Source organism: Chryseolinea soli (assembly GCF_003589925.1).
In the GTDB taxonomy this organism is placed as follows: Bacteria; Bacteroidota; Bacteroidia; order Cytophagales; family Cyclobacteriaceae; genus Chryseolinea; species Chryseolinea soli.
On record NZ_CP032382.1, the window covers coordinates 7839415 to 7954757 of the forward strand.

General features: G+C 51.8%; 73 protein-coding genes (2 of these 73 only partly in view). 36 read left to right on the plus strand and 37 right to left on the minus strand.

Features of this window, described 5'->3' with window-relative positions:
- From D4L85_RS32650 to D4L85_RS32665, 4 genes are all read left to right on the plus strand, one after another.
- Positions 1 to 1126 carry the 3' portion of a sensor histidine kinase gene (locus tag D4L85_RS32650; protein WP_119758293.1) on the plus strand. The gene continues 62 nt to the left of window position 1, outside the view, so the window shows 1126 of its 1188 coding nt (coding positions 63–1188); its start codon lies off the left edge, out of view; its stop codon occupies positions 1124 to 1126.
- An 11-nt stretch (positions 1127 to 1137) separates the two neighbouring features.
- Positions 1138 to 1860 (plus strand): LytR/AlgR family response regulator transcription factor, encoded by a 723-nt coding sequence (locus D4L85_RS32655; protein WP_119758294.1) that lies wholly within the window; start codon positions 1138 to 1140, stop codon positions 1858 to 1860.
- 269 nt (positions 1861 to 2129) lie between these two features.
- Positions 2130 to 3056 (plus strand): DUF4440 domain-containing protein, encoded by a 927-nt coding sequence (locus tag D4L85_RS32660; protein WP_119758295.1) that lies wholly within the window; start codon positions 2130 to 2132, stop codon positions 3054 to 3056.
- A gap of 142 nt (positions 3057 to 3198) precedes the next feature.
- A complete protein-coding gene (locus D4L85_RS32665) occupies positions 3199 to 4005 on the plus strand; it encodes a DUF5995 family protein (RefSeq protein ID WP_119758296.1) in 807 nt (268 codons plus the stop codon).
- Here D4L85_RS32665 and D4L85_RS32670 read toward each other — a convergent pair.
- Positions 4002 to 5024, minus strand: coding sequence for a DUF2278 family protein (locus tag D4L85_RS32670; RefSeq protein ID WP_119758297.1), 1023 nt, complete (start codon positions 5022 to 5024; stop codon positions 4002 to 4004). The two genes, D4L85_RS32665 and D4L85_RS32670, sit on opposite strands and share 4 nt — an antisense overlap.
- 357 nt (positions 5025 to 5381) lie before the next feature.
- Here D4L85_RS32670 and D4L85_RS32675 point away from each other — a divergent pair, with 357 nt between their 5' ends.
- The 3 genes from D4L85_RS32675 (at position 5382) to D4L85_RS32685 (ending at position 9721) form a co-directional block, all read left to right on the plus strand.
- Positions 5382 to 5972, plus strand: a complete 591-nt coding sequence (locus D4L85_RS32675) for a TetR/AcrR family transcriptional regulator (protein WP_119758298.1) — start codon at positions 5382 to 5384, stop codon at positions 5970 to 5972.
- Between the two features lie 50 nt (positions 5973 to 6022).
- Positions 6023 to 6892 carry an alpha/beta hydrolase gene (locus D4L85_RS32680; RefSeq protein WP_119758299.1) on the plus strand — a complete coding sequence of 290 codons (870 nt, stop codon included), beginning with the start codon at positions 6023 to 6025 and terminating at the stop codon, positions 6890 to 6892.
- Between the two features lie 186 nt (positions 6893 to 7078).
- A complete protein-coding gene (locus D4L85_RS32685) occupies positions 7079 to 9721 on the plus strand; it encodes a choice-of-anchor tandem repeat GloVer-containing protein (protein WP_119758300.1) in 2643 nt (880 codons plus the stop codon).
- Positions 9722 to 9787: 66 nt separating this feature from the next.
- On the opposite strand, the gene D4L85_RS32690 is transcribed toward D4L85_RS32685, so the two are convergent.
- A complete protein-coding gene (locus tag D4L85_RS32690; RefSeq protein ID WP_119758301.1) occupies positions 9788 to 10822 on the minus strand; it encodes a family 43 glycosylhydrolase in 1035 nt (344 codons plus the stop codon).
- 44 nt (positions 10823 to 10866) lie between these two features.
- The gene (locus D4L85_RS32695) at positions 10867 to 11424 is read right to left on the minus strand and encodes a hypothetical protein (protein WP_160144150.1); all 558 of its coding nucleotides are present in this window, start codon (positions 11422 to 11424) and stop codon (positions 10867 to 10869) included.
- 356 nt (positions 11425 to 11780) lie between these two features.
- Here D4L85_RS32695 and D4L85_RS32705 point away from each other — a divergent pair, with 356 nt between their 5' ends.
- The 6 genes from D4L85_RS32705 (at position 11781) to D4L85_RS32730 (ending at position 27053) form a co-directional block, all read left to right on the plus strand.
- Entirely contained in the window at positions 11781 to 14168 is a 2388-nt protein-coding gene (locus tag D4L85_RS32705) for an ABC transporter permease (protein ID WP_119758304.1), read from the plus strand.
- Positions 14169 to 14542: 374 nt separating this feature from the next.
- Entirely contained in the window at positions 14543 to 21388 is a 6846-nt protein-coding gene (locus D4L85_RS32710; protein WP_119758305.1) for an HYR domain-containing protein, read from the plus strand.
- 58 nt (positions 21389 to 21446) lie between these two features.
- Entirely contained in the window at positions 21447 to 22322 is an 876-nt protein-coding gene (locus D4L85_RS32715; protein ID WP_160144151.1) for a PorP/SprF family type IX secretion system membrane protein, read from the plus strand.
- Between the two features lie 14 nt (positions 22323 to 22336).
- Positions 22337 to 23923 carry a tetratricopeptide repeat protein gene (locus D4L85_RS32720; protein ID WP_160144152.1) on the plus strand — a complete coding sequence of 529 codons (1587 nt, stop codon included), beginning with the start codon at positions 22337 to 22339 and terminating at the stop codon, positions 23921 to 23923.
- 4 nt (positions 23924 to 23927) lie between these two features.
- Entirely contained in the window at positions 23928 to 26033 is a 2106-nt protein-coding gene (locus tag D4L85_RS32725) for an ATP-binding protein (protein ID WP_119758308.1), read from the plus strand.
- Between the two features lie 72 nt (positions 26034 to 26105).
- Positions 26106 to 27053, plus strand: a complete 948-nt coding sequence (locus D4L85_RS32730; protein ID WP_119758309.1) for a C45 family autoproteolytic acyltransferase/hydolase — start codon at positions 26106 to 26108, stop codon at positions 27051 to 27053.
- An 82-nt stretch (positions 27054 to 27135) separates the two neighbouring features.
- Here the strand turns inward: D4L85_RS32730 and D4L85_RS32735 are convergent, their stop codons facing one another.
- From D4L85_RS32735 to D4L85_RS32745, 3 genes are all read right to left on the minus strand, one after another.
- A complete protein-coding gene (locus D4L85_RS32735) occupies positions 27136 to 30042 on the minus strand; it encodes a SprB repeat-containing protein (protein WP_160144153.1) in 2907 nt (968 codons plus the stop codon).
- 456 nt (positions 30043 to 30498) lie between these two features.
- A complete protein-coding gene (gene xrtN / locus D4L85_RS32740) occupies positions 30499 to 31872 on the minus strand; it encodes an exosortase N (RefSeq protein ID WP_119758311.1) in 1374 nt (457 codons plus the stop codon).
- Positions 31869 to 34427: an XrtN system VIT domain-containing protein gene (locus D4L85_RS32745; RefSeq protein ID WP_119758312.1), complete on the minus strand. Its 2559-nt coding sequence runs from the start codon at positions 34425 to 34427 to the stop codon at positions 31869 to 31871. The genes xrtN and D4L85_RS32745 overlap by 4 nt, the downstream gene beginning before the upstream one ends.
- Positions 34428 to 34754: 327 nt before the next feature.
- Between D4L85_RS32745 and D4L85_RS32750 the strand changes: the two genes are divergently transcribed.
- From D4L85_RS32750 to D4L85_RS32785, 8 genes are all read left to right on the plus strand, one after another.
- Positions 34755 to 35933 (plus strand): glycoside hydrolase family 5 protein, encoded by a 1179-nt coding sequence (locus tag D4L85_RS32750; RefSeq protein ID WP_160144154.1) that lies wholly within the window; start codon positions 34755 to 34757, stop codon positions 35931 to 35933.
- A gap of 162 nt (positions 35934 to 36095) precedes the next feature.
- A complete protein-coding gene (locus D4L85_RS32755) occupies positions 36096 to 37439 on the plus strand; it encodes an IPT/TIG domain-containing protein (protein ID WP_119758314.1) in 1344 nt (447 codons plus the stop codon).
- A 15-nt stretch (positions 37440 to 37454) separates the two neighbouring features.
- The gene (locus D4L85_RS32760) at positions 37455 to 39155 is read left to right on the plus strand and encodes a hypothetical protein (protein ID WP_119758315.1); all 1701 of its coding nucleotides are present in this window, start codon (positions 37455 to 37457) and stop codon (positions 39153 to 39155) included.
- Between the two features lie 4 nt (positions 39156 to 39159).
- The gene (locus tag D4L85_RS32765; RefSeq protein ID WP_160144155.1) at positions 39160 to 44664 is read left to right on the plus strand and encodes a hypothetical protein; all 5505 of its coding nucleotides are present in this window, start codon (positions 39160 to 39162) and stop codon (positions 44662 to 44664) included.
- Positions 44665 to 44672: 8 nt separating this feature from the next.
- Complete coding sequence (locus D4L85_RS32770; RefSeq protein ID WP_119758317.1) at positions 44673 to 45197, plus strand: hypothetical protein; 525 nt, start codon at positions 44673 to 44675, stop codon at positions 45195 to 45197.
- A gap of 4 nt (positions 45198 to 45201) precedes the next feature.
- Positions 45202 to 47340: a fibronectin type III domain-containing protein gene (locus tag D4L85_RS32775; RefSeq protein ID WP_119758318.1), complete on the plus strand. Its 2139-nt coding sequence runs from the start codon at positions 45202 to 45204 to the stop codon at positions 47338 to 47340.
- 76 nt (positions 47341 to 47416) lie between these two features.
- Positions 47417 to 50470, plus strand: a complete 3054-nt coding sequence (locus D4L85_RS32780) for a ligand-binding sensor domain-containing protein (RefSeq protein WP_119758319.1) — start codon at positions 47417 to 47419, stop codon at positions 50468 to 50470.
- 13 nt (positions 50471 to 50483) lie between these two features.
- Positions 50484 to 51113 (plus strand): response regulator, encoded by a 630-nt coding sequence (locus D4L85_RS32785; RefSeq protein WP_119758320.1) that lies wholly within the window; start codon positions 50484 to 50486, stop codon positions 51111 to 51113.
- Between the two features lie 218 nt (positions 51114 to 51331).
- On the opposite strand, the gene D4L85_RS32790 is transcribed toward D4L85_RS32785, so the two are convergent.
- Together D4L85_RS32790 and D4L85_RS32795 are read right to left on the minus strand one after the other, a co-directional pair.
- The gene (locus tag D4L85_RS32790; RefSeq protein ID WP_119758321.1) at positions 51332 to 54172 is read right to left on the minus strand and encodes a TIM-barrel domain-containing protein; all 2841 of its coding nucleotides are present in this window, start codon (positions 54170 to 54172) and stop codon (positions 51332 to 51334) included.
- Positions 54173 to 54473: 301 nt separating this feature from the next.
- A complete protein-coding gene (locus D4L85_RS32795; RefSeq protein WP_119758322.1) occupies positions 54474 to 57887 on the minus strand; it encodes a two-component regulator propeller domain-containing protein in 3414 nt (1137 codons plus the stop codon).
- 240 nt (positions 57888 to 58127) lie between these two features.
- On the opposite strand from D4L85_RS32795, the gene D4L85_RS32800 reads away from it, so the two are divergent.
- Positions 58128 to 59621: a serine hydrolase domain-containing protein gene (locus D4L85_RS32800; protein ID WP_119758323.1), complete on the plus strand. Its 1494-nt coding sequence runs from the start codon at positions 58128 to 58130 to the stop codon at positions 59619 to 59621.
- A 52-nt stretch (positions 59622 to 59673) separates the two neighbouring features.
- Here D4L85_RS32800 and D4L85_RS32805 read toward each other — a convergent pair whose 3' ends face one another.
- From D4L85_RS32805 to D4L85_RS32830, 6 genes are all read right to left on the minus strand, one after another.
- Positions 59674 to 61071, minus strand: a complete 1398-nt coding sequence (locus D4L85_RS32805) for a PQQ-dependent sugar dehydrogenase (RefSeq protein ID WP_119758324.1) — start codon at positions 61069 to 61071, stop codon at positions 59674 to 59676.
- Positions 61072 to 61235: 164 nt separating this feature from the next.
- Entirely contained in the window at positions 61236 to 62015 is a 780-nt protein-coding gene (locus D4L85_RS32810; RefSeq protein ID WP_119759039.1) for a helix-turn-helix domain-containing protein, read from the minus strand.
- 25 nt (positions 62016 to 62040) lie between these two features.
- A complete protein-coding gene (locus D4L85_RS32815) occupies positions 62041 to 63171 on the minus strand; it encodes an MBL fold metallo-hydrolase (RefSeq protein ID WP_119758325.1) in 1131 nt (376 codons plus the stop codon).
- Between the two features lie 4 nt (positions 63172 to 63175).
- On the minus strand, positions 63176 to 64222 hold the full coding sequence (locus D4L85_RS32820; protein ID WP_119758326.1) for an SDR family oxidoreductase: 1047 nt from the start codon (positions 64220 to 64222) through the stop codon (positions 63176 to 63178).
- Between the two features lie 120 nt (positions 64223 to 64342).
- Positions 64343 to 65884: a hypothetical protein gene (locus tag D4L85_RS32825; RefSeq protein ID WP_228450705.1), complete on the minus strand. Its 1542-nt coding sequence runs from the start codon at positions 65882 to 65884 to the stop codon at positions 64343 to 64345.
- Between the two features lie 134 nt (positions 65885 to 66018).
- Positions 66019 to 66420, minus strand: a complete 402-nt coding sequence (locus tag D4L85_RS32830) for a hypothetical protein (RefSeq protein WP_119758327.1) — start codon at positions 66418 to 66420, stop codon at positions 66019 to 66021.
- Between the two features lie 388 nt (positions 66421 to 66808).
- Here D4L85_RS32830 and D4L85_RS32835 point away from each other — a divergent pair, with 388 nt between their 5' ends.
- Positions 66809 to 69331 carry an alpha-L-rhamnosidase-related protein gene (locus tag D4L85_RS32835; RefSeq protein WP_160144156.1) on the plus strand — a complete coding sequence of 841 codons (2523 nt, stop codon included), beginning with the start codon at positions 66809 to 66811 and terminating at the stop codon, positions 69329 to 69331.
- An 11-nt stretch (positions 69332 to 69342) separates the two neighbouring features.
- Here D4L85_RS32835 and D4L85_RS32840 read toward each other — a convergent pair whose 3' ends face one another.
- The 7 genes from D4L85_RS32840 to D4L85_RS32870 all read right to left on the minus strand — a co-directional run bounded on the left by D4L85_RS32840 (position 69343) and on the right by D4L85_RS32870 (position 79182).
- Entirely contained in the window at positions 69343 to 70770 is a 1428-nt protein-coding gene (locus D4L85_RS32840) for a phytoene desaturase family protein (protein ID WP_119758329.1), read from the minus strand.
- 84 nt (positions 70771 to 70854) lie between these two features.
- Positions 70855 to 72060 (minus strand): sensor histidine kinase, encoded by a 1206-nt coding sequence (locus tag D4L85_RS32845; protein WP_119758330.1) that lies wholly within the window; start codon positions 72058 to 72060, stop codon positions 70855 to 70857.
- Between the two features lie 8 nt (positions 72061 to 72068).
- Entirely contained in the window at positions 72069 to 73271 is a 1203-nt protein-coding gene (locus tag D4L85_RS32850) for an ATP-binding response regulator (RefSeq protein WP_119758331.1), read from the minus strand.
- Positions 73272 to 73273: 2 nt separating this feature from the next.
- The gene (locus D4L85_RS32855) at positions 73274 to 74095 is read right to left on the minus strand and encodes a CheR family methyltransferase (RefSeq protein ID WP_119758332.1); all 822 of its coding nucleotides are present in this window, start codon (positions 74093 to 74095) and stop codon (positions 73274 to 73276) included.
- A gap of 12 nt (positions 74096 to 74107) precedes the next feature.
- Positions 74108 to 77536 carry a response regulator gene (locus D4L85_RS32860; protein ID WP_228450706.1) on the minus strand — a complete coding sequence of 1143 codons (3429 nt, stop codon included), beginning with the start codon at positions 77534 to 77536 and terminating at the stop codon, positions 74108 to 74110.
- A gap of 231 nt (positions 77537 to 77767) precedes the next feature.
- On the minus strand, positions 77768 to 78397 hold the full coding sequence (locus tag D4L85_RS32865; RefSeq protein WP_119758334.1) for a phosphoribosyltransferase: 630 nt from the start codon (positions 78395 to 78397) through the stop codon (positions 77768 to 77770).
- Between the two features lie 131 nt (positions 78398 to 78528).
- A complete protein-coding gene (locus D4L85_RS32870) occupies positions 78529 to 79182 on the minus strand; it encodes a MarR family winged helix-turn-helix transcriptional regulator (protein WP_119758335.1) in 654 nt (217 codons plus the stop codon).
- Between the two features lie 130 nt (positions 79183 to 79312).
- On the opposite strand from D4L85_RS32870, the gene D4L85_RS32875 reads away from it, so the two are divergent.
- On the plus strand, positions 79313 to 80806 hold the full coding sequence (locus tag D4L85_RS32875) for an alpha/beta fold hydrolase (RefSeq protein WP_119758336.1): 1494 nt from the start codon (positions 79313 to 79315) through the stop codon (positions 80804 to 80806).
- A gap of 221 nt (positions 80807 to 81027) precedes the next feature.
- A complete protein-coding gene (locus D4L85_RS32880; protein ID WP_119758337.1) occupies positions 81028 to 83373 on the plus strand; it encodes a mechanosensitive ion channel domain-containing protein in 2346 nt (781 codons plus the stop codon).
- A gap of 32 nt (positions 83374 to 83405) precedes the next feature.
- Here D4L85_RS32880 and D4L85_RS32885 read toward each other — a convergent pair whose 3' ends face one another.
- Entirely contained in the window at positions 83406 to 84041 is a 636-nt protein-coding gene (locus D4L85_RS32885; protein ID WP_119758338.1) for a hypothetical protein, read from the minus strand.
- A gap of 12 nt (positions 84042 to 84053) precedes the next feature.
- On the minus strand, positions 84054 to 86207 hold the full coding sequence (locus tag D4L85_RS32890; protein WP_119758339.1) for a TonB-dependent receptor: 2154 nt from the start codon (positions 86205 to 86207) through the stop codon (positions 84054 to 84056).
- 111 nt (positions 86208 to 86318) lie between these two features.
- Between D4L85_RS32890 and D4L85_RS32895 the strand changes: the two genes are divergently transcribed.
- Positions 86319 to 86969: a MarR family winged helix-turn-helix transcriptional regulator gene (locus D4L85_RS32895; RefSeq protein ID WP_119758340.1), complete on the plus strand. Its 651-nt coding sequence runs from the start codon at positions 86319 to 86321 to the stop codon at positions 86967 to 86969.
- A 49-nt stretch (positions 86970 to 87018) separates the two neighbouring features.
- Here D4L85_RS32895 and D4L85_RS32900 read toward each other — a convergent pair whose 3' ends face one another.
- Both D4L85_RS32900 and D4L85_RS32905 read right to left on the minus strand, forming a co-directional pair.
- Positions 87019 to 88563, minus strand: coding sequence for an aminotransferase class V-fold PLP-dependent enzyme (locus D4L85_RS32900; RefSeq protein ID WP_119758341.1), 1545 nt, complete (start codon positions 88561 to 88563; stop codon positions 87019 to 87021).
- Positions 88560 to 89225 (minus strand): DUF4395 domain-containing protein, encoded by a 666-nt coding sequence (locus D4L85_RS32905; RefSeq protein WP_119758342.1) that lies wholly within the window; start codon positions 89223 to 89225, stop codon positions 88560 to 88562. Before D4L85_RS32905 ends, D4L85_RS32900 begins: the two co-directional genes overlap by 4 nt.
- Positions 89226 to 89559: 334 nt before the next feature.
- Between D4L85_RS32905 and D4L85_RS32915 the strand changes: the two genes are divergently transcribed.
- Positions 89560 to 90624 carry a sensor histidine kinase gene (locus D4L85_RS32915; protein WP_119758344.1) on the plus strand — a complete coding sequence of 355 codons (1065 nt, stop codon included), beginning with the start codon at positions 89560 to 89562 and terminating at the stop codon, positions 90622 to 90624.
- Positions 90621 to 91334, plus strand: coding sequence for a LytR/AlgR family response regulator transcription factor (locus tag D4L85_RS32920; protein WP_119758345.1), 714 nt, complete (start codon positions 90621 to 90623; stop codon positions 91332 to 91334). Before D4L85_RS32915 ends, D4L85_RS32920 begins: the two co-directional genes overlap by 4 nt.
- A gap of 84 nt (positions 91335 to 91418) precedes the next feature.
- Here D4L85_RS32920 and D4L85_RS32925 read toward each other — a convergent pair whose 3' ends face one another.
- The 9 genes from D4L85_RS32925 to D4L85_RS32965 all read right to left on the minus strand — a co-directional run bounded on the left by D4L85_RS32925 (position 91419) and on the right by D4L85_RS32965 (position 105076).
- Positions 91419 to 92003: an RNA polymerase sigma-70 factor gene (locus D4L85_RS32925; RefSeq protein ID WP_119758346.1), complete on the minus strand. Its 585-nt coding sequence runs from the start codon at positions 92001 to 92003 to the stop codon at positions 91419 to 91421.
- Positions 92004 to 92287: 284 nt separating this feature from the next.
- Positions 92288 to 94828 (minus strand): MBG domain-containing protein, encoded by a 2541-nt coding sequence (locus D4L85_RS32930; protein WP_119758347.1) that lies wholly within the window; start codon positions 94826 to 94828, stop codon positions 92288 to 92290.
- A 41-nt stretch (positions 94829 to 94869) separates the two neighbouring features.
- Positions 94870 to 95367, minus strand: coding sequence for a hypothetical protein (locus D4L85_RS32935; protein WP_160144157.1), 498 nt, complete (start codon positions 95365 to 95367; stop codon positions 94870 to 94872).
- Positions 95368 to 95408: 41 nt separating this feature from the next.
- Entirely contained in the window at positions 95409 to 96740 is a 1332-nt protein-coding gene (locus D4L85_RS32940) for a DUF4302 domain-containing protein (protein WP_119758349.1), read from the minus strand.
- Between the two features lie 9 nt (positions 96741 to 96749).
- Positions 96750 to 98057 carry a DUF4302 domain-containing protein gene (locus tag D4L85_RS32945; RefSeq protein WP_160144158.1) on the minus strand — a complete coding sequence of 436 codons (1308 nt, stop codon included), beginning with the start codon at positions 98055 to 98057 and terminating at the stop codon, positions 96750 to 96752.
- A gap of 42 nt (positions 98058 to 98099) precedes the next feature.
- A complete protein-coding gene (locus D4L85_RS32950) occupies positions 98100 to 98954 on the minus strand; it encodes a zinc-binding metallopeptidase (RefSeq protein ID WP_119758351.1) in 855 nt (284 codons plus the stop codon).
- Between the two features lie 10 nt (positions 98955 to 98964).
- The gene (locus D4L85_RS32955; protein WP_119759041.1) at positions 98965 to 100443 is read right to left on the minus strand and encodes a RagB/SusD family nutrient uptake outer membrane protein; all 1479 of its coding nucleotides are present in this window, start codon (positions 100441 to 100443) and stop codon (positions 98965 to 98967) included.
- Positions 100444 to 100461: 18 nt separating this feature from the next.
- The gene (locus D4L85_RS32960) at positions 100462 to 104037 is read right to left on the minus strand and encodes a SusC/RagA family TonB-linked outer membrane protein (protein WP_119758352.1); all 3576 of its coding nucleotides are present in this window, start codon (positions 104035 to 104037) and stop codon (positions 100462 to 100464) included.
- Positions 104038 to 104083: 46 nt separating this feature from the next.
- Complete coding sequence (locus tag D4L85_RS32965; RefSeq protein ID WP_119758353.1) at positions 104084 to 105076, minus strand: FecR family protein; 993 nt, start codon at positions 105074 to 105076, stop codon at positions 104084 to 104086.
- 214 nt (positions 105077 to 105290) lie between these two features.
- Between D4L85_RS32965 and D4L85_RS32970 the strand changes: the two genes are divergently transcribed.
- From D4L85_RS32970 to D4L85_RS32980, 3 genes are all read left to right on the plus strand, one after another.
- A complete protein-coding gene (locus tag D4L85_RS32970; protein WP_160144159.1) occupies positions 105291 to 105836 on the plus strand; it encodes a cupin domain-containing protein in 546 nt (181 codons plus the stop codon).
- Between the two features lie 99 nt (positions 105837 to 105935).
- Positions 105936 to 106199 (plus strand): hypothetical protein, encoded by a 264-nt coding sequence (locus D4L85_RS32975; RefSeq protein ID WP_119758355.1) that lies wholly within the window; start codon positions 105936 to 105938, stop codon positions 106197 to 106199.
- Positions 106154 to 106534: a hypothetical protein gene (locus D4L85_RS32980; RefSeq protein WP_160144160.1), complete on the plus strand. Its 381-nt coding sequence runs from the start codon at positions 106154 to 106156 to the stop codon at positions 106532 to 106534. The genes D4L85_RS32975 and D4L85_RS32980 overlap by 46 nt, the downstream gene beginning before the upstream one ends.
- A 49-nt stretch (positions 106535 to 106583) precedes the next feature.
- Here the strand turns inward: D4L85_RS32980 and D4L85_RS32985 are convergent, their stop codons facing one another.
- The gene (locus D4L85_RS32985; protein WP_160144161.1) at positions 106584 to 109145 is read right to left on the minus strand and encodes an ABC transporter permease; all 2562 of its coding nucleotides are present in this window, start codon (positions 109143 to 109145) and stop codon (positions 106584 to 106586) included.
- Positions 109146 to 109514: 369 nt separating this feature from the next.
- Between D4L85_RS32985 and mnmH the strand changes: the two genes are divergently transcribed.
- The 5 genes from mnmH to D4L85_RS33005 all read left to right on the plus strand — a co-directional run bounded on the left by mnmH (position 109515) and on the right by D4L85_RS33005 (position 113732).
- Entirely contained in the window at positions 109515 to 110405 is an 891-nt protein-coding gene (gene mnmH / locus D4L85_RS32990; protein ID WP_228450708.1) for a tRNA 2-selenouridine(34) synthase MnmH, read from the plus strand.
- The gene (locus D4L85_RS34900; RefSeq protein WP_228450709.1) at positions 110402 to 110548 is read left to right on the plus strand and encodes a hypothetical protein; all 147 of its coding nucleotides are present in this window, start codon (positions 110402 to 110404) and stop codon (positions 110546 to 110548) included. Before mnmH ends, D4L85_RS34900 begins: the two co-directional genes overlap by 4 nt.
- Before the next feature lie 15 nt (positions 110549 to 110563).
- Positions 110564 to 111619 carry a selenide, water dikinase SelD gene (gene selD / locus D4L85_RS32995; RefSeq protein ID WP_119759042.1) on the plus strand — a complete coding sequence of 352 codons (1056 nt, stop codon included), beginning with the start codon at positions 110564 to 110566 and terminating at the stop codon, positions 111617 to 111619.
- 138 nt (positions 111620 to 111757) lie between these two features.
- Entirely contained in the window at positions 111758 to 112741 is a 984-nt protein-coding gene (locus D4L85_RS33000) for an MBL fold metallo-hydrolase (RefSeq protein WP_119758358.1), read from the plus strand.
- A 76-nt stretch (positions 112742 to 112817) separates the two neighbouring features.
- Positions 112818 to 113732, plus strand: coding sequence for a PhzF family isomerase (locus D4L85_RS33005; RefSeq protein ID WP_119758359.1), 915 nt, complete (start codon positions 112818 to 112820; stop codon positions 113730 to 113732).
- 96 nt (positions 113733 to 113828) lie between these two features.
- Here D4L85_RS33005 and D4L85_RS33010 read toward each other — a convergent pair whose 3' ends face one another.
- Together D4L85_RS33010 and D4L85_RS33015 are read right to left on the minus strand one after the other, a co-directional pair.
- Positions 113829 to 114578 (minus strand): LytR/AlgR family response regulator transcription factor, encoded by a 750-nt coding sequence (locus D4L85_RS33010; protein ID WP_160144162.1) that lies wholly within the window; start codon positions 114576 to 114578, stop codon positions 113829 to 113831.
- Between the two features lies 1 nt (position 114579).
- On the minus strand, positions 114580 to 115343 hold the end of the coding sequence (locus D4L85_RS33015; RefSeq protein WP_160144163.1) for a ligand-binding sensor domain-containing protein. 2380 nt of this gene lie beyond the right edge of the window; the window shows 764 of its 3144 coding nt (coding positions 2381–3144); the start codon falls outside the window, past its right edge; its stop codon occupies positions 114580 to 114582.

Sequence of the window (115343 nt, forward strand, 5' to 3'; positions counted from 1 at the left end):
TTGGTTCGCCTACCACTATTGCTGGTGGACGGTCACCATCGGGAGCGCATGGAATGCTGCCAGCAACATCCTCTCCTTCTCTCCTTATACCGTCAAATATTGTTTTTATGTCGTCTTCCAGGCGATCGGGGTCTACTTCAATCTTTACTTTTTGATCCCGCGCTTTTTGGAAAAGGGACGATACGCCCAATATATCGCGTTACTGATGGTCACTATTGTTTGTACGGCTGCTTTTGTGGCATTGGGCTACCCGGTGAGCGCCTGGTTGTCGGAACGAACTTTCGAGGAACTATACCAGATCTCGCACGAGCGATATTTCTATTTCTTTCAGATAAACACCCTGCCCTCCACCATGGCGAGCATGACCCTGGCGATGAGCATCAAACTTACCAAGAATTGGATACAGTCTAAACGCAGGGAGCAGGACCTGGAGAAGGCAAAATCGGACCTGGAAAAAGAAAAACTGGAAACGGAATTAAAATTTCTAAAATCGCAATTCAATCCCCATTTCCTCTTCAATACCATCAATTCCATATTTGTTTTGATCAACAAGAACCCGCAGATGGCTTCGGATTCGCTGGCAAAGTTTTCCGATATCCTGCGCTATCAACTCTACGAGTGCAACGAACAGCAAATCCGCCTGGACCAGGAATTGAATTATCTCGAGAATTTTATCGAGCTGCAAAAGTTGCGACAGGACCACAGTCATGTGAAGGTGGATATTCAAATGGACATCCCGCACACGGGGAAACTGGTCATCGCGCCGTTCATTCTCATGCCTTTTGTTGAAAACGCCTTCAAGCATGTGTCCCGGCACCGGAACGGGTCGAATTGGATCAGGATGAACCTCCGGCTCGACCACGAAGTGCTGACACTCGAAGTTTCAAACAGTGCTTCACCCCTGCAAAGCTCCTCCACCGAATTCATCCGCCACCGCGGCATCGGGTTAAAAAACGTGCAACGACGGCTCGATCTTTTATATCCCGAAAAACATGCGCTGGCCAAAGAACACGGCGACGACCAATTCCGGATAGCGTTGACGTTAAGCCTCCACGAACGCGCGATGACTGAGCCGGCAGCCTTGACCGAACAAAATACAAACATCGACAGCCTTATTCATTCGTAACTCTGCGGCACATGATAAAATGCGTAATCATAGACGATGAACCCCTGGCCGTAGAGTGCATTGCCAGTTACATCAAAGAGGTCAGTTTTCTGCAACTGGTCGGCACCGGAAGCAACCCGCTCGATCTCAACGCCATGCTGGACGAGCAACCCATCGACCTTATTTTCCTCGACATCGAAATGCCTTTTATCAACGGGATCGAGTTTCTCAAAATGACTCCCGATCCCCCGATGGTCATCATCACCACAGCCTATCCCAGCTATGCGCTCGAAGGCTTTCAACTGGACGTGCTCGACTACCTGGTGAAACCCATCACGTTTAATCGCTTCCTGAAGGCCGTCAATAAATCAAAAGACTACCATCAGCTGCTTCATGCGAATTCCCGGAGTGCCTCCCACGAGGAAACGCCGGATTATTTTTTTATCAAGTGTGATTATAAGTATGAGAAGCTCTACTTCAAAGACATCCTCTACATCGAGGCCATGCAAAACTATATCACCATCCACACCCAGAAAGGCAAGTACATCACGCTCCTTTACCTGAAAAACATCGAAGAGAAGCTGAATCCACAGGCGTTTATCCGGGTGCACAAGTCCTACATCGTTTCCATCTCCAAAATAGAATCCATCGAAAACAACGACATCATCATCCAGACACACCGCATCCCCATCAGCCGGAACTATCAAACCGAGGTGCTGGGCCGTGTGGTGAACGACAGGCTTTGGAAGAAGTGATCGCCTGAAATTATCTATCCCTCTTAAAAAAGACGTCAGCCGTTTTCCTGTTGTCAACAAAAGCGTGCCGGTGATAATCCCGGGGGTGCGTGTTGTCAATCTCATTTCCCACCGTTCCTTCGAACCCTTATTTTTATTGGATACCGAGCGCCAGCTCCTGAAGATGGCCGGTTCTATACCCGGGTGCTACCCTTCTTTGAACGTCACCTGGTGTTCGATATAAAAAATAATACATCGTCAAGTTTATTTAAATCTCTAAATCAAATGATATGACAAAAAATGGATTCATCATTCTCCTCGTTGCATTTGTCAACCTGAATGCTTCGGATGTATGGGCGCAGACGAAAGTCGATGAGAGGACCCTGTCCTTTGTAAAGCAATTCACTTCGGATTACAACAAAAGCTTTCTCGACAAAAAGCCCGAGAGATTGGGAGTCTATTATCGCGAAGACGTCCGTTTGATGCCGCCGTTTCAAAGAACCATTGTGGGTAAAGGAAACCTGGTATCCTACCATAAGGCTTTCGCCACCCGGTTCGACATCCAGGAATACGACCGCGCCGACCTGGAGGTGCTCGATCTTGGATCGATGGTGTCAGAGATTGGCGTGTTCACCATGAAAATGAAAATAAAGAACACGGGCAAGGTGTATGACCTGAAAGGAAAATATCTCAACCTTTGGGAAAAGGAGAATGGCAAGCTCTCTTTAATCACCGAGGCTTGGAATTATGATCACGCCATTGATTTTGCCGATCAATTGAAGTTCCCGGAAATTCCCAACGTCGACGTCGCCTTGAGTTCTCACGTAAACATCAACAACAATATAAGTTTCGAACTGGCCGCCCTGAACCGTCTCATGGAGTCCACCGTGAGTCAACATGATGCCAAAATTTGGAGCCAGTTTTACGCCGATGAAGCCGTCGTGTGCCATTCGGGTCACATCATCTCCAAGGGCAAAAAAGAAGTGAGCGATTTTTTGATTGAACACTGCCGGGAGTTTCCCATCTTCGAGAAGCTGGACGTTCGAAACGACCGTATCGATCACCTGGGGATCTATGTTATCGAATACGCAAGCCATATTGCCACGGTACGAAATGGTGATTGGTCGGGCGTTGGTGTCGGAAAAGATCTCCGGATATGGAGGAGGGAAGAAGATGGCAGTCTAAAAATCTTCAGACACATCGGGTCGTACGATTGACCAGCAAAAACAAGGGGTACCGATATCAGGGATTTCCGTTCTTAGCATTTTTTCCGATATTGTATAGAGGCATTGTACGACAATACCTGTTGCAATAGAACAGGACTCCCGGATATCTTTCACCACCTAACCCCAACCGATCTTGCCACAGGTCAAAGAAGCCAAAACGATTGATGAGATCATTCAGCAATTGGAACAGTTGATCGATGCGTGCGCAGACTCCAAAGACCGGGTTGGGTACTTTGCTTCCCTGTATTATAAAGTGACGGTCAGGGTAAGGGATGCCATTCAAAACGGAGAGTTTGAGAACAATGCGCGCATGGAGCAATTTGACGTCGCTTTTGCAAACCGCTATTTGACTGCCGTGCAACAATGGCGAAACAAAGAGCAGCCCACCGGCCCCTGGCAAGTGGCATTCGATGCATCGAAGAGATCCTCCCGCCTCGTCTTGCAGCATTTGCTGCTTGGCATGAACGCTCACATCAATCTTGACCTGGGGATCGCCGCCGTTCAGGCATCGGGCCATAATCCCATCGTCGACATCCGGAAAGATTTCAACAGCATCAACGACATTCTGGGATCCATGACGTTTGAAGTGCTCCAGGAAATCAACCGGATCTCGCCGTTGCTGTCGTTGTTTGGATTACATGCTTCAAACGACAGCATCCTCATCCAATTCAGCATCATCAACGCCCGCGATGGCGCGTGGAGTTTTGCAGAGGACCTGAGTTCAAAAAAAGGAGCCGAAGCCGATTCGTGTATCCAGGCGCGAAGCAACACCATTCAAACGCTGGCCACTTCACTCGTTCAACCCAAAGGTGTGCTGATTCGCATCACGCTGTGGGTCATTCATGTTTTTGAATGGAAGAATCCGCGGCGAATCATCGAAGTGTTACATACCTATAAGAAGAAGTTCATTTCCGTGAACCGCCCTTTGGCAAAAACTTAGAAAACAACCAGCTGGCCCGTCTTCGAGGCGTCGGTTTTGGTATAGGTGACGCCGTCCACTTTCAATCCTTGCTTGTTCAGCAAGGTGATGATCCCTCCCTCGTTACTAAGCTGCGCACCTTGTCCCGACAAGGGAACGCGAAGCGCATCTCCCCCCGGAATGGTGACATTGCCCAGGGTGTCGAATCTGGTTTTGGATTTGTCCACGATCTTCCAGCCCTGCAAATTGACAGGCGTGTCGGCCGTGTTCAGCAGTATTATATATTCATTCCCCACATCAGCAACCCGCGGGTTCACCATGGCAGCGATGATGCGAACCGGCGTAATCGATTCGGGTTGGTCGGGGTCGACGACCGGAGGACCGGTGATCGGATCGCCCGTCTTGTCGTCCGTGTGCCACGCCTGCACCTGGAAGGCGATGAAAATAGCAATCCACTTGTCACGTGAAGGAAAGTGAATGAACAATCCGCCATCCTGGTAAACACCGTTGTCTTTTTTGAACTGGCCGGAATTCCCCTGGTTCATATGGATGTCGTGAATGCCATTGCCGGGTTCGAAGTCGAAGTACTTATCCTTCACTCCCGGCTCCGGCCCCCAACGTTCACCGAAGGCATATACCCGGGCATCGCTGTCGCTGATCGCCTGGCTGACATAGAAGCCGAGCTTTTCGTTCAGGTCGTTGTCGGCACCGGGCTTGTTGAAAGGGATGGGCTTCATGGCCGCGGTGGGGAACATGTTCCGCCGGATAAAATCCAAGGCGATGGAGTTGGACTGGGATGGTATCTCTGTAAACCCCGTCACCAGGTTCTTATCCAGGATGTCCTGCAGGATGGGATGTTGAAAATTCTCATCCATATAGAACAATACTTCCGGCGGATTCACGGCCGATTTTACATTGATCGCAATCCGGTAAGGTTTACCTGCGGCATCGATCTTGATCTGAAAATGTTCGTTGCTGGACGAGGCAAGCATACTGTCCGTGGCCTTCCCCATGAGGACGCCGTATTTTCTGAGAGGCATAAGCGATACATTAAAGCATTGTGTAAATCATAAATTCAGCCAATAGCGCGTGGTTCGAACGTGATCGAAGTTACGGAACCGGAATGATCAGGATTTTCAAATTCCAAGTGGGCTGGCGATCAACGGATCAGGCGGGTCGAGGAACTTGAGTAATTAAAAATAGCCAACCCATCCGAAAGAGTCAATCCCGGAAACGGGTGAAAGGCCTTTTCTCTTTTATCAGCTCGGTTTTTTGGAATGACTTAACAGAAAGATAATATCCTGCAGCCTTAAAACCGGCCTTCCCGGAAACCCGACCGGCTTTTCTTCGTATGACAAGAGGATTTGAATTTAAGATACCAATTGGTATCTTTGACGATGCGCAATCCGGAAGCCACACGCGAAAAGATCCTGAAAAAATCGGGGGTACTTTTTAACACCAAAGGTTACAAGGCCACCTCGATCAGCGAGATCACCGAAGCCACGGGCTTTACGAAAGGCGCCATCTACCGGCATTTCAAAAGTAAAGAAGACCTGGAAATGGAATCCTTATTTCAAATGTCCCTCCTGATGATGGAGGCCCTGAGAGGCCGCATCAAAACAGAGACGACGGCCCCCGGGAAACTGAAGGCCATCTTCCATTTCTTTGAATCGTATCTCAGCAAACCGGTGGTGAAAGGCGGATGCCCTCTCATGAACGCCGCCATCGAAGCCGACGACGCCCATCCCCGGCTGCGCAAAACGGCGCTCAAGATCCTGGACATCCTCCACAATTCCGTCGTTGCCATCCTCGACAATGGCATCCGCTACAAGCAATTGAAACCGGATATCGACAAAGCGTATTATGCCTCCGTGATCGTTGCCTCCCTGGAAGGTGCCATCATGATGAGCAAACTGCGCGGCAACAACGACGACACCAAACGCGTCATCCAACACCTGGAAAATCAATTGAAAGACCTGGTCCTGTAAATTTTTTTAACCCCATAGATACCGATTGGTATCTATAAAACCCTTCACCCATGAAAACGATCATCCCCCAGATCCTCGGCGCCGCCCTCAACCTGCTCGCCTGGATCCATCCCAAAGCTGCCGGACGCCGGGGCTTCCTGCTCTTTTGCAGACCTTTCCGAACGCCCATCACGGACAAACAAAAAGACTTCTTCAACACGGGCGATCCCTTCACGATCGCCAGCGACGGCGTGAACGTGCAAGCGTACCGCTGGGGGACGGGCAAAAAGAAAGTGGTTTTCTTTCACGGCTGGCAAAGTCACAGCTATCGCTGGAAGACGTATATCGACGCGCTGCCCAAAGAGGTCTACACGGTCTACGCCCTGGATGCTCCCGGGCATGGACTTTCGGGCGGCAATTTTCTTTCTGTTCCGGTCTATGCCACATTGATCCAGAAATTCCTGCTCGACATCGGCGGCGCCCAAACGGTGGTCGGTCATTCGTTGGGGAGCTTCTCGCTGATGTATGCGTTCTTTCGCCATCCGTCGCTGCCGGTTGACAATGTGGTGCTGATGGCCCCTCCCGGTGAGGCCTCCGACTTTTTGAACTTCTACAAAGACACCCTACGGCTCTCCGACCGGGCCATGAAACACATTCACGATCATTTCGAAGAGACGTATCAAGTCCCGCCCGCTTATTTTTCCACGAAAAAATTTGCCGCCGCCCTTCACTTGAACGGGCTGATCATTCACGATGAAGGCGACGCTGAAGCACCGTATCACTACGCCGTGAAAATTAACGAGGCCTGGAAAAAATCAACCTTGCTGTCCACGCAAGGGCTGGGGCATAACCTCAAATCGCTGACCGTGGTGGAGGCGGTGTTTAAATTTATCGAGGAATCGAACCACGCACCACAGGTGGTTCCCGAACACAACGCGTAATCGCCGTTCAAAAACACTTCAGCGCTTTTGTAACAAGGTAACCTTCGTCATCATCCGCAAATCACGCCCAGACCGGACGTTGGTGGGTGTCTTTTTTCATGTAAGTTACGGGTAGTAATTTGTGTCATTGTCAACGGCACGCTTCAGATTTTTCGAATATCTTTCGTTAAATGTTGCTTCTGTCATATGAAAAAAGTTACCCTCTCGTTAACGTTGTGTCTATTGCTAGTATGTATCGTTGTAAGTCATGCTCAACACGAATTCTACACCAGCTCGTCCAACACCTATGGCGTCAATAACAACAGCTATGCTGGTGCATTGATAAAGTTTGATTCGACGTTCGCGCACGGCAACCGCCTGCACCAATTCGACAAGGTGACCGGCGGCAACGCAAAGGGTTCCGTGATCCAGGCCACCAATGGCAAACTCTATGGGTTGACGTTCTATGGCGGAACGAACGACCTGGGTGTTTTATATGAATACGATCCCACCATCGACTCCCTGGAAGTGAAACAGAGTCTGAATCAACGTCCCGGATACAGCCTGGTGCAAGCCAGCAACGGGAAGCTATACTTCATTACCGGTGGAGCCGGTGGCTATCTGATGGAATACGATATCGCCACCAACATCCTTACGTCATTAAAGTACCTGCCTTATCCAGAGGCGCCCAAAGGCAGTCTTACCGAGGTAAAGGGTAAATTATATGGTGTAGAAGCCATTGGCGGCCCCTTGTCCTGGGGCCGGATGTATGAATACACCCTGGCGACCGGAGCGTTTCGATATGTGTATAATTTTGGGGTAGCCAGTGGAAACCAGCCGCAGGAAAGTCCGGTGTTGTTTCCCGACAATGGGTTGCTTTATGGCGTTAATCATACTGTTCCGAACGGCACCGTAGGCAGTTCCGGCGCGATCTATAGCTTTAATTCGGCCACCAGCGCATACGTTGCTTTGCTCAACATCCCCGATGCCATCGGCCTGGGTGCTTTTCTTACGGTGGCACCCAATCATAAAATTTACGGGCTCAGCTTCCAAGGTGGAACCGATGCGAGTGGCAATCACTTCGGGTCCATCTTCGAATATACACCGGCCACCAACAGCATACGCCTGGTCCACAGTTTGGGCGTCCAGGCCGATGGCTCACTCACCGGTTCGGGCTACACGCTGGGAGGCCTAACCCTGGCCGCCAACGGAAAAATGTATGGCGTGAGTGCCTCCCATATTTTCTGCTTCGACTACCTGACGGATAAAGTAACCGCCGTCATCCAAACCTCCTTGTTCAGTGAACTCGGTTTCGACATCAACGCCAACGGATTTCTGAAAGAGATCTGCCGCAAGCCTTCCTATACTTATTTCAAAAACAAAGTTGTGGCCTTGTGTGCCGGCGATCCGTTTTCTTATTCCGTGCAAAGCGACAATGCCCGCACCTATGCCTGGAAAAAAGATGGCACGCTACTGCCCTCACAGACCACGAGCACATTGCTTTTTGCGTCCGTTACCCCTGCCGACATCGGAACGTATACTTGCGTAATGACAAATTATTGTGGCACGACCGAAACGATCGGTTCCATTCAACTGACGGTGACCACACCACCCACGCCGGTGATCACGGCAACAGGTATCACCACATTTTGTGAAGGCAGCAGTGTGTTGCTTACCAGTACACTGACCGGCACATGGAGTACAGGAGAAACCGGAACCGCGCTGTTGGTGACCTCCAGCGGAAATTATTCAATGATCTACACGGGCACCTGCGGCCCAACGCTTTCGAACGTGATCGCCGTGACCGTGAATCCCGTTCCTTTTGTCACCACACAACCCATTGACCGATCGATCCTAACCGGAGACAATGCCTCTTTTACAGTGGCCACAGGAGCATCTCCGGCAAATTATCAATGGCAAATAAACGACGGCTCAGGTTTTGAGGATCTGCCAGACGGAGCGCCATATTCAGGTGCCAAGACGCCAACGTTGAATTTGGCGGGCGCGGAAGTGTCTCAAAACGGGTATACCTATCGCTGTGTGATTTCGCAAGGCGATTGTTCCGACACATCGAACGCCGCCACCCTGTACGTGACAACCCCGGAGATACCTGTGATTACGGCGATGGGGCTGACCACATTTTGTGAGGGCGGCAGCGTATGGCTTACGAGCACGCTGGACGGCACATGGAACAACGGAAAAACCGGTAAATCTTTGTTGGTGACTGAAGCAGGAAGCTATTCTATTACTCATTTCGCACCCACAGGATCAACCGTTTCCAATAGCATCGTCGTCACCGTGAATCCCGCTCCCGCCATCGTCACACAACCGGTTGACCGATCGGTTGTGACGGGTGACAACACCTCTTTTACTATTACGACAGAAGCATCGCCGGTCGGCTATCAATGGCAAATGGATGATGGTTCGGGGTTTGTGGATCTGTCAGACCTGGCGCCGTATTCCGGGGTCATGACCCAGACGTTGAAAGTTACCGGTGCGGAAGTTGCTCAAGACGGGTATGCCTATCGTTGTGTGATTTCCCAGGGCGATTGTTCCGACACATCGGCTGTGGCGTCGCTTGCCGTGAAGGTACCTTTGGGGGTCGCGGAATCGCCGGGGAAGAAATCTTTGGAGCTGTATCCCAATCCGGCTGCTGAAACGGTCTACTTCGTACTGGAAGACAGATTGGTTGTTCAACGGCTCAAAGTGAAAAATACACTGGGACAGGTGATCTACGATGGCAATTCACGTGATCCTCAAATCCCCGTCGGTGGTTTTGCAAAGGGAATTTATACCGTTGAGGTGATGACCCATGACGATACGTTTGTTGGACGTTTTGTAAAGGATTAAGACCGCGAGAATGGTGCCGTCGCCAGCCACCCGACTTCTTTTAGTGTTCCGAAAACCATCCTGCCCTCAATTCGTTATGGGCCATGCTGATTCCGCGTATCCTATTTGAATTTTATCGGACGTAAAACCATGATACCAAAGTCTGACGCGATTGTTTTCAATAACCACACCGGGCGCCACGGCACCTCGCGAAGAAAATGATTTATCAGCTTTGACGATGGGTGTGGGATTCACTTCCCATGGGCCAAACGGTGTTTTGCCTTTGGCCACGCCGATCACATGGGGCTCGTCGACGGAGGTCATAAACAAATAATAGAAATGGTCAGGGCCTTCGACGATTTCAGCCTCGGCGACACCCTTCGGCGCCCACGCAATTTCCGACGCGTCGATGACGGGCGTGCTTTTTTTAAACCAGGTGACACCATCAGCGGAAGTTGCCGCTAGGAGACGCGCCGCCACCGGGCCACAGGAGGTGAAACAATACCCCGTGTATAGCATGAAGAGAGAATCCTGGTAGTGAATAATGGAAGGACTATCCAACGCGTCGCGATCAAATCCCTGGGGCGAACTTATCACTACAGGATTAGGTTGAGCTTCAAAATTTTTGGCGTCCGCCGATGTGGCCAGCCCGAGACTTACCGGACCGGATTTAAATACGCCGCCACCCGTATCCTGGTAGCCTACAAAATAAAGAAAATAACCGTTGTTGAATTTTAGTGCAAAGCATGTTTCGTGGGCATTGCTCCACGCGGTGCTGTTGGCATACAACATCCTGCCTTCGACCGGATCGTTCACGTCCACGTTTGTCCAGTTTAGACCGTCCGTCGAAGTAGCCTGGCAAATCTCGGGGCCTTGGGGTGTGCGGTTGGGGTCGAAACCGGTGTAGAACATTCGGTAGCTTCCATTTTCATTTATCACGGAAGGATCACCTACTAAGGGGAATTGTCCTTGAAATACAGGCGAGTCATTTGCAACCCAGGTCGACCAGGAGAGGGGCGTTTCGTCTGAGGAACAGGCAAAAAATGCCGGGGTAAGAAGAAAAAGGAGAAGGATTTTTATTCGTGTCGGCATGCTGAGGGGGCTTGGAATGATGGTGGACATCGCGATGAAAAATTAGGAGCCAGAAGCCAGGAGCCAGTAGGGAGTTATTTTTCTAGGAACTCTAAATCAAAGTAATAGTATTTGCCGTCGCGGTCGATGTAGATGTTTGTTTCCTTTTGCATTTCGAGGAGCATCAGGAGGGTCGTTTTGTCTTTGGCCACGGGGGCACTGGTGAAGGTGCGGCGTTGGCCTTGGACGGTCGTGGTGTATTTTACGAGGGATACGGCGATATTGTCCGTTTCGCGATTTTCGAAGGAATCTCCGATCAGCTCGTTGAACAGGATTTCTTTGTTGGTTTTTTCTTCGCGGACTTGGGTCCAGGTGTTTGCCGTGACCGTGCATTGAGAGAGATCGACGGGGATCCGGATGCTGTTTGTCTTGAAGTGTGCGAGGTTGGCGCGGCCGGAAGTTTCTGTTCTTTTTGCCTTGTTGAATTCAAGGTAAAGTGCGATAAGACCCGGCACAACAAGGCTGGAGCCGATACCAAAAAAGACGTAGTTGAAATTCTCTGTATGGGCTTTTGCAACGCCGTACATGATGATTATTCCCAGACAGGCGAGTCCGGCGACAAAATACAATCCAACGGTTTTTAGTCGTTCCATGGCTTAGTGATAGGTTTGCAACCCTGGAGGTATACAAATTTTGATTAGCCTAAGATACAAACGTATGGTGGACCTCAAAAATCAGATCTACACTTTCCACACCAAGGCCTCCTCGAATTCAAGGCTTCTGCAGGCTGTTTTTTTTGAGCCATCAGAGGGGTTGGGGTCAGCGGGGAGAACCGTTCGGTCGCGATCGATATTGTACGGAAAGGAACATGTAGATCTTCAAAATCGCCCTAAATAAGGCCCAATCCGACAAGTTTGCTCATGGCATAGTCTTGGCCGAGAAAGGTCTGTGGGGTTGGAAAATCCCATCGCTAATCCATTTCAAAATCGCCAAACTAAACTCATACGCCATGTTCCGGAATTATCTCAAAGTCACGTTCCGCACCCTCTTGAAAAGCAAAGCGTTCAGCTTTATCAACATCCTGGGACTTACCATCGGGATCAGCACTTGCATTCTCATCACACTGTATGTGCTGGATGAGTTGAGCTATGACCGGTTTCATGCGAAGGCCGGTCGCATCTTCCGGCTAACGGAGCTGCTACACCTTCCCCGCGAAGTGCGGCCACAGACGGTGACCTCTCCCCCGATGGGTCCGGCATTGTTGCAGAATTTTCCGGAAGTACAAAAAATAGTGCGCCTCAATAAAAGCAGTCGGCAGTTGGCGTATGGCGATGCGAAATTTCCTGATACGCACATCTGGTATGCGGATTCTGCGCTGTTCCAGATCTTCACCTTCCCCATGATCAAGGGAAATCCGGACAAGGCTTTGACAGAACCTTACTCCGTCGTGCTCACTGAAAAAGCAGCGAAGCGTTATTTCGGTAACACCGATCCCCTGGGAAAGACCATGGCCTTGTCGGACACGATCACGCTCACCGTCACCGGCCTCATCGCCGATGTTCCCGTAAACTCCCACATCCAGTTCGACGTGCTCATGTCGCGTTCTACGATCACGGCCATGAGCAACCAACCGGAGGACAACTGGTTCAACAACGGCTACTACACTTACCTCCTTCTTCCCGACGGATATGATCACAAGCAACTCGAAGCGAAGTTCCCCGCCTTCCTGGAAAAACAAATGGCCGAGGAAAAGAAGAACAGCGGCATGTGGTATGATTTTGTTCTTCAACCCCTCCCCTCCATCCACCTGCATTCCACCACACCCTATGACATGGGGCCGAATGGCAACATCAAATACGTATACATCTTTTCGATCATTGCCATCCTGGTGTTACTCATCGCTTGTGCAAACTACGTGAACCTGGCCACGGCCCGGTCGGTGAACCGCGCCAAAGAACTGGGCATGCGCAAAGTGATCGGCGCACGACGCGGCCAGTTGATCGTGCAATTGCTGGGCGAATCGTTCCTGCTCACGTGCATTGCCTTCATTCTGGCGATGGCCATTGTTATCGCGGCGCTCCCGCCCTTCAACACGTTAACCGGAAAGACCATGAGCGTCTGGATCCTGCTGCGGCCGGAGGTGATCACCACGGTGATCGTCATCTTCTTGCTCATCGGCATCTTGGCTGGAGCTTACCCGGCCTTGCTCATGTCGTCGTTCTCGCCGATCAAAACCATGAAGAACTATGCGCGCCAGGGGAAAGAAAGCAACCTGCTGCGCAAAGGATTGGTCGTGTTCCAGTTCTCGATGTCGATCATGCTCATCGCCGGCACGATCCTGATCTTCCGCCAGGTGGAATTCATGCAAACCCAAAATCTCGGCATCGACAAGGAGCAGACCCTGCAACTTTCCATGCGAAGTTCTATCCAATCAAAATATAAGCTCATCAGCGAAGAGATGGCGAAAGCACCGGGTGTGCTGAACACGACCGTGACGAGCTTTACCTTTAGCGACGACATGAGCAACATTGCCATGCTTCCCGAAGGCGCGCAGGATAACGAGATCACCTCGGAAGCAACGATCAGCGTAGACGCCGATTTCATCCCGAACTTCCGGATCCCCGTGCTGGCCGGAAGGAATTTCTCCCGCGACATCGCCACCGACGAAACCGAGGCGTTCATCGTGAACGAGTCGGCCGTCAAGCAGTTCAACTGGGGATCGCCCGAAGGGGCTATTGGAAAAAAAATCGACTGGGGTCTCGGAAAAAAGGGAAAGGTGATCGGGGTGGTGAAAGACTTTAATTTTTCCTCGCTGCACCTGAAGATCGAACCGCTCATCATTCACATCGTTCCTGACTGGTACAGCTACATTACCCTGAAGATCAAAGGCGACGATGTACCGGCCACCGTGAGCCGTATCGAACATCAGTGGAAACAACTCGGACTCGACAGTCCCTTCCGCTATACGTTCATGGACCAGGATTTTCAAAAGCTTTACCAGGCCGAACAACAAACGCAGACCATTATCGGGTGCCTGGCATCGCTCGCCATTTTCATTGCCAGCCTCGGGCTGTTCGGATTGGCCGCCTTCATGGCCGAGCAGCGGACCAAAGAGATCGGCGTGCGCAAAGTGCTCGGCGCCACGGTGACCAGTATCATTGCGTTGCTCTCAAAAGATTTTCTGAAGCTCATCGCTTTTGCTATCGTCATCGCCGTGCCGGTGGCCTGGTATGCCGCGGGGCAGTGGTTGAACAGCTTTGCCTATCGCATTGAAATATCGTGGTGGATATTCGCCATTGCGGGTCTGGCTTCGATCGCGATCGCCCTGATCACCGTAAGCTTCCAGTCCATCAGGGCAGCCGTTGCCAACCCCGTGAATTCCTTGCGGAACGAATAGCCCAATCCCCTCTTAGTCCCTCTAAATCTGTGATTTACCTATCCCGGTGCAGTCGTATGAATAGCACCGGGACAGGTTTCACCGAGCTCTCCAAAAGGGCCCGGAAAAGGCCCGTTCCCACAGTGTCTCAAACCGGTCTCAAAACAGGATTTGCAGCGTTTGCCAAGGCGGTCAGACAGGTGAATAATAACTTTACTATAGCCTTGCCAGTATAGTGAAAATCACTAACTTACGATTTTATTTTTTGACAGTATCGCTTAGTGTTCGCTTCAGGGCGCTTTTTTGCTAAGAGATGTGGGAAGTAAGGTCGGGGTCCGAATGAAAAATCCAAAAAGTGCCTTTCGCGGGTATAAGACGGGTTACGCACTGAAAATATGCTATCGGTTGACTTTGTAAAAAGACGAAAAGCGCTCTTTCTGGGGCTGTTGCTGGTCATTTTGGGTCAGTGGAACGTCTATGGACAGGGTTGCAGCTGCCCGCCGATAACCACCTGCGGATGTACGGTCGGGCTTACAAAAATGACCGTGCAGTTCACCGGTCTGTTGGGCCTCACCGTAGACGTCCAGGACGGGGGTGGTAATATCTACACCGGCTTGCTTTTACTTCCCGGCAGTACATTCACCGTGCAAAGTTCTGCCGGCGCCGGGAATCCGTTTGTGGGCAATCAAGTGACCATCCGCACCACGCTGCTGGTACTGGCCAATATCAACACCTCTTGTACGAACCAGGTAAAGATCGGGACCACCTTTGGCAACTTTACGGTGACCGGCGGTGAGAGCGTGGGTGGCGCGCCCATTTGCTGTCTGAACATGGAGAGCACGCCCCCGAACTTTACCTCTTGCCCACCGAACGTCGACGTGCCCGCCGATGCCTCAGCCTGCGGCACGAATGTCACCTGGACAGCCCCGACGGTAACCGACAACTGCGCCGTGGCCAGCGTGATCCCCGACCATAACCCGGGCGATTTTTTCCCGGTAGGTACCACCGTCGTCAAGTATACCGCGACGGATAATTACGGCAACACACAAAATTGTTCCTTTAACGTCAGGGTCCGCGACCAAACGGCGCCCGTATTTGCGGGGTGTCCCGCCAGTTTTTCGGTACCCGTCAATCCCACCACCTGCAACGCGGTCGTGAACTGGACACCACCCACCGCCACGGACAACTGCGATGGGGCCATCACGCCGACCAGCCCCAGCACTTCAGGAACAACCCTTGGGCTGGGCCCACACACCATCACCTATACCGCCCAGGACAGCGAAGGCAACCAAAGCACGTGTTCATTTACGGTGACGGTGACCGACAATACGCCGCCCGTACTCGCCGGCTGCCCGACAGACTTTTCGGTAGCCGTCAACCCCGTCACCTGCAACGCAGTCGTGAACTGGACAGCGCCCACCGCTACGGACAACTGTGGGGGCGTTATCACGCCGACCAGTCCCAATGTTCCGGGGTCAACCTTTGCACTAGGCCCGCACACCATTACCTACACCGCCAACGATGGCCGGGGTAATCAAAGCACCTGTTCTTTTGTCGTAACCGTAACGGACAACACGGCCCCGGTACTCGCCGGGTGCCCTACAGACTTTTCGGTATCCGTCAATCCCACTACCTGTGATGCCGTAGTGAACTGGACACCGCCAACGGCCACGGACAATTGTGCCGGGTCTATCACACCGACCAGTCCCGATACACCTGGCGCAACCTTTGCCTTGGGCACACATACGGTTACCTACACGGCCGACGATGGCAATGGAAACCAAAGCACGTGTTCTTTTGTGGTGACCGTCACCGACAACACCGCACCGGTATTCGCCGGGTGTCCCGCAGACTTTTCCGTATCGGTCAAACCCACTACTTGTGACGCGGTCGTGAACTGGACGGCGCCGACGGCTACAGACAACTGTGTTGGACCGATCACCCCGACCAGCCCCGACACTCCGGGAGCGACATTTGCATTGGGCCCACATACCATTACCTACACCGCCGATGACGGCAATGGAAACCAAAGCACGTGTTCTTTTGTGGTAACCGTCACCGATAACACAGCACCCGTATTGGTTGGATGTCCCGCAGACTTTTCCGTATCGGTCAACCCCACTACCTGCGATGCTGTTGTGAACTGGACGCCGCCCACGGCGACCGACAACTGCGCCGGATCGATTACCCCGACCAGTCCCGATGCACCGGGAGCAACCTTTGCGCTGGGCGCCCATACCATTACCTACACGGCCAACGATGGCAATGGCAATCAGAGCACTTGTTCTTTCATTGTGACGGTCACCGATAATACAGCGCCCGTATTGGCCGGGTGTCCTACTGACTTTTCCGTATCGGTAAACCCCACTACCTGTGATGCTGTCGTGAACTGGACGCCGCCCACCGCCACCGACAATTGTGCTGTGTCTATCACGCCGACCAGCCCCGATGCTCCGGGGGCAACCTTTGGGTTAGGCGCACACACCATTACCTACACCGCCGACGACGGCAATGGAAACCAAAGCACGTGTTCTTTTGTGGTGACCGTCACCGACAACACCGCGCCGGTATTCGCCGGGTGTCCCACAGACTTTTCAGTATCGGTCAACCCCTCTACTTGTGACGCGATCGTGAACTGGACACCGCCGACGGCGACAGACAACTGTGCTGGACCGATCACGCCGACCAGCCCCGATGCACCGGGAGCAACCTTTGCGCTGGGCGCGCACACCATTACCTACACGGCCGATGACGGCAATGGCAATCAGAGTACTTGTTCTTTTGTTGTAACCGTGACCGATAACACCGCACCGGTATTCGCCGGGTGCCCTGCAGACTTTTCAGTATCCGTTAACCCTACTACCTGTGACGCCGTCGTGAACTGGACGCCACCCACGGCTACGGATAACTGTGCCGGGTCTATCGCGCCGACCAGTCCCGATGCACCGGGAGCAACCTTTGCGCTGGGCGCACATACCATTACCTACACGGCCGATGATGGCAATGGCAATCTGAATACTTGTTCTTTTGTTGTAACCGTAACCGATAACACAGCGCCGGTATTGGCCGGGTGCCCTACAGACTTTTCAGTATCTGTTAACCCCACTACCTGTGACGCTGTCGTGAACTGGACGCCACCAACGGCAACAGACAATTGTGCCGGATCTATCACGCCGACTAGTCCTGATGCGCCGGGAGCAACTTTTGCCTTGGGTGCACATACGATTACCTACACCGCCGACGATGGCAATGGAAACCAAAGCACTTGTTCTTTTGTGCTAACCGTAACTGATAACACGGCACCGGTATTTGCCGGTTGTCCTGCAGACTTTTCAGTATCCGTTAACCCCGCTACTTGTGACGCGGTCGTGAACTGGACGCCGCCGACGGCCACGGACAATTGTGTTGGATCTATCACGCCGACCAGTCCCGATGCGCCGGGAGCAACCTTTGCGTTGGGCGCGCATACCATTACCTACACGGCCGACGACGGCAGTGGCAATCTGAGTACTTGTTCTTTTATCGTAACCGTCACGGATAACACCGCACCGGTATTCGCCGGGTGTCCTGCAGACTTTTCGGTAGCCGTCGATCCGGCTACCTGTGACGCCATCGTGAACTGGACGCCTCCCACGGCAACAGACAATTGTGCTGGGTCAATCACACCGACTAGTCCCGATGCACCGGGTGCAACCTTCGCGTTGGGCGCACATACCATTACCTACACAGCCGACGATGGTCATGGCAATCTGAGTACTTGTTCCTTTGTTGTAAACGTAACCGATAACACCGCACCGGTATTCGCCGGGTGTCCTGCTGACTTTTCAGTATCTGTCAACCCCACTACGTGTGACGCGATCGTGAACTGGACGCCGCCGACGGCAACAGACATTTGTGCCGGATCTATCACCCCGACCAGTCCCGATGCGCCGGGAGCAACCTTTGCGTTAGGCGCACATACGATTACCTACACCGCCGATGATGGCCATGGCAACCTGAGTACTTGTTCTTTTGTCGTAACCGTAACCGATAACACGGCCCCGGTGTTGGTGGGTTGTCCCACAGACTTTTCGGTTTCCACCGATCCAGCTACCTGTGACGCCGTCGTGAACTGGACGCCTCCGACTGCGACTGATAATTGTGCGGGGTCTGTCATCCCGACCAGTCCCGATTCGCCGGGAGCAACCTTTACGTTGGGTGCACATACGATTACCTACACCGCCGATGACGGCCATGGCAACCTGAGTACTTGTTCTTTTGTCGTCACGGTCACGGATAACACGCCTCCTGTGTTAGCAGGTTGCCCTACAGACTTTTCGGTTTCCGTCGATCCGGCTACCTGTGACGCCATCGTGAATTGGACGGCGCCGACGGCCACGGACAATTGCGCGGGAGCACTCACCCCGACCAGCCCCGATGCCCCGGGAGCAACCTTTGCACTGGGTGTACATACGATTACCTACACCGCCGACGATGGCCATGGCAATCTGAGTACCTGTTCTTTTATTGTGACGGTCACCGATAACACACCACCCGTATTTGCCGGTTGTCCTGCGGATTTTTCAGTATCCGCCGATCCAGGTTCCTGCGACGCCGTCGTGAACTGGACGCCGCCAACGGCTACGGACAATTGTGCTGGATCGCTTGTTCCCACGAGTCCTGATGCTCCGGGAGCAACCTTCGCGCTGGGCGCACATACCATTACCTACACAGCAGACGATGGTCATGGCAATCTGAGTACTTGTTCTTTTGTCGTAACCGTCACCGATAACACACCGCCGGTATTCGCCGGTTGTCCTGCAGACTTTTCAGTATCCGTCGATCCCGCTACCTGTGACGCCGTCGTGAATTGGACGCCCCCCACCGCTACAGACAACTGCGGGCCGCTCACGCCGACCAGTCCCGATGCGCCCGGAGCAACGTTTGCGTTGGGCGTACATACCATTACCTACACGGCAGACGATGGTCATGGAAACCAAAGCACCTGTTCTTTTATTGTAACCGTAACCGATGACACACCGCCGATATTCGCCGGTTGTCCCGCAGACTTTTCAGTATCCGTAGATCCCGCTACCTGTGACGCCGTCGTGAATTGGACGCCGCCCACCGCGACAGACAACTGCGGGCCAATCACGCCGACCAGTCCCGATGCACCCGGAGCAACCTTTGCGCTGGGCACGCATACCATTGCCTACACAGCCGACGATGGCCATGGAAACCAAAGCACGTGCTCCTTTATCGTGACCGTCACCGACAACACACCTCCTGTATTCTCCGGCTGTCCTGCAGACTTTTCGGTGCCCGTCGACCCCGCGACCTGCAACGCCGTGGTGACGTGGACACCGCCGACGGCTACCGACAATTGTGCCGGGTCTATCACGCCGACCAGTCCCGATGCGCCGGGCGCAACCTTTGCGTTGGGCGCGCACATCATTACTTACACGGCCGACGATGGCCATGGCAATCAGAATACTTGTTCTTTTACGGTGACGGTGACGGATGGCACCAAACCCGTGTTCACCAATTGTCCCGCCAACATTTCGTTGCCGACAGACGTCACGTCATGTACGGCGGTAGCGACTTGGGTGCTGCCCACTGTTACCGACAACTGCGACGCCACGCCGGGCCTCAGCAGCAACTTCAATTCGGGAGACGCCTTCACGGTGGGTGTGCATACCGTTACGTATGAGGCAACCGATGCGGCAGGTAACAAAGAAACGTGCTCGTTTACCGTTACGGTAGAAGACCACATCAACCCGACGTTTACAAGTTGTCCTTCCAACATTGTTGCTTCTGCCAGCGCCACGTCTTGCGACGCGACCGTATCGTGGGTCGCTCTCACGGCAGGTGACAATTGTACGGCAACGCCCGCTGTGACCAGTAATTTTAATCCCGGCGACGTGTTCCCCATCGGGGTGACCACGGTAACCTACACCGCGACAGACGTAGCGGGGAACACCACCACGTGTTCCTTCAGCGTGACGGTCAATGACAATACTGCACCCGTGTTCACCGGTTGTCCAACGGCTGTTACTGTAGCGGCCGATGCTTCTTGCCAGGCCGTGGCAACCTGGAACCCGCCCGTGGCGAAGGATAACTGTTCCTTTACGCTCACCAGCAATCACAATCCAGGCGAAACTTTCCCGCAGGGGACTACGCCGGTTATCTACACCGCTACCGATCCCGCGGGCAACGTGACCACGTGTTCCTTCAACGTGATTGTGCGCGACGCCATCGCGCCCGTGTTCAGCAATTGTCCGGTCGACTTCACGGTTGCTGTGGGCGCGGGTTGTGGCGCAAACGTAAATTGGATCGCACCTGCCGTGACCGACAATTGCACGGGAACGCTCACGCTGACAAGTGACCACGCCCCCGGCGACTTCTTTGCCGCTGGCACCACCACGGTAACCTACAAGGCAACCGACGTCGCGGGCAACGTTGCCACATGTTCGTTTGCCGTGACCGTTGAGGATACTACGCCACCCGTATTTCAAAATTGCCCCGCTCAAATTTCAGTCGCGGCCGACAACTCCTGTGGGGCGGTCGTGAATTGGACATCGCCAACGGCTTCGGACAACTGCAGCGTGAGCGTAGTCAGTACGCATCAGCCCGGTGAAAGATTTGATATCGGCACCGTCGAAGTCGTGTATACCGCCACCGACATCTATGGCAATGCGTCGGTTTGCCGCTTCAATGTGACGGTGCGGAATGAGGAGCTGCCAACATTTGCCGGATGCCCCAGCGATGTATATGCGAGATGCGGCGAGTCAGGACAGGTGGTCGTGAGTTGGGAACCGCCGACCGCTACAACGCGGTGCGGGGACTTGTCGCTCACGGGTTCGCATGAACCGGGTGAAACGTTTTCCGTGGGTACAACACCGGTAGTCTATACCGCCGCGAACGACGCAGGTAAAACGATAACCTGCAACTTCAACGTCATCGTGGATTATGAAGAACTGGAGATTGAAGTCACCAAGGTGGTAACGCCCGACGGCGATGGGCAAAATGATGACTGGATCGTTGTGAACATCGAAAAATTCGCCCGCAACAAAGTGCTTGTTTTAGACCGGTGGGGCAGCGTCATTTACCAGGCTTCGGGATATAACAATAGTACGATGGTTTGGAACGGTGTGAGCTCGAATGGCGTTCAGGTACCCACGGGTACGTATTATTATGTCATCGAAGTGGATTTTCTGCAGAAGCATTTGAAGAAGAGTGGATTTATTGAATTGCTGCGATAGTATGGGAACACGGCTACGATATGTTTTTTTTAGAGCCGCGTTATCGGCGGGGGTGCTCATGTTTTCTTTTCAGCAGGGCGCGGCCCAACAAAAGGTGCAGTTCAGCCAGTATATGTTCAACAACCTGGTCATCAATCCCGCCTATGCCGGTGCCGATGAGGCCCTGAGTCTTACGTTTATCGATCGAAGACAATGGAGCGGTGTCGACGATGCACCCACCACGCAAACGCTTTCGGGACACACGCTGTTCAAGAAAAAACATTTCGGGTTGGGTGCCACCCTCGTGAACGATCAGTATGGTGTTCACAAAAACCTGAGTGCGCTAACCGACTATGCCTATCACCTGCAGGTCGGCAAAAAATCATTCCTGTCGTTGGGGCTGCAGGCCGGCGTGCACAATACCCGTTCGGACTATGCTTCCCTGATCGGGGGTGTTACAAACGATCCCCGCCTATACGCCAACGTCTCTCAAACGTTCTTTGACTTTGGGGCGGGCATTTATTTCAGGAGTCCCCGGTTGCACGTCGGATTGTCGGCACCGCAGTTGCTTCCCGAAACGCTTTCCCTCAGCGATACGCTTTCGGTTCGTTTGAGTCGCGCCAATTATTTCCTGTTCACAAAATATCGGATCACGCAAAACGAAAGCATCGAATACGAACCCTCCATACTGTTAAAGTATTTTCCAGGATTGCCTTTCTCTTACGACGTGAACATCAACATGATCTATCGCAAAGTGTTAACGCTGGGCCTCTCCTACCGGAAACGGGAATCGGTGGATTTTCTATTAAAGGCGCAGATCACGCCGCAGTTCCAGATCGGATACGCCTACGACCACGCCATTGGCGACGTCGCCCGGATCAGCAACGGCTCGCACGAGCTGATGGTACAATATCTTTTCAAGTACGTAGAAACCAAGGTGGCCTCGCCGCGATGACCCAAACACGCATCATGAAAAACGGGAACCTACTTTTGTTGCTCCTTCTCCTCGCGGTGCAGACCGCGGAGGGACAGCAAACGGTTTTCGGATTGTTCAGAAGCGAAGTAGGTCTTGGGGACAAATACTATAAGGACAAAAATTACACGGAGGCCTTAAAGCTGTACATGGAAGCCTCCCGAAAGAACCCGGATGTCCAACTCAGAATTGCACGGTGTTATTATTCGCTCAAAGAGTATTCGACCGCCGTTACCTACTATGGCCGTTATTTGAAAGAAAAGCGGTCGCTCCCCTGGAGTGATACTTACTATTATGCGGAAGTCCAGGCCGCGACCGGGAACTACAAGGCCGCGATCGAATACTACCAAAAGCACTTGTCTAATAAAAAGGACGACGAGCTCGCCATGCGAAAGATATGGCGGCTCAGCAACATCAAATATCTGTACGAAGATTCCTCGCACTTTGCCGTCAGACCCATTTCGCTGAACACGGAATACGGAGAGTTGTGTGCCACACCCTACAAAAACCGGATCGTGTTCATGTCGAACCGGAAAGAGCCCGAGCTTGTCGAAAAGGTGAACGCCGTCATGAACGCGCCTTTTTACAAGATCTACTCGGCCCGCGTCCTGCCCGGCACGAGTGCTAACGGGGGGCACCAATACGATAAGCCATCGCTTTTCAGCAAGGAGCTGGCCTCGCGATTGAACGCCGGACCGGTAGTGTTTTATGACAAGGAGCAAAAGATGGCCTTCATATCGGCTGCGCATGAAACGGGGCACGGGGGTGATCGGAATCTGCAACTGTTTTTTGCCGAATGGAAAAACGGCGAATGGACCGAGACGGATCCCTTTCCATACAACAGCCGGTATCATTCCATTAGCGATCCGACGATCAGTGAAGACGGCAAGGTACTTTATTTTTCATCCGACATGGGCGGCGGTCAGGGTGGCAAGGACTTGTACCGGTCTACGTTCGAGGATGGAAAATGGACACAGCCGGAAAACCTCGGTGAAACCGTGAACACACCCTATGACGAAGTCTTCCCCTTCCTGCATGAAAACCGGACCCTTTATTTTTCGTCTAATGGCCACCCCGGCATGGGCGGCCTTGATATTTTCGAGACCGCCATCAAAGCCGACGGCTATAGCGAGCCGCGCAATGTGGGCTACCCGATCAACACCAGCTATGACGATTTCGGCATGACCGTAGACGAGCAGGATACCCACGGCTACTTTTCGTCCAACAGAAAAAATGGCGGCTTCAACGACGACCTCTACGAATTTGACATGGACCTGCAAACCTATCCGGTTAGCATCGCCGGCATTGTTAAATTGAAAGAACACGCCTGGACCGATGACTCGGCGATCACCGCTATGCCCCAAACGAAGATCTATCTCGTGGACAACTTGCGCAACACGACGGTATTTGAAACCGTTACCGATAACCATGGAAATTTTTCCGTGGTGGTACCGTATCTTAGCGAATATGTTATCCGCGCGGTTGGAGCCGATGGGAAACAAAGCGTTGTCGTGTTCGAAGTCCCAAGACATCAGCGGCAAGTCGGCGCCCATGAAATTGTATTTGTAAAAGACACCTTCTAGCGATATGAAGCACCTCTCAACGTCCCCTCTGCCCCATCCGTTCACCAAGCTGAATGCGATCCTGGTTTTGCTTACCCTCATTGCCTTTGCCATTCTCCCCGCCGCCGGGCAGGTGCGGCAGTTGATCCAGGTGAAAACCTTTGACGAGCAATTGAAGCCCCTGAAGAATGTCGAGGTTTCGATCAACAACAAGGACTTCATCTCGACCGGCAACAAGGGTGAAGTGTTCGTCGAGTTGCTGGAGACGGACCTCCCGGTGAAGACTATAAAAATAAAGAATGAACAATACGAGCCAGCGGCCTGGAACCTGAGCAAAAGCATCCTGGAAATTGTTATCCGCAAGAAGAACTACCAGGTAGCCAGTGTAACCGTCAAAGACCGGAACAACGTTCCGGTGAGCAACCTCCCGGTCACCTTCAAGGGCAGGAAAACGGCCCAAGCCACGACCGATGCTGCGGGCAAAATTGAAGTCCCGCTCGCGCTTGATGAGAAAATAAACACGGCCGACCAGTTTAGCGCTAAGGGCTACGATGTTGTAGATCTGCAACAAACTGCCAAAGAGGCGGTGCTCACGGTGGAAGCCATCAAGCCGGTTGTCGTGGCACAAGCGCCAACGCAGACGCCTGCAACAACCGAAAAAGCAGCGGCCCAAAATCCGGCGATCAACACAGACTATTTTAAGAATTTCAATCTGGCCAACTTAGACTCCATCCAATCGCTCACCGTGTTCTATGCTGTCTTTAAAAACGTGCCCATAAAAAGCATGGACGCGGCGACAAAGGCTAAGCTGGACGGAAAATTCAATCAGCTGGTCACCCAGCTTCAGGATTCGGCGAGCCATAAAAAGGATGTATTCATGGGAAATATCTCCGATTCATCTTTTGTGAGCGAAGACATCAAGAACCTTTTGAAAAAGGCCACGTTGGAAGGCCAGGGTCTTACCTCCCAGAAAAACGAGTTTGATGAGAAGATCCGGATCATCGACCAAAAACTCCAGAAGGGCCTCATGAACCTCGATGAAAATACGCGCGCCACACTCTTCTCGGACCTGATCGCCCTCGAACAATTGCTCGCCTCCAACGAGAGCCGGTTCTATAAAAACGTGAGCGACTACCGGCTCATCATCAGCGGCCTCAAGGAAAAGTATTTCGATTTCCAAAAGCTGGAGAACCAACTCTCCGAAAGCGAGGCCCGGCGCCTGGAAGAACAACGCGCTTTCCGGAAACAGATTTTCGCCATATCGCTCGTGGTGATCGGTTTTGCCATCCTGATTGTTTTGCTCATCACGTTCAGCGGCCGCCTGCGAAGACAAAAGAAAGACCTTGTCCTGGCCAACGAAGAAGTGCGGCGTGTCAACGAAAACCTGGAGGCCATTGTCCAGGACCGCACCAAACTGCTTGCGGAAGCCAACCGGGAGCTCGACACCTTTTTATATCGCGCCTCGCACGACTTGCGTTCGCCTGTATGTTCGATCATCGGGCTGTGTAACATCGCCATTCACCTCTCCAATGGAGAGCCTAAAGAATTAGTAGAACGCGTCGTGCACACCACCGAGGGCATGGATAAGCTTTTGAAAAAATTGAGCATCATCAGCGAGATCAACCAACCGACCGGCTATTCCTCCATCACATTGCTCAATCTCGTGGAGAATGTACAACAACGTTTCTCGAATGTCATTACCGAGAAGCGCGTCAAATTTACGATTGACTGTCCTGCCAATCTTGTTTTTTTCTCCTATCCCAACCTGGTCGACGTGGTCATCACCAACCTGGTCGAGAACGCCCTTGTCTATAGCATCATGCAACACGCCGAGGGAGCCAGCGTGGCGTTCCGGGCCACGATCAAAGACGATCAACTTCAGTTCAGTGTTCGCGACAATGGCATTGGGGTGGACGCCAGCATTCAGCATCGCTTGTTCGACATGTTCTTCAAAGGCCATCCCGACTCAAAGGGCAACGGGCTTGGGTTGTACATCGTTCAAAAATCGGTACAGGCACTGGACGGAAGTATCGCCGTAGCGTCAGAGCAGGGGCAGTACACGGAATTTGTCGTGCAGCTTCCGTTTAACGTGGTACCGATGGAGAAATCCATACAGATTGAAGTGGCTTGAGAAGATTTTCATTTGACCATGAATCAAAATGCGTCTTTGCCCGTTAAGCCTATTCTTTAGCTAACTTTTTTCATGGACATTAAAGAAAAAATCGTTGACCTGGATTTACCGGCAGAAAAACGCTGGTTATTTCTCGAGGCCTATAAAACAGAAGTGAACGAATTGCTGGCTTGTTACCTGAAGGATTTTGAAGAGGCCACTTTCCTATTTAGTGCCTTGGGCGACTATAAACAGGCCGTTCTCCGGCCGGAATATTTAGAAGAGATCCGTTCGATAGCATCCTTTTCCCGATTTAGCGAGGACGAGGTGCTCATGGCCAATTTATATTACGATATCCTGAAGTTTTATTTTGGTTGCACCGCCTTCGCGGTACGTTCCGAAAACACAACGCTTCACGGTCGAAATCTCGACTGGCATACCGATAATGATCTGCTAAGCAAGCATTCCATGATCTTTGATTTTCAGAAAGACGGCAAAACGTTGTTCAAGACGGTAGGATGGCCTGGCTTTATCGGCGCGCTTTCGGGTGTGAAACCTGCGGCCTTTTCGCTTACACTAAACGCCGTGCTGAGCAAAGACAAGCCGGAGATCGCCTTTCCGATCTCATTCCTCCTTCGCGACGTCCTGGCTACAGCACGATCCTACGATGAAGCCAAACGAATCTTAGAGCAGACACCGATCGCCAGCGACTGCCTCCTGTTGCTATCCGGGCTCGGAGCCATGGAACAAGTGGTTATTGAACGCACGCCTCGTCGATTTGCATCACGGGTATCAAGCGAAGGATTTGTTGTGGTCACAAACGACTATAAAAAACTTGAAAATGGAGAAGCCGACAATATGCTGCAGGCAACTTCCTGTGGCCGTTATGACCGGGCTCAGTCGCTTCTCCGCGAAAGGGCTCCAAAAACGGCTGAAGCGTGCTTGTATATCCTTCAAGACGAAGACGTCATGATGGGAATTACGGTTCAACAAATGGTTTTCGACAATCGCACGGGCGCGATCACGCTCGTAAAATCTTGATGTGCATCAAATAAATCAGGATAAAAAAAAGACCTGTTAGCTTTTCAGGGCTAACAGGTCTCTAATCTGATCTCAAAAACGGCTATCGCTTCCTCGCCAATTGTCCGTAGTCTTTATTTCTCGACGACGTATACTTATAGAAGTAGAAGTGATCTGTGAGTCCGGCAGCCGACCACTCAAAATTGTAGTGCTGTCCTTTCGTCACTTTGCCTTCGTAGACGGTGGTCAGGCTGCGGCCTGATTTGTCCAGGATCTCGACCTTAACATTGTCGTCGTACGGGGCCGTCCACTCAAAGTTCAGCTTGTCTTTGAACGGGTTGGGGTAGACGTTGAGTTCGAAAGGTATTTTTGTGGCGCTGGCCACAGGCACCTCTGTCGCCGCTTGCTGCTGCACAGTAGCGACCGTAGTGGTGGTGGAACAAGGATCGCTGGATGACGGATCGCCGCCGCCCGTGTTATCCTTTTGTATACACGCGGTGCTGGTGGTATAGGAACAAGTTTGTGAGCAGCCATTTTTTGTAAGCGTCAACGTGAACGTTGCCGAGCTGCCGGGAGTACCTGCCGTATAAACCGCAGTAGAATCATTTCCCGACGTGATCGCCCAGCTGTTGTCCGTGCTGGTTACCGTCCAGAGATAATTGGTGGCACCTGCCACAGCCGTAGACAGTAAATTTCCGGCCGATCCGCACACGACAGGTTTGGTAGGCGGAGTGATGAGGCAAGACCATCCGACCGAAACCGGATCCACCGTGAATTGACGCGTGGCCGTGCAACCCGCTGCATCCTTAACAGTCACCGAATAGGTTCCCGAATTCAGACCGGTAACATCTTCCGTCGTTGCACCTGTCGACCACAGATAGGTATACAAGGGCTTACCTCCCATAACCGAGAGATCGATACCATAAGATCCTTCGACCCCACATTGCGCATTGCTCACCGCGCCGCTCACGTCCAACGCTGTCGGCGAAAGGATCAGGAACGAAAGCGTACGGCTACATCCGCTGGCATCCGTTACGACGACGGTATAAAATCCGGCGGGAAGACCCGTGACCGCACTACCCGTTGCACCGTTCGACCAGGTGTATGTATAAGGAGGAACGCCACTCACGGTAAGGGTGATCGACCCCAGATCGGTAGCGCAAACCGGTTGATTGATTTCACTGGCAACGGTCAGCGGTTTTTGGAAAACACTAATCGCCGCCTGCGTGCTGCAACCCGCCGCATCGGTTACCGTCACGGTATAAATGCCGACCGCCAGTCCTGTACGATCTTCTGTGGTTGGACCATCCGCCCATTTAATTACATAAGGAGATGTGCCGCCCACGATCGACAGATCGATCGCGCCAAACGTATCGCCAAGGCAACTGGTGGGGGTCACCACATAGGTCAGTAATAAGGTGTTGTTGAGCTTCAGTGTATAGCTTTTGCTCGTCGAGCAACCTAAGGCGTCGGTTATTTTTACGGTGAAGGTTCCCGCGCCAAGGCCGTTAATGTCTTGTGTCGTTGCCCCGTTGCTCCACGAATAGGTGTATGGCGTGACGCCGCCGTTGGGCGTTAGATCGATGCTACCGTTGGCCTGCGAACAGGAAGGGTTGAGCAGCGAAGCCGTAGCGCTGAGCAAAGACGAGTTTGTCAGCATGAACGATTTTTGCGCCGTGCAATTTGTTGAATCGGTTACGGTCACCGTGTATAAACCGCTGGGTACGTTGGTCAGATTTTGCTGGCTTGAGCCGTTGCTCCAGAAATAGGTGTATGTACCCACTCCTGTTCCGCCGGTCACGTCAAGTGTAATCGATCCGTTTGCCACGCCACTACACGCCGGGTTCGACACCGTCTCGGTGATGACGATTGGCGGTGGCGCCGAAACGGTCTCATGCAGCGTAAGGGTATTTCCTTTGGCATCCGTAATGGTGACGCTATACATTCCCGCCGTAAGATTTTGTATGGACGGTGTAGTAGCGCCCGTCGACCACGAATATGTAATGGGAGCTTGTCCATCCTGGATCGTGGCTCCCACTTGTCCGTCTGCACTGGCGGAACAGGTTACGTTTGTCTTTTGCAAAGTAGCCAGGAGTGTCGAACAGGTTTGCGTGGTATCGGGGGGCACGGGATGGGAAAGCGTGTCATAATCCACGCAATTACCATATTTATAGGCAACTGTGCCCAGCGTCTTGTTGCAGGTATTGTCTGAACACCAGGTAAACTTTATCGTGAAATCGGCGGGACGACCATCTCCGAAACCGGATATGTTGTCGATCTTCAGGCCATAGACACCGGTCGTGGGGTCTTTTCCAAAAACCTGTTTCCAATGTTCCGAATTGCTAACGTCTTTTAATTCGCCACAGGGAAAGCCCATGACGTAATGCGAAAGACCAAATGTCCGGGTGCCGTTATAGGAAACCTTGACTTCATACTCCGTGCACGTTTCTGAGATGGGCTCTTGCTTTACAATCACCGTCGAATAGCTGTTGTTGTCGCAGGTAGGGTGACCGCCGCCGGGTTGGCCACCACCAGGTTGGCCGCCACCAGGGTGACCGCCACCAGGGTGACCGCCGCCTGGTTGACCACCACCGTGTTGGCCATTACAGCTGGGGTGGATCGGACAAGTATGCTGCCCATTACAGTTAGGATGGACCGTACAAGTATGACGGCCATCACAGTTAGAGTTCGGATGGATAGCACAGGAAGTATGACCTCCACTGGAAGGTTTCCCACCGGAGTGACCGTCATTGGAAGGCTTCCCTCCCTTGTGGTTATCTTTCGAAGACTTCCCACCTTTCTTGCTATTCTTGGAAGACTTTTTGCTATCCTGGGAAGACGTCCCCCCCTTTTTGCTATCGCCGGAAGGATTCCAACTCGTGTGGCTATCATTGGAAGACTTTCCACTCGGTGTGGTTTTATCTCCTGGACTTCGTTTTTGTGCCACTACTTCCAGCGTAGCGAACACGCTGATCAATCCGATCAGACAAATGGTAAAGTATCGTTTCATAAGCAGGCATTTGGTTACGTCCCTGAATACACCGCAAAGGGCCGCAAATATTTTTTTAAGCAGAGAGGAGAGTATTACATCGTTAAAGGCAATCATTTCACGGTTGAAGCGGGATTACTATGGATCGCGATTTTTTTGACGCAGAAAAGCAGATGGAGGATGCGAAGGAAACTTACATGTGAACTTACGCGAAAATCCAGTTGAATGGACGATAGGGGCGTTGGATTGTGGAGCTTTTGTGCTCTAGGCATTACGTTGCGAAGGCAAAATCAGGCGCCAGGATTCAGAAGCCATTTTTTTCAAGGTTGTGGCTTGACTGAGCATTTGAAAGATTTCCCTGAGTAAGATATCTCGGTTCTACCGTTCTGTTTCCACATTCATGCCCATCCGCACGCACAACTACCGGCCCATTGAATTCTTACTGCTGACTCCTGACTAACGGCTACTGACTACTGGCTACTGCCTTACCCGTTGTTCAGGGCGAACTATCAATTCGCCCTTGAACAGCTGTTTTAAATTCCGGTCTAACAACATTTCGTCCTTCGCGGTCACGTTCACCAAGGCAAATCGTTCCTTTTCAGTCACCATCCGGCTTCTCCATTCCCATTGATCGATGGTTACGCGGTTGCCATTGGTGTACCACCAGGCTGTGTACAATTTTTCCTGGTCTCGGGACAACACTCCTTTGTAAATCTCATGCTGCCCCATGTGTTCTTTGCGGATGCTTTTGAATTGATAGCCGCTCCCGCGCCAGCACAACAGCGGGGTGTGCTCGCCGGTGAAAAATTCGGGGATGGTCTTTACATAGATCAGGAGATCGTCGGTGGTCAATTTGGTGATGCCTCCGTTTAGTTCAATGCCCTTTGCGTCTTTGAATTCAACGAAGGCGTGGGGAATGGACAACTCCGCGCCTTCCGGGCGGATGGTGAAGCTCATCGATAAAACAAAAATGCCCAATGCCGCAAGGAGTAGCCTCGATCGAATGGGCGTGTAGGTTGGCGTGGCGATTTGCTCAAATGGTTTCCCAAATTTCCGGACCAAAGTTTTGGCGAGAAAGTACAAGGGCACCATGACGTAAAGTAATAAACAAAGAACCCCGATGATCTCATGCAACGGATCTTCCGGCAGGATCCTGAAGAGCACCAGCATGACGATGCGAAAAAGATTCGATAGCACGTTCAGCCCGAACACTGCAGCAAAGAAGACGACGAGCCATCCCAGCGACAATGTGCGTTTCGCTTTCCGGTAATGATGAACGATGGCAAACACACCCATCAGCATGGACAGGCTGAGCATGCTCAGTCCCATGCAGGCTTCGTCCACGGCAAACTGAAAACCGTCCAGGATCATGAGGTTTCCCTCCACCTGAACGTCCCACCCAACCTGTAAAAGCATTCCCGCGCACTGGCTCAGCCACAAGCGGATGGGAAACCCCAGGATGGCGGTGACCTGTAGAAACACGGGCGACATCAACGCGATCTGGAACAGGATGATGGTGTTCAGCTTTCCCCCTACCGCTTCCCAAACCAGCAAAAGAAAAAAGGCCACCATGAGAAAGAAAAATATTTTGAGCAGGTACAGGTGAGCCAGCCATCCAAAAAAAAGAACACCCAGCAGATAGCACACATTGATGCGCGCCGGTCCTTGCCGGATGATCACAAACGGCAGTAAGACAAGCCCCACCACAAAGTTGCTCACGGTGACGTAAGTGAAGGGCAGCCCAATGCACCCTGCACACAGGCCCAGGGCCGTAAGCAAAATCAACAGCACCTGTTGACGGCTTACGGCTCCTGCATTCTGCATCATCGTGCCCAGCACAGCGAGTGTCATGAACGTCTCACTTTAAGGTAAATGACAAATGCTGCAAACAAAATGATCAGCACCCACTCGTGCGGCTCGGGCACCGCGCCGGAGGAATCTTTGGCAGCATTATCAAGGCTGTTCTTCGTGCCATGGATATTGAAGCGATCATAGTCCGCGCGTGTTTCCAGCACGATGAGGCTCGATACCGGCGACACCACATAGGCTTTGGACGCCTCCTCCACCAGGGCTTCGTTCACAAAATCTTCCTTGAAGTAACCGCCACCGACGCGCCGCATGATGTCGTTATAGGCGAACAGGCGGGCCAGGTGATCGGGGGCTGAATTAGGAGGAGGATTGTTGCCGGATTTCTTCCGGGTGAGCTTCAGGTTGGCATCGTGGAGCACGACGCTGTTTTCCGTTTCGTGTAGCGTGGGAAATTGCTGCTTGTCCAGTAAGGCGAACAATTCCTCCCGGGATCCTTCACCAAATTGCAACGCACGGAATTCGCGCAGCGACCCAACGTAGGTCGACACGTTTTCACCCAAATTGAAAACACGGACGCGCTTGCCGGACGCGAAAAATTTACCGAGGTGCACCGCGAACGGGCTGCCTTTGAAATCGCTGAGGTGTACCGAGAGAGCCCTCCCCTTCGTGACCACAAGGGGAGCATCCTTCTTTTTCAGCAGGTGAAATGGGAACAGGGAGAAGGCGCGTTTTTGCAAAGTTTCCGCGATCCGCCAATTCTGCTCGCTCAGTTTCACAAATTCCTCGTTATAGAACACATAGAGATTGTCCGCAAGCCGGTCTTTGAATGCCTCCACGTCGTCGGGCGTCCAACTGTTGTTGATGTCGAGGTAAACGGCGTTGGCTTGGTAGCGCTCATAATCGGGTGTGTAAGATTCCAGTGAATAGGTGTAGCCGTCGAACGAGAACGTGTTGTCCGAATTCACGGGCGACGCTTCCATTCCAATGTACAGCTCCGGATTGTAGGCGTCTTCGGAGATATAGTCACCTTGATCGTTCTTTCTAAAACCTTTGGGCATCTCAGTTTTCGGTGGTGTACCTATGAACGTGACGCGTGTCGTCTCCTGGGCATTTTCGGCGTTGGGCCCATCAAAGCGAATGCTCTTATAAACGATTTGTCCTTGTTGTCGCGTAAGGGGTGAGGTGACGCCGATCTTGAATTTACGCTCTTCTTTCGGCGTGCAGGGAAAGACGCGAACCGTCACCGTGTTTCCTTCCTGCCAATGCACTACCGATGGGTCACGGCTTTCTTTGCCAACGATGGTCGTATAAGCCTCGGTTGCCTTTTGTTTGGATGTCAGTATCGCTTTCTCTTCTACGCCGTTGATCCAAAGCGAAAGCGACGTGACCACGGAGCCTTCCGGGAGTTGAAAGGTGTAGATCGCCTCCTGCGTGTTGCGCCAGCGTTGTTTTCCCGAGTTCTTTACATTCAGGTATTTTTCGGTGTAGGCCAGGTGAAGATCCGGGTAGAGATCAACATCGGTTACAATGTAGGAGGTCGTCAGGTTTTCGCCTGACCAGAGCCGGTCTTCCGTTTGATGTCTGGTTTTGGTGATGGCCTGAAGGATGCGGATGCGTTCGTCGGCCGACAAGGTGCACTCCTTGACGCCCGTAGCCAGAAAAACCAAAGGGTCGTGTTTGCGCTGCTCTTCCCAGGATAGCCTCCGGGGAGCAAAGTCGAATTCCGAAAACCGGTCCTTTGCAGTGGTGTAGACCAAATCGGATTTGAGGATCATCCGCGTCATCCAATCGTCTTCCAATGTCTGTGCTGCTTTTACCCAAGCCGGAAGCTGGGTCTTCGGGGAGATAACCGATTGATTGGTCACCTTGGCAATCTCATCCACCCGGCGGCTCCATTCGGAGATGAAAGCCGCCGTGAACAGCAGGGGCGCCAATACGCCGACGATCATCCAAGCGGCCGGGACATCCACGTTCTTATGATAGTGTTTGATCAGGGCAATGACCAACACCACGAAACAAACCGGCACATAGATGAGCCCGCCGATCCCGAAAAATAAGAGCCCGATCCAACTGAACAGATAGTAGTTGGCGATGACCACCGTTGAATAGACATACAGTACAAACGCACCGCCAAGGCAAACAAACTGGATCTTGTTTACCCACGCCGGTAACCTGTCGAAATATTGAAAGCTCAGCAAGGTCATCGAAGAGAACACAATGTAAACGCTCCACCAGTTTGCCGACGCTTCAAACACGGCAAACTCGCGGTTCAGGGCAAAGGCACTGACGAGAAACAAATTTAACAGCACCACCGTTTTATGAATATTCTCCTTTCGCCAACTCGCCCGAATGCCATAGGCCTTGTTGTAGAGTAAGAATCCCGCATAGCCCAACGCCAAAATGTAATGACAGATAAACACCTCGAAAGTATAGTTACTGCCCTCCTGGGGTGTGAATTCAAAAAGCAGATAGAAAAAACAAGATGCTGCCAGGAAGACATATCCAAGCAGAAGAAAAGGATCGCGCTTTTGTTGCAGGGTGGTGCCACCAACCCCTACCGTGGGGTTGGCACCGATGGTTTGCTGGTCTGTTGTCATACGAACGGTTAACGACTTAAAAGTACTTTGTGTTTCAAAGTAAAATGAAATTTTCCACTTTACCAACCCGAGCTTCCGCCTTCAGGAGCCAAAATTCGGTGGTCAGTAATTAGTAGCCAGTTGTTTCGCGTCCTGACGAGAATGTCGTTCCATTTTCAATAGGTGTCGTATCGTTCGCTGATTAGCGGGTTATGCCGTGCGTTTCAGCCTCCTACCCCGCCATTCGTCGCTCCAAACCGCCTCCCTGTCGTTGGCTTCCCCAAAAGGGTTATTGTCTTCCGCCCGATTTCCTCGTTGATTTACATAGAAAAAAAAACTCTCATGTCTATGGAAACTGCTTTAGTGAAAAAATCGAATTGGACCATCCGGATGCGTCGCCAGGCTTTATTTGCGGCGCTGATGATGGTGCTGGTGTTGTTGGTGATCTTTTTGTATTCCTGTAGCTCGGACGACGTCACCACGGAGCCCACCAACCAGACCAAAAAAACATTCTATGTCGAAGGCACCCACCTTTTTGATCCCTGCGGAAAACAGGTGATCCTGAAAGGGGTGAACAAAATGAGTGTGTTCGACGAGAACGATCCGCAAGGCGCCGGATATTTTCCCGAGATCGCCAAGTCGGGTGCCAACAGTGTGCGCATTGTATGGCAAAAGACCAACAGCAATGGCACCGCCACCAGCCTGACCACGCTGGAAGCGATCATCAAGAATTGTATGAAAGAAAAGATGATCCCCATGGTGGAGATGCACGAAGCCACTTGCAACCTGAACGGACTGAACGACCTCGTCAATTTTTGGTCGAGTGCGCCGGTGGTGGCCCTGGTGAAAAAATATGAACACGCCATGCTGGTGAACATCGCCAATGAAGCCGGCGATTATTCGGTGACGGCCACGCAGTTCGAGACGGCCTATAAATCGGCCATCACGCAATTGAGAACGGCGGGCATCAACACACCGCTCATCATCGATGCGCCGGATTGTGGCAAGAACCTGGAACTCGTGGTGCCCATCGCCGCGAACCTGGTGAATCACGATCCGCTGCACAACATTCTCATCTCCGCTCACCCCTATTGGTCCAAGAAAGACGGTGCCACGCCGCAATTCATTGCCGGTCAACTGAACGCTGCCGCCACGGCACAAGTGCCCCTTATACTGGGCGAGGTCTGTGCGTTCGGCGGTTACCCCGGCGACAACGTGCCCGAGACTTACGGCTGCACGACCGAAGGTGCCGTGGACTATGCCGCCGTCCTCACCGAGGCCGCCAAGCATGACATTGGTTGGTTATTGTGGGAATGGGGACCCGGCAACGGTTATTACAACGTCGATCCCGTCGTCCTTTGCCCCACGATGGACATCACGACCAACGGAACCTATGCTTCCGTTCAGGCGATCACGCCGAACGATCCCAATGCTTGGGCCAAAGATGCCGTGATCACCGGTGCATACAGCATCAAGAACACCGCACTGAAGACCGCTTACCTTCAAAACGGGTTTATCTGCCAATAGGCCAACCGTAGTAAGCTTCTATTTGATCCACTGTTAAGCGAAACGTAGTATTCCGCCGGGGCCTTGTGCCCCGGGCCAGGGATCTATTTTGTGAAAAGAACGCCTCGTTCTCTTCGTGGAACCTCTTTGTCTGTACTACACTACTTCAAGACCCCTCAAAAAATGAAATCCTTCATAGCATCCTCCATGATCTTCATCGTGTCGGCTGTATCTCAGCAGTGCGCACATGAATATGAATTCAGCGACGACCCGCCGCGCCACTCGATCAGCCAGATCTCGCCGGTGTGCGGTCGGATGGGCGATACCCTCACCATCACCGGAAAAGATTTCAGTGACATCACTTCCAAGAATACCGTCTTCATCAATGGAACCAAGGCCGCAGTATTGCTGGCATCTTCCACCTACCTCACCGCGATCGTTCCCGCGCGTGCAGGCTCGGGCAATGTTTCGGTGGTGGTTGACAAGGCCGAGGCCACGGGCCCGAACTTTACGTACCTGCCCACCGGTGTGGTGACCATCGCTTCGAACGACCTTCAGATGGATGGCCTGGCGGCCGATGTACAAAAGAACATCTACGTCGTTCGGGCCGTGCTGAACAGCATCTACAAACGCGCTTCCTCCGGGGCCATCAGCTTCGTCGCCGGCGGCGGCAGGGCGGGCAATACGAGTGGCTACTTCAATGGGTATGGCAGCTTCGCGTTGTTCGACTATCCCTCGGATGTGGCGGTAGACAGCAAAGGGAACGTGTATGTTTCCGATACCGGCAATAATTGCATCCGCATGATCGCACCCGATGGATATGTGAGCTTGTATGCCGGCGTCGATAACTTTCAATACGGTCACCCCCAACCCGGCTATCTCGACGGGCCACGCAACCAGGCCTACTTCGACAGACCCCGGGGCCTCTTCATCGACAAGCAGGATAATCTCTACGTATGCGACGAAGGCAACGTGCGGGTGCGCATGATCACACCCGATGCGAATGACCTGGTGGGGAATGTAACCACCATCGCCGGCACGGGTGAACACGGCGGCAAAGACGGTCCTGCCCTGCAAGCCACCTTTAGTTTTGTACGAGACCTCGTGGTGGACGACGACGGCAATATTTTTCTGACCGAAGCCTACGAACCTGCCCGGGTCAGGAAGATCGCGAGCAACACTGGCGTGGTGAGCACGATCCTGGACGAAGCCAAAGCGCGCTATGGTTGTTCCGGCGAACCGTATGTTCCCCTTTCCATCGGAGGCGTAGCCCTCGGGCCGGAGGGTAATGTGTACTGCAGCGCCTATGTTCGCGGCAGTGGCAGCTACCTGACCGACCGGACCAAAATTATCACCATCGCATCCGACAACACCATCAGCGCGTTGGCCGGTGGTGCCGATGCCAACGGGCCGCGCGAAGGCATCGGTGAGAAGGTCCATTTTCCCTTTACGGGTTATTTGATCATGATGGACGGCGCTTTGTATACCGGCACCGACTATCAGTTGGTGCGCGTGGAGCCGAATTGACGAAACACGTGCATCATGAAAACGCTGAGAAAAAAATTTGCCTATGCCTCCTTGCTGGTCTTCTGCCTGACCGCCACTCACCTGGCGGCCAGCGCCCAGGACCTGGAGAACATTGCCCAGCAAAAGCCGGTCACGTTCTCGGGAAGCGCAAGCGCACGTATGCTGTTCTATTCGGCCAAAGGCATTCAAGACCGGAGAAAACCTTTTTCCTATGTGCTCTCCGGTTCGCCCGTGTTGACGCTGTATGGGGTGACCATCCCTTTCTATTTTGTGTACAGCGAACAAGAGCGCTCGTTCCGGCAACCGTTCAACCAGTTCGGGTTGAGTCCGCGGTATAAGTGGATCACGCTTCACGCCGGGTACCGCAACATTACCTATTCGCCCTACACGCTGGCGGGTCATACCATTCTTGGCGCGGGTGTCGATCTAACGCCTGGCATACTGCGCATTGGATTTATGTATGGACGGCTTAACCGCGCTACAGCCGTGGACACTACGTCGGGAACGTATGATCCTTTTCAGTACACCCGGCGTGGTTATGCGGCAAAGATCGGGGTCGGGAAAGGGAATAATTTTATCGACTTCAGCATGATGAAAGCCAAAGACGACAGCACCAGCGTTCACTATTCCGAAAAAATGACCTCGCGTGTGTCGCCCGCCGAAAATGTAGTGTTTGGAGTGAGTGGTGCCTTTACCTACAAGGGTGTATTTGTGGAAGGTGACGCGGGCTTCAGCTACTACACCACCAACCTAGGGTCGCATATCAAGGTCGATTCCATTCCGGATATTTTGAAGAGTACGCTGGGAAATTTTATCACCATCAACGGCTCCACTGAATTTTATAGTGCATACAACATTGCGGTGGGGTATCGCCTGAACGATCTCACGCTCAAAGTTCAATACAAGCGAGTCGATCCCGACTTCAAATCCATGGGGTCTTATTTCTTTAACAACGACCTGGAGAACATCACCATCGCGCCGAGCTTCTCCCTCTTTAAACGGAAGCTTCATTTCGCGGGCAGTCTCGGGTTGCAACGCGACAATCTTCAGAACCAGAAGGAATCGACCAGCAAACGGGTGATCGGATCGGCCAACCTTACAGCCAACATCACCGACAACCTCGGTGTGGATTTCACCTACACCAATTTCTCGACAAAACAACAACCAGGAAGAGTGTTCGTGGCGGACACGTTGCTCGTCACACAAACCACGGGAACCGTTGGTATCACGCCACGATACATTATCCCGAAGGAGAACGTCACGCACACCTTCCTGCTTTCGTGGAATCGCATGAGCCTGCAAGATCTGAATGCATCTCCGAGGATGAACAACGATCTCAGCTCGGTGAACATGTTCTTCAACTACCAGATCATGCTCGTTCCCAAAAACCTCACGCTCTACGTCAACCTCAATTCCGCACACCTCACCATGGCGAGAACCGAGACTGGTAACAAGGGCATTACACTGGGGGGCAGCAAGAACCTGAAAGACAACAAGCTTTCGGTGGGGTTGTCAATAGCGATCCTGCAATCTTTTTCCGGGGGACAGAAGAATCTGTTGCTGAACGATGGGCTTCAATGTTCATACCGGCCCAGCAAACGTCACACGTTCAGCACCAACATCAACTACATCGGAAACTTTCCCCATGAAGGCAATAAAGAGAGCACACGCTTTAGCGAGTTCCGGGGTGAAATTTCTTACGCCGTAAATTTTTAAGAAAATGAATTCAAAATCTAAACAACCTTTTCATATGTCTATTCCTGTGAAGGTTCGTGCCCGCGCGATCGTTTTGATCGTTGCCGTGCTTTGGCTGGTGGCCTTGGCCACGTATTGCCAGGCGCAAAATGATGTTACCGTTACCGTGATGGTGACCCCGCCCTATTCGACGAAGATCGATGACTATGAGAAACACCCCGAGCGCATCATCATCACGCTGCAGTCGCATCGCCAGTCGGCCGTGTCGTTGCAATTGCGCGGGGCGATCATTGGGGACAATGGCATCGAGATCCATGCTTCGCGTCAGTACCGGTCGCCGCGGCCGATCGATCTGCCTGCGGGCATGACCCTGCAGCTCGACGCGATGGCCATCCGTAGTTTGTTCGACATCGACAAACTCGAGGTGCGCGGCACGTCGGCCACCGCATTGCGCGAAGGCAACGGCTTGCCGGAGGGCATCTATCGCATTTGCGCGCGGGCGTATGATTATAATCAACCGGAAGTTCCGTTGTCGGTGGATGAGCCGATGGGTTGCAGCAATGCTTTTCGCATCACCAACCTGGAGCCTCCTTATCTCATCCGGCCGTATGCCGATGAAGTGGTGCGTGGCGTTACGCCGCAGAACGTGCTCTTCACCTGGAGCTTTCCGGCAGGTGCGCCGCCGTCGACACAATTCAAGTTGAAGATCGTGGAGATGCTGACGCCCGGCCGCAACATCAACGATGCCATGCAGTCGGCCACGACGCCGCCGTTTTTTGAGCAGACGGTGACCGGCAACGCGTTTCTCTATGGCCCGGCGCAACCCACGTTGATCGCCGGAAGAAAATATGCCTTTATGGTCACGGCGATCGATCCCTTCCGGAGCACCGTGTTCCGGAATGAAGGCCGGAGCGAAGTGAGCTCGTTTACGTTTGGCGAAGCGCCTGCAAACAAATTTCCGAACGTGGCGGCATTCAAAGTGATGAATGCCATGGGGCCCGTGGTGTGCAGCTGCCAGGAAGCCGTGCCAGGCGGTGGTGTGGACAATTCCAAAGCGATCGTCGGCAGCAAAGTGACCATCGGAAAATTCGAGATGACGGTGCTCGAAGCCACCGAACAAGCCGGCCTGCTGAAGGGACACGGCAAGATCAACTTCCCCATGATCAACAGCAAGCTCATCCCCATCCTGGTGGAGTTTGCCGACCTGCAAGTGAATGCCTCCAACCAGGCCATCAGCGGCACAGTGAAAGCAAAAGTGAAAAGCGATGTCGACTTCATCCCGGCCGTGCCTGCGCCAAACATCCAGTCGATTCCATTCACCTCCAGCGACGCTCAGAAGCTTGATGAATATTTCAAAGCCAACGTGAAGCAACTGGTTTCCAACATCAACACCGCCATCGACAATGCGGGGTTTGAAATGCCTTTGGGACTTGACAAAAACATCGGCGGCATTGGCACGGTCGTTGCCATTACCGGCGCCACGTTCACGCCCGAGCAAGCCACGTTCGAAGCCGCCACGGTGGTGAACATTCCCGACGGTGCCACCAAAATTGCGCTGGGTGCAAAATCGGTTTGTATGGACAACGCCGGTCTGTGCGGCCAAGGCACACTTTACCTGTCGAGCGACTTCAACATTGCTCCCCTCAACATGAAGCTCAAAGGTGTAGCGCCGATGCCCGTCAATCCGCTTGACTCCGGAACGTATGTGGTGTTTGACAAAGACGGATTCAAAAAACTTCGCATACAGGCCGAGTATGCTTTCCCCGCCGGCATGCTGGTGAAAAAATCGGACATGGTAAGCCCGGTAAAGGCGACGCTCACGGCGAGTGCCATTTCCTGGAGCAATTGGATGGCGAAAGTGGATATCGATCCATTCTATTTGAGTGGCAGCACCGATTTCGGTTTCACGCTGGTGGGCAGCGGTACCTATGATCACTCTTCCTCATCAAATCCTATGGGGATGCCGGTCATCGCCGCCAAGCCCAATCTTTCCACCCCCGACTGGAACGGCTTCTATCTTCCCAACCTGACGGTAGAGCTCCCGGCAATCATTAAAAAGGCATCGGGTGGGCCGCCCCTAACGACTGCCGTAAAAGATCTGATCATTGACACGCAAGGCCTGAGCGGTGCCGTGAACGCCACCAACGTGTTGGCTATTGGCGATGGTGACCTGGGCGGATGGTATTATTCGGTGGATAACATCGGCATAAACTTTCTGAACAACTCTTTTGTATCGGGGGGCATGAATGGCAAGCTGGTGCTTCCTATCTCCGGCTCCAACACCGCCAATCCAAAGAGTCAACTCGATTATACTTCCACTCTGAGCAAGCCCGCGGGTTCGCTGGAATTTCAGTTTGTGATCAAGCCGAAGAACGACCTCGAGGTGCCCATCTGGTACTCGAAGTTCACGCTGGCCAACACGTCAAACATCCTGGTGACCGCGGGTGGTGGAAAAGATTTTTATGCGGCCGCCACGCTTAACGGAGGTATGGACATCATCGCCGACTTGTCGCCGTTGACGAAGATCAATTTCCGGGCAATGGAATTCCAGGGGTTGAAGCTGCAGACCGTGGCGCCTTATCTCGACATCGAAACGTTCAATGCCGGGTTGGCCAGTCCGAACAAGTCGCTTGGCGGTTTTGATATTGGCTTAGAGCAAATCAAACCCGTGCTTTCCGGATCGAAAGCTGGCATCGGTTTCACGATGAACGTGGAGCTTTGCAACATCGCGTTGATGCCTAAAGCGTCGTTCAGCTTTGATTTGCTCGGCAAGTTGGACTTCAACGGCAAACGCCCTGACTGGAAGTTCGACAAAGTGGATCCCAAGAAAATCAGCCTCGAGGGAACGGTCGGTCCCGTCAACGTGAAAGGTGACGTGGCTTTCTTTGATGGTGATGCCGAGTTTGGTAATGGCATTCGCGGAGGATTGAAAGCTGTCATGTTTTCGGGTTTTGAAGCGGATGCGCAAGTACTGTTTGGCAACAAATCCTTCCACTATTGGTATGTCGACGCCCGGTTCAAATTGCCGCCTCCCGGTATCGCCGTGGGCGGGCCAATTCCCGTCAGCATTTTTGGTTTTGGCGGCGGTGTGTTTTACAACCTCAGTCAAAAGCCCGTACTCAACCCGAAAGATTTTTACAACGCTGGTCCCCCGCCGGTTGCCAACCTGTATACGCCGACAGCCAACCGCGCCGGTTTCAAGGCCACCATCATTATGGGGGTGAGCGATGGCACTTCGTTCCAGGCGTCGGGTACGTTCGAGGCGATCGTGAACACCAGCACCATGGCACCGGTGTCGATGAGCATTGACATCGATGCAGCAATGATCTGCCCGTTGATGCAAACGGATAAGGCGTTTGTGAAAGGCAAAGGCATCATTCGCTACGACTTCGCCAACGATATCTTTGATGCCATGGTCGGTGTGAACGTGAATCTGGTCGACGTCATCGACGGGCATGGATTTATCCACCTCAACATCGACGCCGGCAAGAGTCAATGGTTCTTCAAAGTGGGCGAGCCTTCGGATCGGATAAAACTGAGCCTGGTGAAGTTCCTGAACTACGACGGCTATCTGATGATGGGGAACCACGACATCCCGGGAGTGCCGCCGCCACCCCAACAAGTGCTCGATCAAATCAAAGGCTACGGCGGAAACCGCACGGGTGACATCGGGATGGGTGAAGGTCTTGCCTTTGGTGCCAGCATGGGTTACGGACCGGCGGACCTTCGCTTCCTGATCTTCTACATGAGGCTTGGCGCGGGCATCGGTTTTGATATCGCGTTGCGAAAGTTGAGCGAGGGTTGTGATGCGGCAAAGGAACCGGGCGTTAATGGCTGGTATGCCAATGGTCAACTGTATATGTGGGCCGAGTTCGCGTTTGGCTTGAGTGTGGATGAATGGTTCTTCACGGGCAATGTGGCCGTGGCCGAAGTGAAGGCTGCCGCGCTCATGACGATGGGCATACCGAACCCCACATGGTTCGACGGCTGGCTTCATGGCGAATACAACGTGTTGGGTGGACTGATCTCTGGTCATATGAACTTCCACGTTGAGGTTGGCAGTCGTTGCGTTCCGGAATACAGTCCGTTTGGCGGCATACCGATCATCAGTGAGTTGAGTCCAGCCGGAAACAACACGTCCATCCTGGCCGATCCGCAGACGGCATTCAACTATCCTGTGGAAACCGAGTTTGTCATCCCCATGCTCAACGACAAGGGTGTGCAGGTGGCCCGCACGTTCCGGGTGGATCTGCAACAGTTTGATGTGATCAAGAAGAGCACCGGTGAAGTTGTTTGCAGCAAGACACTGAACCGCACCTTCCGGATCTCGGATGAAGGCAAACTGGCCACGATCTATAAAGATGCCGCGCTTGACCCGAAAGAAAACTATACCATCAAAGTAAAGGTGCAAGCCTTTGAGATCATTGGCTCTACCAAAAAGCCCTGCACGTTCAAAGGCAATCCGATGATTGAAGAACGAAGCCTCGATTTTGCCACGGGCGAATGCATTGCCAAGATCACCAATGCGGTTGTGGCCACGTATCCCATCAGCCGGCAGCGTTACCTTTTGCAAAAAGAATCGACAACGGGATACATCGAGCTCACCCAAGCCGTGCCTTGTTTGATGAACGATCCCAACTATGATCTCTTTGCGATTTTTACATCGTACCAGGGTGGCAAGTCCGGAACCTTCGAAACGCCTGTGTCGTCCTATGGCCGCTACGGTGTGTCGTTCGCCATTCCCACGTTGCCAAACGATCAGGTGATCGAGTTCAAATTGGTGAAACGCATCAAAGCAACCTCCGTCATGGCGGCATCGGGCTCGCCCGGCAGCGGGATTCAAAAATTTGGACAACTCAAGGGCACGGCACTGATGGGTAGCAACTTTACACACGATGTGGAAAATAAGTATCTGGGCAGCTACAACTTTGTCGACGTGAGCAACAGCGCGTTGACCGGTGTGCACGTTTCGCTGAAGAAGGCACCGGATATCGAGTTGCACCGGTACTATTTTAAAACCAGCAAGTACAACACCCTGTCCGAAAAGCTTTCGCATTCCGAAGTGTCGTCGACGGCACGCAAAGATGCCTTTGGGATCCTCGAGTTGTATGCCGCTGAATATGGATTGAGTGAAGGTTTCGATGTGTTCGATATCCAGGGATTCAACTACACGTTTGCAGACGATGGCTATAAGATCGGTCCGTTGGTTGTCGTGTCTGAAGCCAAGCCGCGCAACCGGTGGTCGGAAGAACACACGCGTCGCGCCTTCTATGAACCTTGGGCCAAGGTTTTCTATGGCGGTTATTATGAAGAACTGGGCCCGCGCTATATCCGCTCTTTTGGCACGCCACTCGAGGAGATCGCCTTCTTTGAACCGGCATCGCGCCCGATCGACTTTTCTGTCGGGTCCGTCGATCCTCCGCTAACCAATGCGGAGATCAATGAGCAAGTCATCTCGCAATACATTAAGGTCTATGCCAACGAGGTGGCCAGCAAGTCCGCGGTAACTAAAATGATCATGTTAAAATAACAAACACTATGAAAACCTTTCAAATCATTCTATCCGTAGCCATCGCGCTGTTTACCGTCCCAGCCCTGGCACAACTGAAGCTGAGCGCCGTGGCGGCAAAACCGATGGCGATGCAATCCGCGTCGGCGCTCGTGAATAAATCCTATGAAGGTGAGGGCGTGGTTGCCTACGAAAAAAGTAGTTCATCGGTGAGCAAGCCTATCTCCGAGATGATGCGCAGATACGACAAGACGATCACCATCAGCTACCAGATCGCATCGGTGAACGCCCTCGAATGGATCAACGTTCGCAACCGGGCTGCCGACATTATCGACAATCATTTCTGGGATGCTCTTTTGGCCGGGCTTTATCCCGCGCTGTCATCGCTGGCGACGGACGAATTTGTGCCGATCTCCGCCTATGCGCCGCTCACGTTAAAATTGAATTTCAACTACGTGAGCAAGACGCCACCTTATTATCACCACCCGGAGGATTTCGCACAAACCAACACGGGTGCTCCCATTCACACGAAAACCATGTTGATAAAAAAATAAGATTATGAGAACGATTGCCCTCTTCCTCATCCTGCTGGCCATGCAGCACCTTGCCAATGCTCAAAAGCCGGCGACGCCTCAAAAGAAAGTGAAGGCGACGGATTCGCTGCGCTATGAACGATCGCTCCACATGGTGGGCAAATATTATGGCGACTCCGTCGTGTTGCGTTGGGCTCCCTCCGATCCCCTATTGTGGAGAGCGTATAACGACGCCGGGTATGTGATCGAACGCATGGAGATCACCCCAAAAATGACGACCCGGCCCGTGCGTGAAAAATTGAATGCTGCACCGATCAAACCGTGGACGCTCGCCGAATGGAAAGCGCGGGCGCGTCACTCCGACACCACGGCCGCCGTGGCCGCGACGTTGCTCTACGGCAAGTCGAACCTTCCCACCTTTAAGCCGGATAAACGCGGCAAGACAAACGACGTGGATCTCGGTGCGGCGTTCAATCAAAAATACGACCAGGAGAACCGGTTTTCTATGGCGCTGTTGATCGCCGACAACAACGCTTTCGTCGCGCAGGGACTGGGACTTCGTTTCGTGGATAAGACCGCACAGAAGGGAAAGACATATTTGTATTCGGTTCACGCCCTCACCAATCCCAGCGCAGTGAAGTCCGATTCGGCCGCGGTGCTGATCAATACGAATCAATCGCAGGCCATGGTGCCCATGCCGGAGATTCGCTATGAAGAACTCGACCGCAAAGTCACTTTTCATTGGAACCGGAAATTTTCCAACGCCTACTTCTCCGCATATTATATCGAACGCTCCGACGACGGTGGCAAGACGTATAAGCGAAGAAACAACAAGCCGTTCGTGCAACCCCTCTCGAGCGGAGATCGATCGAACGACCAGATCGTTTTTACGGATTCCCTTCAGCAGAACTATAAAAAATATTTCTATCGTATCACCGGCATAACTCCCTTTGGCGACCTGGGCCGGCCGTCGCCAGCCATGCCCGTGATGGGCGTCGACAAAACGGCGCCAGCGCCTCCGCTGAAAGTGGTTGCCGAACACCTGGGCAAACGAAAAGTGAAGCTCACCTGGCAAAAGACCACGCGTGAACCCGACTTTGCCGGGTATATGATTGGCCGGAGCGAAACCATGAACGGACCGTTCGCGCCGCTCACCATGAAGCCGCTGGGTAAAGAAAGTGTTACCTACACCGACACCACGGCCGTCCCTTGGGGAACAAACTACTACGTGGTGTCGGCCATCGACACGGCCCGCAACGCCGGCATTTCTATTCCAGCCTATGTTACCATGATCGACACTATCGCGCCTCTGAAGCCGATCGGTCTTTTGGGAAAGATCGACACCACGGGGATTGTTCACGTGAAGTGGACCCTTGGAAAGGAACGCGACCTGATGGGTTATCTCGTGTACCGAGCCAATGCAAAAGATCATACGTTCATCCCGATCACGCGGAACTTCATCGCCGACTCCACGTTCACCGACAGCCTGGCGTTGAACACACTGACGGAAAAAATATATTATCGCATCGCAGCCTTTGACAAGAACCGGAATCCCAGCGCCTACTCCGATATCCTGGAGTTGAAGAAGCCCGACAAGGTCCGGCCGGTAGCGCCGGTGTTCACCACCTTTGCCGTTTCCGATACAACGGTGAGGCTCTCGTGGGCGCCCAGCAACAGCGCCGATGTGAAAGGCCAGACGCTTTACAAACGCGAACTGGGTGGCGCATGGGCCGAAGTGGCCCGGCTCGGCAAAGACTCCACGCGGTTCACCGACACCAAAGTGAAAAAACAGACCTGGTATGAATACAGCCTCATCGCCAGCGACGACGATGGAAACTTCTCCGGACGTTCTTTCCCCCTGAAGGTGCGTGTATACGATTCAGGCATGCGGCAGAAGATCGAAGGCTTTGCGGCTAAAGTGAACGCCGACAAAAGATCGGTGGCCCTGAGTTGGAAGTACCCTGTGAAAGGCGACTATTATTTCCTGGTCTACCGGTCGTTCAATGGAGGCGGCCTGGAAATGTACCAGCAGGTGACCGGCGACAAATATGCATTTGCCGATACGCAGGTGCTGAAAGGAACGTATGAGTATGCCGTCAAAGCGGTCTACAAAGACGGTGGCCAATCGCTGATCACAAAAAACATGAAGGTGGAAATAAAATAAGGCGGGGGCGTATTTCTAGGAACGGAGGTGGAGGAATTCTATCTTTGGATAGAGTCCTCCAAACCCCCTCTGATAAATGACCCGGACTGCTTTGTCATGCCTGTTCGTATGGATCGCTGCGCTAGGGCTATTTCCCTGCCGGGCGCAGCTCCCGGCCTTCCGGTTTGAAACCATCACTACGCGCGATGGCCTGCCGAGCAACACCGTGCTGTCGGCTACGCGCGACCGCTCCGGGTTTATGTGGTTTGGTACCCGTCTATGTCCGGTGCGATATGACGGCACCACGTTCAAAAGTTTTTTAACACCTGAAACAAAATTTGTTGCCGGCATCGCCCATGACCAGGCCAACACCCTATGGCTTGCATCGGATCTGAACGGCGTTTGCCGGATCGACTCGTTGCGAAAAACGATGGAACCCGTGCCCGGCATGACCGACAAACAGACAGGCGATTTCTTTATCGACTCGAAAGGTGTAGGATGGTACAGCGACCGCCGGGGCGTTAATCGCATCGATCTGAAGACCGGCAAGATCAAACATTATGATTTTGAACAGACCACCTTTGTGTGGATCAAAGCTTCGTTTGTAGAAGATGCCGACCATACCCTCTGGGCTATTGGCCGCGACAACGGGTTGTTTCGCTACGATGCCCAAAAAGACAGCATGATCTGCGTGTGGGGAATGGATTGCAAAGATCCCTCGCGGCGCGAACAACTGCTCCTCAACACCGCCTATGCCGACCGCGACGGTTACTTGTGGATCGGATCGTATGACCATGGCCTGATCCAATACAACACCCGGACGGGCGCCCGCCAGATGTTTGCCACAGGCCAACGCAAGAACGAAGTGCGCTGCGTGGAAGAAGGAACCGATGAATTTGGGAAACGCATCCTTTGGATCGGCAACGAGCAAACCGTGGGCATCTTCCGGCCGGAACAAAAAGAATTCTACTTCTTTCCCGGTATCCTGGACGAACCCTTTGAAGTGAACGACATCTATCGCGACACCCAAAACGACATCGTGTGGATCTGCACCTCGCGGGGCATTGTGAAATATCACCCGCGCAGCAATCTTTTTCAGGGCCACGAACTCCCGAAAAACCTCGTGCATTGGCCGGTAGACGTGAACGTGATCCTGCCCGACCAACGCAAAGGATATGAACATGTCTTTTACCTCGGGTTGTCACACAGCGGCGTACTGCGCTGGGACATGGCATCGGGGACTTATTCGCTGATCGCCTTCTCCCACGAAGCCACTGCCGAAACACGGTGGATGGTGCAGCGTGCAGACGGCACCCTTTGGATCGGGACGGATCGTCTCGACTATAGACGCCCCGGCATTTTCGTATACGATCTTGAAAAAGAAAAACTGATCACACCGCCGCTCAGCGTCTTGGCCAACACCTACTTCTCCGTTCCGTTCTTTATGTACGGCTTCTTCGACCCGCACGATCACCTCTGGCTTGGCAACTCCGACGAGGGCATTCACATCCTGGATGAAAAACTTCAAAAAGATGTGACCCCGTGGAGCGACGCCACCCAGCGCGACCTCCTGAAAAACAACAACCTGCTCATGAGCATCGTCAGCAGCCCACAGGGAAAAATATGGCTGGGCACTTATGGAGGTTTGTACCAGGCCGATGAAAACTCAAAACAGTTTACAGCGCTCGACAAAAATGCGCTACCGGACTCTATCCCCGACCACGCCGTGAATTCCATCCTGGAAGACCATGCGGGTAACCTGTGGGTGGCGCGTTGGGGAAGTCTCACGCAACTGGATGCCGCGGGAAAGGTCGCCGCGATCTACACCACCGCCAACGGTTTTTACGATCGCGAAAACCGGGGCCTGGCCGAAGACCACTCGGGACATGTCTGGATGGGTAACTACGAAGGATTGTATTGCATCTTTCCATCATTGAAACGCACCTTGCGGTTTACCGTGAACGACGGCCTGTTCAGCGACAACACCGCCGGCCGGCTGTTTACCAGTGCAGATAAAAATCTCCTCTTTGTCGGCCAGACGAACGGATTCAATTTTATCGACGTGCGTCAATTGCTGGAGCCCCTCCATCCGCCACCGTTGGCCATCAGCAGTTTCAAGATCCATGAAAAAGAGCAGCACCTGAATTTTAACGCGCCCATCACGTTGGCCCGCGAGGACAATTCTTTTACGGTCGATTTTGTGGCGCTTAACTTTCGCAAACAACACGACAACCAATACGCCTATTCCCTCGAGGGATTTGAAAAGGATTGGAACTACATCCATGCCAATCACCAGGCCTACTACACCAACCTGAACCCGGGAAGCTACACGCTTCACCTCAAGGCTGGCGATGCGTTTGGCAACTGGAGTCCACACGAAGTAAAACTCCAGCTCATCGTGTTACCGGCATTTTATGAGACGTGGTGGTTCCGGACGCTCGTCATTCTGACCATTGCCGCGATCTTGTATGCGTTGTATCGTTATCGCATCAACCAATTGCTGCGCCTGCAACACATCCGCAACCGGATCTCGGCCGACCTCCACGATGAGTTGGGTTCATCCCTCAGCAGCATCAGCATCATGGGTGCGCTTGCCCAAAATAAACTGGCCGGCGAACATCCTTCCAAACCTTTCCTGGAACGCATGGTGGACGAGGTGCAACAGATCAGCGGTTCGCTGGACGACATTGTGTGGAACATCAGCCCCAAGAACGACGCGCTGGCCAGCCTCATCGCCCGCATGACCCGCTACTCGTCCGAACTCTTTGAAGCCAAGCAGATCAGTTATCAATTTGCCATCCCCGAATATATTGAGCAGATCAGCCTGACCATGGAGCAACGCCGCAACGTCTATCTCGTGTTCAAAGAGTCGGTGAACAACCTGGTGAAATATTCGCACTGCACCCATGCCACGGTCACCATCTCGATCGATCACAAGACCCTTTTGCTCTCCATCGAGGACGATGGCCAGGGTTTCGACCCCAAAGCGCGAACGGACCGCAATGGCATCTACAACCTCCGGGAGCGGGCCGCCGAGCTACGGGGCACCATCGAGATCCATTCGGAGGCCGGAAAAGGCACGCGCATTGTGTTGCGCTTCCCCCTGAAGCAGCATGACCCAAAAGGGGTATTGAAAATGAATAGACAGTAGCTTCCTTTGCACTATGATATCGGTATCGATCTATGAGGACAACGAAAAACTCAGGGACGTCCTGGAGATGCTCATCAGCACCACCGACGGTTTCAAGGTGTTGGGAACCTATGGCGACTGCCAAAACGTTCGCGCCGAGATAAAGGCGTCGCGTCCCGACGTGGTCATCATGGATATCGACATGCCCGAGTGCAGCGGCATCGACGGCGTAAAGCTCATCAAGGAGATCGACGTCACCGTGAAAGTGATCATGCACACCGTCTTTGACGACGACGACAAGCTCTTCGCCTGTCTCAGCAACGGCGCCGATGGCTACCTGTTGAAACGCGACACCTACGTTCAGCTGATGTTCGCCATCCGCGATGTAATGGAAGGCGGCGCACCCATGTCGCCCGGCATTGCGCGAAAAGTGCTGACCGTTTTTCACAAGCCGAAAGAAACCGGCGAACAATATCACATCACGCCCCGCGAGCAACAAGTGCTTCAACTTTTGTCGCGCGGCTTTTCTTACCGCATGATCGGGCTGGAAGTTTCCATCTCTCCCGAAACGGTGAAACGGCATTTAAAAAATATCTATCAGAAGCTGCACGTACAGTGCGGACCGGAAGCGGTGGCGAAAGCGATCAGGGAAAAGATCATTTGATTTTCCCGCGGATTGTTCGAACGCCGTTACCCGGGCAAAAAAAAGGTGCAGGTTGCACCTTTTTTATTAACTGGATATTATAACGAACTAAACGATCTCCGCTACAGCACATCAATTCGCTCCCGACACAATCGCATCCACCGCATCGCTATGTTCGATCTGCCGGCAGACCGATCGAACAAACAGTTTATCTTCAACTTCCTTTCGGAAATGAATTTTCAGTTTTTCTTCACCGTTATCTTCTCGCCGCTGTATTCGATCACCTGCGCAGGACGAGCATCTCTGCTCATCCTTGCAGCGTGATCTTCACTAACCCAAAAAATCTGTATCATTCTTTTTTCCAACAGACCATCAAAAGTTCCCTGGCGTTTGCCGAGGGTCAATGTTTGGTTGGATTCCGTGTAGGTCAATGGAAGGGTGGCGTATTGTCCTTTTATATAATCGTTATTCAATCCATTGTCTTCGTACAAGGAAAATGAACCGTCGGCACCGGTGTAGATATAGATGGACAGGGGATCAGCAACTTTCTCGGCCGTGTATTGCAACTCTGGGCCTACCGGTATGATGGAGCCCGCTTTCACAAACACCGGGATTCTTTCGAGGGGTGCGTCGGCTTGAACGGTCTGCCCGCCGTCGAAATGTTTTCCGGTATACAGATCGTACCATCCGGTGTTCGCGGGTAAGTATACCGGCCATGTCCGCGCCTTGTAGTCTGTGACCGGCGCCACCAGGAACGACGGGCCGAACAGGAATTGATTACCCAGGTTCAGCACTTTCTTGTCGTCCGGAAAATCCATCACGAGCGCCCGCATGATCGTGTAGTCTTCCCAATACGTTTTGGCCGCCAGCGAATAGATGTAGGGCATCAGGCTGTAGCGCAGTTTGTCGTAATACAGCATGGACTTGTACGCCGGGTGATTGTCGGGCGCCACGTTGAACATTTCCCGGTAGGGATATTGACCGTGCACACGGAAAAGCGGATTGAACATGCCGAACTGGAACCAGCGTGTCATGCGCTCGCGCCATTCTTCGAGGTCTTCGCCTTGCGCTTTTTCAAATTTTTTCTCCACGGAAAATCCCCCGATGTCGGTGGTCCAATACGGGATCCCGGACAAGGAGAAATTCAGGCCTGCGGGAATTTGCGTTTTGAAATCCTGCCAGTTTGCCGCGATGTCGCCGCTCCAGGTGGCCGCCGCATAGCGTTGTGATCCGGCGAATGCCGAGCGCGTAAAAATGAAAACGCGTTTGTCGGGGTCCGTCCGGCGAAGGCCTTCGTAGATCGCCTTTTCATTCATGAGGGCATAGGCATTGAAATATTTTGTAGACGAACCCAACGCGGTGGGATTCATGAGTTTTTTGCGATCGGCGATGGAGGCGTTGGATAAAATGTCGGGCTCGGTCGAGTCCAGCCACCAGCCGTCGACACCCTTGCTGTTGAGTTTGGTGTTCACCAGGTTCCAAAAAGCTTCGCGCGCTTTCGGGTTATAGGCGTCGTAGAACGTGGACACATAGCCCTTGCCAATCCAGTCCCGCTGACGGTTTTGGATGTTTGCTTTATAGAGGAATCCTTTTTTATCAAAGTCGTTATAAGCATCGATGCCTTCATAAAACTTGGGCCACACCGAGATCATGAAATGGGTTTTGTACTTTTCATGCAGTTGTTTGATCATGCCCTCCGCATCCGGGAAACGGGTCAGGTCAAAATCCTGGCTGCCCCACTTGTCTTCGTCCCAATAGGACCAGTCGAGCACGATGTTGTCGAGGGGGATCTTGCGTTTTCTGAATTCGGCTACGACGTCGAGGATCTCTTGCTGGGTTTTGTAACGCTCGCGGCTTTGCCAGAAACCCATCGCCCACTTCGGAAAGATCTCCGCTTTGCCCGTAAGCGTTCGGTAGCCACGAATGACATCGTCCAGGTTTCTTCCGGCCATGAAGTAGTAGTCGATCTGGTCGCCCGCTTCCGAGAAAAAAGATAGGCGATTCTGATCCTCCGCCGGTGCCGACTGCCACTTGAGCGACAAGTATGACTCGCCGCCATCCGGCAACCATTCAATCTTAATAGGATATTGTTTTCCCTTTTCTGCATGCAATTCAAATTTTACGGTTCCAGGATTCCAGGCCTGACGCCAGTGGTCAGCTTTCAGCTCGTTGTTGATCCACACTTTGACATAGCCTGCGTAGTACAAAAAGAATTTATGAAGCCCGCTGTCGTCGGAAGCAATGCTTCCCTCCCACACCACTTTGCCGTCGCGCATGGGAAACTCTTTCGGGAATCTCTTTTGATCGGGTAAGAACTCATAATTGATCACCGAGTCCTGGCGCACGAGGTATATTTTGGATGCATCGGTCTTTGAACTGTAGGTTGCGGAAAGCCCGCCTTCCTTTCCTTCCTTGGAATATAACCTGAGTTGCGACAGCGAGCGATATTCTCTCGGATCGCCAAATCGCGTCAGCGAATAGTTGTCCCACAGGATGCCGTAGTTTTTATTCGATACTAAGAAGGGCACGGCCACCTTCGTATTGTATTGAAAAAGAGAAACATCTTTTCCTTTGTAGTTCATCAGTCCCTCCTGGTGCTGGCCCAGACCATAGAAGGCTTCGTCGTTGGGCGATTCGAATTGTTGCCGCAGGCTGTAGGTGCGTTCATTGTCCACGACAAGCGGTGTGAATGTTTTTCCGCCCCCTTGCTTTTCCTGGAGGATCATCTGGCCAGCTGTGTCCGCGAAAGACACTTCGCCTGTCTCTAACAAGATGGTGGCACGAAGCGCGGTCGTGACGAGGGTGAGTTGGTTGTCGGTCTCTTCCAGTTTCCAGTCCGATACGCCGCTCACTCCGGGGAGGATGATCAGACTCTTGGGGGTCGAGAACGTGTCGGCTGCACTGGCGGTGACCTGGACGATGGAGGGAGAGATTACCCGCAGCCGGACGGATTTGGCCGTGCTGCCGTTGGTCGGATGGACAATGACACCATCCGTTAATTTCTCCACGGATGACTTTTGAGAACAGGCCGCTAAAGCCACGGCCGCTAAAATGATGCTTGCTAATACTACCTTTTTCATTGCGTTGACTCTTTTACTCCCACGGGGGGTTGCAGGAGACAACTTCCGTAGTCGGTTGCGACAAAGATAGGGCGGATGCTGCTTTCTGTGGGTATGGAAATGTCTGATCGTGGGGGTCCAAATGTTTCGGGGAGGTATCAAAATGTTGCAAAAGAGAGGGCAAATCGCTTTTGGCGTGTGGGGCTGGTCCCAAAGTCATCTAGAACCGCAAAGGACAAAAAGTCACCGCGATGCGCTTCGCATTTTGGTTTGCGTAAACTTTGCGCCTTTGCGGTTCTGCATTTTTTCTTTCAGCATAGGGCTAAACACCTGCCGGGAAGATCAACTCAAAGCGGGTCCACTTCCCTTTTTCCGAATCGACAAAGATCTCGCCCTTCAGCCGGTCCACGGTTTCCTTGACAATGTAGAGACCAAGGCCGGATCCCTGCGACCGCTCGGTGGCCCGGTAGAACATCTCGAACACACGGCTGAGATATTTTTTGTCGATGCCGATGCCGTTGTCGGATACGTAGAGCTTCCAACTGGTGTTCCCGTTTTCGAATTGGATCTTCACCTCCTTTTGGGTCTTGGTAGGATCGGCATATTTTATGGCATTGCTCACCAGGTTGGTGACGATGATCTTCAAGCGTTGTGCGTCCGTCATCACCACCGCTGCGGGATCGACAACAATGGAGAAGCCGATCTTGTCGAATTCCTTCATATAACGCAGATCGTTGATGATCTCTTCCACCGCTTCGCGAAGGTTGACCCGTTCGGTGATCAACTCGGCGTTGGAATTGCGGGAGAATTGGATCATGCTCTTGATCACGTCGTCCAGCTTCTTGATGCTGGCCTCCATGTAGTCGAGGTAGCGCGTGTTCTCTTCGTCGCCCGGGTTGACCTGGCGTGAGAGGTTGATGAGCCCCATCACCGATTTGAGTGGGGCGATCAAATCGTGGGAGGCGCTGTAGACAAAAGCATCGAGTTCGTAGATGGTTTTGTTCAGCTGACGGATGGTGTTGTCCAGCGACTGGGTGCGTTCCTGCACGAGCCGCTCCAGGCCCCGGTTCAGTTCGGCCATTTGACGCTGGGTTTCGGTCAGGATCTCGTTCTGCGCCGCAATCTCCTCACGCTGCGATGCCATCTCTTCATGGCGTTGCGTCAGCTCCTCATTCTGGGCGGCCAACTCGTCGTTCTGGTCCTTGATCTCTTTGCTTTGTTCCCGCACACGCGATTCCAGCTTTTGCTTCTGACGGATCAGCGCATTGGTCCTCAACCGAAAAAAAACAACTGTAGACAGGGCGAGGAACGCGGCCAGTGCTATCCTTGCCGGGGTTGTTTTGTACCATGGGGGTTGGATCACGATCTCGATAACTTTCTCCGGTCCCCAGGTTTGTTCATTAAAGGATGCTCGGAGCACAAACCGGAACGTGCCGGGTTGCAGGCTGGTGAAGGTGACGGTGTGATCGCTGCCGGCCTTTTGCCAGGTGTTCAGCAAATTCTCCAGCTTGTATTCATATTTTATTTGCGATGGTGAAACAAAGTGAAGTGCCGAAAAGCGAAAGGTGATGGACCGTGAGTCATTATACGGAAGGGTGATCTTGTCCAGCGCCGTTATACTCTTTGGAAGCAGGCGGTCGCCGGGTTGGATGGACTTGTCGAAGATCCGGAAATCAGTCAATGCGATGTTGAGATCATAGAAGTCCGGGGTGAGCGTGATGGGTGTGAAAATATTGAAACCATTTGTTCCTCCAAACATCAGGTCGCCGTTCCGAAGACGGAGAGAAGCATTTCGTTTGAACGTGTTACCCTGCACACCATAGTTCTCGTCGAACTTTAGAAAAATTCTGTTTTGGGTATCGTAGTGGCTCAGGCCGGCGTTGGTGGACATCCACATGTCGTTCCCCGAGCCGGGCTGGATGGCCAGAACAAAATTGTTTGGCAGGTTCTCGCGTTCGCTGATGATGGTGAATTTTTGCGTGGTCTTATCGAAAGTGCAAAGCCCGTCGCCATAGGTGCCAACCCAGAGTCGATGGTGCAGATCCTCGCAGAGGGAGATGACACGGACATCTCTTATTTCCTTGTCGCCATCGACGATGACCGGGAACCGCGCCACCTGGTCTGTTTTGTAGCTGTACCGCATCAACTCACCAAAGATGCCTACCCAAAGCGTTCCATCGGCCATCACCTGGAGCGCGCGTACCGTCCGGTTGATCTCATACAGCGGCTTCATATTGCCCCCGGGGTTCTGGCGGAAGTTCAAAAATTTCCGTGTGGCCGGATCAAACCGGTTCAGACCGTTGTCGGTGCCCACCCACACATAGCCCAGTGAGTCCTCGGCGATGGTCCAGGCCGAATTCTCTGACAAGCTCGTCGCATCCTGGGGATCGTTGCGATAGCGGGTGACGTGTCTATTCTTATCGATATAGATCAGCCCCTGTCGGTAAAGCCCCACCCAAACCCCGCCATAACGGTCGGTACACAGCGCGAGAACGACTTCGGTATATCCTGTGGAAAACAAGCGGCCAAACGGATGGACTTGGCCATGCTCCAGGTAACTCAGTCCATCGGCCGTACCGATCCAGATCCTTCCCGTTTTTTCTTCAGCGAACGCGGTTATGGAGGGATGCTTTGGCAGTGTACCATTTCCGATGGTCTGTTCGAATAACCTGAAACGGAGGGGCAACGCGGCGTAATAATTCAAGCCACCGTCGTAGGTACCAATCCACGCTCCGCCCACTGGCGGAATGTACACGGCGCGCAGGGTGTTGTCGTTAAGGCTGTGGCTGTCGGTTTCGGAGCGCGTAAAATTTCTGAATGCCCCGGTGCGCGGCGAGTATACCACCAACCCGGCGCCGTCGGTACCCACCCACACCTGGCCATCCTTATCCATGGCCAGCGACCAAATGCCCCGGCTTCGTGTGCCTAAGTTGAATGTGTTCGACTGTACGGTAGTTTCGTTGTAGCCAAAGCGTTGCAAGCCTTCGTCTCTCGTACCCAACCACAGGCAGTCTTTATCGGCATAGAGCGTTCTGATCTCATTGTCGACCGAAGGTTTCGTGGTGGCATCGTAGGTGGCCACAGCATCGTGTGCGATGTCATAGATTTTCAGTCCATGGCCCAGCGTACCGATGTACACTTTGTCGCCGCGCACTTTGATCGACCAGGCCATAATTTCTCTCAAGCCCGGGTGGTCCATGGTGCGTAACGTGCCGGTTTTGATATCGTAGTAGCTGATCCCCCCCAAACCGTAAGCGATCCAGATCCTGTTCCGGGCATAGTCGACGTCGAGACTGGCATAGGTACCCGGATCGATGTTTAAGGGGACAAGTCCAAATTGCTCGGTGGCGTGATTGTAGTAGTTCAAGCCGCCCGACGTGCCGATCCATAAATTGCCGGTCACCGTGTCTTCCGCAAGGGCATAAACAACGCTATGGCTGATGGATGTACTGTCCTGGGCATCGTGGCGGAAGATCCTGAACTCGTTGCCGTCATAGCGATTGAGGCCGTCTTCGGTGGCGATCCACACAAAACCCTGTTTGTCGCTCACAATGGCGTTGACCGTTGGCTGCGACAGTCCTTCATCCACCGAAAGGTGTTTAAAGAGGAGTTGATCGGGCAACGAGACGGTGGCTGTGTCGTTCTGGGCGTACGCCGCCGGGATGGAAACATGCAGAAGACAACCCAACGCGATTAGGCTACTGCACGCGATAGACTTGTAGGGAAAGACACCCATGAAGAAAGGTTAGGTCGTTAAATACTTACCTGCGACGCGACTATCCTAAGGTAACAAGAAAAAATAAGATACGGTATTGAAATTTAAACGAACGCCCCCGATCCCCCCGCCACTCGTCACGACGATGTCTTCGCGGCTGAATGGCATTCTCATTCGGCGATCCGTCTATAAAACGACCAGCCTAAACCAGCCAATAATGCGTACATTTAATAATCCCCGTAGAACCTTAACTCCAACGTCATGAAAAACATCCTCTCCCTGCTGCTATTCTCCTCCCTCCTCTTCGCCGGCTGCCAAGCACCCGAACAAAAAACAGAAGGAGAAGCGACGCCAGAGTCCCTCGGCATTTCATCGCAAGCGATCCTCAATTTTATTGAAGCCGCCGAAAAAGAAAGAAAAGACGAACTGCACAGTTTCATGCTTTTGCGTCACGGAAAGATCGCCGCACAGGGATGGTGGAATCCCTACAACCCCGAGAGCCCGCACATGCTGTTCTCGCTGAGCAAGAGCTTCACCTCCACCGCCATCGGCATGGCCCAGGCCGAAGGGTTGCTCAACATCAACGACAAAGTGACCTCCTTTTTCCCGGACGAAACCCCGAAGGATCCCTCGAAGAATCTGCAAGCCATGCGGATCCGCGATTTGCTGACCATGAACACCGGGCACAACGATGACGCTACGGGTGGGATGCAGCAAGATACCGCCAGTTGGGTAAAAGGGTTTCTGTCGCTGCCCGTCGAACACAAGCCTGGCACCCACTTTGTCTACAACAGCGCGGCAACGTATATGCTCTCGGCCATCCTCCAAAAGACCAGCGGAAAAACACTCCTCGAATACCTCACCCCCCGACTCTTTGAACCCCTGGGCATCGAACATCCCACCTGGGACAGCTCCCCACAGGGAATCAATATCGGAGGCTGGGGCTTGAAGATCCGTACAAAGGATATCGCTCAACTGGGACAACTCTATCTGCAAAAGGGCATGTGGCAAGGAAAACAACTCATCCCGGAAGCCTGGGTAGAGGAAGCCACAAAAAAACAGACCTCCAACGGCAGCAATCCCGATAGCGACTGGGAACAAGGCTATGGCTATCAATTTTGGCGGTGCCGTCATGATCTCTTTCGCGGCGATGGCGCCTTCGGACAATATTGTATTGTATTTCCCAAACAGGATGCCGTGCTGGCCATCACTTCCGGCACAAAGGACATGGGTGCGATCATGAACCTGGTGTGGGATCACCTGCTGCCTGCACTGAGTGAGAAACCGGTGGCCGAAAATAAAGATGCCTTTGCCGCTTTACAGACTAAACTAAAAAGCCTAAGCCTTTCCGCAATCAAAGGCGATGCGACGTCTCCAAAAATGGCGACCCTTTCCAGCGAGCCTTACACGCTTGAGTCGAATCAAGATGGCATTACCAGCCTGGCGTTTCAACTGAAGGCCGATGACCCGTCTCTCACCTTTACGACAAAGGGCAAAACTTTCAACATCCCCTTTGGAAACGGCGCTTTAAAGAATGGCACGTACTATGCCCCTCCTAGTGGAGACACCCCTGTGGCTTCGAGTGGCGCCTGGATTTCTCCCGATACGCTACGGGTACGTACTTATTTTTATGAAACCCCCTTCTACGTCACGAACGATATAGCGTTTGACAAAAACAACGTGACCATCGTCCGGTCCAGCAACGTGAACTTCGGTCCGACAAACAAGGTGGAATTTAAAGGAACAAGGAAATAGCATACTCTCGCAAAAGCGTGGCTTGCTCAATTTGCGAAACGTCGATCGTCGATTATTTTACCGACAAGCTGTCGGCTGCGTCCGGTATGTTAAGATAGGTCCTGGATTTTCTTTTTTCCATGGTGACCAGTTGAGCTTCGCCGAATGCTATAGCGTCGGCGGTAAAGACGATGCGCCAGATCTTGCCTTTTTTTGAATCCGACACATACAAAGAACCATCGGGACCTTCTGCCAGGCCCACGGGCCTGTAGTGGGCGTCGATCATATTTCTAACGGTGTCGACCCCGGCAAAGCCGTCGGCAAACACTTCCCATTTGCCGGTGGGTTTTCCACTTTCAAAGGGAACAAAGGCTACCACGTATCCCGCTTGCGGATAGGGCGCGCGGTTGATGGATCCATGAAAAGCGATGAAGGCTCCTTTTTTATAGCGAGCCGGAAATTGATCGCCCTTGTAAAACAGTAGATCGTTTGGAGCAAAATGCGCGGGCAGTCCCATGACCGGATCGGCATAGCCCGTTGCTTCGCGGACACCGTCGCCACCGTATTCGGGGGCTTTCATTCGCTTGTGTTTGAAATGATCGTAATAACTGTAGGGCCACCCGTAGTTTTCGCCCTCCTGGATCTTCATAAATTCCTCTGCCGGTAAAACGGCATTTTGCCAGGCGCTGAAATATTGCGGCGCATGACCATGCAAATAGTCTCGGCCGTGTTGCACGGCATACAAGCTGTTGTCTTCTTCGTTCCAGGCGATGCCCACCACACTTCTCAATCCCGTGGCAAACCGTTGGCCGGAGGCCTGATCTTGTTCCAACTTATCTTCGTCGAATTTCCAGATGCCACCCATGTCAATCAATTGCCGGCAGGGGTATTGTCCCTTCACATTTGCCACGGCTGGGCTAACCACCGTATTCCAATCTTCACAATTGTTGGTCGGGGCACTGAGCGTGATGTACATGCCGCCCTTGTTATCGAACGCGAGCGACTTGGCGTTGTGCCATTTGATGGGATAGTGGTCTATGAAGAGCACTTCCGGCTTGCCCTCGGGGATCAACTGGCCGGGGATCAGTTTTTGCCGGTATACCATGCGCTCCGAACTATAATATAAATAGCCGTTGTGGATGCGCATTTCCGTTGCAAAACTTCCATCGTTCGGATAGTCGCCGAAGCGTTGAAAAATATCCGCGCGACCATCGGCGTTGGTGTCCCGTAAGGCGATGTTTCCCAAATCACCCGTACTGATACTCAACTTCACATAAACGTCACCGTTGTCGCTGACGGCCAAATGCCGTGAAGGCCCAACGCTGTCGGCCACGACCAATGCTCCAAAGCCGTCGGGCAAAATCAGGCCGCCGTTGTCGGTGTCTGTTTTGGGAATGACAAATGCCTTTTTGTGCTGACAGCCGATGAGGAGCGTGAGCACAACAAGGACGAGGCCATTTCTAATCGGCATGGGTTTTCGATTTCAAAGCTAATATGAGATATCTTTTGATTCTTCACCACACCCGATGGCAAGTTTGTGCAGCTAAAAATTCCGGTCAGCATTATCGTATTATGTTTAAACAGCAATGACAGATATACGGATCTGCTTTCCTTGGAATCATTGACCAACCCATTCTAAATTTTGGAAGGCGCTACACCAAATTGTTTTTTGAAGGCAAATGAAAAATGGGACAGGTCTTCAAAGCCCAGATCAAGATAAATATCCGAAGGCTTCTTCCCTTTTTTTTCAATCTGGAAATACGCTTCCTGAAGACGCTTTTGCACCAGCCAACGACTGGGCGTTTCGTGAAATATTTTCTCAAAATCCTTTTTAAAAACGGTAAGGCTACGGCCTGTTAAATAAGCGAATCGTTCGAGGCTGACGTTGAATTTATAGTTGCGATTCATGAACTCCTCCAGGTTTAGTTTTTGGGGACTGCCAAAATCAAACAACACGCCCGTCAATTCGGGGTTGATCTTTAATAAGATCAGCAGCAGTTCCTCGCGCTTTACTTGGGAGAATGTCTCATCTATTTTTCCAGCGCCGTTGTAATAGGGCGCTAGTGAACGGACAAAGTTAGGGATCAACTCGTCCCGGTTTAATTTTATAAAGGCCGCCGCGGATTTAGAACGGGTATCCGAAATGCGGTGTTTCGCTCTGAAATCTTTCAGAAAGGCCTCATCAAAAATGACAATTATCTTTTCAAACTGATCGTCCTCTCTTTGCTTGTTGTAGCGGGCCAGGTGATTTTTTCTAACGACACAATACTCACCCGATTTCAAGGTGTAGTTCTTATGTCCGTCGTAGCCCTGCAGGGTTCCCTTTGCCAGGTATAAAAAGAAATGTTCGGCAATAAATTGTTCCGGCGAGATCTGTGGGCCGATGTAACAAGAGGTTATGGTGTTTGCCTTCATGGACATATTCCAAGTTACGCTATTCTTATTGCACGGCTTTCCACCAGCGATCGAAAGTTTTCGAGGTATCGCTGAGGCTTACGATCTCGCCCATCCGGGGCGTTACCAAGGGGACTTGATGGGCCGTTGCCAAGGTTGATAGTCTATTCAAAGGCTCGTTCCAGGCATGCCGGGCTAAAACAAATTTTGAGTGATGAACAGGCAACACCCTCTTGGCTTTCAGATCCTGCGCGGCTTTCAACCCTTCTTCAGGCAACAAGTGCACGTAGTGCCAGGCACTGTCGTATTGACCGTCTTCCATAATGGCCAGGTCTATGGGACCGAATTGATCGCCGATGGCTTTAAAGTGTTTGTCGTAGCCACCGTCTCCGCTGATGTATATTTTTGTTTCCGGAGTTTGCAGCAAAAAGGATAACCACAGGGTATTATCCTGCTTTAGACCGCGCCCGGATTTATGCCGGGTGGGAAGTGTATAAATCGCTACGCTGTCGTCGAGCTCGACTTTTTCATGCCAGTCGCACTCGATGATCTTTTCGATGGGGTAACCCCAATATTCAAAGTGCGCGCCTACGCCGAGTCCACAGATCACCTTCTTTGTTTTGTTCTTTAATGCCAAAACCGTTTCATAGTCCAGGTGATCATAGTGGTCGTGAGAGATCAGCACGCAATCCAGATCCGGCAGGTCGGCCACGGTGTAGGAAGTTGTTCCCTCAAAAGCCGTGATCGATCCGGGAACGGGCGATGCATTGGTGTTAAAAACAGGGTCAATCAAAATTCGCTTACCTCCTGCTTGGATAAAGCAGGAGGAGTGTCCAAACCAAACCAGTACGGCACTGTCAATGGGCAGGTGATGCAAATCCGTCTTCACGGATGGAATGATCCCGTTTGGCCGGAGATGGGGATAGGTGTTGAATAGCGACTTTCGCAGTTCCCGCCAAAAGGTATATCCCTCGGCAATGGTTGGCGTCTCCGACGCATTCTGAAACCGGCCATCTTTATAATGGGGAGATTTTCGAATACGTTCGAGCCGCTTACCCGAAGGTGCCTTACCAAATTTCGGGTGCTGCATATAAACCCCTGCCGATACGAAAACTAAAAAGATGATGGCCAGCACACCGATCAGGATTCCCTTTCCGATTTTTTTAAGTCGTCTCATCAAATTAAATTTTTATAGCGCCGAATCTCACCAGGCTCTCCGCAGACGCGATGATCGCCTCTTCATTGCTGCGCGGCTGCCATCCTAAAACCTGTCGGGCTTTTTCGTTGCTGGCGTTTCGATACCGGCTCAACATCGGAACGATACTCTTCGCCACGGGGTTGAACCACGCCGCCACTTTAACCAACCCATCGGGAAGTCGCCTGGTCGATGCGTATTTGGCAATGGCCGGCCGCTTCTTTTTTAACAACAAGGCAATTTCGGGCAATGACAAAATACCACCGGCCAGGGCCAGGAAGCGCTGACCGTTTGCCTCGGGATGGATCATGGCCCGCAGGTGCAGGTCGGCCACGTCGCGCACATCCACGATGCCGAGTGTGATGTTGGGTATTCGCTTCAGGGAACCGTCCAAGACCTTTTTCAACAGTTCAAAGCCGCTGGACAGGACGGGACTCAGGGAAGGGCCAAAGATCCCCATCGGGTTGACGACCGAAAGCTCCAACGCACCACCCTCCTTTTTTATAAAATCCCATGCCGCTCTTTCCGCCATGACCTTTGATTTATTGTAGGCCGACAACCCTTTCTCGTTGGGGTCTGTCCAGCACTCTTCCGTAATGATCTTCGTTGTATCGGTATGGCTATAGCCCACCGCCCCGAAATTTGAAGTCATCACCACTCTTTTCACCCCGGCGTCTCTGGCAGCTTTCAGCACGCGAAGCGTTCCCTCCATCGCGGGGCGGATCATTTCGTCTTCGTGCTTGGGGGCTCTTAAGAAAATGGGAGAAGCCACGTGCAGCACATAGTCGCAATTTTCCATCGCCTTATCCCAATTTAGATCTTTCATTAGATCCGTTTCGATGAACTCCAGGTTGTCAGTCAACGCGATACCCCCTACCCGGAGCATGTCCAGCACTTCATTTTTCTTGTTCATCGAGCGCAGTGTCGTTCTTACTTTATAGCCTTGTTGCAGTAGCTGCACGATGCAGTGCGCCCCCACAAAGCCGGAGCCGCCGGTTACGAGAACTACTTTTTTTGTGTTTGGTCCTGTCATTTTTCTTGGAATTTGATAGATCAAAATTCCCAAAAAAATGGACCGTCAACTTTGTTGAAACGTCGGAATTTACTTTGTTGAAAAGTCTGGGTCAGGTAGGTCGCTAGCGGGTAACGCAGACTATATATTCCTGCGGACAACGAGTGCACCGTCTTCTTCCGTCTTCTGTTGACACGCCCATTTTACACTGTAGCGCAAACCCTTCACCTCTATCGCAGCATACATTTTCACTCCCTCCAGGTTTGTCCCTTTGGGAAGAAGGAACATCGCTTGTCGCACTTTTCCGGGAAGTGGGTACCCGGGATCCAGGCTTCCTTCCGCGAGCTTTTGTCCGGTGCTGCTCACGATTGAAATACGCAACGCTCCCGGCACTCCCGCCACACCATCGTTAACCAAACCCAACACCAGACCGGGATGCCCGTCTTTTTCAAATGACCAAATCCACGAGGGTCTGATGCGATATCCGATGGACAAGGCTAAGTCGTCGATCGCATCGGGGTACTGTTCGTAATAATGCTGTAAACGTTCGGCCTGGATCCTGTGCCAATTCCACAACGAAAAATAGTTCGGCCCCACATCTTTTGCATGGGCAATGATGTTGTCGGTTCGGGTCACACCTTCCGAGATCTTCAAACTATCGGGCGTTCCGTCCGACAGGCCGTTCTCCACAAATGCACCAACCCAGGCCGGCCGGTTGCTCAGGCTTTCGATCTGCATGTTCTCGATGAAGATCGTATCCGTGCGAAGCCAATTGTGCGATCGTATGGTGCGGTCGACGATTTCAGAATTGCCAACGTTGCTGTAGTCGGGCTGCGTGTTGGTGAGCAAGGGTGTGTTCTTCCAATGGGCGGCCTGCATTTCAAAGATGTCGACAAAGGTGCGCTCGGCCGTTGCATAATCCGGGAAAGGATTTTTATCCGGGAACGGCCAGGTGTGACCTTCTCCCCAAAATCCATACATATACGTATCGACAAACTCCACCTGAGGATGCCCATTGTACTGGGCAGACAGCAATCCATCCATCTCCTTTAAGGCACTCATAAAAACGGGGTGATCGTACTGAGGGGCAAATTGAACTTTACCTGGAAGTCCGATCTCGTTGGTCGTTCCAAATTTATAGAGGGGAACTTTGTTCAAAAGAAAATCCGGCATCGACTGGGGTTCGATCTCGGGGCTCATGAGTTGAACACGGAGGCCGATGCGCTTGTTGTATTGTTTGGCCAGATCGAACGCAATCTTCCAGTGATCACAGAAATCAAGTCTGCCGGGTTTACTTTGAATGTCGCGCCAATCGACCCGCATGTAGAGCACATCACCCAGCGAAAGACGAACAAGTTTTTCCAGGGACTTTTCCAACGATTCATTTTCTTTACGACCTGGCCCGAGTTCGTCGCATAGGTAGGTGGTCATGCCCATACCGTAATTGGATACCCGCTTCTTGGAAGGTGTGGTGGCCATGATCACGTCTGCGCCGGGAACAACTTCTTCGGGTTTGTAGGAAGGGAAAGGTCCTTGATTGAGACGATCCGTGATGGCAGGCCCACGTCCAAAGTCATATCCATCCCAATTGTGGGCGGGGACAAACGTATTTACCTGACCGGGTAAGGCGCTTGTGGCCAAGGAGGCCAGTGCACTCCGCTGTAAGAAATTTCTTCGATTCATAGTTCCGTGTTATCCGTTGGCAAATAATTCCTTCCTGGCCACCGTCGGACAATAAAATCGAAAGACGCGATTCAATTTATAAATGCGGTGGCTTTTCCCCGACAATCTTTCGAGTGATTCTCCCCAACAGCACGCTATTCAGGCAACGAACTGTATCGCGGTTTTACTTTTGCATATACCTTGCTGGTAAAACCCGGACAGATGATGACCAACTCGCCATCCTTATCGATGAAGAGCTCACCCGTTTCATAGTTTGTATTGCATGACCCCATGGTCACCACCAGGAAGTTGCACGTCCAGAGGTTCGTTTTCGTTTGGCGGATGTCCTTGTAGATCAACATATCGGACACATCGCATGGAAATTTCTCGTTTCCTTCTTCGATGATGGACGCCTGTCCGTTGTCGATCTGGATTTTCAAATTGTCACCCTTGCGAACCCAGGTGCCTTCAATGGATTCCGGCCGGTCCGTTGTGAACCCGATGAACAACGAAGCGATGGCCACCAGAAAGGCGCGGTAGAAATGGTTGATCTGCATATAACGATGTCGGTTTAGAATTCCGTTTAGCAATTTATGCGATCCCCCGCTCATACCCAAAGGATGGAGGTCAGGGTCACAAAACTCCAAAAATATGCCACGGGCTTTCTGATATCTCTCTGACAATCAGATTCTTATTTTAATAAATAAGATCGGCTATGTCGTTTTCCCGAGGCTATTGACTGTTGACCATCGACAGGTCAACAGTCAATTCCGACAAGGGTGTGAAGGCGGTATAGGTGACAAGAAAATACCAGGAAGGGCAATAAGCTTATCCCGTTTGCTGACGCCATTGGGAACTTGTGTCGAAAGATTTTGAAATCCATTTTATTGCTTTAACTTCTAAGAAGTTAGTCATTCTTTTTTAATCGAGACAAATTTCATGCGCATGAAACATTATCCACTTCATCTTTTCTGCATCCTTTATTTCATCGGCTCCTGGAACGATTGTTTTTCACAACCTGCGCGCATCGTTCATGATACCCAACAAAAGACGGTGGCCTTCGGCAATGACAGAATCAAGATCACGCTGGACTACAACAAAACGGCAAACATTTCTTCACTCACCCTGAATGATCAACCGGTCATACAAGGCAGCGCCGGCGTCTATTCAAAAATCAGAACAAAAGAATCGTCTTATACAACCTTGCACCTGGCAACAGATCCTACCGTCACAGTATCCGGCAACGTCATCAGCGTCGTGGGGATCCGCTATGGTGACCCGGCGCTCTCTATAGACGAAACCTGGACATTCACCATCAGTAGCAGTGACATCAAATTTGATATTGATAGAACGATGTCAAAAGCGATTGTGGTGGAACAGGTTGGTTTTCCTGTTTTTATGTTCAACAGCATGGATACGTGGGAAGGAGCTTACCAGGATTATGGAGGGTTGGCCTGGTTCTATCTCTTTAATAAAAAGCTGGACACGTATGGTGTTCACAGCAGCGCATCGGATTTTTGGAATAGCAAGACCGGCAACGGGCTAACGGTTTCCGTTACGGCACCGGGCCAGCAAATTGCGATGGACTATAGCCGCACGGCGGATGATAAACTGGCCTACACGCTCGCCGTATCTCCAACGGAAATGCAGCCGCGCTTTGATCCGGGCACCAACCGGAGACGTTATGTCCGCGACACAACGGATGTGTGGGCGCCCTTTCAGATCAGCGCCGGTAAAAGCAGTCAACGGATCACGCTTTCCTACTTCGACTTTGAGGCGAAGTTCGGGCGTGGAAAATTGGCCGGCATCCATCAAGGACAAGTGAGCGCGGTGTTGAATACCATCGCCAGGATTGGCGTGATCGACAAGGAACATTTTGGTGGCAACAGTTGGCACACGCCTTATGGCCCCATCTGCCTGCATGAACAATACATTGCACAAATGGGGCTGGCCATCAACGACAACAACTACCTAAAGGGCTACCAGCAATGCCTGGATTTCTACAGGGACCATGCCATCAAACCCGACGGCCGCGTGTGGCCGCGATGGGCCTACAGCAATGAAGACGCCATGCCGCAGGGATTTACCGACAAAGGCTTCTATGAAGCACAGTGGGGATATCTGCTAGACTCCAACCCCGACTTCGTTACCAATGTTGCCGAACTGTATAACCAAACGGGCGACCTGCCGTGGGTGAAGACACACCAGGCGTCTTGTGAAAAAGCGCTGGACTGGATCATCCAACGAGACACCAACGGCAACGGGCTGGTGGAAATGATGACGGATAGCCACAAACAAAAAAGAGGAAGCGATTGGATCGACATCATCTGGGCCGCGTATGAAAATGCGTTTGTGAATGCCAAGCTCTATTATGCCCTCATCTTGTGGACGGATATCGAAAAACAATTGGGCAACACCACAAAAGAAAAATACTATCAAGGGTTTGCCGAAAAACTCAAGGAAAGTTTTAACAAACCCCTTGCCGCCGGAGGGTTTTGGGACGCTGATAAGAAATGTTACATCCACTGGAGAGATAAAGACGGTTCCACCCACGGAAATAATATGGTGACACCCGTAAACTTCATGGCCATTGCTTATGGTCTTTGTGATGACGACGCCAGGAGAAAGACCATTCTTGACGACATCGAGACGCAGATGCAAAAGGAAAATCTTTTCTTCTGGCCCATCTGTATGTACAGTTATGGTGCCGGCGAAGGAAACGACTGGCAGTTCCCCTTTCCAAACTATGAGAATGGCGACATTTTCTTATCGTGGGGTGCCGTTGCCGTCAAAGCCTACGCTTCCTACAAGCCTGAGCTGGCCCTGAAATATGTAAAGAATGTATTGGCGCAATATGCCAAAGATGGCCTGGCCTTTCAACGCTATGGACGAGCGAAACAAGACGGGCTGGGCGATGATATCTTGTCTGGCAACAGCCTTTCCGTGGTGGGTTTATACCAGGCGATCTACGGCATCAATCCACTGTACAATCGTTTCTATCTCGACCCTCATATCACGGAAGCCTTGGCCGGGACACAAGTACGCTATACCTACCGCCATCAGCCATTAATCATCGATCTTGCCATAAACCAATATGCCGTCTCGAACAGCCGGTTCAAGATAGCCTCGAAGACTGACTTTGGTTTTTTCGCTACCGATAAAGAGCTCTTGTATTTCTACGGCTCTTCCAACCAGGCATCTTTAAAAGTGTCGACGGCGCCCGTGGGTTCGCTGACCTTGGACATGAAGAAGTGGGGACCGGATGAAATATCCTTTACACAGTCTTCCAAGGATGCCGCTTCATCCCGGTTGGTCTATCAAATCAATGCGCTCCACCCCGATCGTTACTATACCCTGCTGATCAATAACCAGACATCGAAGCGAATAAAAAGCGATAACAAAGGCACGTTGACCTTTGAACACAAAACCAATAAAGGCCCCGATGAGATCGTCGTTCTAAATAAGTGAGCTGGGCTTGATCAAGCGATATGAAACACATCTTTCAAAGCACGACGCGCGGCGTGATACCCGCACATGCCATGCACACCTCCGCCGGGAGGCGTTGACGACGAGCAGATATACAATCCCTTTAACGAGGTGCGATACGGTGAACGCCGAAGGGCCGGGCGCGTGAAAAGCTGTCCGATGTCGATGATGCCGCCGTTGATGTCACCGCCGATATAATTGAAATTGTAGTTCTCCAGTTGCGCCGTGTTGAACGTGTGCCGTGAAAGGATCCGTTCGCGAAAACCTGGAGCAAAACGTTCGATTTGTTTCTCAATGATCTCGGTCCTGTCCAGGGTCGAACCGTTGGGCACGTGACAGTAGGCCCACGCCGTGTGTTTGCCTTCGGGGGCACGTGAAGGATCGAACAGGCTTTGCTGTGCCAACAAAACAAAAGGGCGGTCGGTATGTTTTCCATGGCCGGCGGCGGCTTCCGAGGCTTGAATTTCCTCGAACGTGTTGCCGATGTGTATGGTGCCAGCGTGACGACACGTTTCGGCGGTGAACGGGATGCCGCCATCGAGTGCCCAGTCTACTTTAAAGACGCCCATGCCATAGCGGTAGCGTTGAAGCTGCCAGGTATAGATCGCGGAGAGTTTATGCCCGGCGATCTGCAACACCTGACGGGGCGTTACGTCCAACAGCACGGCGCGGGCCGAGGGCAGTTGGCTGAGCGACTTCACCTCCACACTGGTCTCGATCTTTCCACCCAGCGAAATAAAATAAGACGCCAGCGCATCGGCGATTTTCTGCGAGCCTCCCTTGGGCAGGGGCCACCCGCGAAGGTGCCCGGCGATCATCAACACCAATCCAATGGCCGCGGTGGTCAGGTTGGTGAGGGGTTGCAAGGAATGCGCGGCCATCCCAGCCCAAAGCCCCCGGGCCTCCGGCGTTTTAAAATGATTGGCCAGCAGGGTTGCCGGCTGAAGCGCCTTCAATCCAAACTTTGCCAGCGACAGGGGATGTGAAGGGAATGTCAATGGGCCGAGCACGTCATTTTCTATTGCCGGCCAGTCGCGGGTGAGGGGTCCAATTAAATCCTGGTATGCCTGATCATCCGCTCCGAGTGCCTTTGCCGTTTCCGCGAGGGAAGAAAACAGCACAGCGGCCCGGCCGTTGTCAAAAGGGTGGGCTGCTGGTAGTGTGGGGTGAATGTATTCCAGTCCATGGTCGTGCAGGGGAAGGCTTTTGAAAAAGGGCGAGGCGGCAGCCATGGGATGGATGGCCGAACAGATGTCGTGCGTGAATCCCGGTAAGGTCAGTTCTGCGGATCTCAGTCCCCCGCCAACGGTATCTTTTGCTTCCAACACCAATACCGACAGCCCTTGTTGTTGCAAGGCTATTGCTGCGGAGAGCCCATTCGGCCCGCTGCCGACCACGACTGCATCAAAATCTTTGCTCACACTTTTTTTGTTAACCGCCGCACCTTCGCTAATGCTTCCGTGGGCAGGCGCAAAGGTCGTAAAGTAAACGCAAAGAAATGTTTGTCAGCTTTCTTTTTCTTCGGGCAGCGAAAAGTAAAATGTCGCCCCTTTGTCCACTTCCGCTTCCGCCCAAACGCGGCCGCCGTGCTTGGTGATGATGCGCTTGACGATGGACAGGCCTATCCCGACACCTTCAAATTCGTCGGCTTTGTGGAGACGTTGAAACACACCAAATAATTGATCCGCATATCGCATGTCAAAGCCGGAGCCGTTATCCGAAACGTAGTACACCACTTCATTTCCGTTTTTCTGTGATCCGATCTCGATTTGTGAATTCTCCTTTTTTGAAGAATATTTCAGGGCGTTGGACAGTAAGTTGATCCAGACTTGCGTGATCAATTCGCGGTCGCCATACATCGGGGGCAGTGGCTTCGAAACGATATCCGCTTTATACTGATCCGCCTGGCTCAGCTCATGCAGCACGCTCTCCACAAGGCTCTCGGCATCGATCTCCGATTTCTTTAACGCCTTCCTGCCCAACTTTGAAAATTCGAGCAGGTTGTCGATGAGGTTGTTCATTTTCCGGACTTGTCCCTGAAGGCTGCCCAGCATCCGCTTTCCCTCGCCGTCGAATTTATCGCCATAGTCTTCCAGCAGGATCGAAGAATAGCCATTGGCGATCCGGAGGGGCGCGCGCAGATCGTGCGAAACAGAATAAGAGAACGATTCCAATTCACGGTTCACCATCTCCAGTTGCGCCAGGTTTCGCTGCAACTCCGCATTGAGCTGGTTGATGCGCGCTTCGGCTTTCTCCAGGGAAATATTCTTCTTGATGAGTTCCTTCTTCTGCCATTGGATCTTGAGCTGCACGGAAACCTTGGCCCGTGTCACCTCCGGGTCGAGCGGCTTGGAGAGATAGTCCACGGCGCCTTCTTCAAAGCCCTGGATGATGGATTGGTGTTCCTTTCGTTCGGCAGAAGCAAAGATGATCGGGATCTCTTTTGTTCTTTTATTTGATTTCAAGATCCGCGCCACTTCAAATCCATCCATCTCGGGCATTTGCACATCGAGAATGATCAGGTCGGGCTCATGCGACAGCGCCAGCTTCAGGCCATCCTTGCCATTCTCGGCACTCAGCAACAGCCGGTCGGGGCGTTCCAACAATTTCTCCAACACAAAAATGTTGGCCTGCTTGTCGTCGATGATCAAGATCGTTGCCTTTTCACCGTTCACGGATTGATCTTCGAATACATTTTTGAATTCATCCATACTGCTGTCTAATGGGATTGGGGAAGTAAGACTGTAAATACCGTTCCTTTGCCGACCTCACTATCGACCGAAATACTGCCCTGGTGAAGCTCGATGAATTTCCGCGCAAGCATCAATCCCAGGCCGGTTCCTTGTTGTTTTTCCGAGGGGCCGGCGTTCAATTGCAGAAACGGCGAAAAAAGTTTGCGGATGCCCTCCGGGCTGATGCCGATACCGGTATCCTTGATCTGTATGGCGACACTGTTCTTCGCACCTGGCTCCACTGCTATTTCTACTTTGCCGCCGCGGTCTGTGAACTTGATGGCGTTCGACAACAGGTTATACAATACCTGTTTGAGCTTGATCCGGTCGGCTTCAATGTCCACGACCTGCGCGGCAATGGAAACCACGATGGCAATGCCCTTGGCATCGGCCAGGCTTTTTATGACCGAGCAAACCTCTTCCATAACTTCTTTAACACCACAAGGCTCTAAAAGTATTTCCATTTTCCCCGCCTCTATTTTCGACAGGTCGAGGATATCGTTTATCAATCGCAACAAGTGGTTGCCGCTTCTCAAAATATCCTCCAAGTATTGCTCTTGTCTTGAATTGATCTCTCCCACCTTTTTATCGACGAGCAATTCCGAAAACCCGATGATGGCGTTTAGCGGCGTCCTCAACTCGTGCGACATCGTGGAAATGAATTCGCTCTTCAACCGGCTGGCATGCTCCACCTGTTGCTTGCTGATCTCCAATTCCACCAAGTTCCTTTGCAGTTCTTGATTGAGTTGGTTGATGCGCATCTCCGCGTTCTCAAGAGAAATATTTTTTTCGACCAGTTCCTTTTTTTGTTGTTGGATTTTTAGCTGTGCCGACACCTTGGCCCGTGTCACATCGGGGTCGAGGGGCTTTGAGAGGTAGTCTACGGCGCCCTCCTCAAAACCTTTCATGATCGAATGGCGTTCCTTTTTTTCGGCCGACGTGAAGATGACGGGAATCTCCTTTGTTTTTTTGTTCGACTTCAGCACCTGCGCCACTTCAAATCCATCCATCTCCGGCATGTGAACGTCGAGGATGACCAGGTCGGGAATATTTTTCAACGCGATCGTGAGACCATCTTTTCCGCTCTTTGCCGTTAGAAACGAGCGGTCGGGCTTTTCCAATAGCTTTTCGAGGGCAAAGATGTTCTCCTCTTTGTCGTCAACGATCAAGATGGTCACTTTCCCGCCCATCGTTATTTTGTTTTCATGTATATTTTTTGCTTTCGATCGGTCTCTTCAAAATGATCTTTCCGGCTTGAAAAAAGAAGCGACTCTTTGTCGCCCAACCCCAGGAATCCGAAGGGACAGAGGCTATCATAAAAAAGTTCGAGCACCCGGTCTTGCAAGCGTTGATTAAAATACATCAGGACATTCCGGCACAGGATGAGGTGAAATTCATTGAACGATTTGTCCATGGCCAGGTTATGCGATGAAAACACAACATTCTGTTTGAGCGACGCGTCAAACAGCGCCGAATCGTATTTGGCAAGATAGTATTCCGAAAATTCACGTTTCCCACCCGCGAGCTGGTAGTTGCTGGTGTAGGTTTTCATCGCACTGAGTGCATACACGCCTTGCTTCGCCGATTCGAGCGAGGCCGGGTTGATGTCGGTGGCATAAATGATCGATCGCTCCAGGAGGCCCTCTTCTTTCAAGAGGATGGCCACGGAATAGACTTCTTCTCCCGTAGCACAACCGGCAATCCAGATCCTGATGAAGGGATAGGTGGCGAGTCGTTTGATTACTTTCTCCCGGATGCCTTTGTAGAACAACGGGTCGCGGAACATTTCCGTGACGGTTACCGAGAGCTCTTTCACGAACTCCTCAAAAATAGCTTCCTCTTTCAACAGGATCTTACCCAGTTTATTCAGGTCCTCGATCCGCCTACCCGTCATGAAATGGAAGATCCTTCGCTTGACGGTCGACTCCGCATAGTCGGTAAAGTCATACCCGTAGACAAACCGTATGGCCTCTAGAAATTCGTTGTATTCTTTCGCGTCAATCACATTTCCCATTGCCCTGAGATTTTAACGATACAGCCACACGCGCATCAATGAAAGGAGTTGCTCGATATTAACCGGTTTCGAAATGTAGTCCGACATGCCCACGGCCAGGCACTTTTCTTTGTCTCCTTTCATGGCCTTGGCCGTCAACGCGATGATCGGGAGCTTGTCGAACTTGGGGATCTTCCGGATCGCCAGCGTGGCCTCGTACCCGTCCATTTCGGGCATCATGATGTCCATGAGCACCAGGTCAAAGGAACCGTTGCTCATGAGCGTGTCCACAGCCACCTTCCCGTTTTCCGCCGTCGTGCACAGCAAGCCTTCTTCTTCCAGGGCGTTGGTCAGCGAATAGATGTTCCGTATGTCGTCGTCCACTAGGAGTATCTTTTTATTCTTCAACACCTCATCCGACTTATGCAGTTTCCGGATGATGGTTTGTTTTTCTTTTGGCAGCCGCGATTCTACGCGGTGGAGAAATAAGATGGTCTCGTCCAGCAACCGTTCTTTCGAGTCGGCGGTTTTGAGCACTACTGTATTGGCCAGCCGATCGAGCCGGGTGGTTTCGTCTTTTTTCAGATCCCGCCCCGTGTAAACAACCACGGGGATCTTGTTCAGGTTGTCGTTCCCCCTGATCTTTTCCAGCAACTCAAAGCCCGACATGTCGGGCAGACCCAGGTCGACGATGATGCAATCAAAGGGTTCCTCCTCCATCATCTTGTAGGCCTTGGCACCTTCGTAAGCTGAAAAGCAGGTCACATCCCCGTTCCCGATCAACTCGCGGATCGCATTGTTGTGTTGCTCGTTGTCTTCGATGATCAACAGTTTCTTCGTCTTCTTCCCGGCAAAGTTTTCGATCCGGTCAAAAGCTTTCCGAAGCTCCTGGGTGGTCACCGGTTTCTTAATGTAGTCGAACGCGCCAAGTTCCAGTCCTTCTTTTTTCTTGTCGAACGCTGAAATGATCTGTATGGGGATGTGCCGGAGATCGGGATCGTTCTTGATGAGCTTCAGTACTTCGTCTCCATCCATGACCGGCAGCTTCATGTCGAGCAGGATGGCATCCGGTTTAAAATGCCGCGCATAACTTATTCCCGTGTTCCCCTGCCGGGCGATGATGCCTTTGTACTTTCGTTCGCGAACAAAATCGAGCAGAACGTTTGCAAACGCCTCCTCGTCTTCGATGATGAGGATCACTTTGTCGTTTTCGTGGATCCGGTTGCGGTCGTCCGTGGCGTGGGTATCGTCCAAGGGCATTTCTTCCGGCTTTACCTTCTTCTCGATCTTTGGCGACTGCTTTTCTTTTATCTCCACCTGTTTATTTTCCGAGACGATCAGCGCCGGATCGAAATGCAAAGGCAAATACACCGTGAAGGTGCTTCCCCTGCCCTCTTCACTTTCCAACTGGATCTTTCCACCCAACACGTGCACCAGCTCGCGGCTGATCGACAAGCCAAGACCGGTGCCGCCATACTTGCGCTTGGTCGAGCCATCGGCTTGCTGGAAGGCTTCGAAAATAACTCCTTGCTTGTCGCGTGTGATGCCGATCCCGGTGTCTGTGACCGAAAAAGCGATCTGGCTTACACCCTCAGCGCTTGGCAGCGGCCGGTCGATTTTCAACGTGACCTTGCCTCCAGCGGGCGTGAACTTGAAGGCATTGGACAACAAATTTTTCAGCACCTGCTCCACACGTTGCTTATCTGTTTTTATAGCTGGAGGAACGGAATGGGTATCGACATCGATCGCAAAGTCGATCGACTTCTCCTTTGCCAATTCAGAGAACAAGGCCGACATATTGCTAACGATGCCCTGGAGCGTGACCTCTGCGATATCCAGCTCCATCTTGCCGGCTTCCACCTTCGACAGGTCCAGGATCTCGTTGATCAAATTGAGCAGGTCCGTTCCCGAATTGTGAATGTTTCTCGCATACTCCGTTTCTTTTTTGCCCAAGACGTTGTTCTTGTTTTCTGCCAGCAACTGGGCCAGGATGAGGATGCTGTTCAAAGGCGTCCGCAATTCGTGCGACATGTTGGCCAGAAATTCCGATTTGTATTTGCTGGTGACCTCTATCTCGCCCGCCTTGACTTCGATCTCCGCTTTTGCATTTTCGAGTTTTTCTTTTTGATATTCCAGCAGGTCAGCTTTTTCTCCCAACTCTTCGTTGGCTTGTCTCAGTTCTTCCTGTTGGGTTTTCAACTCCAGTTCCGATCGCTCCAGCAACTCCGTCTTGGCGTGAAGTTCGTCGTTGGATTGTCTCAGTTCTTCCTGTTGCACGGTGAGCTCTTCCGCCTGCCGCTGTGTCTCTTCCAACAGTTCTTTTGTCTTTTCGCGGGCTTGCGACGAGGTGACGCCGATCGCGATGCTGTCTGTTACGAGCTGCAAGAATTGTTTTTTGAGATCGTCGAAATCGTGCATACTGCCCAGCTCGATCACACCCACCACGGCGTTCTCGAAAACAAATGGCACCGCGATGATATTCTTTGGCAAGGCCTCACCAAAGCCCGTATGCAGATTGAAATATCCGGGAGCAATGTGCGTAAGCTCAATGGTTCTTTTTTCAGCAGCCGCCTGGCCAACGAGGCCTTCGCCAAAACGAACCGCCGGCAGCTCCTTTTTACTTTTATCAATGGCGTGCCAGCCGGTTAACCGGAGACTTGGATCGCCGTTGTCTACTAAGTAGATGGCGCCGATGTGTGCGTTCAGATACACCGCCAGGTGGTTGATAATCGCCTCCGACAATTCACCCACCGGTTTGTTGCCCTGCATGCGTTTGACCAGGTCGGCACTTCCCGTCAAACTCCAGTTTTTATGAGCCGTCTCCGTTTCTGCTTTTTTCAGGGCTCTCAGGTTGGTGGCAATGATAAAATAAACGACAATGAGCACGCCGACAATGACCAGCATCAGGACGATAAAAATAAGGTTGAAGTTTCTCGCGTCGTCCTCGCTCGCCTGTCGTCTTTGTGCAAGTAATGATTGTTCGATCCCCTTGGCCTGATCAATCATTTTCCGGAGCTCGTCCTCCAGGCGCTTTCCCTCGCCGGCAACAACGATCTGCGAGGCCCTTTCAAAATCTTGCTTGCGCGCTTCAATGGTCTTTTCGTGGTGACTTATCTGCGCAGTGGCCAATCGCTCGATGTCGTCGATATTTTTTTGCTGACCGGGGTTGTCGCGGGTCAACTCCTTTACCTTCCTGATGTGATCGAATAGCCTGGCCTTCGAAGTACTGAAGGGCTCCAGGTAGCTCTCTTCACCCGTGATGACAAAACCCCGCGCACCCGTCTCGACGTTTACGGAGTTGACCAATACCTGGTCAAATTCGTAGAGCACCTCGTGGGTATGATTTACCCATTGGTTGGTGTCGACGAACTTTTCGCTATTCCGGAATGAAATAATGGCAACCACCAGCAGGACCATGGAGCAACTGATAAACCCTGCTTGTATCTTTTTGTCCAACGTCATTTTTATATTGCCTTTGGTTTAGGTTGAAGATATACAAAGACTCCGCCTGGAGTCACCTCATTTCCACAAACGGATTTCTTTATCTCTGGCCGCCCAACAGAAAATCAAAAGCCCATCAGCAATGACATATTTTCTATCATTGGTGATGGGCTCATTCAAATATATTCAATTCTAGCGAAAAACAGCCCTGCCAGGGGCAAAATTTTCGGTCCCACATCGCAAGCCTTTGTGCTATAGCGCGAGCGTGCTGGCCCTGCGGAGAAGCGAGATCACTTCTTCATCCGACACTTCAGAGAAGTCTGCGTAGTACAGACCGACACCCCTGAAGTTCTCTGCCACATAAAGACAGATGAGATCGTCTACATACTTTTTCATTTTAGCGACCGTCTCCACCGGGGCCACGGGCACGGCCACCACGATTTTTTCCGGACGCTGCCGGTATATCATTTTAATGGACCCGAGTATAGTATTTCCCGTTGCTATGCCATCATCGATAATGATGACCGTCTTGTTCTGCAGGTCAATGGAAAGATGATTGCCCACAAATTTCCGATAGCGCTCCTTCAATGATTTCCGGATCTGTTTTACTTGTTTCTCAATATACTTTAGCGGGACATCTCGCGCGACATCGATCCGGTGATCCTCCAACCCCACAGCGCCGATGGCGACTTCCCGATCGAGCGGGTGGCCGATTTTCTTTGTCATCAACAACTCCAGCGGCATATGGAAGTGCCTGGCGATCTCATAGCCCATGGGAACACCTCCGCGGGGAACGGCTAAGATGACGCCATGATCGTGCGCGTATTTTTCCAGGTGAGGAATCAATTTCAAAGCAGCTTCATATCGCGTTTCGAATACCATGGTTTTCAATGCAAAGCGCCAGGTAAAAAAGAATGCGCAGGAAGACTACGCTCTTATTTAACGTAAATCATCGCAACGGGACTCAAACGTCGCTCCCCTTCGTGTGACGCTTCGGCGAGCGAGACGACCTTTCATTTTTTCTTTTCTCCGAAAACTTCCTGGTGAATTTCCTCGATGCTTTTTCCCTTGCGCGCGATCGCCAGCCGGGCATGCTTTTCTTGTAAGGGGTTCAGAATATTGGCAACCAATTTTTTATCATCTTCTGTGAGGTCTGCTAAGAAGATGTCTCTTGCCATTTTTGCTTTTGCAAAACATTGCTTCAACGCTTTTGTCCCCGAGGCACTAAGCACCAGCAGCTTGGAGCGTTTATCGTCCGGATCAATTCGTTCTTCGACAAATCCTTTTTCGATCAAGCGATTCAAATTGCCGGTGCCGGTGGATATTTCCATCATGGCAAAATTTATAATATCCGTCTTGCGGCTCTCATCCAAATGATAAAGTGCCGAACACAGCATGACATCTTCGATGGCAGGCAACGGTGTATCCCGTAAGGCAATCCTCATATATACCCAAAACGCCAAGGTACTCCGCGACATGGTCATCATGAACATGCTGTCGGTATCAGCAGGTTGTGCCTTTTTGAAATATGCGTCCAGGCGTCCGTCCTTCTGGCGTTTGCCTTTCGGAGTGGCCAGGTAGAATCGACAAAAGTCCTCAAACCCGCCCCCGGGATGGCCTTTCTGGTACTCGGCCCAGCGCTGAAGAACCTCGATAACGTCTTCCATGTACAAATTGTTTTATTCGAAATTGATCCAATTTAACACTATTTATTTCCATTACGAAATAACTTTATGAATATTATTACGTATTAGTAATAAATAGTAAAATGAAATCATTACACAAACTTTGACACCCATGAACGCCTCAATAGTTTATCAGATCCTCAAGTTATTTCACATTTATGGCTTTATCACGGCCATCGGCATAACGATTGCCAACCTCATTGCCTACCGGCAATTTTGGCGGCACTACGCTGTCGACCGGGCACAGGCTATCATTACTTTTCAAGTCATCCAAAAATTGCAGATCGCCGGGATGGTGGGCATGATCACGGTGTTGCTGGCAGGATTTGGTATGCTGGCCATCCATGGCGCCTTTACTTCGCTGCTCTGGTTTCAGATCAAGCTGGGATTAATCGTACTCATTTTTGTGAACGGATTCACCTTGGGCCGGACGTCGGCCGTTGGCCTGAAGACGATCCTGGAGCAGAAACCCATCCCCAACGAAAAAGAATTCACGATGGCCATTCAGCGACGCATGCAGCGCTTTATCGTTATTCAGCTGATGATCTTTTCCACCATCGTGCTCTTAAGTGTTTTTAGGTTCAACCGGAATACAACAACATCATCAGAAAACAATATGAAAAACAACAAAGAAGTTATCGATCAGGTAGAGGTCATGCATGGTTATGCAACGATCAACGGCATCCGCTATCACTATGCCGAAGCGGGCACGGGACCCCTGGTGGTCATGATCCACGGTTTTCCCGAGTTATGGTACTCCTGGCGGCACCAATTGGCTGCCCTGGCCAAAGCCGGATACCACGCCGTCGCACCCGACTTGAGAGGGTTTGGAGAATCGGAAGTAACCACACCGGTTCGGGACTACAGCATTTTGCAACACGCCCGCGATGTGAAGGCCCTCATCGATTACCTGGGTGCCAAGACTGCCACCGTCGTGGGGCACGACTGGGGCGCAAACATTATGTGGATCATGCCCATGCTGTATCCTGAAACGGTGACCGCCGCCGTTTCACTGAGCATCCCATTTTATCCCGAACCCCGGGACCCGTCCAAGTTCAAATCCTTTGGCAGCGGCAAGTTCAATCAATTCAGAGAACCCGGGGTGACCGAGGCGGAATTCAATGAAGACCCCGCACGTTTCTTTAAACTGTTTTTTTACGGATTGTCGGGCGATGCGCCATCGGGAACGATCGATACGTTGTTCATGAGCAAGTTTCCTGAAAACGCAAAACTCCTGGATGGTTTTCCGGAGCCACCCACTCTTCCTGCGTGGTTGAGTCAGGAAGATCTGGATTACTATGTTGCTGCGTATCGGAAAACAGGAATTACGGGTGCCTTGGGTTTTTATAGAAATATGGAGAATGACTACCCGTCTTTAGTTGACCTGTACAAGAAAGGCATTCACCAGCCAGTCCTGTTTATCGGAGGCGGCGAAGAGCCGGCCGTGAAGTATGGAAAGTTAGACCTCATGAAAGAAGCGTTGCCCAATTTCAGAACGTCGATCGTTCTTGCAGGCTGTGGTCATTGGCTTCAACAAGAGCGGTCTGAAGCGGTAAATGCAGCTATCATTGATTTTTTAGACCATGAAGTAGATAAATTAAAATGAAGTCAACCGATCGCTATGGCAGGGGAGTCAGGCCATAGCGTGATCGTTGTTTTGGAGAGCTATAAATCCTGACAAAAAAATAGGGAGGGTGCCCGGGGTCGGGCACCCTTTGTTGTAACGGTAGAACCACCGGGCGTTGATTTGTGTGCAGTTTTCACTTAAAAATTACACCACGTCATATATTCAGCCGCCGCAGTGTAATTTGCCCGCCAAGCTATTTTATGATCCTTACACATCGTTGCAAGACCCTGGTAATACTGATGGTGTTACTCGTCAACACCTCGCTCCTTTTTGCACAGTCCGGTAAACGGCCACGCCGCGACCGGGGCAACTACACCGTTTTCAGCGACTCGGCATCGGCCACCTCGGCCGAATACATGCTCCATCTCGAAGAGGCCATCCAAAAGCTGGATTCCATTCAAAATGAAAGCGGCCTGCGCCCGGAAGTCTTTGTCAATCGCGACGCCCTGAAGGCCAGCGATTCCATTGTGCATTTTGTCGATCAAAGTTTGCAGCGTTACAGCCTCAACCTGAGAAGCCTGGAGTTACTCAAGGTCTTGCTCTCGGATGCGCAGCGCGATCTGAAGCGTCACTACGCCTTCTTTCAAAAATCCTACAAAGACCTCGACGCCCTGCGCAACGAACTCAGGGCGTTACGACGCGACACCACGCTGCGGCATTTGTTCCGCGATACGGTGGCCCGAAAAGCATTTCGCCCCCAATTGCTCGCGCTCCGGTCCGGAAGGAGGCAGACCGACAGTTTGTTGACGGCAAGCCTTTCGACCGTCAATACGATCAAGGCGCAAGCTTCTGCAAACTCGATCCTCTCCACACAACTCATGGGCCGCCTCAACAATAAGCTGAGCTCGGCCGGAAAGGAAGTACTTCAAAAAGAACTCAACTACCTGTGGGAGCTACCCGGCGAAGGCCAACCGGATTCGCCCGGTCTCGACAATTTTAAAGGCGAACAGAAAGCGCTCTATCTTTATTTCAGACATTCGGCGGGCATTCGTTATTTGCGCTGGATCTTTGGCATCGCCTTTTTGTGGTGGGTCCTGCGAAACGTCCGCGTCCTGAGAAGACATCGCTGGATCGATAATGTGGCAAGGGATGGCGTGATCTATCTCGTGGCCCAACCGATCGCTTCTGCTTTTGCCGTGATCTTTAGCATCGCCCCGTTGTTCGACCTCGATGCACCCGCGGGCTATATGCAGCTGGTCCTTGTTTTTCTGATGATATCGCTGACGTTTATTTTTTACAAGCAATGGCGGCGCCGGCTGTTTTATTTCTGGCTGGTGTTTATTGCTTTGTTCTTTTCATTTGCACTATTCGATCGCATTGCCATGCCGGCGTTCTGGCAGCGGTGTTTGATCCTCATGCTAAACGCGGCCGGCGCAGTGGTGGCCTTCCGTTTCCGCAAGCTTCTTCCCGAAGGCATGCAGCTGCGGCGCTTTATCCGCGCCGTGCTGGCCCTGCAGGTTGGCATGCATGTGCTGGCCATTCTCTTCCAGCTTTATGGACGGGTCACCATCTCGCAAATGCTGGGCACGGCTTCGATCTATAGCATCACCCAGGTGTTGGGACTTTCGGTGCTGGTGAGGGTGCTGGTGGAAGCGGTGTTGCTGCAAATCCATACCAGCAGGATCCTGAACAAACTTGAGAGCACGTTCGATAGTGCACCCATCGTTCAGAACTTCCGGAGACCCCTGCTGGCGGTGGCGCTGCTGATGTGGTTTATTGTCTTCGCCACCAACCTGAACATGTACAACACCATTTATGAGGGTATGTCCGATTTTCTCAGCACGCCCCGTACCCTCGGCCAAACCGAGTTCACGTTTGGAAGCATCCTGCTGTTCATGATCATCATCTGGCTGGCTCACTTCTTCCAACGCTACGTCGGCTACTTTTTTGGCGACGTCGGCGACGACGAAAGCGAGGGCCTGGCACAACGTTCAAAATTATTGGTCACACGGCTCGTGCTGTTGGCCGTTGGCTACCTGCTCGCTGTGGCGGCTTCGGGTCTGCCTATCGATAAAGTCACGATCGTGCTCGGCGCTTTGGGTGTAGGCATCGGGTTAGGACTGCAAAACATTGTCAACAACTTTGTTTCCGGCATCATTCTCATCTTCGACAGACCACTCAAGGTGGGCGACTCCATCGAGTTGGGTGGCCATGCGGGGCGGGTAAAAGAAATCGGCATCCGCTCGAGCACCCTCACTACGGTGGACGGCGCCGATGTGATCATCCCCAACGGCGACGTGCTCTCCCAGCACATCGTGAACTGGACCAACACTAATCCCTACAAACGCATCGATTTTTCGCTCGATGTGGAAACCCCGGAGGACAAAGACAAGCTCGTCGTGCTCATCAAGGACACCATCCGATCTTCCGACCTCGTGCTCGAGAAACGCGAACCCGTGGTGCTGCTCGAGAGCATAAAGGGCGACAGCGTTTCGTTGAAGATCTACTTCTGGTGCGAAGACTTCTATAAGTCTGAGGCCGCCAAAAGTGAGGTATGGTACAAGCTCTACCAGGAGTTAAAGAGCAGGGGAATGAAGGTCAGTTGAGGACGGCAAAATAACGGGCACCGTTGATCCCGCTATTCATTGCATTCATTGATGTAATACTGGTTTCGATCATGTCCCCAAAACGGTTTGCTCAAATCATCTTTTGATTCTTTTGCAAACAAGGGGATTGCCTTTTCAAAGAAGGGAAGCGCATTCTTGCATCCCCCTCCGAATGCTCTGGGGGTATGGAAAGTGCTTTGGCCTTTCAGGAAATAGATCCGCGGATTTGCCGCGTTGAGTGCAGAAGCTTCTGCGAGCTTGGCGTCAAAAATTTCTCCATACTTCTTATAACGGCTCATGGGCTTGACCGCGAGTCGTGCATTCGCGATATAGGCTTCCATGATCAGGATCTCCTCATTGGTCTTCGTCAGGGCCTTTGATTTGTTCAATGCCTGTTCCGCCTGATCGATCAAACCATCGCGTTGCTTTTCATCTTCCAGCAAATAGGAAGTCACGACCTTTGCATAGGCCGCGTAATACTGTGCACTCCACTGATCGCTGTACCGTGCGGCAATCATATCCAAACGGTTGACTACGTTGAGTTTGTCTTGAGGTGATTCCGTTTTTTCGAATTTTAAATAGGCTTCTTTCAATACTTCCTCAAACTTTTGTGCGTACGCGCCGGTGCTCAGGAGCAAAAAAATTAAAATCAATACTTTATTTTTCATATGAATAGCGTTTTATAGTTCATCCTTTTTAAATGACGTCAGCGAAATATTCACACCCACAAATACCGCGCGGTATAATGGCGGGAGGATCTCATAGCGGCTTTGCCCGTCGGCGGAATAGCGGTAGCCCAATACATTTTTGTAGTTCAAAACATTGTCTACGTTGGCATAGAAGACGGTAAACCATTTTCCGATCGAGGTGAGGTAGGACAGGTTTAGCGAAAGATTCCGATACGATGGACTGCGACTACCCAGAAATGTTTGGTCGAGGGGATTATAATACGGTCTGCCGGAAGTGAAGCTGAACGTGGCTCCCAGATTCACCTGGAGCGATTCGATAAAATACTTCGTAGTGATGTTTACGTTGTGATTGGAAACAAAATCAGGGGTTGCCTTCCCGATGAAATTCGCATACAGTCGCTTGGTATCGACATAGCTATAGGCCAGCCAGTAGTCAAAATTCTTGATCGTCTTCTGATCCCGCCAGAACACATCTACGCCTTGTGCATAACCACTACCGAAATTGTCTACTGCGCCCGACACCACCCGGTAGGGATTGGGGTTGTAGGTGGCATTGAGCTCCCGTACCAATTGGTTATAGGATTTATAGTATCCTTCGATGCGAAACGAGCGGGAGTCATTGATCCATTGATAGTTCGCCATATAGTGAACCGCTTGCTGAAAGTCGGGCTGATAGTCGCGAAGGAGATAGCGTTTGTCTGCCAGCTGATAGAATATGCCGCTGGCCAACGACACCTGGCTGTAGTTCCCGGTCTTCACTGCCATGGCGATGCGCGGAGCGATGTTTCCTTTTTGGAGCAGCTTGCTGTATTCCACCCGCACACCGGGTTTGAAGGCCCATTGTTTTCCCGGCTTCCATTCCGACTCCAGGTACATGGCCACCTGGGTTTCATCAAAGTGATACGCCGCCGTATCAAAGTTCTGTTTGTATTGATAGCGCTGCACTTCGCTGCCCAGCGTGACGTTGAACGCTTCGGTTAAAAACTGCGTGACTTCCCCTCGCCATTGCATGCGCCAGTCGTTATTCACGATGGGAAATACGCCCCACTGGGTTTTGTCTTCGTTGACGCTTGCCGACAATGCCGTGTAGACAAGTGTTTTTCCGTTTATTAATTGCCGGAACGAGGCATTGAAATACGTGTTCTGATTTTTCAAACCAAACTGCGTCATGTTGCCCGGCTGATAGGGATCGGGAATTTCTGTTCCGCTCTGATAGTAATCGTGTTTAACAAAAGCCTTAAAGATCCCCCCCTTTTCATTCTGGGCCGACCATTTGGCCGAGGCGCCGCCGCCGGTGGGAACATCATAAAAATTGAAATTCGTATTGGCGATCTTATAAAAGGGTGAAAGGTTGCTGTAGTTCGCCGTGACTTCACCCGCGCTTCGCTTCCATCGCTTTATTCCGGACAGCGCCACGCCGGCCATATTTACATTGGCACTCACGGTTGTTTTCTCCGGAAGATCCAACGTATTCAATTCCAATATCGACGACAGTGCCTGTCCGTAGCGCACACTGTAGCCACCGCTGCTGAAGGACATGCCTTTGAATTGAAACGGCGTGAACCGACTCCGCTGTGCCACGCCCGGGACATTACTAAAGAATGCGTTTTGCACCGTCATCCCATCGATGATCACCGCGCTTTCACTGGCGTCGCCGCCGCGAACAAACAGTCCCGTTTGCTCAGCCACCCGTTGTGTGCCGGGAAGGGTTTGGATGGCGCCGACGATGTCGCCTGCGGCACCTGCATTGGTATAGATGTCCATGGGTTTGAGCACGGCCACCTCACGATCGCTGTTGGCCTCCATCGAACCGGCGCTGATCACCACTTCATTGAGCTGTGCGGCTTCTTCCTCCTTCAGCTTGAATGCAAAAGGGGAAAGCGCTCCATCCAAAACCAGCGGGATCTCCTGTTTAACAAAACCGATTGCAGAAACCACCAGGATCTTATCCCCGGTTTCGTCCGTGGTAAAGGAAAACTTTCCCTCCGCATCACTTGACGTTCCGTCGAGCGAATTGAAGATATAGATGCTGGCACCGGGGATGACCTCGCCCGAGATGGCGGTTACCGATCCGGAAATCTTTGTTTGGCCATACGATGAAAAAACGGCGACTATTAATACCAGGAAGCAGAAGACAATTTTCATTTGCCTGTTCTTTTAGATGACGAAGCAAACGTAAAGGCAATCCCGATTTGTTTACATATATTTCGATATAATTAATCATAATTTACATCGAATCCGATATAATTTAAAACCATGAACAAAACCGTCGAATTAGTGAATGAATGGGCGCGCTTTGAAGAGAAGTTCAAAGAGGGAACCCTCGAAGAGTTCTGTCGGCATTATTTGATTTCGCAGCGCGAGAAAAAAGAGATCGGTCAGAATTTCAAAGGCGTGATCCCGCCCCAGGTAGACGCCTATCTGGCCAAGCTGTTGGGGACCATCTCGCGTTTTATGCACGTATACATTGATGCGGCCATTGAGGAGATCCCCGAAATTAAACGCGCGGAGGATTTCTATATCCTCAACTCGATTTTCAACTTAGGTGAAGCACGCAAAACGGACATCATCAACAGTCATTTCCTTGAACTATCCTCCGGCATTGATCTGATGAACCGGTTGGTGAAATTAAAATTGATCCAGGAGCGCATCGACCCCGAAGACAAGCGCTCGCGACTGATGCGCGCGACCGACAAAGGCGAGCGTGTGCTGATGAAATGTTATGAGAAATTCTCCCGGATGTCCGAGATCATTTTCTGGGGCATGAGCGTCGACGATAAAAAATTGTGCATCCAGCTTTTGCGTGGGGTGGAGATCAAACACTCAAAAGTGATCCATGGCCTGCGCGGCAAAAGCCTGAGCGAAATACATACGGCAGTGACGGGGGTGAAAGTTCAGAAGAAGTAACAGGCGTTGTTTGTGGCCAGTGCATGCTTAGGCCGTATCAAACTATGCATTAACTAAACGTAGTCGAAAGAAACCTGGAATGGTGGTAGACTTCAGGTGTCTTGAACCATTCCTTTACGTCGTCATATTGCTCGCTTGCCCTTCCTGCCTTGATAGTATACTCATTGGCGGAGGGATCATAGGCATAGTCTGCCATCCATTCGCGGAAGTTGGAAGCAGTTGATGCAATGGCATCCATAATATATTCTACCTCCTGATCGGTCATGGTCGGATGAAGCGAGACCCTGACCCAGCCCGGCTTGGAAGACAGGTCGCCGGATTGAATGGCGCGCCATATTTTGTGAGACCACGCCTGGTCAACCTTCAGCAGCCGGTGGCCATAGGTGCCCGCACAGGAACATCCACCCCGGGCCTGAATGCCAAACTTATCGTTGAGCAATCTGACGATCAGATTATAGTGGGCGCCTTTTACCACAAACGAAATAATGCCTAATCTTTTTCTAACGTTGTCCTGCAGCACGGTCACATTAGTCATTTCCGAAAGACGAGTAAACGCTATTTTCAGTAGCTCTTCTTCCCGTTGCAGGATATTCTTTACGCCCATCGCCTCTTTCAGCCGGATGCACATGGCGGCCTTGATGCCTTGCAGGACGGGTGGCGTTCCGCCGTCTTCGCGCAATTCTATATCGGCAATATATTCACGCTCCCTCCAGGGATTGCTGTAGAGCACGGTGCCTCCACCGGGATGGTCCGGAACAGCGTTTTTATAGATCTTTGAATTGAAGATGAGCACGCCGGGTGTGCCGGGGCCACCTAAAAATTTGTGCATCGAAAAATAGATGGCGTCCAAGGCAGCATCCGTTTCTTCCGGGTGCATGTCCATTTGAACATAGGGCGCCGAGCTGGCAAAGTCCACAAAACACAAGCCGTCGTGTGCGTGGATCAGCTTTGCCATTTCGTGATACGGCGTTTGTATACCGGTGACATTCGAACAGGCCGTTACCGCGGCGATCTTATTCTTTCTGGATTTGTATTCCAATAAAAGTGTTTCGAAATGTTCGAGATCCACCTGGCCCTCTTCGGTCTGAGCAATGATCTCTACCGTGGCCATCGTCTCCAGCCAGGAGACATGGTTGCTATGATGCTCCATACTCGTGACAAACACCACCGGCTTCAACGCCTCCTCTATTTTGAGCGCCGTTCCATCCGGCGTGTACTCCTTCCATCGCTCCGGCATTCTTATGCCCAGCAGCCGTTGCAGTTTATTGACAGCCGAGGTCATTCCACTACCACAAAAAATCAGCATGTCGTCCGGGTTGGCGTGGACGTGTTCTTTGACGATGCTTTTCGCTTCCTCGTAGGCTTTTGTCATCAGCGTGCCCGTGACGGTGGTCTGGGTGTGCGTGTTGGCGAAAAAGGGAATCACTTCGTTTTGCAAACAGCTTTCAATCGGCCGGTATCCACGCCCGCTTGCTGTCCAGTCGGCGTAGATGAGTTCCTTTTGTCCGGAGGGAGAACAGAACATGTGGCCACGGCCGATCGTGTTCTCCCTGAACGGTTCAAAATAACTTTCCAATGACCCGCGGGTTCTCATTGCTTTGCTGCCTTTGCAGCGCTATTTCCAAACATGTTGTGGGGTGCCACATTGATCACCGGGGCAAAGAGCCGCACCATCAGAAAGATACCGGCGACAAAAGCAAACACAATGGCCCATTGTGCACGCGATACACGTTGGATGGGCTGTCTTGACTTTACATCGCAGACCTCCCCGGGACAGTATTGTGCTTTCTCGCCATACATCAGCCGGTAAACTTTGCAGGCCAGGCATATCCCAAATACAGCCTCAAAGAATAAAAAGATAAGACAAAAAAGACAGATCACGCCGGTAAACGGACTGTAGGCATTGACGACGATCAGCAAGGCAAACATGGAGCCGGACAAGAGAACACCGACGACCCACGCAAATTTCTTTTGCTTCGCTCCCACGTATTCCGGCACCTGGTTGCTGACAATCATGCGACCGATGATCAGCGACGGAGAGAATTTTGGATTGATAAACACCCGAACGATAAAGTCTACGAGGAAAAGGGCTATGGCATATTTGGCCAGTCTGAAATCGCCTTTGAATAAAATGAGCATCAACGACGTGTAAATGACCAAAAACAGGATTCCCGCCGCCGCTCGTATCTCGCGCTCGTTCAATACGGGGATATCATATCCCGGGACGTTCTCTCCAAACTGTATAATGTTTTTCATCTTCTTTAGGGGTTAATATGGTAGGGGTTCAAGCCGATCAGTCTTATAAAAATAACGGGGCTCGCGAGCATTTGAAAACATCCTATGATACATCAACGTATATTCTACAAAACCGGCGGCAATCCCGTGACATCCGTAAAGACCCATTTTCCGAGATCCCGAGTGCTTTACCCGGGGAAGATGGAGAATTTACAGGGATCGCCATTCAAATTTTTATGACGGAATGCGTCTTTTACAGGATATCCATACCAAATCGTTAGGAATCCGGTTTTACACCAAAAGGACGATTTCCGGTTATCCGTGCAATGGAATATCTTTAGGGTAGGAAAAAGAAATGTTCGCAAAAAAACGCACCGCATATTTACTGTTTTGCGGCGCCTACGTCGGCGCGCTAATATTCGAGAAACCGATTTATGCCGGTGGGACTGTGCTCGATTGTTTTTCCTATTTGTTTACGGTCCTGATCCATCTTTTTCTTTTTGGGCTTCTCATCCTGGTCAACAGTTCATTTTTAATTCCCAAGCTGCTGGAGAAAAAATTCTTTGGCGCGTATGCGTCGGCACTGATCGGGCTGATCTTTCTGTACACATTTTCCATGAGCCACTACAACACGTTCATCCACGAGACGGTTTTTCATGACCGGGTGATCGAGACCAGCTCCGGGTTTTGGGCCAACTTCGTATACGGGATGTGCTGCACCGTCATTACCTCCATGCTCTATGTGACACAGAAGTGGGCGGAGCAGCAGGAGCAGATGAAAAATAGTCATATCAATCAATTGCAAACGGAATTGAAATACCTGCGTTCGCAGATCAATCCCCACTTCCTCTTCAATGGCCTCAACACCGTTTATGGTTCCATCGATATGGGCAACAGCCTGGCCAGAAATATGCTCGTGCAATTTTCTGATCTCCTGCGATACAATTTGTATGAAGCGGATGTCGATATGATCTCGATAGAAAAGGAGATCAAACACCTCCGGAACTATGTGGCCCTGCAAAAGGCGCGTAGCAACGATAACATGGAGGTTACGCTGGACATTCATTATTCGGACGGAAGTGTGAAGGTTGCGCCGTTGATCTTCATGGCTTTTGTTGAAAATGCTTTTAAATATGTGTCGCGGGATGATAAGGCTATTAACCGGATCGTCATCTCGTTGAAACAAGAGCCGGGAGCGAAGCATCAGGAGCCAGGAGCCGGGAGCCAGGAGCCAGGAGTTGGGCGGGGAAAAATTTATTTTGTTTGTGAGAATACTTTTGATGAAGGGGAATCTTCGCAGGGAGGGATTGGGCTTACGAATGCTACGCGGCGGCTGGAGTTGTTGTATAAGGACCGTTATCAACTGGATATCCGAAAGGAGAATAATATTTACCGGGTGCAGTTAATGCTTATGCTATGAAAAAACTCAGTTGTATCATCGTCGACGATGAGCCGGTGGCCAGAAAGATCCTCGAGGAGTTTACGGAGCAGGTTCCTTTTCTGGATTTGCTGGGGAAATTTGAGAGTGCGATGAAGGCAGAGGAGTTTTTGAAGAGCCGTCAGCCGGATGTTATTTTTTTGGATATCGAGATGCCTAAAGTGTCGGGTTTGCAAATGCTGAAGCGGGTTCATATTGAGTCGATGGTCATACTGACCACGGCGTTCCCTCAATATGCACTTGACGGATATGAGCTCGACATCATCGATTATCTTTTAAAGCCATTTGCCTTGCATCGTTTTTTGAAAGCCGTGCAAAAGGCAAAGGACTTCTATGAAATGAAGACGCAGTCAGGCAGCGCACCTCCGCCGTCTTACATTTTTATTAAAAGTGACAAACGCATTGAGAAAGTCGAGCTGAGCGAGATCCTGTATGCCGAAGTGTTGGGAAATTATCTGACGATCTATACCGACCGCAAAAAGATCATTGCCTATCTCACCATGAAGAGCCTCGAAAGTCAGCTGCCTGCCTCCGATTTTATTAAAATACATCAGTCGTTTCTGGTAAACCGTTCCAAAATAGAATCTGTGGAAGGCAACGATCTCATGGTGGGGACAAAATCGCTGCCGATCAGTCGCAATTACCGCGACGGCGTGGCGAACCTGATCAATCAAAGACTCTTAAAGCGGTGAACAGTGCTGCGTTTCCCTTGCGGCAATGCGAGAGCTTCAGCACAACTCTTACGTTTCAAAAAAATCGAAATACAGGGAAGCTGGTTAGCGGCCCAGGAATTCTTTAAAGTTTTCGTCCCTCTCCAGCAACCTGGCGCGGAGAATTTTCAGGGCGTTCACGATGTGGTTCTCTACGGTTTTTTCGGCAATCTGAAGTTGCTCCGCGATCTCGCGGTATTTGAGGTTCTGAAACCGGCTCATCTTAAAAACTTTGCGACACTGTTCGGGCAGGCGCTCGATTTCATGGTGCAGAATTTCCAGCAACGCGTGATCCTCACTGAGGTTCTCGATGTACTTGTCGGTGATGTCCTCCGCCATGCGCGCGTGATGTTGGGCAATATTTTTCTGACGGTTCACGTAATTGATGGACTGGTTGATGACCGAACGGTAGAGATAGGCTTTGAGAAAAGTGATGTTGTCGATTTGTTCCGGCGCTTCCCACAGTTTTAGAAAAACATCCTGAACAATTTCTTCGGCGATGGCGGTGTCTTTCACAAACTTCAGTGCCGCGAGCGACAGGCCTTGAAACATGTTCGAATAGAGCGTTGTGAAAACGTCATGGTCTGCCCTTCGGATGCCCTCCAGCAGTTGCTCATCCGTGTATTTCGTTAGTATCCGCTCCCGTCCCATGGTGCACCGAAAAAGTTTACACTAACGAATCATCCGAAACGCCAATGCTTCATAGAATTGAACTTTTTAACGGGCCTTTGGCGATCCAGTTAGACGCGCCTTCATAATTATTTTTCATACGATTCATTTTCAGGAAATCTTTCTACACTGAAAACAAAGACAAGTCAAGCCTTAACCTTCACCCAACGTGGGTACTATACAGCTTGCCTGTCTTGTTTTCAATATTGTCGCTACAACAATTGTCGCTTCGCTACGGCTACCATTATCGATTTAGCGCAGTGTCTTTACCGGATAATTTCCCCGCGTTTAATAATTTTTTCGTTCTTATCCGTCGTGATCCTGAACAGCAACAGGCCGGCGCTGAGCTGGCGGGTATCGAGAACGTGGCGGGCCACCGGCGTGTTAAATGTGATTTCGCTCAATCGTTTCCCCATGATGTCGGTCACCAGGATGGAGCGGATCGGGCTGCCTTGACTTTCGATGGTCAACTGTTCGCGAGCGGGCACGGGATAGACCGACAGGAATTTGTTGAGCGGGTCTTCGGTGCTCATGATGGGATCCTGGATGAGCAGATCACCCGAAGCCTGCCCTTTGTAGGATCTGTGCTCGATCGTGGCGATCACATAGTATTCGCCAATCTCCGTCGGAACATCAGCGCCGTCGTTGTAGGTGATGGTGACGGGCAGTCCCGCCGGCGTGGTAACGGCCGTCACGGAAAATGGATTGCCGCTATAATAGTGTGTGCCTAAACCGGTCAGCGCGATGGGCGCTTCGGCTTTCTCGATTACGATCCTTGCTTTCTTACGACCGGTATAACCGGGGTCGCTCACGATGGCCGTCACCTGGTAGTTGCCGCCCTCCACGGGAGGTGTTTCTTGTCCATCATAGAGGAGCGTCACCGGCAATCCTGCAGGTGTCGTTGTTGCTGTGGCCGCACGGGGTGCTCCATTGTAGGTGAATGTGCCCACATTTGAGAGGTCGATCGCGGCATACGCTGCATAGGCGTGTTTGTAGATGCCCACATTGGTGGAGAGATAGGTCAGGTTGTCGATCACCACGAGTCTTTTGTACTCATGATTCTCGATGTCCGAAATTTCGGGTTCCCATGCAGCGCTTTCATTTTCAGCGTAGAATACTCCCGAGGGACTCACGGCATATAAATGGCCGAGGTCGTCGGTGGCCACGCCCGTGAATTCCGAGCCTTTCCCACCGACGGCAATTTGCTGTGGTGCCGCTTCCGGGGTTTCCAGGTAGAACAGGCCATCGATCGTCGCGGCGTAGAGATGTCCATCGCGGATCATGAGGTCGGTGATCTCCTTGTCTTCCAGCACGTGCGTTTGCCAATGCAGGCCATCGTCGGATGAAATATAAACGCCTTGGTTGGTGCCGGCATAAATATTTCCGTCTTTGTCCTCTTTGAGATACAGAATGGACACACCTTCACCGATGATCGAGCGTTGGGAGGCTTCGTAAAACTTCGTGTCGATCAGATACAAGCCGTCGTTCGTGCCCACGTAAACAGAGTCTTTCGATGTTACGAGGATGTCGGAGATGTTGCGCACTTTTCTGGGGAAGCCTATATTCCACCAATCGCGTTCGCCGAGGTATTCGATGAAGATGTGTGCATTCACCCAGGGCGTTCCGGCAAGTCCCCCCTTGCAGCCTACGAACATGTCGAGGTTGTCTTTTTCGGCATAGCTGGTCACCACGCCTTCGCCGTTTCCAAAATCATAGGTCCAGGTTTTGCCCTGGTCGCCCGATGAATAGATCTTGTTGTTGTCGACCATGGCGATGAGTTTCGACTGATACGAAAACAAACGGTTAACATTGAGGGGCACACCGATCTGCACAAACTGAAAATTATCCGTGATATAAGGTGCTGTCCAAAAGCCTTCATCCGTGCCCACGACCAGTTTATCGGTGGCCGGATCATAGTAAGAGCCCGCGCGGCTGTCACGTGTGTTGAGGCTATTGAAGTTCTCTCCATCGCTGGAATAATAGCTGCCCGAAAACGTGACGCTCACAAAAATTTCTTTGCCTTTCAGAATGTCCACTCTTCTGATTTGCGTGGTGCCCATCAAGTCGGCGGCCACCGGTACCCAGGTGTTGGGTTCACCGTCGCCGGCGTAGTTCACTTGCAGGCCGGTGTCGCCGGTGCCGGCATATACGTCGCCGTTCTCGTTTACGGCCAGGCTCATGATGGCATTGGCCGTTTCATAAAAGGCCGACAAGGTCCAGGTTTCTCCATCGTCGTCGGAGCGAAACAAGCCGCGGCCGGCGCCGGCGAAGAGTGTGCCTTTGTGGTCGTTGCAAATTGAAAAAATGTACGAGCCAAAGTCCGTGGGAATCGTCCGAAGCTCCCAGTTGATGGAACCTCCTTTGCCAAGCGTCCTTTTATAAATACCTTCGGTGGTTGCCGCAAAGAGGTCGCCGTTGTCGTTCACGGTCATGTCGCGCACCATACCGGGCAACCCGTTGTCTTCGCGCTCCCATTTGGTGCCGCCGTCTTTGCTGACGGAGAGTGTGCCTTCTTCCTCTCCGGCGTAGCTCACATAAACGGTTCCGTTATATTCATGCAAATCCAAAATGGATCCGGCGGTTACGGCGAACACGATCTCCCATTTGTCGCTGCCCGCAAGCTTGCGGTAAACATTGCCGGTTCCCGATCCACCGAAGTAGGTGCCATCGGTCGTCACCAATGCCGCGGTGATCGATCCACCAAAGGGGCCTTCGGTCTTTTCCCAAAATTGAGCCCAGGCGCCCGATGAGAGCGCCGTCGCGAAGATGACCGTCAATACATTCCTGAGGAGTAAAATTGTTTTCATAGGATAATTTTTCGTTCGGTAAAAGATGATTTTATGACGCGTCAGTTGGCCCCTTTCAAGGTTACTTCATAAGGGCCTATCACCCCTTTGCTCCGCCCGCCGGCAGCGTAGTCTTCGCTGAGGTTGAATTGCGAATGAAAATTCGTCGCTGTGATCTCTTTCACATTAACCTCTAACTCGCCGTCCAGCAATAACACCGTGGCGTCCGTAGATTTCCATCGCCAGGTGCCCGACGAGCGAAACAGGAGTCCGCCATTTTTTGAGGTATAGGTTCCGGCCGAAACAAAGGTGAGTTCCAGACCCGAGTAGTCAGCGCTTACGTCCGTTCCATCTTTCTCGATGGTTCCGCCGCCACTGAGCTTCCAGGTTTTTACGATGAATGTTTTGGGATCGATGCCGGCGGTTTCCGGGTCGTCATCGCTTCCGCAGCTGGTGAGCACGAGGGCCAGCACCAACAGACTGGAGGTAATGACCAATAGACCCAGCCAGTGCGCGTGCTTCATCACTGCTCCACTAAAGAATTGCCATGTTGTTTTCATTGATATTCATTTTTTGGTTTAGGTTTCTGCTTTCGTTTTTTTTAATAAAAAAATCCGGTAAAATAAATGTCTGTATCGTCCACACTCAGATACTGCGGAATAAGTCCGCCCAACTCGGCATAGGCATCGTAGAATTCAATGTGGAACCGGTTCTGATTTATGGCGCCCAGAATGTTGGGCAGATGATCTTTCACGCGGGCTGCGTTATCGCCCTCCTCCGTCCCCGTTTCGATCGCCAGCGGTGTGAAGGTGTAGATGCCATCGTCCGTCTTGGAGAAGGTATAGGGAAACTTACCCCGCACAAACTCACTCTCCGGGGTCACGTAGTAGATGTAGAGGTCCATCGTGTTCTCTTTCACATGCAAATCGAGGAGCATGTAGTACAAGGCAAGATTCAACTGCTTCATCAGCGCGTTGTCGTCTATCAGCCATTGGGTTTGAAACTTGGGCGACCAACCCGGCATTCGTTGCGCGTAGGGAGAGGGAACTACGGTGCCGGGAGAATATTCATCGCCCAACAAATAATGCAGGGGTATCGCCGGAAGCGTCGAGGATTGCAGCTCCATGCGCTGGCCTTTATAGTTCGTATACAAACTTCCTTTCGCGGCATCCCACAAAATCTCCGTAGGCACATAGCCGCCGATGTTGGGACTGGTTTTCAGCACAATGCCATGGGGGGAATAAGAATAATCGCTTCCAAAAAATTTTGCGCGTTGTTCGAGATACGTATTGTAGACGCTCCGTGCCAGGGGGTTCAGGGAAAACTGTATGATCTTGCCCGGCTCCGGCTGAAAAGACAAGTAGCGCAGGGTCGAAAGATATTTTGCGATCTGCTGCATGGAATTTTTCAGTTGGCGCGATTCGTAGGCTTGCCGCTCGCCAGCGGTGGCCTTTATCAATTTCAACACATCACCATACTGACTTCCCAACAAGAACAGCGTGTCGCCCAAACTGTATTGATAGGCATATTCTTTATCCACGCTGGACGGGATCCTTTCGAGGTTGGATCCTTCAGCAAACAACACGCTGGCGTTGACGCGTTGCGTGATCTCCACACGATATTTGCTTCGCGAAAACGTTTTGGCGGCTACGGTGTCGGCGTCGGCCAGCATGGAGACTTGTCCCGCGTTGTCCAGCGTGAAGAAGAGCGTGAACATCTTTCCTTTCTTGGGGGTGAGCAACCCTTGCCAGCCGTCGGTAGCCGAAGATAGCTTCTGCCTGAACTCGTCCAGCTTCACTTGCGGGTCGGCATAGGAGGGTTCGACGGGAATGACGAGGTCGTCCTGCTGGCTGCAAGCCGTCACGAAGAGGATGCCGGCCATGACGATGGCCAGGTGCAGGACTTGGGCGTATAGTGATCGCGTGTGTTTCATTTTCAAAGCTTAAAATGCTGAACCAAAATTTCCAGAGAAGTAAAACGAAGGGCTCTCCACACATTTCAATTGCGCCACGAAGCCGTCGGCGGTCTTCAGATACTCCATGCGGAACCGCGAGCTGTTGAAGTAGTATAAAAACGGGGCCATGTCCTCTTCAATAAACTTTGCATTGCCCGTCGGCTCCTCATAGCGGGTGAACTTGAACACGCCATCTGCCGATTTGGTGTAGGCATATTGATATCGCCCGAGGTAATATCCTCCATCGCCCACGGCGCGCATGAACACGTCGAGGGTCAGGGTCTTATTTTTGGGATTGAAGGCCAGCTCGATGTTGCTGAGCCCCACCCCTTTTGCCAGCAATGAATTGTGGATCGTTAGTCGCGCATTCGTGTACAAGGGCGACCATCCCGGCAGCGGTTCGAATGGAACGGACACCGTAGTGAAATCGATGCCCAGCAAAAGGTGCAGCGGCAAGATCGGATCGGCAGAAGGCACGAGGTTGATGCGCTCGCCGTCCACCATCACGTAAAACTTCTGGCTTGCATCATAAAACACCTCGTGGAAGGTCACGTCCTTGTACGTGACTTGTTTTTGCAAAAAGATCCCGTTGGTGGTGTAGGCAAACGGTGTGGTCTGGATGTTGAGCGAGTCGGCTTGTTTGAACGAGAGCGAAAATGTTTTTGTATCCAGGTTGAAGCTGGTGTTGATGCGTTTGCCGTCGCGCGACTGCAAATAGGTGAAGGGACTTTTATCTTTGTAACCCACAATGCCTTTTTGCAACACGTTAAGGTCGCCCCGTCTCAGTGCTTCACTTTCGGCGGCCGTTGCCTTGATGAGCAAGAGTGGCGATCCGTGTTGGTTCCCTTTCAGTTTGATCGTGTCGCCTTGTGTGGATTCGAACGCAAATTCAAAATCGGAATTCAGGCCATGCCCTTGTGCTCCACCCACGGTGTCGGGATCGGGATCGGAAAGAATATGCAGATAAGAATAGGTGTCGAAGAACAGTGACGGCCGCTGCACCGCTTCCATGCGAAACGAGCTTTCAAATGGTTTCACCTGGCAGTCGGCATTGATGTCGGCCAGCATGGTTACGCGGCCTTCGCTGCTGAAGGTCATGTAGAAGCTGTAGCCTCCACCCGAACCTGGAAACAAATAGCCTTTCCAGCCCGAAGGCGCGTCTACCAATTGCTGACGATAGTCTTTCAGTATTTGCTCCATCCGTTCTTCCGGGCGTCCCATCAGCAACGGATCATCTTCGTGCTGGCAGGCCGCGATGGCGATGAGGGCGACGATATAGATAAAAATATTTTTCATACGCATAGTTCTCCGTTAGTCACGTTTTTCATTTCCGCGCCATCATTTTGTTGCCGCAACAATGGCTTTCCCCGTCGTCTGCTGCAATTGATAAAAATCGATGTTCCAGGTTTCTTTGAAATAAGCTACCACGATCGCTTCCTTCTGACGCAGCAGCGCTTTGCCATTGGCCGACGCTTTGCTCAGGATCGCCTCATAGCCGTCGTGGCCCTCGACCAACATCGTCGAGATCATCTCCACAAAATCTTCGTCGGAGCTCGCCCGGGCATAGGGCGTGATGAACCCGAGGTTCCACGCATCTTCATTCACCGTGTTATACCAGGTGGCCGTGTAGCCCGAGGGGGTGATTTGCTTGAAATTTCTCGGATAAAGTTTTGACTGGTGCAGGATGTGGGCAAATTCGTGGTGAATGGTGTGCAACATCTGCTTCACCGCCGGCACGTCCGTATTCACAAAATCATTGATCACAAACAGGGTCACCTTGCGACCCGACTCCGCCTCCCCCAACACCATGGTGCCGTCGTTGTTGTACTGCGGGCTTCCCACCAGGACAAATTGCTTTGGTGCATTGATCTTCATGAAGTCCCCACCAGCCTCCTGCACATAGGGCTCAATCCAGGTCTGCTTCACCAGCGTCATCACGGGGATCACCTTCTCTTCCTTCACCGGCACCAGCACTTTGTCGGTGGCCAATTCGAAGGGAACCCATTTGTAGCTGACGGCGATGTTGTAGGGATCGGTATAGTTTTGGACGATCCACCGGTCGATCGCATTGGTTTCCGTATCAACGTCCAGAAACGAGATGTCGAGATCTTCTTCGGGATCGCTGCACGACGACGCGAGCGTCATGGCGGCGATGGCGAAGAGGGTGGTGCGAAATGTATTACGAGCGTTCATAGCGTTTCAATTAGCGTGGATTCAATTCTATTCCCGACGACTGTGCCTCTTGCGGGATCTGCAACACCCGGCGCGGGTCGTTCGGCCCCAAAGTCAAAATATTGTCGCGGCTGTAGGGCACATGCACTACCTGCAGGCGATGACGGATGATGTCGAACCAGCGCTGCCCCTCGAAGAGGAACTCCACCCGTTTGAAGTCGAGCACGGTAGCAATGAGGGCCGCTTCAATGTCGGTGGTGTTGTAAAACCGCAGCACGCGGGCGCGCGTCACGGTGTGCCGGGCGGGGTCGTAGTATGGCTCATCGGTGTCGTTCACGATGATGCGGGTGCTGGCAAAGTCATTGAGATCTTTTAGCGTGGCATCGTAGTTGCCCAGGCGTGCATTGGCTTCGGCGCGATTGAACAACACTTCTTCGGCCGTGAGGAGCGGGATCATGTTATAGGGCGTGCCGATCTCGGCGTTCGGATCCATCTTCACAAAATGCTCTCTGAATTTGGGTGTGAACAGCGAGGCCTCGTTGCCATAGAACATGTAGCCCCACAGTCCGCTGGTCACGTTCTGATTCCACACCACTTTACTCAGCAGGTTGAAGTTGAAGCCGTAGCGATAGCCACGCAGGCTCCGTGCCCACAGCGACGGCGCTTCCACCAGCAACAAGTTCGAGGGCTTATCGGCTTTGGTGTATTCCGCCAACTTCACCAAAGGTTCCATGGCGCGGTAGGCTTCGGAGTTGATTGGTCGCAAGCTCGGCAAGATGTTGCCCGAGGGAAACGCCAGGTTGGCGTGCTCCACCACTTTGGTGTAATCCATTTTGAACAGGTAGAACCGTGTGGCAAATCCATGCGCTGCCGTGGTGGTGAAATGATAACGACCGGCGCCTTCCTTATACGATTCGTTGTCCAGCAAAGGAATCCCTTCCTCCAGATCTTTCTCGATCTGTTCGTATACGTAGGCCACCGTCTTGCGCTCATATTTTTGCGTCACCACCTTCTCGGGTTCGGTCACATAGGGAATGCCTGGATCGGTGGCGGCCGTCACGGGATTGTATACACGGGAGAAGAGCGTGACCAACATAAAATGGGCATACGCCCGTGTCACCAACGCCTCTCCTTTCGAGGCTCTGTATTGTGTCTGATCGCTTGCGCTGTTGATGGTTTCCAGCGCCTGGTTCGACGCAGCGATGGCCGCATAAGCGGCCTGCCAATAGAAGTCGGGCGTGTCTTCATTGCGGCTTGGCACATCGTTGAATTGCCACGGTGCGCTGTTGATGAGCTCCGAGGTGGTGAGCGCTTTGTCTTCGGCGTTGTCGGAAAGCGCTTCCAGGAAGGTGATGTAGTTGGCCCGCGGATAGGCTGATGCCAGGAGCTCGGCCACCTTTTCGGGCGTGTTCAGTTCCGCGCGTTGGTCGGGAAGGTGTTCGAGGTAGTCGCTGCAGCGTGTAGCCGTGAGGAGCACCAGCGTCAAACCTGTAAGTAATCGTATTTTCATTTTCGTCCGTTCCATGTTTTAAAATCCTGCTTTCAGTGAAAGGGTATACTGTTGTGGGATGGGTGTCGCCACGCCACCCGAGTTGAAAAATTCCGGATCCTGACCTTTCAATCTTTTGTCGGCGTAGAGCAGCATCGGGTTGTTGGCAATGAGGCTTACCGACAAATTCGTTGCACCGAGGCGGCTGGTCCAGCTTTCGGGCAAGAGGTAGGAAAGCGAAACTTGCTTCAAGCGCACAAAACCTCCGTCGGCAATGCGCACATCCGAATAGTTGTAGACCGCATAGGGGTTCACGCCATCGAGGCTGCCCAGCGTGCGCAAGTCCAGAATGGAGGGCACGTTGGTGAATTTCTCGTCGCCGCTGGTCATCCACCGGTTCAGGAATTCTTTGGGCGTGGCGTCCAGGTCGGTATAGCTGCTGCTGAATGCCGGCGTCAACCTGATCTTGTTCCCGGCACTGTAGGTGATCAAAGCCGACAACGTGATGTTGCGATAGCGGAAGGAGTTATAGAGTCCACCGGTGATGGTGGGATCTACCGGGCCTTCATATTTCAAATACTTTGTGATGTCGCTTTGTAAATAGACGTTGTTGCTGGTTTCACCTTTTTCGTTGATGAAGTAGGGCGATCCGTTCTCAGCGTTCAACCCCTGAAAGTCGACGGAGAACAGACCCCGGTAGGGGTATCCTTCTTTCGGTCCCCCGTCGGACGACACCAGTTCCCAGATGGTGGGCGTACTCTTGAGGTTGGTCACACGGTTCCGGTTGTGCGCAAAGGTGAGCTGCACCTTCCAGCCGCTGTGATCTCCCTGATACAACGTCCCCCCTAAAGTAACTTCAATCCCCCGCGACGTCATGTCGGCATAGTTCGCGGATTTGACAAACTGGCCCCCGATCGCGGACGTGCGCAGCGGGCTGATGAGATCAAAACCATCGCGGTGATACCAGTCTACCGTCAATGTCACACGCTCACGCAAGAAGGCGGCGTCGAACCCGATGTTGGTTTCGTATTGCTTCTCCCAGGTCAGCTCGCGGTTCTCCAGGTCCTGGATGTTGATCACCGATTCGATTTCGGGCAAATAAGGGCGTGTAGCTTTGTTAGTGCTCAGCACTAGACTGGAGTTGGTGGCATTACCCATGCTGGCTGTTAACCCATACGTGGCGCGAAGCGTGAGGCGGTTGATGATGCTTTGCGAGGCCATGAAATTTTCGGCGTCCACATTCCATGAACCGCTCACATTCCACGTGGGCAGCCACCGTGCATCGCGCGACTTGCCCAGGCGGTTGGAACCATCGTAGCGAAGCGTGCCGTTCAGGTTATATTTCGTGCGATACGAATACGTAGCGTTCACCATGCCCGCCAAAAAACGGTCGTAGGTCATGCCCATGCCATAGAAATCGAAGTTGCCTTCCACCACCTGCTTGATGATGTTGGGGTCTACATAGGGCACGCCGCCTTTGTCGAACTGGTAGCCATAACCATAAAAGAATTTATTCTGACGATCGGCATACCGCAGCTCCTGCGAGCCAAACACCCGCACGATGTGCGTGTCGTTGAACGTCTTGTTCCACTCCAGCGTGTTGCGCAGGTTGTAGCTCACCAGGTAGTCGTCGGTGGTGTTGTAGAAACCCCCATAGGGCAGGACGACCACCGGCTCGGCTTCCGGGTCGTCGGGGTTGCGATAGAGGAACTTGTTGTTCTGGCGGATGGTGGCATCGCCGTCGGCGCGAAACGCTTCGGCCATGTTGGAATGTTCGTAGACCTTGTGCTCCTGGTTCGTCTTCGCATAGCGCACGGCGCCGAGGAAAGCATACTTGAGGTTGGGACGGATCTTATACGACACATCACCCTGCAGCTTCAGGTCGATCATGGTGAGATCGAGCGTGTTGTTCTCCAGTTCGTGAATGATGTTGAAGGGCGCAAAATTCCGTTTGAAGAATTCCAGGTTCCCCTGGTCGTCATACGGCGTCAGGGTCCGGCTGGTGTTGATGGCATAGCTGAACGGGTTGATGTCGAAATCGCGATCGTATTTTCCTTCCACCGGGTTGCTGCGGCGGCTCACAGTTCCGGGAGCGCGCTGCACGCGGATGGCGCCCTGGGTGATGAGGCCGATGGCGAGCTTGTCGGTGATGTTGAAATTGGCCCGCGCATTGCCCGTGAAGCGTTTCACGCGATCGGCAATCGTCCAGCCGTCATCCTGCAGATAGCTGCCGGAAAAATAAAGCTGCGACTTCTCGGTACCGGAGGAGATCCCCAGGGAGTGCTCTTGCATGAATGAATTGCGGAAGAGCACGTCGAACCAATCCGTGTTGCGCCGGGCATAGCCTTGCAAAAATGCAGCCCGTGCCTCCGGCGTGTTTCGCAATCCGAAAGCGCCGCTGGTTTTATCGTATTGATCGATGAGGTCATACATCTTCACATACACGCCGCCGTTGGGAGAGCGCTTGCTGTTGCCAAACGTTTCCCATCCTTTGCGATCCAGTTCATCGTAGAGCGACATCTGGTCGGCGGAGTTCATGATGTTGAAGGTGTTGTAGGAAGGCTTGCGGTAGGTTGAAAAGTTGGCCGTGTAGGAGATCAACGGTTTGCCCACGCGTCCTTTCTTGGTGGTGATCACGATCACACCGTTCATGGCCCGCGCGCCATACTGCGCCGTGGCCGAGGCATCTTTCAAGATCTGGAAGCTCTCGATGTCGTCGGCATTGAGACCGGCAACCGATGATCCGATCAGCGTCTTGGTGTCGCCGGTGGAAAGTTGTTCGTTGGAAATGTTCACCACGTCTTCCAGTACCACACCGTCGACTACCCACAGTGGTTTGTTGTCGCCTGTGATGGACGTAGCGCCGCGAATCCTGATCTTGGGTGCCGTGCCAAAGGTGCCCGACACGTTTTGTACCGAAACGCCCGCGGCGCGCCCGGCCAACATGCGGCTCACGTCCGTGATGCCGTCTTGTTTCACGTCGGAACCTTTCAGGTTGATCGTCGATCCTGTAAACAATTTCTTGTCTACATCCTGGTAGCCGGTCACCACCACTTCGTTGAACACACTCACGTCTTCGGTCAGCACCACGTTGAGCGTGGTCTCCTCGCCGACGATGATCTCTTGTGTTTTGTAACCCACCATCGAGAACACCAGCGTGGCGTGGTCTTTCACCAGCACGCGGTAGGCGCCCTTACTGTCGGTCATGGTGCCGTTGTTGGTGCCCTTCTCTACAATGGACACTCCCACCATCGGCGAGCTTTTTCCATCCACCAGCTCGGTCACTTCGCCGGTGATGATCACGGGAGGACGTTTTGCCTTCTGGAGGATCACCTGGTCGCCCACGATCTTATAGGTGATGTCGATGGCCCGAAGCAGGTTGAGGCAAGCTTCAAGGGATGTGGCGTCGGTCGTTTCGATCTTCAGCGAGCGATTGATCTCCGACCCGTCATAGACGAAGCTCACATGGTGTTGCTGTTCGAGGCGGTGCAAATATTCATCCAGCGATTCGACCTTGCCGACGGTCTCGGCCAAGGCGGCAAAGCCGGCAAAAAGCAGGATCAGCAACAATTTGATTTTTCTTCCGGTTATTCCCGTATAGCGGTGCACGTGCATGGGGGTTTCAGGGGGTTTAGGATGGTGGTTGGTTTACGGGGTTTGCTCAGGGATTGCCCTGGATGACCACCAGTGAATCTTTGCTTTCGATTTTTACAGGATAGGCCGCCGCCAGCACATCCAGCACTTCCTGGAGGCTGTTGTTCTTGAAGGTGGCATTGAACTTTTTGAATTTGGTGATGGAGTCCACCACGACGAAGCGGACGCGGTAGTACTCTTCGAGTGCGCTGAGTACGTCGCGCAGCGGGGCGTCGGTGAACACGAGTTCATGGGTGAGCCACGCATCGCTGTTCCGGTTGGTGACGTCCACCGCGGTGAGCGTGCGGGCCAGCGTATTGAACACGATGCCGTCGCCGGCGCGCAATACGGGATTTTCTTTTGTACCTCCCGGCTCGAACATGACCGTGCCGGTTTTCACACTGACCGCAATCTCATTTTGACGCAGCCGGATGTTGAATGTCGTGCCCAACACCGTCACTGTCGACTGTTGCATCTGCACCACAAAAGGGTGCTCCTTATCGTGCGACACGGAGAAAAATGCGTTGCCCGCTTCCAGGTACACCCGGCGTTGTGCGCCCGACCATTGCGACGGGTAGCGCACCGTGGTGTTTTCGTCCATGAAGATTTGCGAATGATCGGCCAGCACCAGCGTGTCGCGCACGTTGGGCCCGGTGGATTTGGTGATGAACTCCACCTGGCGCGACACATAGATCCAATAGCCCACGGCACCGGTCACCAACACGGCGGCCGCGCGCGTAAACCATTTCAACGCCACGCCAACACCGCTCGGTTGCGAGGCGACATAGCGCGGGCTTTGTTTCAATTTTAGGGAAAGTCTTTCGGTGGCTTCTGCCACATTGATGTGCTGCAGATCCTTCACGTCCGCGGATGCGGCCCAGAGATTGACTACTTCTTTGTAAAAGGTATCGTGATCGGGCGAAAGCATTCGCAACGCTTCCACTTCGTGTAACAATTCAACGTTGTCGGGCTCATTGAGGAGCAAAACAATCTTGCGCAGGTAATCCTCGTCTGGTTTCAAAGGTTTAACGGTTAATTGCCCATAAGACAAATAACCCTACCCTACCCCACTAAAAGATTTTTCGATTTTTTTTCGCCGAGGGTCAAATCCGCCCCACGCAAACGAAGCCATCGGGTCTTTTCCCATGATTTGGGTTGGAAATTAGCGTTCCGGACCAGGCGCCACCCAGATCGATCATCGACTTTCTTTCCGTGGACTACCCGGGTAATGCGCTGTGGACTACCCGCAAAATTCTATCTTTCTCCATATTAGCATCGCTTTTCAAATGCACGGCATCCGGAAAGCCATTCACCAAACCTCGATCACCATGCCCCCCAATAAACTCCTTCTCACTGCCCTGCTTGTCTGCGTACTCACGACGGCTTACTCCCAACATCATCAGACAGAAAAAAATACAGTCGCATCGCCGATAACCTTCGACCTTGTGCTACGCCAGGCGTTATCCGACCCGGAGCTCACGGACTATAAAATGGAATCCCTTGTTATGACCCTCGCTCCCGGGGCTGCCGACACGGTTTCTCATCGCCACGACTGTGAATTGTTCGGCTATGTGATGGAAGGCGAGATTCAGATTGCCCTCGTCACCAAGGAGCCGAATACCTTTTCGACCGGTCAGATGTTTTACGAAAAAAGAAATATCCTCCATACCCTGGCCAGAAATCCAAGCCAAGAGAAGACAACCCGGGTCCTATTGATCTTTATTATCAAAAATGGGAGAACCGGCTATACGGCAGAGTATGCCGGAAAGAAAACTCACTAAATACATCAACAAAGTAAACGTGCACACCCGGTAGGTACCTGTGCATTCCGTGCGCTGCGTGGAGTGCACCATATACCACGCGAATTACCCCCTTACGTCATGAACACCGAACGCTTAAAGAAACTACACCGGGCTTCAGGCCTGGTGCTGGCAACCTTTTTCTTTTTCCACGTCATCAACCACCTGTGTGCGTGGTGGGGTGCCGATGCGCACATCCGTGTGATGAAGCTGTTCCGCACGGTGTACCGGTTTCCACCGGTGGAATTTCTTTTACTCTCGAGCGCGCTCGTGCAGGTGATTAGCGGGCCGATATTGGTATGGAAAAAGGGATTTCAAAAAACGTATACGATATCCTGCAAGTGATCAGCGGCCTGTATCTTTCATTTTTTCTGTTCTATCACATCCGCGCTGTGATGCTGGGACGTTTCGTGTGGAATACCGAGACGGATTTTCACTTCGCCGCCTGGGGCGTGAAGAACTCACCGGCAGACCGTTTCTTTATTCCGTACTACTCCCTGTCGGTGCTTTGTGTTTTTATTCACGTAGCCTGTGTGCACCGGCAAAAAGTTCTGGCGCTCCGTCAATCAAAGTTCGGATTGGATTCGTCTTATCGCCTGGCTGGGCGCCATGCCGCGGTAATCATGATCACCGGTGTCGTGATCACCACGCTGATCATTACGAGCTTTATCCGGGCTTGACGGGAATCGATTTACGAGGCATTCAACCTCAGGTTGTGCTGATGGCACGTTATTCTGACCGCAGCGACTTCACAGGATTTGTCAGGGCCGTCTTAACGACCTGGTAACTCACGGTGAACAAAGCCACCAAGAGTGAACAACCGATTGCCCATACAAATGTCCAGGCGTTGATTTGGATCTTGAACTTGAAATCCTGCAGCCAGTGGTGCATCATCCACCAACCCACCGGGGCCGCCAGTAAAAAAGCGATCACGATCAGCCGCACAAATTCTTTTCCAAAGATCCAGGCAATGTGTGTCGCCGTGCCGCCCAAAACTTTCCGGATACCGATTTCCTTTATTTTTTGCGCCACCATAAACGACACCAGTCCATACAAACCCAGGCAACCGATGAAGATGGCGATGAAGGAGAAGATCTGTATCAGTTTGAGTGTGGTCTCTTCCGCTTCATAAAATCGGGCAATGCTGTCGTCGAGAAACTCATACTGAAACATTTGATCGGGATGCAGTTGCGACCAGCTTTTTTCGATGGACGTCAACACGGACTTGGCCTGCGCCAGGTTGAGCTTTACGGCATAATTCATATACTCATTCCGGTAGGTTGTAATTAATATGGGGCTGATCTCCTCATGAAACGATTTGTCATGAAAGTCTCTGACGACACCGACGATCGGCGCTCTCATCTCGCCCCCATTGGCACTGATCGTTTGCCCGATCGCCTCCTCGGGCGATGCGAGGTTTAGTTTGCGAACCATGGCTTCGTTCACGATCATCTCTCTCACGGTGTCGGATGGGAGCAGATTCCTTCCGGCAACCAAATCCAAATCAAAGGTGGACACGTAGTCGGCATCGGCCGACTTAATGCTTGTTCTGAAATTAACTTCTTCCGGACTGTTATTGAACCGGATCGAATTGCCCCAATCCTCGTTGGATGAGGGTGCGGCAAAGCAGAGCGAAACTTTTTCAACACCCGGCATCCTGGAGATCTCATTCTTTAATGCGTCCGCCAGGGTGCCGGTCGAATCGCTGCCCACCGGAACCATAACGATAGCCTCTTTATCAAAACCCAAATCGGCATGTCTGGCAAATCGAATTTGGTTCATGATCACGATCATACCGATGATCAATACCTGAGAGATCGCAAACTGTGTCACAATCAATGTGCGCCGCGTATTGAACCCGCCGACATTTTGTTGAGAAAGCCTTCCCTTCAATGCGGCCACAGGTTGAAATCCAGCCAACACCAACCCGGGATAATAACCCGCCAAAAAGGTGACGATAATGCCCAGCGCCAAAACGAACAGGAACAATGACCCATCAGAAAATAAGTCCATCGTCATTTGGGTTTTGAAAGAACCGTCTACATAAGGAAAGGTGATATAAGCCACCAAAGCGGCCACGCTCACGCCTGCAAACGTGATCATTCCCGTTTCGAAAATAAACTGCCAGAACAACTGCCGCTTCACGCCGCCGAGAACTTTTCTTACGCCGACTTCTTTCGATCGTTTTAAAGCTTGCGCGGTAGCCAGGTTTATAAAATTTACGCAAGCCGTGACGATCAAAAACAAACCGATCACGGACAGGATCCACAAATTGCGTTTTCCCATCGGCCCACCATACTGAGGATTGAAATGAACATCCGCCAAGGGCTGCAATTTATAATGATGAACATTTTTGCTGGTCGGGCGATAGATTTTCACATACGCCGACATGACCTCTTCCACCTTGGCGATCGATGCCTGAGGCTGAAGAAGGACATAACATTTCATTCCATCCCGGATCCCATTCCACCCCTCCTTATCGCTTGCCAGCCAGGGATCATAAGATTTCAGAGAAGGATAGGACACAAAGATCTCGGTTTTGAAATCGGTATTGGAAGGCAAGTTTTTGAGCACGCCCGTAACCGTGAACGGGAGTTTGTTATCCAACCAAAATGTTTCACCCATTGGATTTTCATTCCCAAAAAACTTTTGGGCCATTCTTTCGGTGAGGATCGCGGTATGGGGCGCCGTTAAGGCCGTTGCTTTGTTTCCTTGTAGTAAAGGGAAATTGAAAATATCAAAGAACGTTGCTTCGCTGAACGCGAGACCTTCCGGTTCATTAAATTTAACAAGCTCGTTCCCTTTCCGAAGCGTTATGAGCGCATCGCGTCCAGTAAAAACGCGTGCGATCTTTTCACCATAGGTATAATCGTTGCGAAAAAATTCTCCTAACGGCGAGGGAACACTGCTTCTGTAGGCGATAACATCCCGGTGAAGCTCCGTGACCACTCTATATATCCTGTCCGGATTCTGGTGAAAATTATCGAAACTCAAATTGTGTTTCACCAACAAAAAAATGAATATCCCGCACGCCATACTCAACGCCAGACCAGCCACGTTGATGAGAGAGTATGCTTTATTTTTTGCCAAATTTCTCCATCCGATTTTGAAGTAACTTTTATACATACCGTAGGGGTTTAAGTTCTGGTGTTTCTTTGGTGGCCTGATAATGCCCGGCCGGAACAGCAACAGCACATCGATGATAAATTTCAGATCCGCTTTGCGCTTGCCCAACGTCTTCCGTCGCAGCGCATAAACTTCCATCAGGTCACCTTCAATATAATCCTGCATCCTCGGGTGACAGTACCAGCGGAAAAACTTTAAAAAGAACCGGGGTGGATGTTCATTCCTCTTTTTCATGGGCATGCGCTGGCCACTTCTTCAACCTTACCCAACGCGTATTTTCTCATGGCAGCATATTATTATCTAAATGTAGGAATAATAATCATGCCAATGTAAAAATATCCTCATTCTGAAATCACCGGGGCATTCTAACCAACCTTGTGTTCATTTTCGTCCACGTTTTTTTCGCAAGCGATCACGTCACGCCCGGGCACGGTAGAACTGGGTTGCTCGAGACATGAACCTTTGTTTTCGGAAGAGCGGATGGTATGTCCTATATTTGTGGTTGGCCATTCACCTACACGGGAACACGGTAAGATGATTCATCCCATTACGATCAACGACCTTATGAGCCTGACGGAGCCCGTTCCGTTGGCCGATGTGCGTACGCCCGCAGAGTTCGAGCATGGCCATATTCCCGGGGCGTTCAATCTGCCTCTGTTCAGTAACGAGGAACGGGTTTTAGTGGGCACTACTTATAAGCAAGTCGGAAAAGACGCAGCGATACTATTGGGGTTTGATCTCACCGGTCCCAAGTGGTCCGGGTTTATCAAACAGGCGCTGGAAAGGGCGCCGGCGAAAAAGATCGCCCTGCACTGCTGGCGCGGCGGCATGCGAAGTGGTGCCATGGCGTGGGCACTGGATCTCTATGGGTTTGAAGTATACCTCGTAAAAGGTGGATACAAGCACTACAGACGATGGGCGCTCGATCAATTCGAAGCTGCCTACGAATTGTTCATCTTAGGGGGTATGACCGGGTCGGGCAAGACCAGGATCCTCCATGAGCTCCGTGCATTGGGCCAGCAGGTAATTGATTTGGAAGATCTTGCGCAACACCAGGGCTCTTCGTATGGCAGCATGAACAAATTCGTGCAGCCGACACAGGAACAATTTGAAAACCATCTCGCTTCCGCGTTAAACAAATGCGACAAGCAACGGAAAATATGGGTAGAGGATGAAAGTTCTACCATTGGCAGATGCATGGTCCCCAGGGCTTTCTGGAATCAGATGGCAGCCGCTTTTTTGATCGATATAAATGTTCCCGCGACGGAACGCATGGAAGCATTGGTGCAAGAGTATGGTTCGTTGGATAAAGATTTTCTGATCGCCTGTACGGAGCGCATCCGGAAACGCCTGGGACTGGACCGGGCCAAACTGGCCGTGCTCGCCATTAAAGAAGATCGCATGGCGGATTTCAAGTCGTCATGATCTATTACGATAAGGCCTATCGCTCGGGTTTGGCCCGTCGCGATGCCGGTCATGTCCTTCACGTGGACCTTGAAAATGCCAACCCCAACCAGAATGCCCGGAAAATTTTGGGCGCCGTCCAGGCCATACCTTTGGTAAGCTAATCAGATCATGAAATGATGGAGACGATGGAATTTAAACTCACCCAATATTCTCACGGCGCCGGCTGCGGTTGCAAGATCAGTCCGGCGATACTGGACAAAATACTGCATAGCAACATCGCCACACCGACCGACGCCCGCCTCCTGGTAGGGAACGATAAACGCGACGATGCCGCTGTTTTAGATTTGGGCAATGGCACCGCGCTGATCTCCACGACCGATTTTTTCATGCCCATCGTGGATGATCCGTATGATTTTGGCAGGATCGCTTCGGCGAACGCCATTAGCGACGTATACGCCATGGGTGGCAAACCTGTGCTGGCCATTGCCATTCTGGGCTGGCCGGTAGACAAACTGCCACCCGAGGTAGCGCAACGCGTGTTGGAAGGGGCAAGAGCCGTATGCGCAGAAGCAGGCATTGCCCTCGCCGGCGGCCACAGCATCGACTGTCCCGAGCCTGTGTTTGGTTTGGCCGTGAACGGGTTGGTGAACAGCTATCAGGTGAAACAAAATTCTACGGCAACGGCGGGATGCCGGTTGTATTTAACCAAGGCGCTAGGCGTAGGCATACTGTCGACGGCTCAAAAAAGAGGACTACTCCTCGCCGACGACGCCGCCATCGCCTTGCAAAGCATGACGACGCTGAATAAGCTCGGCGAACTATTCGGTAAGCTGGAGTATATAAAAGCGATGACCGACGTAACCGGCTTTGGTTTGCTGGGACATCTCACCGAAATGTGCGAAGGAAGCGGCTTGTCTGCCGTGATTGAATACAAGAAAGTGCCTGTCATTGCTTCCTTGCCACACTATCTCCAACAAAAATGTTTTCCGGGCGGCACGCAACGGAACTGGAACAGCTACGGTCACAAGATCGGCACACTTTCCGATGAGCAACGCTATATCCTGGCCGACCCACAGACCAGCGGTGGTTTACTCGTGGCCGTCGCCGAAGAAGGCATCGAAGATTTTGAAAGGCTTCTGCAGGAAAACAATCTGCCGGCGGGGCAGTGTAGCCCCTTTGGCGTTCTGAAAGCCCAGGATGGCGGTCCTTTAATTCGCGTGGACCCTTCTTAAATCTCTTCCTTTTTTTCGTCTCCGGCTATTTCTTTTCGCCTGACTATCACTATTAGTATCCTTTTGGTGCGTAGGTCACTATATAGTACCTACTTGATTTTTAGGATAGAAGGCCGGTATTTGACAACAAATACATGCATGATGAAAAGAAGAGCTCTTCTCAAACGCCTCGCATTGATGGGTGGCATAGCCGCTATTCCCTTCAAGATATTACGGGCTGAACCCGCTGTCATCAAAACCGTGAAACGACCCTTTCACCAGCTCAAGGTAGGAACATTGGACTTGACGGTGCTCACGGATGGTCATATCGCCTTAAGCCCCATACAACCGACGTTCCCCAATGGAAGCGAACAAGCCGAAAAAGAATTGCTGCAAAAACATTTTCGCTCCACCGAGGCGATAGACCTGAGCATGAACATCCTGGTCATCAAAAAAGAGAATGACGTGATCCTGGTCGATACCGGCACCGGCGGCAACTTCGGACCTGCCTCGGGGTGGATGCTGTCCTCCATGGCCGATGCCGGCATAACACCGGAAAGTATCACCCACGTTGTGATCTCACATGCCCATCCCGATCACGTGGGCGGATTGCTCACAAAAGAAGGGGCGCCTGTGTTTCCTCATGCGCAGGTGCATGTAGCCCGGCTGGAACATGAATTCTGGATGGCGCCTCAACAGGATTTTTCCAAATCGAAATTCCAGGACAAAAAATTGCTCGCCGCATTTACGGCGTCCACACAGACCATCTTCAAAACGCTGCAAGTGCAAGTTCGCTTGTTCGAACACGGCGTCGAGCTATTGGGTTGCCTGCGCATGGAACTGGCCCCGGGTCACACGCCGGGACATACACTGGTGCACGTCTATTCCGGTTCGGAAGAATTGGTCCACGTAGCCGATCTTCTCCATTCCGATGTGTTGTCGGTCCAACACCCCGAATGGGGATTCAATGGCGACACCAACCTCGAGCAGGCCATGGCTACACGCAAGAAAGTACTGGCCGACCTCAGCAAGGGAGGTAAGCGAACCTTCGGCTATCACCTCCCCTGGCCCGGCATCGGGCATGTGCGCAAGCAGGGCGAAGGCTATGAGTGGGTGGCCGAGGCATATGCTTTTCCGGAGTGATACAAAGGGACAACTCTCAAGCCGGGAACCTTTGAAAAGACCTGCGCGTATAGAGTATGTCCCGTAACTTTTAACTATGAGCCGAAAGTATACCGTCTATCAGATCAATTCGTTTACGACAACGAAGTTTACGGGTAACCCGGCTGGTGTCGTGGTCGATGCCCACGGGCTCTCCGATGCGGAAATGCTGCTCATCGCACGCGAACTAAAAAACTCCGAAACCGCTTTCTTGTTTTCACCTCACGAAAAGACGGACAACTACGATGTCGAAGTCCGATTCTTCACTCCGACCACCGAAGTCCCGATTTGTGGACACGCCACCATAGCAGCGCATTTTGTCAGGGTGTTGGAACAACAGGCGCAACCCGGTCAAACGCTTTTGCAAAAAACAAAAGCGGGCATTCTTCCCATCGAGATCATCGCATCCGGTGACGCGATCAAAATCAAAATGACGCAGGGGAAGATCAGCTTTGAGTCCATTGACCCCCGTCACCAATCCGAAATACTAAACGCATTGGGGATCAGCGAACGTGAGGTCAATAAAAATTGCCCGGTCGAGATCGCCTCAACGGGGCATTCCAAAGTCATGATCGGCATAAACTCGAGAGAAAAGTTAAATCGTTTAGCGCCGAACCTCACCGAACTCAAAAGGATCAGCAGTTTGATAAAGTGCAACGGTTATTTTGTCTTCACCTTTGATTCTGATGACGCTAACATCTTAACCCACGGAAGAATGTTCGCCCCCGCCATTGGTATCGATGAGGACCCGGTCACGGGAAATGCCAATGGCCCGCTGGGTGCTTATTTGGTTAAAAACAATCTTGCAAATTTCAATGGGAATCGGTTCTCCTTCACTGCCAAACAGGGCGAGGCCATCGGAAGACCCGGTACGATGGAAGTCTATGTGGATGTTCAAGAAAACATACCATTAAAAGTAGCGATACTGGGAGAAGCTATCCCGGTTTTTAAGACTACGATTGAACTGGAGTAAATACAAGGTTAGTGTTCCGCCTTTGTTGGTGTTCTTCACCAACAAATTCAGCAATCTGCCACCCTATGTTGGCGGCAAAAAACAATGCCCACCCCGTTATTTTTCCGACAACAATCTCAACACCTCCTCCTTCCTCCTCCTCGACACCGGAAGGCTCATACCATCTTTTATCCACAACATTCCTTCTTTATCCAGGTGTGCCACGTGCCGGATATTGACCAGGTGGGATTTGTGAATGCGGACGAATCCGTGCTCATTTAAGATCTCTTCGTATTCTTTTAGCGTCTTTGAAACAATGATGGGGTGCTTGTTCAAAAAGTAGAAGTGGGTGTAATTATTATCGCCTTCACAGCGGAGAATATCGGCGGGGTCAATAAAAAAAACACCTTCGGCAGTGCTCAGGGCGAGTTTGAAATGTGATTGATTTTTCTGGTTCAGGTTGTGAATAAGATTATTCACCAGATTTTCTTTTTTGAGGGGGTGACGCTCCTGCTTTATGATATGCCGGTTGATGGCATTTTGCAGTTCCGAAATATCGATGGGCTTTAGCAGGTAGTCCAGGGCGCTAAAGCGGATGGCTTTAATAGCGTATCGATCGTACGCGGTGGTAAATATCACATCGAAGTCGCCATTGCTCGCTTTGTTCAGTAAGTCGAACCCGTTCATGTTCGGCATTTCCACGTCGAGCATGATGAGCGTGGGCCGGAACAGGGGGATCGCATCGAGGGCTTCTTGCGCGGAGCGGCAAATTTTTATGGTTTTATTGCCGGCGATGTGTTTTTCAATCAACCGTTGCAGGATATTGCCTGCCGACAGCTCATCGTCTACGATCATTATTTTTATCATCTCAGCGGGTCTTAGCGTTGGTATACGAAATGTTGATCTCGACCTTTGTCCCCACGGCATTCCCTTCTTCATCCTTGCCGTCCGTTATTTTGATTTCCGCATGGTGGTTGCCACTGGCTTTCAATGCTTCCACCCTTTGCAGCGCCAGGGGAATCCCTTTGGAAGTGAAATGGGAGGAGCCAATTTTTCCCGCTTTTATTTCTGCCGCCCTTTTCATGCCGATGCCATTGTCTTTTATGGTACAGGAGATCGTATGGCCTTTCTCCTCAAACTTTACCGACAATATTTTATCCCCTTCTTTCTGCATCAACCCATGCCAAATAGCATTTTCCACAAAAGGTTGAACCAGCAGCGTGGGAAACAGGGTCACGTCCGCATCGGTTTGCCCGGCATCGATCGAATAATGAAAGGAATGCTGGAAACGCAACGACTCGAGTTCAACATACAACTGGCAAATCTCTATCTCGTTGCTGAGCGGGATGAAATTCTTTTCGGACGAATCCAGTACCATCCGCAACAAGCGGGAAAATTTCGACAGGTATTGATAGGCCGCGGTATAATTTTCACTCACGATCAATTCCTGTATGGCATTTAAACTATTGAAAATGAAATGCGGGTTCATTTGCGACCGCAGCGCCTGGCTTTTCAATTCAGCCATTTGCTGTTGCACCGCTGCTTTTTTTCGCACATTCGTGATCCGGACCCTGAATACAAAGACGATGGCAGACGCCAGGCAAATTCCGCAAAGAAGCCTGAACCACCCGG

What these genes read in the sequence shown, in the direction of transcription:
- D4L85_RS32655 (WP_119758294.1), top strand. Translation starts at nt 1,138, where the DNA reads ATGATAAAATGCGTAATCATAGACGATGAACCCCTGGCCGTAGAGTGC.
- D4L85_RS32660 (WP_119758295.1), top strand. Translation starts at nt 2,130, where the DNA reads ATGACAAAAAATGGATTCATCATTCTCCTCGTTGCATTTGTCAACCTG.
- D4L85_RS32670 (WP_119758297.1), bottom strand. Translation starts at nt 5,024, where the DNA reads ATGCCTCTCAGAAAATACGGCGTCCTCATGGGGAAGGCCACGGACAGT.
- D4L85_RS32675 (WP_119758298.1), top strand. Translation starts at nt 5,382, where the DNA reads ATGCGCAATCCGGAAGCCACACGCGAAAAGATCCTGAAAAAATCGGGG.
- D4L85_RS32680 (WP_119758299.1), top strand. Translation starts at nt 6,023, where the DNA reads ATGAAAACGATCATCCCCCAGATCCTCGGCGCCGCCCTCAACCTGCTC.
- D4L85_RS32685 (WP_119758300.1), top strand. Translation starts at nt 7,079, where the DNA reads ATGAAAAAAGTTACCCTCTCGTTAACGTTGTGTCTATTGCTAGTATGT.
- D4L85_RS32690 (WP_119758301.1), bottom strand. Translation starts at nt 10,822, where the DNA reads ATGTCCACCATCATTCCAAGCCCCCTCAGCATGCCGACACGAATAAAA.
- D4L85_RS32695 (WP_160144150.1), bottom strand. Translation starts at nt 11,424, where the DNA reads ATGGAACGACTAAAAACCGTTGGATTGTATTTTGTCGCCGGACTCGCC.
- D4L85_RS32705 (WP_119758304.1), top strand. Translation starts at nt 11,781, where the DNA reads ATGTTCCGGAATTATCTCAAAGTCACGTTCCGCACCCTCTTGAAAAGC.
- D4L85_RS32710 (WP_119758305.1), top strand. Translation starts at nt 14,543, where the DNA reads ATGCTATCGGTTGACTTTGTAAAAAGACGAAAAGCGCTCTTTCTGGGG.
- D4L85_RS32715 (WP_160144151.1), top strand. Translation starts at nt 21,447, where the DNA reads ATGTTTTCTTTTCAGCAGGGCGCGGCCCAACAAAAGGTGCAGTTCAGC.
- D4L85_RS32720 (WP_160144152.1), top strand. Translation starts at nt 22,337, where the DNA reads ATGAAAAACGGGAACCTACTTTTGTTGCTCCTTCTCCTCGCGGTGCAG.
- D4L85_RS32725 (WP_119758308.1), top strand. Translation starts at nt 23,928, where the DNA reads ATGAAGCACCTCTCAACGTCCCCTCTGCCCCATCCGTTCACCAAGCTG.
- D4L85_RS32730 (WP_119758309.1), top strand. Translation starts at nt 26,106, where the DNA reads ATGGACATTAAAGAAAAAATCGTTGACCTGGATTTACCGGCAGAAAAA.
- D4L85_RS32735 (WP_160144153.1), bottom strand. Translation starts at nt 30,042, where the DNA reads ATGAAACGATACTTTACCATTTGTCTGATCGGATTGATCAGCGTGTTC.
- xrtN (WP_119758311.1), bottom strand. Translation starts at nt 31,872, where the DNA reads ATGACACTCGCTGTGCTGGGCACGATGATGCAGAATGCAGGAGCCGTA.
- D4L85_RS32745 (WP_119758312.1), bottom strand. Translation starts at nt 34,427, where the DNA reads ATGACAACAGACCAGCAAACCATCGGTGCCAACCCCACGGTAGGGGTT.
- D4L85_RS32750 (WP_160144154.1), top strand. Translation starts at nt 34,755, where the DNA reads ATGGAAACTGCTTTAGTGAAAAAATCGAATTGGACCATCCGGATGCGT.
- D4L85_RS32755 (WP_119758314.1), top strand. Translation starts at nt 36,096, where the DNA reads ATGAAATCCTTCATAGCATCCTCCATGATCTTCATCGTGTCGGCTGTA.
- D4L85_RS32760 (WP_119758315.1), top strand. Translation starts at nt 37,455, where the DNA reads ATGAAAACGCTGAGAAAAAAATTTGCCTATGCCTCCTTGCTGGTCTTC.
- D4L85_RS32765 (WP_160144155.1), top strand. Translation starts at nt 39,160, where the DNA reads ATGAATTCAAAATCTAAACAACCTTTTCATATGTCTATTCCTGTGAAG.
- D4L85_RS32770 (WP_119758317.1), top strand. Translation starts at nt 44,673, where the DNA reads ATGAAAACCTTTCAAATCATTCTATCCGTAGCCATCGCGCTGTTTACC.
- D4L85_RS32775 (WP_119758318.1), top strand. Translation starts at nt 45,202, where the DNA reads ATGAGAACGATTGCCCTCTTCCTCATCCTGCTGGCCATGCAGCACCTT.
- D4L85_RS32780 (WP_119758319.1), top strand. Translation starts at nt 47,417, where the DNA reads ATGACCCGGACTGCTTTGTCATGCCTGTTCGTATGGATCGCTGCGCTA.
- D4L85_RS32785 (WP_119758320.1), top strand. Translation starts at nt 50,484, where the DNA reads ATGATATCGGTATCGATCTATGAGGACAACGAAAAACTCAGGGACGTC.
- D4L85_RS32790 (WP_119758321.1), bottom strand. Translation starts at nt 54,172, where the DNA reads ATGAAAAAGGTAGTATTAGCAAGCATCATTTTAGCGGCCGTGGCTTTA.
- D4L85_RS32795 (WP_119758322.1), bottom strand. Translation starts at nt 57,887, where the DNA reads ATGGGTGTCTTTCCCTACAAGTCTATCGCGTGCAGTAGCCTAATCGCG.
- D4L85_RS32800 (WP_119758323.1), top strand. Translation starts at nt 58,128, where the DNA reads ATGAAAAACATCCTCTCCCTGCTGCTATTCTCCTCCCTCCTCTTCGCC.
- D4L85_RS32805 (WP_119758324.1), bottom strand. Translation starts at nt 61,071, where the DNA reads ATGCCGATTAGAAATGGCCTCGTCCTTGTTGTGCTCACGCTCCTCATC.
- D4L85_RS32810 (WP_119759039.1), bottom strand. Translation starts at nt 62,015, where the DNA reads ATGAAGGCAAACACCATAACCTCTTGTTACATCGGCCCACAGATCTCG.
- D4L85_RS32815 (WP_119758325.1), bottom strand. Translation starts at nt 63,171, where the DNA reads ATGAGACGACTTAAAAAAATCGGAAAGGGAATCCTGATCGGTGTGCTG.
- D4L85_RS32820 (WP_119758326.1), bottom strand. Translation starts at nt 64,222, where the DNA reads ATGACAGGACCAAACACAAAAAAAGTAGTTCTCGTAACCGGCGGCTCC.
- D4L85_RS32825 (WP_228450705.1), bottom strand. Translation starts at nt 65,884, where the DNA reads ATGAATCGAAGAAATTTCTTACAGCGGAGTGCACTGGCCTCCTTGGCC.
- D4L85_RS32830 (WP_119758327.1), bottom strand. Translation starts at nt 66,420, where the DNA reads ATGCAGATCAACCATTTCTACCGCGCCTTTCTGGTGGCCATCGCTTCG.
- D4L85_RS32835 (WP_160144156.1), top strand. Translation starts at nt 66,809, where the DNA reads ATGAAACATTATCCACTTCATCTTTTCTGCATCCTTTATTTCATCGGC.
- D4L85_RS32845 (WP_119758330.1), bottom strand. Translation starts at nt 72,060, where the DNA reads ATGGATGAATTCAAAAATGTATTCGAAGATCAATCCGTGAACGGTGAA.
- D4L85_RS32850 (WP_119758331.1), bottom strand. Translation starts at nt 73,271, where the DNA reads ATGGGCGGGAAAGTGACCATCTTGATCGTTGACGACAAAGAGGAGAAC.
- D4L85_RS32855 (WP_119758332.1), bottom strand. Translation starts at nt 74,095, where the DNA reads ATGGGAAATGTGATTGACGCGAAAGAATACAACGAATTTCTAGAGGCC.
- D4L85_RS32860 (WP_228450706.1), bottom strand. Translation starts at nt 77,536, where the DNA reads ATGACGTTGGACAAAAAGATACAAGCAGGGTTTATCAGTTGCTCCATG.
- D4L85_RS32865 (WP_119758334.1), bottom strand. Translation starts at nt 78,397, where the DNA reads ATGGTATTCGAAACGCGATATGAAGCTGCTTTGAAATTGATTCCTCAC.
- D4L85_RS32870 (WP_119758335.1), bottom strand. Translation starts at nt 79,182, where the DNA reads ATGGAAGACGTTATCGAGGTTCTTCAGCGCTGGGCCGAGTACCAGAAA.
- D4L85_RS32875 (WP_119758336.1), top strand. Translation starts at nt 79,313, where the DNA reads ATGAACGCCTCAATAGTTTATCAGATCCTCAAGTTATTTCACATTTAT.
- D4L85_RS32880 (WP_119758337.1), top strand. Translation starts at nt 81,028, where the DNA reads ATGATCCTTACACATCGTTGCAAGACCCTGGTAATACTGATGGTGTTA.
- D4L85_RS32885 (WP_119758338.1), bottom strand. Translation starts at nt 84,041, where the DNA reads ATGAAAAATAAAGTATTGATTTTAATTTTTTTGCTCCTGAGCACCGGC.
- D4L85_RS32890 (WP_119758339.1), bottom strand. Translation starts at nt 86,207, where the DNA reads ATGAAAATTGTCTTCTGCTTCCTGGTATTAATAGTCGCCGTTTTTTCA.
- D4L85_RS32895 (WP_119758340.1), top strand. Translation starts at nt 86,319, where the DNA reads ATGAACAAAACCGTCGAATTAGTGAATGAATGGGCGCGCTTTGAAGAG.
- D4L85_RS32900 (WP_119758341.1), bottom strand. Translation starts at nt 88,563, where the DNA reads ATGAGAACCCGCGGGTCATTGGAAAGTTATTTTGAACCGTTCAGGGAG.
- D4L85_RS32905 (WP_119758342.1), bottom strand. Translation starts at nt 89,225, where the DNA reads ATGAAAAACATTATACAGTTTGGAGAGAACGTCCCGGGATATGATATC.
- D4L85_RS32915 (WP_119758344.1), top strand. Translation starts at nt 89,560, where the DNA reads ATGTTCGCAAAAAAACGCACCGCATATTTACTGTTTTGCGGCGCCTAC.
- D4L85_RS32920 (WP_119758345.1), top strand. Translation starts at nt 90,621, where the DNA reads ATGAAAAAACTCAGTTGTATCATCGTCGACGATGAGCCGGTGGCCAGA.
- D4L85_RS32925 (WP_119758346.1), bottom strand. Translation starts at nt 92,003, where the DNA reads ATGGGACGGGAGCGGATACTAACGAAATACACGGATGAGCAACTGCTG.
- D4L85_RS32930 (WP_119758347.1), bottom strand. Translation starts at nt 94,828, where the DNA reads ATGAAAACAATTTTACTCCTCAGGAATGTATTGACGGTCATCTTCGCG.
- D4L85_RS32935 (WP_160144157.1), bottom strand. Translation starts at nt 95,367, where the DNA reads ATGAAAACAACATGGCAATTCTTTAGTGGAGCAGTGATGAAGCACGCG.
- D4L85_RS32940 (WP_119758349.1), bottom strand. Translation starts at nt 96,740, where the DNA reads ATGAAACACACGCGATCACTATACGCCCAAGTCCTGCACCTGGCCATC.
- D4L85_RS32945 (WP_160144158.1), bottom strand. Translation starts at nt 98,057, where the DNA reads ATGAAAAATATTTTTATCTATATCGTCGCCCTCATCGCCATCGCGGCC.
- D4L85_RS32950 (WP_119758351.1), bottom strand. Translation starts at nt 98,954, where the DNA reads ATGAACGCTCGTAATACATTTCGCACCACCCTCTTCGCCATCGCCGCC.
- D4L85_RS32955 (WP_119759041.1), bottom strand. Translation starts at nt 100,443, where the DNA reads ATGAAAATACGATTACTTACAGGTTTGACGCTGGTGCTCCTCACGGCT.
- D4L85_RS32960 (WP_119758352.1), bottom strand. Translation starts at nt 104,037, where the DNA reads ATGCACGTGCACCGCTATACGGGAATAACCGGAAGAAAAATCAAATTG.
- D4L85_RS32975 (WP_119758355.1), top strand. Translation starts at nt 105,936, where the DNA reads ATGAACACCGAACGCTTAAAGAAACTACACCGGGCTTCAGGCCTGGTG.
- D4L85_RS32980 (WP_160144160.1), top strand. Translation starts at nt 106,154, where the DNA reads ATGGAAAAAGGGATTTCAAAAAACGTATACGATATCCTGCAAGTGATC.
- D4L85_RS32985 (WP_160144161.1), bottom strand. Translation starts at nt 109,145, where the DNA reads ATGCAGGATTATATTGAAGGTGACCTGATGGAAGTTTATGCGCTGCGA.
- mnmH (WP_228450708.1), top strand. Translation starts at nt 109,515, where the DNA reads ATGATTCATCCCATTACGATCAACGACCTTATGAGCCTGACGGAGCCC.
- D4L85_RS34900 (WP_228450709.1), top strand. Translation starts at nt 110,402, where the DNA reads ATGATCTATTACGATAAGGCCTATCGCTCGGGTTTGGCCCGTCGCGAT.
- selD (WP_119759042.1), top strand. Translation starts at nt 110,564, where the DNA reads ATGGAGACGATGGAATTTAAACTCACCCAATATTCTCACGGCGCCGGC.
- D4L85_RS33000 (WP_119758358.1), top strand. Translation starts at nt 111,758, where the DNA reads ATGATGAAAAGAAGAGCTCTTCTCAAACGCCTCGCATTGATGGGTGGC.
- D4L85_RS33005 (WP_119758359.1), top strand. Translation starts at nt 112,818, where the DNA reads ATGAGCCGAAAGTATACCGTCTATCAGATCAATTCGTTTACGACAACG.
- D4L85_RS33010 (WP_160144162.1), bottom strand. Translation starts at nt 114,578, where the DNA reads ATGATAAAAATAATGATCGTAGACGATGAGCTGTCGGCAGGCAATATC.